Raw genomic sequence first — 114,551 nt, 5'->3', positions numbered from 1 at the left:
CGGAGGACGCATCCCTGATTGGTGGTGTCGTTATCCGCGCCGGCGACCTGGTTATCGATGGCTCGATTCGCGGCAAAATCGCGAAACTTGCCGAAGCATTGAAATCTTGAGTTTGAAGGGGCAGCAGAGCAATGCAGCAACTCAATCCTTCCGAAATAAGTGAAATTATCAAGGGCCGCATCGACAAGCTCGATGTGACCTCCCAAGCCCGTAACGAAGGCACTGTCGTCAGCGTATCTGACGGCATCGTGCGGATTCACGGTCTGGCCGACGTAATGTACGGCGAGATGATCGAGTTTCCGGGCGGCGTCTACGGTATGGCCCTCAACCTGGAGCAAGACTCCGTAGGTGCCGTTGTATTGGGCGCGTACACCAGTCTGGCTGAAGGCATGAGCGCCAAGTGCACCGGCCGCATCCTGGAGGTTCCGGTTGGTAAGGAACTGCTGGGTCGCGTAGTCGACGCACTGGGTAACCCTGTTGACGGTAAAGGTCCACTGGGCAACACCGAGACCGATGCGGTCGAGAAAGTTGCTCCAGGCGTGATCTGGCGTAAGTCGGTAGACCAGCCTGTACAGACTGGCTACAAGGCTGTCGATGCCATGATCCCAGTCGGCCGTGGCCAGCGTGAGCTGATCATCGGTGACCGTCAGATCGGTAAAACCGCTCTGGCGATCGACGCGATCATCAACCAGAAGAACAGCGGCATTTTCTGCGTCTACGTAGCTATTGGTCAGAAGCAATCGACCATCGCCAACGTGGTTCGCAAGCTGGAAGAAAACGGCGCCCTGGCCAACACGATCATCGTGGCTGCCAGTGCTTCGGAATCTCCTGCGCTGCAATTCCTGGCACCGTACTCCGGTTGCACCATGGGTGAATTCTTCCGCGACCGCGGTGAAGACGCGCTGATCGTTTATGACGATCTGTCCAAGCAAGCAGTGGCTTACCGCCAGATTTCCCTGCTGCTGCGCCGTCCACCAGGCCGTGAAGCTTACCCAGGCGACGTGTTCTATCTCCACTCCCGTCTGCTGGAGCGTGCATCCCGCGTTTCGGAAGAATACGTAGAGAAGTTCACCAACGGCGCAGTGACCGGCAAAACCGGTTCCCTGACCGCACTGCCGATCATCGAAACCCAGGCTGGCGACGTTTCCGCGTTCGTTCCGACCAACGTGATTTCCATCACCGACGGTCAGATCTTCCTGGAATCGGCCATGTTCAACTCCGGGATCCGTCCTGCTGTGAACGCCGGTGTTTCGGTATCCCGTGTGGGTGGTGCCGCTCAGACCAAGATCATCAAGAAGCTCTCCGGTGGTATCCGTACCGCTCTGGCTCAGTACCGTGAACTGGCGGCATTCGCCCAGTTCGCTTCTGACCTGGACGAAGCGACCCGTAAGCAACTTGAGCATGGTCAGCGCGTTACCGAGCTGATGAAGCAGAAGCAATACGCCCCAATGTCGATCGCTGACATGGCGTTGTCGCTGTATGCCGCTGAGCGTGGGTTCCTGACCGACGTTGAAATCACCAAGATCGGCAGCTTCGAACAAGCGCTGATTGCTTACTTCAACCGCGATCACGCCGAATTGATGGCGAAGATCAACGTGAAGGGTGACTTCAATGACGATATCGACGCTGGCATGAAAGCCGGTATCGAGAAGTTCAAGGCCACCCAAACCTGGTAAGCCGCAGCGGGAGCCGCAAGGCTCCCGCTTGCTAACCTGATAGGTGTTACATGGCAGGCGCAAAAGAGATTCGCAGTAAGATTGCGAGCATCAAAAGCACGCAAAAAATTACCAGCGCCATGGAAAAAGTGGCGGTCAGCAAAATGCGCAAGGCACAAATGCGCATGGCTGCTAGCCGTCCTTATGCGGAGCGTATCCGCCAGGTAATTGGGCATCTGGCCAACGCCAACCCGGAATACCGCCACCCGTTCATGATCGACCGCGAAGTTAAGCGTGTGGGTTATGTGGTAGTGAGCAGTGACCGTGGTTTGTGCGGTGGTTTGAATACCAACCTGTTCAAGGCCCTGGTCAAGGACATGGCGGTAAACCGCGAAAAGGGCGTCGAGATCGATCTGTGTGTTGTTGGTAGCAAGGGTGCGGCCTTTTTCCGCAACTTCGGCGGTAACGTCGTTGCAGCTATCAGCCACCTGGGTGAAGAGCCGTCGATCAATGATTTGATCGGCAGTGTGAAGGTGATGCTGGATGCGTACCTGGAAGGCCGGATTGACCGCCTGTCCGTGGTATCCAACAAGTTCATCAACACCATGACCCAGCAGCCAACCGTGGAGCAATTGATTCCACTGGTGGCGACTCCGGATCAGGAACTCAAGCACCACTGGGACTACCTCTACGAACCAGACGCCAAAGAGCTGCTTGACGGCTTGATGGTGCGCTACGTGGAGTCGCAGGTGTACCAGGCGGTGGTCGAGAACAACGCAGCTGAACAAGCGGCGCGGATGATCGCGATGAAAAACGCTACCGATAACGCCGGTGATCTGATCAGCGATTTGCAGCTGATCTACAACAAGGCGCGTCAGGCTGCGATCACCCAAGAGATCTCGGAAATCGTCGGCGGCGCTGCCGCGGTTTAACGGTTCAAATATTCAGAGGATCCAGCTATGAGTAGCGGACGTATCGTTCAAATCATCGGCGCCGTTATCGACGTGGAATTTCCACGCGACAGCGTACCGAGCATCTACAACGCTTTGAAAGTACAAAGCGATGCAGGCACCACTCTGGAAGTTCAGCAGCAGCTGGGCGACGGCGTGGTTCGTACCATTGCAATGGGTTCCACCGAAGGCTTGAAGCGCGGTCTGGATGTTCTGGACACTGGCGCTGCCATCTCCGTACCGGTCGGTAAAGCGACCCTGGGCCGGATCATGGACGTACTGGGCAACCCGATTGACGAAGCTGGCCCGATCGACACCGAAGAGCGCTGGGGCATTCACCGTCCGGCACCTTCGTTCGCCGAGCAAGCGGGCGGCAACGATCTGCTGGAAACCGGCATCAAGGTTATCGACCTGGTTTGCCCGTTCGCCAAAGGCGGTAAAGTCGGTCTGTTCGGTGGTGCCGGTGTAGGCAAGACCGTAAACATGATGGAACTGATCCGTAACATCGCCATCGAGCACAGCGGTTATTCCGTGTTCGCCGGTGTGGGTGAGCGTACTCGTGAGGGTAACGACTTCTACCACGAGATGAAGGACTCCAACGTTCTGGACAAAGTGGCACTGGTTTACGGTCAGATGAACGAGCCGCCGGGTAACCGTCTGCGCGTAGCACTGACTGGCCTGACCATGGCCGAGAAGTTCCGTGACGAAGGTAACGACGTTCTGCTGTTCGTCGACAACATCTACCGTTACACCCTGGCCGGTACTGAAGTATCCGCACTGCTGGGCCGTATGCCTTCGGCAGTAGGTTACCAGCCGACCCTGGCTGAAGAGATGGGCGTTCTGCAAGAACGTATCACTTCGACCAAAGAAGGTTCGATCACCTCGATCCAAGCGGTATACGTACCTGCGGATGACTTGACCGACCCGTCGCCAGCGACCACCTTCGCCCACTTGGACGCCACCGTCGTTCTGTCCCGTGACATCGCTTCCCTGGGTATCTACCCAGCGGTCGATCCACTTGACTCGACTTCGCGCCAGCTGGATCCGAACGTGATCGGCCAGGAGCACTACGACACCGCTCGCGGCGTTCAGTACGTGCTGCAGCGTTACAAAGAACTGAAGGACATCATCGCGATCCTGGGTATGGACGAGCTGTCGGAAGCCGACAAGCAGTTGGTAAACCGTGCTCGTAAGATCCAGCGTTTCTTGTCGCAGCCGTTCTTCGTGGCTGAAGTCTTCACCGGTGCATCGGGTAAATACGTTTCCCTGAAAGACACCATTGCTGGCTTCAAAGGCATCCTCAACGGTGACTACGACCACCTGCCAGAACAAGCGTTCTACATGGTCGGCGGCATCGAAGAAGCGATCGAGAAAGCCAAGAAACTGTAATCCCGGCGCCCGGAAACGGGCGCTCATCAGGTTGAGGCAATCAGATGGCTATGACAGTCCATTGCGATATCGTCAGCGCGGAAGGGGAAATCTTCTCCGGTCTGGTAGAAATGGTGATTGCACACGGCGAACTCGGTGACCTGGGTATTGCCATGGGCCACGCGCCATTGATCACCAGCTTGAAGCCAGGTCCGATCACTCTGACCAAGCAAGGCGGGGAAAAGGAGGTGTTTTACATCTCCGGTGGTTTCCTCGAGGTTCAGCCGAACATGGTCAAGGTACTTGCCGACACCGTGCAACGTGCTGGCGACCTGGATGAAGCCTCCGCTCAGGAAGCCGTCAAGGCTGCCGAGAAGGCCCTGAACGAAAAGGGCGCGGACTTCGACTACAGCGCTGCTGCTGTACGTCTGGCCGAAGCTGCAGCTCAGCTGCGCACGCTCCAGCAGATCCGCAAGAAGTAAGCGGCCCAGCCGCCATGCTTCAAGCGCGATTGATTAAAAAGGGTAGCCTCGGCTACCCTTTTTCTTTTTTAGCAAAACACTTCTCTGGTCTGAAGCCGGACCGCCCAGGATTGGTAGCCATTCATGTCTCTTGAAATTGTCATCCTCGCCGCAGGCCAGGGCACCCGCATGCGTTCAGCCCTGCCCAAGGTGCTGCACCCCGTAGCGGGCAACTCCATGCTTGGCCATGTTATCCACAGCGCCCGGCAACTGGACCCGCAGCGGATTCACGTGGTGATTGGCCACGGTGCCGATGTGGTGCGTGAACGCCTGGCTGCGGATGACCTGAATTTCGTATTGCAGGACAAACAACTCGGTACCGGCCACGCCACCGCGCAAGCCGTGCCGTTCATCAGTGCCGATACTGTGCTGATTCTTTATGGCGACGTGCCGCTGATCGAAGTGGAAACCCTGCAACGCCTGCTCAAGCACGTAGTCCCTGGCCAGATGGGCCTGCTCACCGTCGAGCTGGAGGACCCTACCGGCTATGGCCGCATCGTGCGCGATGCCGACGGCAAGGTTGCGGCCATCGTTGAACACAAAGATGCCACTGAAGCCCAGCGTGCTATTACCGAAGGCAATACCGGCATTCTCGCCGTCCCTGCCAACAAGCTTGCTGACTGGATGAGCCGTCTGTCCAACAACAACGTCCAGGGCGAGTATTACCTCACCGACGTCATCGAAATGGCCGTGAGCGATGGCCTGCTGGTTGCCACCGAGCAGCCCCACGACCCTATGGAAGTGCAGGGCGCCAACGACCGCAAGCAGCTTGCAGAACTGGAGCGCCACTACCAATTGCGCGAAGGCCGCCGCTTGATGGCGCAAGGTGTGACCTTGCGCGACCCGGCGCGTTTTGATGTTCGCGGTGAGGTTACTGTCGGCCGCGACGTGCTGATTGATATCAACGTGATCCTCGAAGGCCGCGTGATCATTGAAGACGACGTGGTGATTGGCCCGAACTGCGTGATCAAGGACAGCACCTTGCGCAAGGGCGTGGTGGTCAAAGCCAACAGCCATATTGAAGGTGCTGTGATGGGCGAGGGCAGCGATGCCGGTCCATTTGCGCGGTTGCGTCCGGGCAGCGTGCTCGGCGCCAGGGCACATGTAGGTAATTTCGTCGAACTGAAAAATGCGCGTATGGGCGACGATGCCAAGGCCGGCCACCTGGCCTATCTGGGTGATGCGGTCATCGGTGCTCGCAGCAACATCGGCGCAGGTGCAATCACCTGCAACTACGATGGCGCCAACAAGTATCAGACGACGATTGGTGAGGATGTATTCATTGGCTCGAATAACTCGCTGATTGCACCCGTCACCATCGGCGATGGATCCAACACTGCTGCGGGCTCCACCATCAATCAGGATGTGGATAAGTCTCAACTGGCAGTAGCCCGAGCCCGCCAGCGCAACATCGACGGTTGGAAACGCCCGGTCAAAATCAAAAAGACCTGAGTTATCCACAGAGTCGAAATCAGCACAGTTCAAATGTGGGAGCGGGCTTGCTCGCGAAAGCGTCGGGTCAGGCACTGAAAAGTTGACTGACACACCGCATTCGCGAGCAAGCCCGCTCCCACATTTTGCTCAGTGTTGTATCAAAAAGACTTTTCGATCTGCTTGACGATTTCCTGCCAATAGGTTTTGATTGCCTTCGTTATCTTTCGAAACGAAACTTAAGATCATCATGTCGAAACGAAATACACCCCAACGACGCCACAACATTCTGACGATGCTCAATGAACAGGGCGAAGTCAGCGTGGACGAATTGGCCAAACGTTTCGAAACCTCAGAAGTGACCATCCGCAAGGACCTGGCCGCTCTGGAGAGCAACGGCCTGTTGCTGCGCCGTTACGGTGGCGCGATCACCATGCCCCAGGAACTGGTGGGCGATGCCGCCCAGCCCATTTCGGCCTACAAGCGCGCCATCGCCCGTGCAGCCGTCATGCGTCTACGTGAACACGCGCGCATCATCATCGACAGCGGCAGCACCACCGCCGCCATGATCCCTGAGCTGGGCCACCAGCCGGGTCTGGTCGTAATGACCAACTCCCTGCACGTGGCCAGCGCCTTGAGCGAACTGGAACACGAGCCGGTGCTGTTGATGACGGGCGGCACCTGGGACCCGCATTCGGATTCGTTCCAGGGCCAGGTCGCCGAGCAAGTGCTGCGTTCCTACGACTTTGATCAATTATTCATCGGCGCTGACGGCATCGATTTGGAGCGCGGTACTACCACCTTCAACGAATTGTTGGGCCTGAGCCGTGTGATGGCCGAGGTCGCGCGTGAAGTGGTGGTGATGGTCGAATCCGACAAGATTGGCCGCAAGATTCCCAACCTGGAACTGCCCTGGAGCAGCGTCCATACCCTTATCACCGATGATCGCCTGCCGCTTGAGGCCCGCGACCAGATTCAAGCCCGCGGCATTACGCTGATATGCGCGGCAATCATCTAGGAGACATACCATGTGTGGAATTGTAGGCGCAGTCGCTGAACGCAACGTCACCGCCATCTTGCTCGAAGGCCTCAAGCGCCTGGAATACCGCGGCTACGACAGCGCCGGTGTGGCCGTTTTCACCAACGCCGGCAAGCTTGAGCGCATGCGTCGCCCGGGCAAGGTCGCTGAGCTGGAGCAAGCGCTGCTCGGCGAGCCGCTGGTCGGCCGTCTGGGCATTGCTCACACCCGCTGGGCCACCCACGGGGCGCCGTGCGAGCGTAATGCCCACCCGCACTTTTCCGGCGACCTGGCGGTGGTGCACAACGGCATCATCGAAAACCACGAAGTGCTGCGCGAACAGCTCAAGGGCCTGGGCTACGTGTTCACCTCGGACACCGACACCGAAGTCATCGCTCACCTGCTGAACCACAAGCTCAAGGACCTCGGCGACCTGACCGTTGCCCTCAAGGCCACCGTCAAGGAACTGCACGGCGCCTACGGCCTGGCCGTGGTCAGCGCCAGCCAACCCGACCGCGTGGTTGCCGCCCGCAGTGGCAGCCCGTTGGTGATCGGCCTGGGCCTGGGGGAAAACTTCCTCGCCTCCGACCAACTGGCCCTGCGCCAGGTCACCGACCGCTTCGTGTACCTGGAAGAAGGCGATATCGCCGACATCCGCCGTGAAAGCGTGGCGATCTGGGACGTCAACGGCAATTCCGTCGAACGCGAAGCCGTGCAATACCGCGACGGCGCCGAAGCCGCCGACAAAGGCGCGTTCCGCCACTTCATGCTCAAGGAAATCCACGAGCAACCTTCCGTGGTGCAACGCACGCTGGAAGGTCGCTTGAGCCAGAACCAAGTGCTGGTCAATGCATTCGGCCCGCAAGCGGCCGAGCTGTTCGCCAAAGTGCGCAACGTGCAGATCGTCGCCTGCGGCACCAGCTACCACGCGGGTATGGTTGCGCGTTACTGGCTGGAAGAACTGGCCGGCATCCCTTGCCAGGTCGAAGTCGCCAGCGAATTCCGCTACCGCAAGGTCGTGGTGCAGCCAGACACCCTGTTTGTGACCATCTCCCAGTCCGGCGAAACCGCCGACACCCTGGCCGCACTGCGCAACGCCAAAGAGCTGGGCTTCCTCGCCAGCCTGGCGATCTGCAACGTCAGCATCAGCTCCCTGGTGCGCGAGTCCGACCTGACCCTGTTGACCCAGGCCGGTCGCGAAATCGGCGTGGCGTCCACCAAAGCCTTCACCACCCAACTGGTAGGCCTGTTGCTGCTGACCCTGTCCCTGGGCCAGGTTCGCGGCACCCTCGCCGAAGGCGTCGAAGCCACCCTGGTGGAAGAACTGCGCCGCCTGCCGACCCGCCTGGGTGAAGCCCTGGCCATGGACAGCACCGTGGAAAAAGTCGCCGAACTGTTCGCCGACAAAAACCACACCCTGTTCCTCGGCCGTGGCGCGCAGTACCCGGTGGCCATGGAAGGCTCGCTGAAACTCAAGGAAATCTCCTACATCCACGCCGAAGCCTACCCGGCCGGTGAGCTGAAACATGGCCCGCTGGCCCTGGTGGATGACGACATGCCGGTGGTCACCGTCGCGCCGAACAACGAACTGCTGGAAAAGCTCAAATCCAACCTGCAGGAAGTGCGTGCCCGTGGCGGCCAACTGATCGTGTTCGCCGACGAGAAAGCCGGTATGACCAATGGTGAAGGCACCCACGTCATCAACATGCCGCACATCCACGACACCCTGTCGCCGATCCTCTACACCATCCCGCTGCAGTTGCTGTCGTACTACGTAGCGGTGCTCAAGGGCACCGACGTGGACCAGCCGCGTAACCTGGCGAAGTCGGTGACGGTGGAGTAACACGCCACGCGCCTGGAGGCCCGCAAGGGCTTCAGGCTCCAACGATAGGATGCGATTTCATGCAAACCTCCTCCCGCGTCCACGAGCGCTTGAACAATCGCCGATTTACGGTCGCGAACAACACTCAAGGGCTTTCCGGCTCAGGGACGGCATTTCATTACCAGGTGGAAGGAGATGCCATTTCGGGCACTTACCAAGGCGGCCGGATACGCATGGGTCAGCAGGTCGGGCGCGTAACAGGACCCAACACCCTCGAACTTCTTTACCAATGCTTGACCACCGAAGGTGAACTCCTCGCCGGTTGGTCTCGCGGCACGGTAAGCGTTGATCATGCCGGGCGCACCACGCTGACGTTTGTATGGGGATGGTTGTCGGGTGCGACAGGCGGTGGGGAGTCCAGCTACATCGAGTTTACTGAGTAACGGCGAGCGTCTCGTTGAATCAACGACCTCTTGTCGAATCTGTGGGCTACTACCGGGCGCGCAGTCAGGCTAACCCCTAGAATGCTTCCCTGTGGATAACTCAGCCAGGGACGCCGTCACCATGAACATAGAACTGCTAATCGCCGGCATCGTCGTGCTGATCATTGTCGTGGGCCTGGTCGGCTGGATGGTCGGGGTCTATAACGGCCTGGTGATGCGGCGTAACGATGTGGATAAGGCGTTCGCCAACATCGACGTACTGCTCAAGCAACGGGCCGACCAGATTCCCGACTTGATGCGCGTGGTGCAGACCGCCATGAACCATGAGAACGCGCTGTTCACCCGCCTCAGCGACGCGCGGACTCAATACCTCAACGCCAGCAGCCTTAACGACAAGGTCGACGCGTCCAACCAGCTCAATGCGGCCCTCAAGTCGGTGATTGCGGTGGCGGAGAGTTACCCCGCGCTGATCTCAGGACCGAACATGGTTGAGTTGCAGCAGGCCATCTCGGCCGTGGAGGAGCGAATTGCCGACCGACGTGAGTTCTTCAACGAGTCGGTCAACCTCTACAACATCGCCATCGCGGTGTTCCCCGACCTGTTCTTTGCGCGAATGCTCAGCTATCAGCGCATTCCCTTGTTGGCCATCAGTGCTGAAGAAACCCGCTACGAGGGTGTGAAGCTTGAGGTGCCCGGGGCATGAAAACCACTCAGGTCGGTGAGGTTGTGAAAAAACCGCTGTGGAAAACCCTGCTGGCACTGGCGTTGGTCGCGGGTTTTATCAGTTTGATTGTGTATGCCCCGAACCTCTTCATCGCGCTGTTTTTTCCAGTCGGCATTCTGGTCGGCTTGCTGGCGAGCTTTGGTCCCAACTTTTACAAAACCGAACAGCGGCTGGCCACCAGCCAGATTCGGTCGCTGGCGATGGGTCTGGTGGAGGTACGCGGCACAGTGATTGCTGACAAGACCCTGCTGTCGCCGGTCAATGGCACGCCATGCGTGGGGTATGTCTGGATTGTCGAAGACGGCAAGAAAGACGACGACGGCCTCTGGAGTTGGAGCCGGGTGTCCGGAGAGGCGCGCTGCAATGACTTTCGGCTACAGGACGCCACAGGTGAGATCCGCGTGATGGCCGAGGGTATTGACCTGTTCGGCAACAAATCGCCTGACGACTATGAACTCGTCGGCAGCTCACGACGCCAAGGTGAAATCCTGCTGGTCCTGGACCTGGATGTGATGCTGATCGGCGACGCCTGCGAGCACGAGGGCAAGCCGGTGATCGCCCAGGGCAAACAGCGCAACGCGGTGTTCGGCCTTTCGCAAACCCAGGATGTGGAAAATACCCGGGTGCTGGCGCCATTGTGGCGCGCCGGCGGTTTCTATGCCGCAATCATAGGGATGATCGGGGTTGGCATCATGGCCATGACGCCTGCGCATTTTGCCCAATTGCATTTGCCGGGCCCCGATACCTATCAACAGATGGAGCCATTGGGCCCGGTGTATCGACTGCTGGCCTGGTTGTACCGCGAGGGCGGTTTCCCGATTCCCTTCATGGCCGCGTTTGGCTTCTTCCTGACGCTCATCGTGGTGATGATGGCAACCCGCCTTGTCCTGCCCCAAGGCATGCGCCTGGCCGTCGGCCGTGTCCTGGGGGCGTGGATGGGGCTGGGCATGATCATCGGCGGCGTAGTGACCTTACTGCTGTTCGTTGCTCAGGTGGATACCTTGAAGCTGTTTCTGGTGTGGATGCTGATCCTGCTGGGTACCTTGGTGTTTTCAATCTTCGAGCAACGGAAGCTGGGTGCGGCGTACAACCATTTTGCAAAGCGCGTCGGTAAAGCCGGTTTCGGCGACGAAGACGCCTGATCACGGCACAAATTCCACCTTTAAGCCCCGGCTCGCACTGCGCCCCTGATCATCACTGACCCGCAACCGGTATTCCCCCGACTTGCCCGGCCGCCAGTTCAGTGTGGTTTGTGGCGGGCCCTGGCCGATCAGGGTCTGGTTGGCAAACCAATACAGCGTCGCCGCATCGCTGGCCGCGTTGGCAGTGAGCGGGATACTTTCCTGGGGCTGGGACAGGCGCAACTGATAACTCACTTGCGTCAGCGGCGAGCGTATCTGCGGCGCTTCGCTTTGATCGCTGATGCGGTTGGGTTGGCAGTTCTTCATTACGTTGGGCGGCGTACGTCGAGGCAGGCCAGCCGCACGGTACAGGCGCTGCACGTCACTGGGCCAGAACTCGAAGACTTCTTCGCGGGTGTATTGCGCATCGAACGGTGGGCACGCGGCCTTGCCCGTACGCGTGTCGATCAGTACCGGGCGGTGCAGGTTAGACACGCGAATCGGTGACACGCCGGGAATGTACCAAGTCTTGCGAGTTTGCGGGCACCAGTGGTTGGGTAACTCGCCGGAGGCGGCGCACACATCGATGCGCACCAGCCCGGCGGGCGGTTTTTCGGCTTTAATCACGACATTGGGCAGCGCCAGAGGCAAGGCGTCGGCGATCCGAAAGAACAACGGCGCAGCGGTCTTGGCACCGATAAACGCCGGGTTCGGTCGGCCATCAAAGTTACCCACCCACACCACCAGCACGTACGGGCCGACCAAGCCTGCGCTCCAGGCATCGTGAAAGCCCCAGGACGTGCCGGTTTTCCAGGCGGTGCGCCAGTGGCGGCCGGGCAAACCGTCCGGGCGTGGGTTGCGCCGAAGCATGTCGCGCACCATAAACGCGGCTTGGGGCGTGAGCAGCTGCGCGCCCGTGGATTGCGGTTGCTCCTGCAAATACCGCAACGGCCGCAAATGCCCGTCACCGGCCAGCATCACATACAGGCGCGCCAGCTCTTCCGGCGTCATCTCGCCGCCGCCCAAGGCCAGCGCCAGGCCGTAATGGCTTTCGTTGCGCAACCCTTTGATGCCGGCACGTTGCAGCAACCCATACAGCGAAGGCGACTGCACTTGGCTGGCGAGCCATACCGCCGGGATGTTGCGACTACGGATCAAAGCATCCCGCGCTGTCAGCGGCCCGACAAAGCTACCGTCGAAATTTTCCGGCTGGAAGTAGCCGAAGTTACTCGGCAAGTCCTTGAGGATACTCATGGGGTGGATCACCCCCTGATCCAGCGCCAGCCCATACAGAAATGGCTTGAGCGTCGACCCAGGTGAGCGGCGGGACAACACTCCGTTGACCTGGCCGTGGATGCTTGTGGATAAGTAATCCGCCGAACCCACCAAGGCCTTGACGCTCTGGTCGCGACTGTCGATCAGAATTGCTGTGGCGTTTTCCACACCTGTGCTGCGCCGTTCGGCAATAAAGCCTGTGATCAGGCGTTCGAGCAATTGCTGTAAGGGCAGGTTAAGGGTGGTGTTGAGTTCGTTGCCGGCCTGGGACGCCAACAGTTGTTCACTCACATGTGGCGCCAGAAAAGGAATCTGCTGGCGGTTGCGCGCCTCCAGGGGCAAGTCGAGCAAACTGTCGTTGCGCGGGTCCTGTGGATAAGTTCCGCGCCATTCGGTCATCAACCGCAGCCGTGCGTTTTGCAGCGATGGCCCGAAGCGCGCGCGCCGACCCGGCTGTTGCGGAATCACCGCCAGCGCCAAGGCTTCGGACAACGACAACTGCGCCGCCGACTTGCCGAAATAAATGCGACTGGCCGCTTCGGCACCGTCGATATTGCCGCCCATGGGCGCCAGGTTCAGGTACGCCTCAAGGATGTCGTGCTTGCTGTAGCGCGCTTCCAGCCACAGCGCCAACGCCATCTGCTGCAACTTGCCCGGTACTTGGCGAGTGTTGAGGTCCCACAGGCGCCGCGCCAGTTGCATGGTCAGTGTCGAGCCGCCCTGGCGCTGGCCGCCGCTGTAGGTGGTCGCGGCCGCGCGCAGCAACGCGGGGGGATTAATACCCGGGTGCCAGTAGAAATTGCGGTCTTCCTTGAGCAGCAACGCCTCGACCAGTGACGGCGACATACGCTCGAGGGGCAGCCACAGGCGGTACTGTCCGTCGTCCGCCAACGTCATGCGCAGCAGCGAGCCGTCGTCGGCCAGCACTACCCGTGACGAGGTCACGGCGTGTTCCAGCGGGGCATGGGGCCACAGCCGCAGCCCCGCCAGTACCACCGCCGCTGCCAGCAGCGGCGTCAGGCGCTTAAGGCTTGGTAATTTCAAGCTGGCCTACTTTGCCGCGCCCTTGCAGGGTGGTTTCGTACATACCTTCGGCATAGGCCGGTGGCGTATTGAACGTACCTGCGTTGGTGGCGCGTACGCGGTAGACGAACGTGCCTACATCGCGCAGCGCGGTGCCGTACAACACTACGCGATCGTCACGCACATCCACATAGTCCGGCTGCCAATTGCTCAACTCGGTCTCGCCGATGGGCGCCTGCCAGGCGTCCGCTTCTTCGCCGTCTGCGGTTTCGGCGTATTCGGAGTCTTCACCCTCGCTTTCATCGGTACTGGCGGCTTCCGGCTCCGGCGGCAAGTTATACACAGGCTCGACGCCACCCGGCAGCAGGTCGACCACGGCCACTTGCTGCACTTGATCACGGTCGGTGGCGCGCAGACGCAGACGCACCAGGAACTCATCGCCTACTGCGACTTTGCTCACCGGCTCGCCTTTAAGGTCGAGGTACTCGTGGATGATTTCCAGGCCGTTGTTGATTGGCTTGAGCTGGGTACCTTTGTCGAAGCCGGCTTCGCTGAGCATGTAGAACGCGGCCGGGCCGTCGGTTTTTTCCATCACCAGTTTCTGCGTGCTGCCCGGCACGGCGGCGCGCGGTGGCTGGCCGGCCATTTCCAGCAGTTGCTGTTGCTTGTCACCCAACCAGGCGGTGGCCTTGAGGGTCATGTCGCTTTGCGCACGCTGGCCATAGTTATCCAGAGCGCGCAGCAACAGGGCGGCCGACAGCGAGTTGTAACGCTGTTCGTTGAGGCGCTTGCCGAGTTTGTCCAGCAACGCCGTCGGCACATCGCCCAGCAACTCGGGGAAATGACGCGCCAGCAGGTGCAAGTGTTCAGCATCATGCACCAGCGGGTCGTAATACAGGCCATCGCTGTCCCACTTATCCACAAGGGAACGCCACGGGATTTTGCGGAACAATGCATCCGCCTGGCGATCTTGCTTAAGCAGCTTGTAGCTGGCAGCCAGGTAGGCGGCGCCCAGGTCGTTCTGCCAAGTGTCCTTGAAGTAGTTCTCGTAGCGCTCGCGGATATCGCTCAGGGCGCCGCTCACCAGAATCCCCTGACGGCTCAGCAAGTAGCTGGCGTAGGCACGGTTGCGCAATTCCGACAGGCCTTCGCTCGGACCATTGGCCAGGTCTGTCAGATACGTGTTGGCGCGTACCAGCAGGTCTTCCGGCACCGGTAGCCCGCGCTCCCTGGCTTCGATCAGGAAGTCAGTGGCGTACAGACTGGCGTACGGCGCCACGTCCGGGTTGGCCGCCCACAAGCCAAAGCCGCCGGCCGAGTTCTGGCGTTGGCGCAGCATGCGTACCGCGCCGCTGAACGCTTGCTCGGCTTCTGGCGCAGTGCCACCCCAGATCAACGCCGGCATGGCCTTGGACACCAGTTGCTCGGTGCAGGCATACCCGTAGTCATCCAGGTAATGCTTGAGGCCGTTGGCCCACACCAGCGGCGAGGCCGCCACACCCAGTTGCACATCACGTAATTGGCTGAACAGTTCACGCGTTGGCTTGAGTTCTTTGCTGGCGCTGTCGAAGCGACCCAGGCTCAGGGCCACGCGATGCTCGCTCAGTGGGCGGATCGACGTGGTTTCCGCGACCTGAATGCGTTTGCCGTCCGGCAATACCGCGATAAAACGCAGGTCCGCCGAGCCGAGGGTTTCGCCGACCTTGATCTTGAACTCTGCCGTGCCTTCCTTGCGCGGTTGCAGGGACAAGGTGCTGCCCTTGTCGCCCTGCACGTTGAGGCCGTCGCTAGTCTGCACTTCAAACTTCACATCCGCCGCAGCATCCAGGTTGCTGAACACCCCGGCGCTTACATTGAACACATCTCCCGGCGCCACAAAAGCCGGTACGTTCGGCGTAATCACAATCGGCCCGCGCACCTCGGTATTGGCCTCGCTGACACCGACGCTGTCGGCATCCACCGCCACCGCAAACAGGTGCAGCTTGCCGTTGAAGCTGTCCGGCACCTGGTAATGCAGCACGGTTTCACCGGCGGGCAAGTCCACCAGCCCAGACCACCATGCCACCGGCGGCTGATGTTTACGCTTGAACGGGTTCAGATGATTGGCCAGGCCGCCTTCTGTATCGCCGCCGGGCGCCGCCCCACTGAGCAGGCGGCTGAATTCCGGCAAGATCAGGTCAAGAATCTGACTGGTGCCGACTTCAAGCGCACGCTTCTGGAAGAAGAAGCCCAATGGGTCTGGCGTCTGATAGCGCGCCACTTGCAGGATACCTTCGTCCACCGCGTAGACCACCGCGCGGCCTGGGCGGTCGGCAGTGACCTTGATATCCAGGGTCTGCCCCGGCTCAATCTTCGCCGGGCCTTCGACTTTCAGCGCCATGCGCCGTGCATCCAGGTTGATGCTGAACGGCACCACGCCATAGGACAACGGGCTCATGTAGACCTCGGACGAGCCGATGTCCCGCACGAACTGCACGTTGACGTAGGCATTGCCCTCGAGCCCTGCAGGCACGCGGATATGTTGCACGCTGTTGGTGCTGTCGGCCTTGAACCACTGCTGTGTGTAAACCTTGTCACGCTCGATGGTGATCAAGCCGGCGCCGGTGTATGGCGCGCGAATGCTGATTGCGATCTCGTCACCCGTGGCGTAGCTGCGTTTATCCAGGCGCAATTGCAACTCGGCGTTACGCTCCAGGGAGCGCGAGGTGTTGCCGCGCCCGGCCACGCTGTAGTCGATCTGGTTGAGCAGGTTGCCGTTGGCGTCCTTGAGTTGCAGGGTGAAATCGCCCGGCGTGCCGGTGTTCAAGGTCTGCTTGGCGCCTTCCTTGGTCATCACCAGCGGCGAGGCCGGTTGGCTGATGTTCTTGATGCGCGACTCGTACTTGTAGGTGCCGTTGGACTGTTTTACCAGCACCGACACATAGCGGTGCTCGATGACTTCGCTGGTCAGGCCGTCCACCGCCACGGGTGTAAGGTCCGGCGCCACGGCCAGCCATTGCACTTGGCGTGGGGCGTCTTTGGCGACGTACGACAGCGAATCCTGACTTTTCACACCGACCAGATAAGGTGCGGATGACACCAGCAGCGCATTTTGCGCTGCAACGTTACGGCCACCTTCAGCTTCGAACACTTGGGTCATCACTTGCAGGCGATAGGTGCTGTTGGCGAAGCGTTGCAAGTTGAGGTCGAGCACCGCCTGGCCGTTGTCGTCGACAGTGGTTTCCGCCAGGTCTTCGGTGCTGGCTTCTTCCAGCGAATCGTTGAGGCGGAAGCGGTAATCGGGGTAACGGTCGAAGGCCGCCAGCGTGGGGCTCAGGGACATTTTGGCGGTGACGCGACGGCCGGACGCCGGGGCGCCGAACAGGTGCATCGCGGTGACTTTGGCCACCACCTGGTCCGGTGGAATCCAGCCCAACACCGGAGTGTCGTGCAGGCTCAGGCTGACCTTCATGCGGTCTGGCTCGAAATCGCGGACCTTGAAGCTGACACTGCCCAGGTCGGTGCGCGTGTTTTTCTGGCCAATCAACTGCAAGGTCGCGGTGTAATCCCCGGCGGGGGCGACTTCGCTGCTGGGGAAATCAAAGGTTTCAAAACCGCTGGTGGACAGTTTCAGCGGCTGGCGAATGACTTCCAGGCCACGTGGGTCGGTGATTTGCAGCTCCACCGGCAGGCCTTGTAATGCGCCTTTCCAATTGCCGCTGCGCACGATCATGCCCAGGTGCGCCGTTTCGCCGGGCCGATACAGGCCGCGGTCGGTGAACAGGTAGGCGCTGAGGCGATCAATCGCGCCGTCTTCTTCCAAACCGCCTACATCAAAGCGCGACAAATCCAGCTGTTGCGACTGACGGGCAATCGGCAGGAACGACTGGTCATTGCCGCGAGTGACGACATACATCAGCGGCGTTTTCTCACGGCGCAGTTCATCCAGCTTGGCGAAATGCGCATGGCCTTCGGCATCGGTGCGGCCGCTGCTGACCGGCAAACCGTTACGACCAATGATGTCGACTTGTGCGTCGGCCACCGGCGAGCCGTTGCCAATGGACTGCACGTAGACATCATGGCTGCCGTCGCTGGAGCGTTTGGCGATGATGCCAAGGTCGGTGACCACGATGAAGCGCAAGTCGCTGGTGCTGCTGCGTGAGTAATCGAACGTGCGCTCGGCGGGGTCATCCTGAGGGCTGAGCTTGAGCACAAAGATGCCGCGACGACCGCCGTTGGCGGTGAGGTAGTGGCTCAGGTCGACGTTGTCGTAGACGGTTTTCGCCGGGTCATTGGACGACAGCGGAATATCCAGCGACTGACGCTCCACCATACGGTCGAAGTAATCATTGCCAAAATTCGGACGGGCGAAGCTGCCGCTGCTCTGGTCCACCAGGTGCTGCAACTGATTGGGCAGCAGCCGGGCGATTTCCACATGGGCGCCGGGCACGCCGCGGGCCATGAAGCCCAGGCGTTTTTCGCCGTTGAGGCTGAGCAAGGCGCCGTCAGACAGGAACTGCAAAGTGCGTGGGTACGCCGGCATGCTGATCAGCGACGCCGTAGGGTCTTTCGCCAGGTAGCCGCCGATGGCTTCCAGGTTCGCGGGAACGCGCACATACAGCGCGCGGCCTGCGGGAGCCTTGAACTTGAAGGCGTGAAGCGTATTCAGTGGTTCGACGCTGGGCACGTGGGTCAGGGTGACCTTTGAACTACGGGCCAGCAGAGCATCGTCGATCTCGTTGCTGTAATAGGGGCGGGTATCGTCCTGGGCTTTTTCCGGCAGCAGCCAGGCCTGGACCTTACCTGCGATGGTGTCATCGGCCACGGCGCTGGAACTGCTGAACATCAGCACGGGTTCCGGTTCAGCGCGCGCGTTGTCGACAAAGCTCACTTCGGCGCCGGTAAAGGTCAGGCGATAGCGACCGGGCACGGTGACCTCAGAGACCAGCGGAGCGGTGCTGGCGTTGCCGCCGTCGCGGGCCTTGATCCCTTCTTCGAGTTTGGCGCTGACGGGCGTGCTTTCCAGTGGCGTGGCCAGGGCGGCGGAGCGTACGTAGGCGTTGAGCCTGGTGTCGTCGAAGGTGATTTCCGGGCGGTTGGGTAACTGGGCATCGCGGTAGGCCAGGCCTTTGCCGAGGGTTATCGATACACGCTTGCGCAGGCTGTCTTCATCGACCGGGTGGGAAAAATGAAAAGTCGCCACCAGCTGTTTCAACGTCGGGTTGGACGGGTCTTGATACAGCTCGTTTTGCGCCAGGGTGGCGCGGAAGGGTTGAGTGGAAAACTGACTGCTGTACTGGTTGAGCAGTACACCGTCGGCCAGCAGCTTTTTCTTGGCCAGGTCGAGGGTGTAATGGGCGTCGACGGGCCAGTCTTTTTCCGGCACGAACAACAAGGTGTGGTCGTCGGACCAACGCCAGGCGCCGGCCACTTCAGGTTTTAGGGTGATGCCTTCGGTGACTGGCTTGCCAATGGCTGCCAGTGGAGCCACGGACTCGGCGAAACGCACCTGCAAGTTATCCACAACCGGTGGTTGCTGGGTGTAATCAGTCAGGTTCGGTTTGTGCAGCGAATAGCCAACGGTGTGCGGTTGCGGCAGGTGCGAGTACCACTGCCAGCCATAGAAGCCGGCGGCGGCCAGTAACACCAGACCCAACACCCCGGCACCGGCCTGACGCGGGTAGGCGCGTGCTTTATGGCCCACATTTGCCAGGCCATGCCCGAGGGTGCGCAGCCAGGGCGGCGGTTGCCATTGGCCGAAGAGAGCACTCACCACAGTCAGTAAAGCGCCGAGAATCCGGCGGCTGGTCGCTTTCAACGAATCGAGCATGGTGAGCATCCCTGGCTAAGTGCGGCCTATATTACACGCGTCTTTGATACAAAAGATGACGTGAAATTGCCGACGTGCTCAGGCCTGCTGCACAAACGTAAGACGCACCGCAAAACCAATCAAAAGACTGCCAAATAACCACTGCTGAACACGCTGCGCCGAGCGATTGCGCGCCAGCCAGTGGCCGATGCGCGCGCCGGCCAGGGCATAGCAGCAGTCGAATGCGAAACCGACGCTCACCAGGATTACACCGAGCAACGCAAACTGCGCCGCCACCGGGCCTGCTTGTGGGTTGATGAATTGCGGCAGCAACACGGAGCAGAACAGCAGGGCCTTGGGGTTGAGCAGATTGGTGAGCAGGCCGCGCTGAAAGGCCGTGCGCCAGGCGTGGACCGACGGTGCGCCCTGGCTCTCGTTGAACGATGTCAGCCCATTGGCACGCAGGCATTGCACGCCCAGCCATAACAGGTAGGCGGCGCCACCGAGGCGCACCACGTCAAACGTCCACGGCGCCACTTTGAACAACGTCGCCAAACCCATACCGGCCAACGCCACATGGCATGCCCGGGCCAGCCCCAAGCCGATTGTCGTAGTCAGCGCCAAGGCTTTGCCCTGGCGCGCGCCGGTTTGCAGCAGCAGGATCATGTCCGGCCCCGGCAACAGGAAAGCCACCGATAGGGCCAACAGAAATAACCAGAGCTGCGCCATGTTTCATCTCCCACCATTTGTCGGCCAATTCTAGGGTTGAAAGGCGGGGCAGGTGCTTGCGAAGTCAGCCGGATAAGCGTCTAGTCTTGGCACTATCTGCCACCAATACAGCCAACGGCCATCCACTTATGCCAAATATCAAGCTTGACGCTTTTGACCGCAAGATTCTCGAAGCGCTGCAACGGGACGGCCGCCTGAGCAATGTGCAACTGGCTGATGCGATCGGTCTGTCCGCCTCCCCCTGTTTGCGCCGCGTGCGTCTGTTGGAAGAAGCCGGGGTGATTCGCGGTTATCAGGCCACGCTGGACCGCGACGAAGTGGGGCTGGGCATGATGGTGTTTGTCGGCGTGAAGGTGGAGCGGCACAACGACACCGAAGCGAATGCCTTTCGCGAGGCGGTGACGGCATTGCCCGAAGTGATCTCGGCGTTTCTGGTGTCGGGGGAGTCGGACTTTTTGTTGCAGGTGGTGGTGCCGGACTTACGTGGGTATGAGCGGTTCGTCACGGGCAGCCTGTTGAAGCTGCCGGGGGTGAGGGATATTCGCAGTAACTTCGCGATCCAGACCGTGAAAACCCCAGGCGCCTTGCCCCTGGGACATTTGCCGGGCTGAGGACTGGAAAACACTGCAAAACCAGTGTGGGAGCAGGCAAGCCAGCTCCCACATTTGATCCGCATTGGGCTTGAGCCTGTATGGCTCAGGTCCACCAGTAGCGAACGAGGTGAAAGAAAATCGGCGCGGCAAAACACACCGAATCCAGCCGATCCAGCATCCCGCCATGTCCTTCGATCATATGCCCCCAATCCTTAACGCCCCGGTCGCGCTTGATCGCCGACATCACAATGCCGCCGGCAAAACCCAACAGGTTGATCAACAAGGCGATCAAAAACGACTGCCACGGATTAAACGGCGTAGTCCACCACAGCGCCGCTCCGATCAGGGACGACAGCAGAATCCCGCCAATAAAGCCTTCGACGGTTTTGGAGGGCGACAGGTTGGGCGCGATCTTGTGCTTGCCGAACAGCTTGCCGCACACGTACTGCAGAACGTCCGACAGTTGCACCACAATCACCAGGTAGGCGATCAGCAAGAGGTTACGGCCTTCATAACCGGGGATGTCGAGGGTCAACAAGGCCGGCACGAATGACACGCAGAAGACCGCGATCATCAGGCCCCATTGCACTTTCGAGGCCCGCTCCAGGAAGTGCGTGCTGTCGCCACCGAGGGACGCGAGGATCGGCAGCAGCAGGAACACATACACCGGGATAAAGATCGAGAACAGCCCGTACCAGTCCGAGTAGATCAGCACGTATTGCAAGGGCAGGGCCACGTAAAACGCGGCCACCAGCGCCGGGTAGTCGCTGCGGCGCGTGGGGGTGAGGGTGAGGAATTCGCGCAGGGCATAGAACGACACCGCGTAGAACAGCAGGATCACCGCGCCGGTACCGAGCCAGAAAGCAATGCCGATCACCACCACCATCACCCACCAGGCGTTGATGCGGGCGTTGAGGTTGTCGATCACCGCATTCGGTGTACCACGGGTGCGCAGTTTGAGGATCAGTCCGATCAGTGAGGCGAGCACCAGGATCGCGCCGATCCCGCCGAACAACATCAAGGTTTGGCTATCCATGTCAGACATGCTCCGGGGCGAGGGCAAGCAGGGCGTCGCGGGTACGGGCAAGGAATGCGGCTTTGTCTTCACCTTCTTCCAATTGCAACGGCGCGCCGAAGCTGGTGGTACACAACAACGGCAGCGGCAGTACGCGGCCCTTGGGCATGACCCGGTTGAGGTTGGCTATCCACACGGGGACCAATTCAGCCTGTGGGTAACTTTTTGCCAGGTGATACAGGCCGCTTTTGAACGGCAGCAGGCCGTCTTCCAGGTTGCGCGTGCCTTCGGGGAAGATGATCAGCGAGTCGCCGCCTTCAAGCGCGGCCAGCATGGGCTGCAAGGGGTTATCCACAGGGTCTTTACGCTCGCGGTCGATCAGCACGCCATTGAATACGCGGTTGATGATGTAGCGGCGCAAGGCACTTTTGTTCCAATAATCGCTACCGGCCACCGGGCGCGTGAATTTGCGCAGGTTCTGCGGCAGTGATGCCCACAGCAGCACAAAGTCGCCGTGGCTGCTGTGGTTGGCGAAGTAAATGCGTTGCACCGGAACCGGCGCGCAACCCAGCCACAGGCTACGGGCGCCGGTGACGGTGCGGGCCATCGAGGTAATCAGTGTGGCGACCACAGGTTCGAACATGGGAATTCCTTATCCGGCAAAAGGTAGCCAAGGGCTGGCGAGTATCACCAGCAAGGTCAGCAGCACTTGCGCGCCCAGCAGCCAAGCCTGCTTGCGCAACAATTTAAGGGCGCCGCGACGGCGTTCGGTCCAGGGCCGGCCAGCGCGTTTGGGCGATTGCAGGCCGAGGGTTTGCAAGGCCTGGTCGAGATCGGGTGTGCGCTGGGTGTCGCGGGCCAGCAGAGCGAACAGGTCGGCATCGAAAGCCACGCGTAGCGCCCAGTACTTTTGCAGCAGGCCGAGAATAATCATCCACAGGCTGAGCAGCAGGCAGATTGTCGAAATACTCGCCATCAGCAATTGAGCCAGGCCGAACAGCACACCGACCACGGTCAGGCCTGTGGATAACTGATCGAGCGATCGGCCCCGGCGCAGAAGGCTGGCGACCACTTGGAGTTCCATATCAGCAGGCATGGGGCAAACCCTCCAGTGCTTCACGGTGAGCGGGATGCAGGACCACGCGGGGCCTGGCTGTACGAATAATAGCCAGCGCCTCCTCGACACTGGCCGCGCGGCCACTGTGCAGCAACCATGCGGCGACCGCCGTGGCGCTGCGCGAATAACCCAGGGCGCAGCACACCAACACGGGCCCGCCCAGGCGCAGGCGTTCGATGGCTTGCGCGGCTTGCAGGCATTCGGCGGGGGTCGGGGCGATCAAGTCGAGCACAGGAATGCATTGATAAGCGCAGCTCTGTGGATTAATCGGCAATTCGGCGCAGAGATCGACGATGGCCTTGAATGACCCCTGTTCGCTAGCGGTAGGAATTCGACCAAGCCAGACGTTATCCACAACCTGGTCGGGTTGTGGATGTTTACGCGTCCACAACCGCGAGTTAATCCAGGCCGCCGCCAGGTAGGGCGCATACAACCAGCGTGCGGCGGGCGTCAGACGGCCATCGGTGCGTTTCTGAAAGCCCGCAGCGCCCAGTGCCAGGTAGTTTGCCTTTATCAGGCCAAGGGAAACCGCCGGCCAGATCAGCCAGAGCCACCCGCCCCCCAAGCTCAGCGCCACAATCAATAGCACCACCGACCCCGCGCCGTAACGCAAGCCGAGCCGCCACTGCTGCGAATCCCGCGTAAGCCGTGCATTCAACAGCGGGCTCGGGTGCTCCACTGGCCACAACCACACGCATAACCAGCCGGCGAGGGCGCCTGTGGGTAAGTCAATAAAGTGATGTTGATAAGTGGACAGCACCGAAATACCGATTAACGCGAACCAGCCATGCACCACCCAACGCCAGAACCCTTGCGTGTGGCGCTGGTACATGACCCACAGGATCACCAGCAGCGCGATGTGCAGTGAGGGCGCCTGGTTGAACGGTTTGTCGAAGCCGGCCAGTACCGCAAACAGCCAGCCAAACACACCGTCCAGTTCCGGCCGTTCAAAGGTGAAACGCAGTGGCCAGATGAGGAAGCAGCTCACGGCAATGACTTGCGCACTGAGCAGGCGCAATGCGTGTTGTTTCAACTCATGGCGAGTGTTGGGCAGCAGCAACGAGAACCCGTAGAGCAGGTCAATGGACCAATAGGGCACGATGGTCCAGGCCCAGAACGGCATATGGGTTTCCCAGCCGAACACCAGTGTGCCGACGTCGCTGCGCTGGCTGGTGACCCAGGTGGCAAAGCCGTAGGTACTGAAAAACAACGGCGCCAGCAACAGCAGCCACAGGACTGCCGGTTTCAATAAGCCGGGTTCGCGCATGCTCAGATCTTCTGTGCCAGGGACACGGTGAAAATGCCCCATTCGTCGACACGCTGGGTGATCTTGCGAAAGCCTGCGGCCTCGACCAACTGATCCATCTCTGCCTGGCTGCGCCGGCGCATCACCCAGGCCTGGCCCTGGCGATGGCTGGTGAGCGCGCGGGCGATCAGTTCCAGCTGCGGATGCCACGGTTGACCGGTGTAAACCAGATAACCGCCAGGCTCCACCGCTTCGGTCAGCCCTGCCAACGAACCGCCTACCATGCGGTTATCGGCAAACAATTCATACAGCCCGGACACCACCGCCAAAGTCGGCTTGGGGTCCAGTGCCGCCAGATCAGCCCGGTCAAACGCATCACCTTTGACGAACTGGGCGATATCCCCAAGGCCTTTTTCGCGGATCAGCGCGCCACCGTCGCGCACGTTGATGTCACTGTAGTCGCGCAGCAGGATTGATTCCGGCAGCGGCGAAACGCCCTGCAAGGCTTCGAGAATATAGCGGCCGTGGCCGGCGGCGATATCGACAATTCGTACCTCACGATCATCTGCACGCAACTTGGCCATGGCCAGGCGCAGCAGTTCTTCGACATTCAGCTTGCGCTGGCGAATGCCGCGCCAGCCGATGGAGTTGAGGTAGTTGGTGTCGATCATCCGCCCCAGCCCGCCCTGACCGGTGGGCGTGTTGCGGTACACGTAGTCCAGCGTGCTACCGGAGTCGAAGCCGGTGTCGAAGCCCAATTTCACGCCGGCCGACAAGTTCTTGCCCAAGCCCATGCTGGCGCGGGTCATGCGCCAGTACAGGTCGCGCAATGAATGACGTGGCAGCGGCGCGGCGAGGGATTCTGACTCGGCGCAGGTGGCGCCCAATTTGTCGGCGTCGAGCAAAGAGGCGCGGTCCAGCGGGTGGTTGAAGTTCTGCAGGATAAAGCGCTTGGCGCTGCTCACGGCTATCGCTCGGTCGCGTTCGCCGAGGGTGTCGTGGAAAAAACCGGGAAGAATATGCAGCTCTTTTTTCAGGCTGCCGAGGCGGTCGAAAAATTGCTGCTGGGGTTTACGGTGCACCACAAAGTCGGAGCCGGAGATCAGCAGTTGTGTGGGCACTTGAATCGCCTGGGCATCGGCTACAACGCGATCGGCAGCTTCGTACAGCCCGAGCAGCACATTCACTGAAATGGCTTTGGTGATCAATGGGTCGCTGTCGTAGGACGCGACCCGCTCCGGGTCGTGGCTGAGGAACTTGGCCTTGACGTAACTGTTGACGAAAAAGTTGCCGCGCAACGTGCGCATCAGCGCCAGGCCCGGTCGCGCAAAAGGTACGTAGAGCTTGACCTTGAACGCCGGGGAGGCCAGCACCAGGGCGCGGATTTTGGGTGCGTAATCGTGCACCCAGGTGGCGGCGATCACGGCGCCCACGCTTTGGGCGATGACGGCGAAGTTCTCTTCTTCGATGCCGTAAGTGGCGCCGATATGGTCGCAGAAGGTCTGCACGTCGCGGGCGCTGGTGGCGAAGCTGGGGCTGTCACCGCGGGCGCCGGGGGATTGGCCGTGGCCGCGTGCGTCCCAGGCGAAGAAATCGAATTGCGGCAGGTCGAGTTCGTCGACCAGGTGAGCAATGCGCCCCGAATGCTCGTGGCCGCGATGAAACAGCAGGATCGCCTTGCGCGGCTCATCGCCCGCAGGCGCCGTGGCCGGCCAGTGCCGATAGAAAAGCTCGACGCCATCATGGGTACTGAAGGTGTGCTCTTGCTGTTCGCGCATCGCAAATTCCTTATGCAGAAGGGGAAATCGTTTCTTTGAGGCCTTGGCGCACGCGATTGACCAAGGTATAGGCGAGCAGGGCGGCGACCAGCCACATCACCGTATCGACCCAGCCTGCGTTGAGCCAACCCAGTGCCACGCCGGTGGCGAGCACCCCGAGTACAAACGCGCGATCACTCTTGCCCATTGGGCCGTCGTAGCGGCGCGAAGCGCCCACCATCGGCCCGAGCACACCGGCGTATTCGCTGAACACGGCGAGCAGCGCCACCAGCAGCACCGGCACCAGGCTGGCATCGGGGATCAGGGCAAAGGGCAGGATCAGCGCGCTGTCGGCGATGACGTCGCACAGTTCATTGAGGTAGGCACCGAGGCGCGATTGCTGGCCAAAGTCCCGGGCGAGCATGCCGTCGATGGCATTGAGTGCCATGCGCAGGATCATCCACAGCGGGATCAGCGCAAACAGCCAGAGGTGTTGGGCGAAGCTGGCGATCAACAGGCCGACCAGCAGGGAAACCACGCCAGCCAACACGGTGATCTGGTTGGCGGTGGTGCCGTTGTCATAGAGACGCTGCACGAGGGGGCGCAGCACGTTTTGAAAACGCGGCTTGAGCTGATAGATCGAAATCATGGGGAGTGGCGCTTCCTTGTCCGTGAACCCGCGAAAACTGTTTTGGAGTGTGCCGATTAATCCGTGCCTGCACCAGTGATGGCGCGTGTTTATGGGGGTTTAGTCACGGTCTCGCAGGTGCCGGAGGGTATTTGTGGCAGGGGGCTTGCGCCTGATAGCTATGGGCCAGCCAGTACAGGCATTCACTGACCCATCGCCATCGCGAGTAAGCCCCGTCCACAGGGGCGCAGCGCAGGGCTCAAAAACGGTGTTTAGCGAACAAAAATTTCACGCCGCGTGTTATATCGTAACGAACTGTGTGTAAGCGGGCGTTGAGTGGATGCAAGTGGATTTAGAAGCTGACGGCGCTTCGGTTGAAGGCCTCGCGCGTTTTCAACAAGGGTTGTTCCATGCCCGTCGATTGAGGCAGGCCGGCATCAGCCTGACCGCCCTGGCTGTCGCCGGTTGGGTGCTGGCGTTGTTCGTCGCCTTGTTTGCGCCGCTGTCGATCTGGCCGGTGGTGCTGATCAATTGCGCGAGCGCTCTGCTGGTGCTGGTGGCCGGGTTGCAATCGGCGTGGTGGGTCGCCGATTGGCGCGCCCAGGCGCTGGAAGAGCCCGCGGCTGAACTGACCGAACGGCCCCTCGAAGAGCGCGGTGGGTACGCGCGTCTGCTGGAGCGTTTCGGCAGCGGCTTGCTGGCCCAGATCGGCGCGCCCGTGTTGTGGCTCTGTGGTTGGTCGTTGTTGGCGTTGGTCAGTATCATCGAATTCTGGAACCTGGCCCTGCCCGCATCGCCCGTGGGGCAATCCGCGAGCATCGGCGCTGCGTTGGCGCTGGCGCTGGCCTTTGGCTTGTTGGTGTTCGAGCGCCGTCTGGCTCAGGAAACCGCTGCGCAATGGCCTGAAGCTTCGCAGCTGGCGCAATTGATCCGGGTGGCGATTCTTGTCCTGGTGGTCAGTGCGATCTGTTTGTTGTTTGCCGGCGCGCAATCCGTCTGGCCGCTGCGCTTGGCGACGATTGTTGGCCTGTTGCCAGCGCTGGTGGCGCTGGAGTTCCTGTTAAGGGGCACGCTGTCGCTGTTCAGCCCGCGCCAGCCACGGCTCGAACCACGCTTGATGGCGCAAAGCTTTATCGCCGGTCTGCTGCGCTGGCCGCCACAACCCTTGCTCGCTTTGCAGCACGAACTGCACAACCGCTTCGGCATCGACCTGCGCCAGATCTGGGCGTTTACCTACATGCGCCGGGCGTTCTTGCCGGTGCTGCTGGTGGTGCTGGCGGTAGGCTGGTCACTGACCGGCGTGCACGAAGTGCCCCTGCAAGGCCGTGGGATTTATGAGCGGTTCGGCAAACCGGTGGAAGTCTTCGGCCCGGGCCTGCATGCCGGGTTGCCGTGGCCACTGGGTCGCGTCCTGAGTGTGGAAAACGGCGTTGTGCATGAGCTGGCCACCAGCGCCAGCGACGCCGCAGCACCGCCGTTGGCCCCTGCCGAAGGCCCGGCGCCGCTGATCGCCAACCGGTTGTGGGATGCCAGCCATGTGAATGACAAGTCCCAGGTGATCGCCAGCAGCAGCGGCGACAAGCAGAGCTTCCAGATCGTCAATATGGACGTACGTTTCGTCTACCGCATCGGCCTCACCGATCAGGCCGCACTGGCCGCCACCTATAACAGCGCCGATGTGCCGACGCTGATTCGCAGTACCGCCAGCCGCATCCTCGTGCATGACTTTGCCTCGCGCACCCTCGACGAACTTCTTGGCGAACAGCGCACCAGCCTCGCCGACGAGGTCGGGCGCGCGGTACAGGCGGACCTGCAAAAACTCGACAGCGGCGTGGAAATTCTGGCCACGGTGGTGGAAGCCATTCACCCACCGGCCGGCGCCGCCAACGCCTACCACGGCGTGCAGGCGGCACAAATCGGTGCCCAGGCACTGATTTCCCGTGAGCGCGGCGCCGCCAGCGAACAAACTAACCAGGCTTTGCTGCAGGCCAGCACCGCGCGCGACCAGGCGATGGCCACCGCCCGTGAAGTGAACGCGGGCGCCCAAGCGGCAGACCTGCGCTTTAGCGCCGAACAAAAGGCTTACGCCACCGCAGGCCGTGCCTTCGTGCTGGAGCAGTATCTCGCTCAACTGAGCCAAGGGCTGGCGCACGCCAAGCTGCTTATTCTGGATCACCGCCTGGGCGCCGATGGTGCGCCAACGATCGATCTGCGTTCTTTTACTTTGCCGGCCGATCCTTCGGTGCCGCGTAAAGCCGTTCAATAAGGAGTCTGTCTGTTGAGCGCTCATTCTCACGATCACGGTCATCACCACCACGGCCATCATCACCACCATCACGGCGATGAGCAGGCGGCCGGGCCATTCCCGTGGCGGCGCATGGCCTGGGCGGTGTTGCTGGTGCTGTTTGCGGTGGCGGCTGCCAGCCTGGTGCAAGTGCGTTCCGGCGAGGCCACGGTGATTACGCGGTTCGGCAACCCGTCGCGGGTGCTGCTGGAGCCGGGCCTGGGCTGGCGCTGGCCGGCACCGTTCGAAGCCGCGATCCCGGTGGACCTGCGCCTGCGCACTACCTCCAGCGGTTTGCAGGATGTGGGTACCCGCGACGGTCTGCGGATCATCGTGCAGGCCTATGTGGCGTGGCAGGTGCAGGGCGATGCCGACAATGTGCAGCGCTTTATGCGCGCGGTGCAGAACCAGCCGGACGAAGCAGCGCGGCAGATTCGCACGTTCGTCGGCTCGGCGCTGGAAACCACGGCGGCCAGCTTCGACCTGTCCAGCTTGATTAACACCGACGCCAGCCAGGTGCGCATTGCCGATTTCGAGGCGCAATTGCGCCAGCAGATTGATCAACAATTGCTCACCACCTATGGCGTGCGCGTGGCACAAGTCGGTATCGAGCGCCTGACTCTGCCGTCGGTCACCCTCACGGCCACCGTCGACCGCATGCGTGCCGAGCGTGAAACCATTGCCACTGAACGCACCGCTGTCGGTAAGCGTGAAGCGGCGCAGATCCGCTCTGCCGCCGAGCGTGATGCGCGAATTGTGCAGGCCGATGCCACGGTGAAAGCCGCCGATATCGAAGCCCAGTCGCGGGTTGAAGCCGCGCAGATTTATGGTCGGGCCTACGCGGGCAATCCGCAGCTGTACAACCTGCTGCGTTCGCTCGACACCTTGGGCACGGTGGTCACGCCGAGCACCCGGATCATCTTGCGCACCGACGCCGCGCCGTTCCGTGCACTGGTGGACGGGCCGAAGGACGTTCAACCATGACTGAGCGTGACGGCCCGGACAGCCCGTGGATCCAGGCCGGGCGCCTGACGTTCCTGGCGTTGTACGCGGTGACGGTGCTGGCGGCGTTGGCTTGGGCGTTTTCCAATGTGCGGCAGATCGACCCGCAAAACCGCGCCGTGGTGTTGCACTTCGGCGCACTGGACCGGATTCAAAACGCCGGGCTCCTGCTGGCGTGGCCACAGCCGTTCGAGCAAGTCGTGCTGTTACCCGCAGCGGACCGCGTGATCGAACGTCGGGTGGAGAACCTGCTGCGCTCCGATGCGGCAACCCAGGCCGACCGCGTCGCCAGTTTCGCCACGCCATTGAGTGATGCGCTGGCGGGTTCCGGTTACCTGCTGACCGGCGATGCCGGTGTGGTGCAGCTGGATGTGCGGGTGTTTTACAAGGTCACCGAACCCTACGCGTTTGTGCTGCAGGGCGAGCATGTGCTGCCGGCGTTGGATCGACTGGTGACGCGCAGCGCCGTGGCGCTGACGGCTGCGCGCGATCTGGACACGATTCTGGTGGCGCGCCCGGAACTGATCGGCACTGACAACGGCGCGGCCGAGCGCCGTGAGCGGCTGCGCGCAGATCTGGTGCAAGCTATTAATAAGCGCCTGGCGGAGCTGGCCGCGACGGGTTTGGGGCTGGGCATTGAAGTCACCCGTGTCGACGTGCAATCGAGCCTGCCGGGCCCGGCGGTGAATGCCTTCAACGCGGTGCTGACGGCCAGCCAGCAAGCCGATAAAGCCGTGGCCAACGCGCGCACCGAAGCGGAAAAACTCACCCAGAGCGCGAACCAGGAGGCTGACCGCCTGGTGCAAGTTGCCCACGCCCAGGCCAGTGAGCGCCTGGCCAATGCCCAGGCGCAAACCGCCACTGTTGCCAGCCTGGCGCAGGTCAAAGACCCAGGCTTGCTGCTGCGCCTTTACCGCGAGCGCGTGCCGAAAATTCTTGGCCAGGCCGGTTCAGTGACGACGGTCGATCCTAAAGACGACTCCCGTTTGATCATCCAGGGAGCCGAGCAATGAGCGCGCCCATGTTGACGTCCGCCGAGCAGCGCAGTGCTGCCCGGCAATTGACCCTGGCCATGCTGGCCTTGGGGTTGTTGGTATTGGGCCTGGTGTGGCGCTGGCTGGCGCCGGATCAGAACGGTGTCAGCCAATTACTGCTCGGTGTTGCTTCGTTGCTGGTGGCCGTGCCGGTGATGCGTTCGGCCTGGTACAGCCTGCGCTACCCGAGCCTGCATGGCATCACCGACCAATTGATCGCGCTGGCGATGATGGGGGCGTGGGCCACGGGCGACCTGCTGACCGCCGCCTTGCTGCCGATCATCATGATCTTCGGCCATGTGCTGGAAGAGCGCAGCGTGATCGGCTCCCAGGAAGCGATTCACGCACTGGGCAAACTCACCCGCAGCCACGCGCGGTTGGTGCAGGCAGACGGCAGCATTGTTGAAGTGGATAACGGCACGCTGAACACCGGGGATATCGTCGAAGTGCGCGCCGGCGACCGGGTACCCGCCGATGGCGTGGTGCTGTCCGGCCAGGCCAGCCTGGACACGGCGCCTATCACCGGGGAGTCGGTGCCGTTGGAAGCCGGCGTCGGCGTGCAGGTGTTTGGTGGGGCGATCAACCTTGATGGCGTGTTGCGCCTGCAAGTGACGCGCACCGGTGATGAGTCGACCTTGGGCAAAGTCATTGCGCTGATGCAGAACGCCGAGCGCTCCAAACCGCCGATCACGCGGCTGCTGGAGCGCTATGCCGGCAGCTATATGGTGCTGGTGTTGCTGCTGGCGGCGGTGACCTGGTTTGTTACCAATGACGCCCAGGCGATGCTCGCCGTGCTGGTGGCGGCGTGCCCGTGTGCCTTGGTGCTGTCGGCACCGGCCACGGCGATTGCCGGGATTGCGGTGGCGGCGCGCCAAGGGATTTTGATTCGCAGCTCCGCGTTTCTGGAGGAACTGGCGGACCTGACCTCGTTGGTGGTCGACAAGACCGGCACGCTGACCTTTGGCACCTTGCGCTTGCAGTCCATCGAAACCACGGCGCCGGATCGGCAGGTGGTGTTGAACCTGGCGGCCAGCCTCGGTTCGGCCAGCAGCCACCCGGTCAGCCGTGCATTGGCAGGTTTGGCGACTCAGGAACAAATGCTGGCGCTTACGGACATTCGCGAACGCCAGGGCCTTGGCGTAGTGGCGCAGACCGAGCAGGGCGAGGCGGCCCTTGGGCGACCGGAGTTGTTTGAGCAATTGGGCATCGTCAGCACCCCTGTCCCCAATCACGATGGCCCGATTGCTGGGTTGGCGCTGAACGGGCAGTTCCTCGCGTGGCTGCTGTTGGCGGACAGCGTCAAGCCGGAGGCACGTCAGGCACTGCAAGAGCTGCGGGATTTAGGCCTTGGCCGCCAATTGCTGCTGACCGGCGACCGTCAAAGCGTGGCCGACAGCCTCGCGCTGGACGTAGGCATCAGCGACGTCGAAGCGCAGGCCTTGCCGGAAGACAAGCTCAACCGCGTGTTGGGAGAAATCAGCAGTGGTTTCCGGCCGATGGTGGTGGGCGACGGCATCAACGACTCTTTGGCGCTGAAGGCGGGTGTGGTTGGCGTGGCGATGGGTGCGGGTGGGGCGGACATCGCCCTCGCGTCGGCGGACGTGGTGTTGATCGGCAGCGACCTACGCCGCCTGGGCACCTGTGTGCGCTTGAGCCGTCAGTGCCGACATACGTTGCAGGTCAATGTGGTTATCGGCCTGGGCTGGACCTTGGCCATCGTGGTGTTCGCGGCGTTTGGCTGGCTGGGCGCAGCAGGCGCAATGATTGCGGCAGTGTTGCATAACCTCAGCACCTTGCTGGTACTGGGCAACGCCGGGCGTTTGCTGCGCTTTCAGGAGCCGCTTTTGAAGCTCGACGAATAATTTTCAGAAATATTTGCACACGGCTGTAACGCCAATGCGGGACCTCACTCTAGTGGTATGTCGAGACTGAACAATCCGTTCAGACCGACTCCACTACTGCTCATGAGGAATACGAGAATGAACATTAAATCCGCTGCTGCCGGTGCCGCCCTCGCAATGGCCGCCGCTACTATGTTTGCTGGTGTAGTCACTCAGGCTCAAGCCGCTGATACCGCTGTGCATTGCTATGGCGTCAACGCCTGCAAAGGCCAGAACGACTGCAAAACCAAAGACCACGCCTGCAAAGGTCAAGGTTCCTGCAAAGGCCAGGGCTTCCTCTCTATGAGCAAGGCAATGTGCGACGAAAAAGGCGGCAAAGTCGGCGAATAACCGGCAAACCAGTGCAACCGCAGCGGACGCCCCCCGCCGCTGCGGACACTTTGCCCAGGAGTGTCTGATGTCCACTTCCCTTAACAGTCTGGGTTACGGCCTGGGTTTACGCAGTGAGTATTACCAGCAGATCCTTGAACAATCGCCAGCCGTGGATTGGTTCGAAGTGATCTCCGAGAATTATCTGGTCCAGGGCGGTAAAGCCTTGTACTACCTGGACGCGATAGCCGAGCGCTATCCCCTGGTGATGCACGGTGTGTCCCTGTCCATCGGTGGGCCTCATGCCCTCGATAACGATTACCTTAAACAAATCAAACAGCTCGCCGAGCGTATTCAACCTGCGTGGGTTTCCGATCACCTGTGCTGGAGCCGCGGCAGCGCGCATCAGTTGCACGATTTGCTGCCATTGCCGTACACCGAAGAAAGCCTCTACCACGTGGCCGGCCGTGTGCGCCAAGTGCAGGACGTGTTGCAGCGTCCGTTGGTGCTGGAAAATGTCTCCAGCTACGTACGCTCCAGGGCGGACGAATTCACTGAGTGGGAATTCCTCAATGCCTTGGCTCACCTCACGGGGTGCCAGTTGCTGCTGGACGTCAACAATGTGTATGTCAGCTCGCGCAATCACGGGTTTGATGCGTGGACGTTTATCCGCAGCCTGCCGCCCGAGAGTATCCGCCAACTGCATTTGGCCGGGCATATGGACTACGGTGATTATGTCGTCGATACCCATGACCATCCGGTATGCGACCCGGTGTGGGCGCTCTATCAACAGACACTTGAGCATTTGGGGCCGGTGTCGACGCTGTTGGAGCGCGATGACCATTTCCCGCCGTTCGAAGAGCTGCTGACCGAGTTGAGCAAGGCCCGTGAACTGGGAGCTACCGCGTTGGCCCGGAGGTCGTTATGCGCCTGACCGATTGGCAGTTGGCCTTTGAACAGCATCTATTATCCGAAACGGCGGTGGCCAACAGTGGTTTCGCCGCCACCTTGCTCGGCGGTCCGACCCTGGACGTAGACACGGGCTTGGCGATTTATCACAACGCCTACGTGTCGCGGTTGCAGGAAGTGTTGCGCCATGATTTCGGCGCCATCTGGTATTGGCTGGGGGATGATGAGTTCGCGTTATTGACGCAGGCCTATGTGCGGCGTTATCCGTCTGCCCATTACAGCCTGCGTTGGCTGGGTGAGCGGTTCCCGGCATTTATCGTTGAGCACCTGGTGGCTGAGCAGAGCGCGCCGCTGGCCGAACTGGCACGGTTGGAGTGGGCCTTTACCCTGGCATTTGATGCGCCGCAGGGTGAGCCGCTGACCCTGAATGATATGGCGCAACTGCCACCCGAAGCCTGGCCGGGTTTGCAGGTAGCCCTGGCGCCTTCTGTGCAGCAGATGCTCTGCCATTTCAATACCGTGGCGATTTGGCGGGCCAGCAAGGATGAGTCTGACTTCCCCGACAGCCACTCGCTGGAATTAGCGCAGGTTTGCCTGGTGTGGCGCCACCAGAACGTGTGCCACTACCGCAGCCTGGAACCCTCTGAAGCCTGTGCACTGGCAGGAATGGTCGCCACCGGCTGGAGCTTTTCAGAACTGTGCGCAGAGTTAGCAGTCACTTATAAGGAGGGGGCACCGCTGCAAGCGGTGACGTGGCTGAAACAGTGGATCCAAGACGGTTTGCTCGAGTTTCGGGCCTCGTAGAAAAGCGCTATCAATTCGATAGCCACCTACTTTGTCTTCGGATGGTCTACCCTCATTCCAGACGTCTGAAACAAGGGGGGACTACTCATGCTCGCGCCACTTCCACCGGCCTTACAGAATCTCAAGCTACCGCTTCGTCTTCGACTCTGGGACGGCCATGAATTCAACTTGGGCCCTGAGCCCAGTGTGACCATCGTGGTGAAGGACCCCACGGCGGTCTCCATGCTGACCCATCCAACGCTCGACTCATTGGGCGAAGCGTTCGTCGAGGGCAAATTGGAGCTGGAAGGTTCCATCGCCGAGGTCATTCGGGTATGTGACGAGTTGAGTCACGCCCTGATCGAAGATGACGAGGAAAGTCATCCGGTGCGCTCGATCCACGACAAGGCCACTGATGCCGCCGCCATTTCTTATCATTACGATCTGTCCAACGAGTTCTACCAGCTTTGGCTGGACCAGGACATGGCGTACTCCTGCGGCTACTTTGAAACCGGTAGCGAATCCATCGACCAGGCTCAACAAGACAAATTTCGCCACCTGTGCCGCAAACTGCGTTTGCAACCGGGTGAATATTTGCTTGATGTGGGCTGTGGCTGGGGCGGATTGGCGCGTTTTGCGGCGCGGGAATTCGGGGTCAAAGTGTTTGGTATCACCCTGAGCAAGGAGCAGTTGGCACTGGCCCGGGAGCGCGTAAAAGCGGATGGCCTGGAAGACCAAGTGGACCTGCAACTGCTCGACTATCGCGACCTGCCCCAAGACGGTCGCTTCGACAAAGTGGTCAGCGTGGGCATGTTCGAACACGTTGGCCATGCCAACCTGGCGCAATACTGCAAAACCCTGTTTGGCGCGGTGCGTGAAGGCGGCCTGGTGATGAACCACGGCATTACCGCCAAGCACACGGATGGTCGTCCTGTCGGCCGTGGCGCCGGGGATTTTATCGAGCGTTACGTGTTCCCCAATGGTGAGTTGCCCCATCTGGCGATGATGACTGCCGAGATCAGTGAAGTCGGGCTGGAAGTGGTCGACGTCGAAAGCCTGCGCCTGCATTACGCGCGCACGCTGGACCATTGGAGCGAGCGGCTTGAGGACAACCTTGAAGCGGCGGCGAAGATGGTGCCGGAGCAAGCGTTGCGTATTTGGCGGCTGTACCTGGCCGGTTGTGCCTATGCGTTCGCACGGGGCTGGATCAACCTGCATCAGATCCTGGCCGTGAAACCTCATGCCGATGGCAGCCATGAACTGCCGTGGACGCGGGAAGATATCTACCGCTGAAGCAGTGTTACGAAGACGCTGAAGATGTAAATGTGGGAGCGGGCTTGCTCGCGAAAGCGGTAGATCAGCCAGCTTATTTGGCATTGGCATACCGCCTTCGCGAGCAAGCCCGCTCCCACATTCATTCTGTGTTGGCTGTTAAAGAATCGGTGATATCAAACGCGCGACCCGCATGCCCAGTTGTTGCAGGCGGCGGGTTTCGCGGCTTTCTTCCTGGCTGACTTCATGGGCGAGGGCGAAGTCGTCCAGCAGCATCTGTTCCACTTCGCTGGCAAACGCCTCGTCCACGGTCAGCAGCATCACTTCGAAATTAAGCCGGAACGAACGGTTGTCCATGTTTGCACTGCCGATGGCGCTGATTTCGCTGTCCACCAACACCACTTTTTGATGCAGGAAGCCTGGCTTATAGCGGAACACCCGCACGCCGGCGCGCACCGCTTCGATGGCGTAGAGGCTGGAGGCGGCATACACAATGCGGTGGTCGGGCCGCGACGGCAGCAGCAGGCGCACATCCACCCCGCGTAAAACTGCCAGGCGCAGGGCGGCGAACACGGCTTCGTCGGGCACGAAATAGGGGCTGGTGATCCACACTCGCTCAGTCGCGGCATGGATCGCTTCGACGAAAAACAGCGAGCAGGTTTCATACGGGTCAGCCGGGCCGCTGGCGAGCAGTTGGCAGAGCACGCCGTCTTCGGGGTAAGTGTCCGGCAGGATCAGCGGCGGCAGCTCGCGTGCGGCCCAGAACCAGTCTTCGGCAAACGACTCCTGCAGGCATGCCACGACCGGGCCAGTGACCTGCACATGGGTATCGCGCCATGGCGCCAATGGCGGCTTTTTGCCCAGGTACTCATCGCCGACGTTATGCCCGCCGACAAACCCGGTGATGCCGTCCACTACGACGATCTTGCGATGGTTGCGGAAGTTGACCTGGAAGCGGTTGAGCCAGCCGCTGCGGGTGGCAAATGCTTTGACCTTTACTCCGGCGTCGCGCAGGGATTGCACGTAACGATAGGGCAGGGCGTGGCTGCCGATGCGGTCATAGAGCACGTGGATGTCTACGCCTTCGGCGGCCTTTTCCTTGAGCAAGGTGTGCAGTTGGCGGCCGAGTTCGTCGTCATGAATGATAAAAAACTGGAACAGCACCGCCGTTTTGGCCGTGCGGATAGCGTCGAAGATTGCGCTGAAAGTAGCGTCGCCATTGATCAGCAAGCGTACTTCGTTGTTGGCCAGGCACGGCATGCGGCCCAATTTGGGCATGGCGCGCAGGGATGCGTAGGCATTGGAGTTGCGTGCGGCCAGCGCCTCATCGACCCATGGGCGCCAGTTCAGCGCGGTGATGGCGGTGTGCATTTCCTGGTTGGCCTGGCGACGCGCCTGGATATAGGCGTCGAAAGTGCTGCGACCAAAGATCAGGTACGGAATCAGCGTCAGGTAAGGCATGAACATCAGCGACAAGGCCCAGGCGATTGAGCCTTGGGCGGTCCTGACGGTCAGCACCGCGTGAATCGCGGCCAGAGTCCCGAGAAAGTGCAGCGTGGCAATGAAGTAGGCGAGCAGGTGCGGGCCAAAAAAATCCATGAACGACGTAACTCCAGGCAACCAAGTGCCTAACAGACCATGTTCGACGGTGAATGTCGCTATTTTATTTGCCGTGCAACACTGGCAGCTTTGCGGCGTCTAACGCCCACAATTATCCAGGAGTTACCCGATGAATGCTCGTCTGCTTGGTTTGGCCATGGTTGTTGGATTGTCGCTGCCCGTGGCGGCTCAGGCGCAGATGCTGGCGCCGGGCTTGTGGGAATTGACCACCAGTAATATGAAAGTTGATAACCAGGACTTGCCGGACCTGTCGCTGATCCTCGGTCAGCTCAAACAACAGATGACCCCTGAACAGCGCGCGATGCTCGAAAAGCAGGGCATCACCATGGCCGGCAAAGGCGTGCAGGTGTGCCTCACCCCGGCCCAGGTCGCCTCTGATTCAATCCCGCTGACTGACCCGCAATCGGGCTGTAAACAGCAAGTGACCGACAAGACCGGCAACCAGTGGAAGTTTCGTTTCAGCTGCCCGAAAGCCCAGGGCACCGGTGTAGCGACATTCCAGAGCCAGCAGGAATTCACCACGACGGTTAATGGCACTTTCAATGCGACCGGCGTTCAGCAGAAGGGCAGCCTGGACACCCACGCACAGTGGCTGGGCAACGATTGCGGTACGGTCAAACCCCGCGCTTAACGCAGAAAGTGCAGGGGCAAGCCCTGGCAACTGTCGACCACCTGGCTGTTGTGCCACGCCAGGTGGCCTGACACCAGCGTGGTGCTGACGCTGTGGCGAAAGCTGCGCTCGGCGAAGGGCGTCCAGCCGCAGCGAGCGAGAATCGGCTGGCTGCTGACGGGTTTGCCTTCGGGCTCGGGTTTGATCAGCACCAGGTCGGCCCAATAGCCTTCGCGCAAGTAGCCACGATCGGGAATGGCGAACAGGTCGGCCACCCGGTGACTGGTTTTGGCCACCAGGGTCGGCAGGGGCAAGAGCCCGTCCGCGACCAACTCCAACAACGCCGGCAACGCGTGCTGCACCAACGGCAGCCCGGACGGCGCTTCGCGATAGCTCAATTGTTTTTGCGCCCAGGTATGCGGCGCATGGTCACTGCCAATCACATCCAGTCGGTCAGTCAGCAAGGCCTGGCGCAGGGCGTCGCGGTCGGCGCGCGTCTTGATCGCCGGGTTGCATTTGATCTGGTGGCCGAGGCGGTGATAGTCGTGGTCATCGAACAGCAGATGGTGCAGGCAGACTTCGGCGGTGATGCGCTTTTCGGCCAGGGGTTTATCTTCGAACAGCGCCAACTCGATGGCGCTGGTCAGGTGCAGCACATGCAGGCGCGTGCCATGACGCTTGGCCAGTTCCACTGCAAACGATGATGAGCGATAGCAGGCTTCGGCATCCCGAATCAGCGGGTGGGCGACGGCGGGAATATGCTCGCCGAAGCGCTCGCGCAGGCGTTGCTCGTTGGCCAGGATGCTCGGCGTGTGTTCGCAGTGAGCGAGCAGGATGGTGGGTACTTCGGCAAACAGTCGCTCCAGAATCCGTGGGTCGTCCACCAGCATGTTGCCGGTGGAGGCGCCCATGAACACTTTCACCCCGGCCACTTCGCGCGGGTCCAGGGCGGCAACCGTGTCGAGGTTGTCGTTGCTGACTCCAAAGTGAAAGCCGTAGTTGGCCACCGAGTGCAACGCGGCCCGGCGCTTCTTATCGGCCAGGGCCTCCAGGTTAAGCGTGGCGGGGTGGGTGTTGGGCATGTCCATGAAGCTGGTGATGCCACCCGCCACTGCAGCGCGGGATTCACTGTAGAAGCTGCCTTTTTCGGGCGCGCCGGGTTCGCGAAAGTGCACCTGGTCGTCGATCATTCCCGGCAGCAGCCATTGGCCTTGGGCGTCGATTTCTACGGGTTCGTTATAGCCTTCAATGCTGGTGGCGATCTTCTCGATACGGCCATTGGTGACCAGTACATCAGCGTCGAATAACTGGCCTTCATTCACCAGGCGGGCATTGCGAATCAGCAGGCGGCTCATGGTTCAGAACTCGTTTTGCAGGGCTTTGTAACCGCGCACCAGGTCGACGTTGGTGCGCGCCACGTCTTCGGAAAACTCCGAGGCGCTGACACTCACCGGCGGGAATTGCGACAGGTCGGTGTTCGGGCCGATGCGGGTGGTGGAGGGCACGTAGAAGGCGGCGGGCAAGTCACGGCCGTCGACCACCGAGTTATGACGCACCACGCAGCCATCACCGACGGCACAGTTGAACAGCACGCTGTTGAATCCAATGAAGACGCGGTCGCCGACGGAACAGGGGCCATGGACAATGGAGCGGTGGGCGATGGAGGTGAACTCGCCGATGGTCACCGCCGCCCCGGATTTGGAGTGGATGACCACGCCATCCTGAATATTGGAGTTCGCACCGATGGTGATGGGGTCCATGGCACCGCTGGCGTCGACTTCGTCGGCGCGGATGACGGCGTAGGGACCGACGAACACGTTCTCGCCGATGATGACCTTGCCGCAAATGATGGCGGTTTTGTCGACGTAGGCTGATTCGGCAATCACCGGCAGATCGCCGGAGGGGTTCTTGCGGATCATGCAGCGGGCTCCGTAATGATGTGAACGTAGGCGCCGTCGATGGCGTTGTAGAAGCAGGTGGGTCGGCCGGTGTGGCAGGCCGGGCCGTGCTGGTCGACAATCATGAGCACTGCGTCGCCGTCGCAATCCAGACGCGCTTCGACCAACTGCTGCCAGTGGCCGGAGCTTTCGCCTTTGCGCCATAGTTGCTGGCGCGAGCGCGACCAGTAGCAGGCCCGCCTTGTGGCCAGGGTTTCATCGAGGGCCTTGCGGTTCATCCAGGCCAGCATCAACACCTGGCCGCTGCCGTGTTGCTGGACGATGGCGGCAATCAAGCCATCGCTGTTCCACGGCAGGGCGTTCAGTACCTGTTCGAGTGGAAAGCGGCTGCCAATGGCAGCCCCTTCCAGGTCGAGCATGCTCAAGGTCATGGCTTGCTCAGGGCGGCGCACAGGGTGTTGAGGTTGTACTCGAACAGACCGGTAAAGGTGCTGGCCGGGCCTTCAGCGGCGAGGGCGTCGGAGTACAGCGTGCCGCCGATCTGCGCGCCGCTTTCATCCGCGATTTGCTTGAGCAGGCGCGAGTCCTTGATGTTTTCCATGAACACGGCTTTGACCTTGTCCTTGCGGATCTGGGTGATCAGCGCAGCGACTTCGGCGGCCGATGGTTCACGCTCAGTCGACAACCCTTGAGGAGCCAGGAACTGAATGCCGTAGGCCTGGCCCAGGTAACCGAACGCGTCATGGGAGGTGACGATGCGGCGGTTGCCAGGTGGCAATGCACCGAACTTGGTTTTGGCTTCGGCCAGCAGGCGGTAGATCTCTTTCAGGTACGCCTGGCTGTTGCGCAGGTAGTCGGCCTTGTTCGCCGGGTCAGCGGCCACCAGTGCCTTGGTGATGTTGTTCACATAGATTTCGGCGTTGGCCAGGTTATGCCAGGCGTGCGGATCGGGAATGGTTTCGCCGTCTTCTTCCATGGTGTGGGAGATCACGCCTTTGCTGGCGGTGACCACGGTGGCTTTGGTTTCGGTGCTGGTGACCAGGCGGTCCAGCCAGGGCTCGAAGCCGAGGCCGTTCTTGATGATGACCTTGGCCTTGAGCAGCGCCTTGGCGTCATCCGGTGTCGGTTCGTAGGTGTGGGCGTCGGCGTCCGGGCCCACCATGTTGCTGATCTGGATGTGATCGCCACCGATCTGGTGGGTGATGTCATCGAGAATACTGAAGCTGGTAACCACTTGAAGTTTGTCGGCGGCCTGAGCCATCGACAATGGCAGCAGAATGCTGAACAGCACGAGTAGAGCGCGCATCGGGAAACACCTCATTGGGATGTAAGCAAGGGCGGGCGGCGCAGCAAGCCGTGCACCGGACCGAAGACCACGGACAGCAGATACCCACCGCCAGCCACCAGCACGATGGCCGGGCCGCTGGGCAGCGAGTAGTAGAACGACAGCAACAAACCCAACCACACCGACAGGCATCCCAGCACCGCCGATACCGCGATCAACACCGGCAGGCGCCGGCTCCAGAAGCGTGAAGCAATGGCTGGCAACATCATCAAACCCACTACCATTAACGCGCCGATGGCCTGGAAACCAATCACCAGGTTCAGCACCACCAGGGTCAGGAATAACCCGTGGGCGAGTGGGCCGAGGCGGCTGACGGTTTGCAGGAACAGTGGGTCAAGGGTGTCCAGCAGCAGCGGTTTGTAGATCAGCGCCATGGCGATCAGGCTGAAGCCGGACACCCAGAGCATGCCGGTCAGGGTGGTTTCATCGACAGCCAGTGCTGAGCCGAACAGCAGGTGCAAAAGGTCCAGGCGTTTGCCGGCAATGCCGAGAATCAATACACCTGCGGCGAGAGAGATGGGGTAGATGGCGGCGAGGCTGGCGTCTTCGCGCAGGCCGGTGCGGCGGGTTATCCAGGCTGACACGCCGGCCATGCTCAGGCCTGCGCCGAGGCCACCAATGGTCAGGGCGGGCAGGCTGAGGCCGGCAAACCAGAAGCCCAGCGCGGCGCCGGGCAGGATGCCATGGGCAACGGCGTCACCGATGAGGCTCATGCGGCGCAGGATCAGAAACACGCCCAGCGGCGCGGTGCTGCAAGCGAGGACCAGCCCGCCGATGAGCGCGCGGCGCATAAAGACAAAGTCGAGGAATGGCATCCACAGATGGGCGGCGAAGTGCATCAGGCCACCTGCATGTGCGGTTGCGGGCGGATCAGCTCTTTACTGGGGCCGAATAGGCAGCCGGTGCTTTTGATCTGCACCACTTGCTGGGTGTGGTGACGCACCGACGCCAAGTCATGACAGACGACGATCAGTGTGCGGCCTTCATCGTGCCAGGCGTGAATGTGTTTCCAGCAGAGCGCCTGGCCTTCTTCGTCGAGGGCGGCGTGAGGTTCGTCGAGAAGCAGGACTGGCGCTTCGGCCAGGCTCATGCGAGCGAGCAGGGCGCGTTGCAGTTCGCCGCCGGACAGCGCCATCAACGGACGGTGTTCCAGACCACTGAGGCACCAGTCTTCCAGCACCGCTTGCAGCCGTTGGCTACGGTGTTGCGGAGTGAGCTGGGTGCCCCAGAAACCGGCGGCGACCAACTCTTGCAGGCTGATCGGGAACTGGCGATCCAAATGTTGTTGCTGGGGCAGGAATGACAGGCCGCCGCGGCGTGGAACCTCCACGCTGACGTTGCCCGTCAGCGGCTTTTGCAGGCCGGCAATGACCTTGAGCAGGCTGCTTTTGCCTGTGCCATTCGCGCCGATGATGCCGGTGAGGCTGCCTTTTTCCAGCTTCAAATCCAGCGCCGGTGTGAGCGGTTGCCCGGGGGCGCCCCAGCGCAAAGCGTTACAGGTGATCATGCAGAGTCTCTCGTCCAGCGGCTTTCAGCCACGGCATCGTGCGCGTGCAGGCTTTCGGCGTGGATCACTTTCAAGTGGAAGGCTTTGACGGCATCCGAGCGTTTCAAGGCGAGGTTCAGGCGGCGGGCGGCGTCTTCGCAGAACATCAGGTTCTGCCCGTTGGCCAGGGCGAAGGCTTGTTCGTCCGCACGTTTCACAGCGGTTTGCACGGCAGTGCCGAGGGCGGTTTCAACGTCGTTGATCAGGTCGGTTAGGGGCAAGGTGGACTGGTTGGCTTCCAGCTGGATGGACAGTTCTGCGCTGCTTCGTTGGCTGTGGGGCGTGGCGACGATGCCGTTGGCGCTGCCAAGCCACGTCAGAACATCCTCGTGCTGCAGTGGTGTGTTGGCGAAATCTTCGAGAAATTGCTGCTGAATCAACTGCCTGGCGAGCGCGGCCGAGCAAGGGCAGGTGGAAGAGTAAGTAACGTCAATTTTTAGTTCCACGTGGAACATCTGGTTTTCCAGGCGCGCTTCGATGCTCACCGGGTAGCCTTTCCAGCCGGTTAAAGGGCTGACCAGCGCAGGCCGTTTGAGTAGCAAATCCGCGTGGATACGCAGGTAGGCGTTCTTAGATAAACCTTCATGACTCTCAAGAAAGCGCTCAAGTAGAGTACGCAGAAGCGCAGGCGTAAGAGGCTGTTGGTCGAGCATTTCCAGGGCCAGGTACAGGCGTGACATATGAATGCCACGGGCCTCGCCATCGTCCAGGCTGACGCCCGCATCGGCAGTGGCGGTCAAGCGTTGGCCGTCGATGAGGATCGGCAGGGCAATGCCGCACATGCCTACCCAGTCGAGCGGCACAGCTTGGCGTGAAGCCTGCGCGGCAATATCCGGCAGAGTCAGCGCATTCATGGGCAGGTCCATCGTTGGAAATAAAAAGACATGTTATATTATAACTATTGAATCGACGATGATTTTTCTGCTCCAGCCTTTCTTCAGTCATGTCGAGCAGGGACGCTCCTCTATTTGCGGTATATGTCATGCACAGACGTCAGCTCCTCAACCTGCTGCTGGTCAGTCCCCTGTTCACCTTGCCTTTGGGGGCCTACGCCACGCAGATCCGCAATGCGCGCCTGTGGCGCTCGGACGATAAACTGCGGCTGGTGTTCGACCTTAGCGGCCCGGTGCAATACAAGACCTTTTCCCTGACCTCACCGGAACGTTTGATCATCGACCTGAGCGGCGCCGGGCTGTCGGGGGATTTTTCTCAGCTGGCATTGAAGAACAGCGGGATTACTTCGATCCGCTCCGGGCATTTCGGCAAAGGCGACACACGCATCGTGCTGGACCTGGCCGCGCCGATGCAGCTCAACAGCTTTTTATTGCCGCCCCAGGATGGCCAAGGTCATCGCCTGGTGCTCGACCTGACCAACGCCACTCATGCCCCGCGCCAAATAGCCGCTGAACCGCCTCCTCTGGTCGCGCCGGTAGACAAAGCGCATCCCAAGCGCGACATCATCGTGGTGGTTGACCCCGGCCACGGCGGTAAAGACCCTGGCGCCATCGGCTCCAGGGGCCAGCGCGAAAAAGACGTGGTGCTATCGATCGCCCAATTGCTGGCCAAACGCTTGAAGCGTGAGAAGGGCTTTGACGTGAAACTGGTGCGCAACGATGACTTCTTCGTGCCGCTGCGCAAGCGTGTGGACATTGCGCGCCAGCACAAGGCCGATATGTTTATCTCGGTGCATGCCGACGCCGCGCCACGTCTCACGGCATCCGGTGCCTCGGTGTATGCGTTGTCTGAAGGGGGCGCAACTTCCGCTACGGCGCGCTTTATGGCGCAGCGCGAAAACGGCGCGGACCTGTTGGGCGCCACGACCTTGCTCAATCTCAAGGACAAGGACCCGATGTTGGCCGGGGTGATTCTCGATATGTCGATGAACGCCACCATCGCCTCCAGCCTGCAACTGGGCAGCTCGGTGTTGGGCAGCCTGCAGAGCATCACCACGCTGCACCAGAAGCGCGTGGAGCAGGCTGGTTTTGCGGTACTTAAATCACCGGACGTCCCCTCTATTCTGGTCGAGACCGGGTTTATCTCTAATACCCAGGACGCCCAGCGGTTGGTGACTGCGCGTCATCAACAGGCGGTGGCGGATGGCCTGTTTGAGGGATTGAAAAAATACTTCGAGAAGAACCCACCGATGAACAGCTACATGGCCTGGGTTCAAGAGCAGAAGAACGGCCAGGTCTAACAGCCGGTCATACGGCTGCACGTGAACTTGGCACTGGCGCCACCTGAGCTGGAAAACCGGTTGAGGGTGGTCCAGCCCACGCGTCGCGTGTAGCCGACCCACGCCTCTCCGTCGGACGCTAACCCAGTAAAGAACGTCAGCTGCCCATAGCGGCTGTTGGTTTGTGCCCAGTAGCGTTTGCCGATCACCTCGAAACCGCGCAAGTACGTGGTGCTGCCGACAGTCGCCACGCTGTAGGCATTCCCCAACGGATCCACGCAGGCCAGCAGGTTGGCGCTGCGCGTGCAGTTCGCCAACAGGCTTGGCATTTGGGCGCAGGCAGGTCCTGCCGCTGCCAATAACAGGGCGTACAACAGGCGTTTCATAGCGTTTCTCGGGGCAAGGGAAGTGCTCAAGCATTGCGCCCTTCGTCGTGGTGAGCAAGTCGGGATTAGCTTATTTGTGTTGTTATACTATAACATAAAACCACAGCCTGACCCGTGACCCGCTTCCTATGACTGAACAAGACCTGCTGGCCCAACCGCCCGCCAACTACATGAATGAAGCCCAGCAAAGGTTCTTCCGTGAATTGCTGCTTGCCCAGCGTACTGAGCTGCAAGCGCGCATTGAGGGCCAGTTCCTGGTGCTGCGTGAGCAGGAAACCAATAGCGACCCCGCCGATATGGGCAGCGCCGAAGAACAGCGCCAATGGCAACTACGCCTGCTTGAGCGGGAAAAGAAGCTGTTGGACAAGATCGACGACGCCCTCGAACTGCTGGCCCGCGGCGAATACGGCTGGTGCCGTGACACTGGCGAATCCATTGGCCTGCAACGCTTGCTACTGCGCCCCACCGCCACCTTGAGTATCGAAGCCAAAGAACGTGAAGAGCTGCGCGAACGCCATAAACGGGCGATTTGACCGGCCAACCCTGATGAGGAATACCTGATGCCAGATCGTCTCCCCGTTACCGTGTTGTCCGGTTTTCTAGGCGCCGGTAAAAGCACGCTGCTCAACTACGTCCTGCGCAACCGCGAAAACCTGCGGGTGGCGGTGATCGTCAACGACATGAGCGAAATCAACATTGACGGCAGCGAGGTTCAGCGTGATGTCACCCTGAACCGCTCCGAAGAAAAACTGGTAGAAATGAGCAACGGCTGCATCTGCTGCACTTTGCGTGAAGACTTGCTGGAAGAAGTCGGAAAACTCGCCAAGGAAGGTCGGTTCGATTACCTGTTGATCGAATCCACTGGTATTTCCGAGCCGTTGCCCGTGGCAGAAACGTTCACCTTTCGTGATGAAAACGAGCAGAGCCTGGCCGATATTGCGCGCCTGGACACCATGGTCACCGTGGTGGATGGCATGAACTTCCTGCTCGACTACCAGGCCGCTGAAAGCCTGGCCTCACGCGGCGAAACCCTCGGCGAAGAAGATGAACGCTCGATCACCGACCTGCTGATCGAGCAAATCGAGTTCGCCGACGTGATCTTGATCAGCAAGATCGACCTGATCAGCAGCCGCGAACGCGAAGAACTGATGGCCATCCTCGAGCGCCTCAACGCCCAAGCAGAAATCATTCCGATGGTCATGGGTGAGGTGCCGCTTAACAAGATCCTGAACACCGGCCGCTTTGACTTCGAACGCGCTGCCCAGGCCCCTGGCTGGTTGCAGGAATTGCGCGGTGAACATGTGCCGGAAACGCAAGAATACGGCATCGCTTCCACGGCTTATCGTGCGCGCCGCCCATTTCATCCGCAGCGCTTTTTCAACTTCATCGACCGTCCGTGGGTAAACGGCAAACTGCTGCGCTCCAAAGGCTTTTTCTGGCTGGCCAGCAAGCATCAGGATGCGGGCAGTTGGTCTCAGGCCGGAGGATTGATGCGCCATGGCTTTGCTGGGCGCTGGTGGCGTTTTGTGCCGAAAAGCCAATGGCCTCAGGACGAAGAAAGCGTGGCGGCGATCATGGGCAACTGGCAGCTGAGCACCGGCGATTGCCGCCAGGAGCTGGTGTTTATCGGGCAAAACATCGACTTCAGCCAGATGCGCGCCGAGCTGGACGCCTGTTTGCTCACGGATGACGAAATGGCTCTGGGTGTCGAAAGTTGGCGCTTGCTGGCCGACCCCTTTGGCCCTTGGTATGAAGAGGTCGCGTGATGTTGGCACCGGTTATCCCCCTGCGTCCCGTGATACGTCAGACCCGCGGGGAAACCCCGCTGGCACTGTCCGATATTCTGGAAGAAGGCGTAAACCTGGCGACATGGCGGCGCCAATTGCCCCATCATATTGCCGAATTCGGCGCCTTGCTGGTGGCGCTGAATGAGCCTTTGGCCGAATCCCTGGTGATCGAACTCAACAACGAAGACGCCGAGCCGAATTTGCAGGGTTTGGCGTCAAGTTGCCGTGATCTTGAAGGCTACGAAGGGTTTATCGCCGATGTGTCGTGGCTGGTCAGCGCGTTCGCCTGCCTGCTCGGTGCCAAGCGTATTGGCGTGCGTTTGCGCCTGTTGGACAAGGCCATGTGCCCACGTTTTCACGTTGACCATGTACCCGTTCGGTTGATTACCACCTACGCCGGAATCGGTAGCCAGTGGTTGCGCGAAGGGGTGATGGACCGCCGAAAACTGAGCCAACCGGATGCCGAACCCACCGAGCGCATTGAGCAAATCGACTGTGGCGAGGTGGCCTTGCTCAAGGGCACCAAGTGGCACGGCAACGAAGCCCATGGCCTGATTCACCGCTCGCCGGCGCTCAAGGCCGATGAGCGACGGTTGATCCTGACGCTGGATTGGCTGGCATAACCGGGTAGGATCAAGCTCTCTACACGGTCTGAATGATGCCTATCATGCTGCAGAACATTCCTACTCACGTGATTGCCGGGCCTTTGGGCGCCGGCAAGACCAGCCTGATCAAGCACCTGCTGGCCCAACGCCCGGCCAACGAGCGCTGGGCGGTACTGATCAATGAGTTCGGGCAGATTGGCCTGGATGCGGCGTTACTCACCCAGGACGACGATGGCATTGCCCTGGGCGAAGTCGCCGGTGGCTGTTTGTGCTGTGTGAATGGTGCACCGTTCCAGGTAGGCCTGGGCCGCTTATTGCGCAAGGCTAAACCGGATCGGTTGTTTATCGAGCCCTCGGGTTTGGGTCATCCCGCACAATTGCTCAAGCAATTGCGCGAAGCACCCTGGCAAAACGTGCTGGCGGTCCAGCCTTGTGTACTGGTGCTGGATGCCCAGGCATTGGCGGCGGGCAAACCCTTGCCACAAGCGCAGCGCGAGACCTTGGCCAGCGCCGGGCTGCTGGTATTGAACAAGGACGAAACACTGGATACCGCGCAGCGCCAAGCCGTCGAAAGACAATTACCCGACTGCCCGCTTTACTGGACCCGCCAGGCGCACTTGCCGCTCGCGCAGTTGCCGGGCCTCCAGACCAAAGCTGGCGCCCCTGTGGATAACTTCGATGTGCCCAAAGGCTTGGCGCAGATGCCAGCCATCTGGAGCGATCCCACACTGCCCATCTGCCTGAGCCAGGCTCAAGAGGGTGGCTGGAGCATCGGTTGGCGTTGGCACCCGAGCCAGCAATTCGAAACCGGGCGCCTGTCCCATTGGCTGACAAGTCTTGCATGGCGCCGCGCCAAACTGGTTATCCACAGCCGCCATGGGTGGGTCAGCGCCAACGCTGTGGATAAAAGCCCACTCGTCTGGCAACCCAGCGAGTGGCGCCGCGATTCGCGCATTGAATTGATTTTCAGCGAGCCACAGGACGTAGTCGCATTGCAGAGCGCGCTGGCCGCCTGTCGTCAGTGACGCGTCTTGGTGGCGTGGTCCTGGCGCCACTGGCTTAGCTCGATCACTTCCGCGCTGGGCAGCGGCGTCTTGATCTCGAACGGGTAGGGCGCCAGTTCAATCTGCGCGCTGTGGGCGCCGAACTGGGTGATAGTCCCGGGATGGCGGGTTTCGCCGGTCACGGTGAATTCAAAGTTATAGATACGTGCCAAGCGCCGCCGACCCTTGGCATCCTTCACAAAACCGATGCGTTTCAACGCCACCGCGCCGTCGAGCAGTTCGATATCGAGCTTGGCGCAATGTTGCTTGACCCGCTCCAGCGCCCGCTCGCGCAGGCCGTGGTTGTGCCACACCCAAGCGGCGCCAGTCGCCAGCAGCATCAACACAAAGATGTTTCCCAGGGTCAGCATGCGATGAACTCCAACAAAGTGAGAGCAGCTTAACTGTGTCTCTGGTCTGTCGTATAGGCTGTGTTTAGTCGCATACTGCGCGGCTAGAATTTCAACGGCTTTACGGAAATCCCCCGCATGAAACGCACACCTCATCTGCTTGCGATCCAGTCTCATGTGGTCTTTGGCCACGCCGGAAACAGCGCCGCCGTGTTCCCCATGCAGCGGGTCGGGGTGAACGTCTGGCCGCTCAACACCGTGCAATTCTCCAATCACACTCAGTATGGCCAGTGGGCGGGCGAAGTGTTGGCGCCGCAGCAAATTCCGGCACTGGTGGAAGGCATTGCCGCGATTGGCGAGCTCGGCAACTGCGATGCGGTGCTGTCCGGCTACCTCGGCAGTGCGGACCAGGGCCGTGCGATTCTGACGGGTGTGGCGCGGATCAAAGCCATCAACCCCAAGGCCCTGTACCTGTGCGACCCGGTGATGGGTCACCCGGAAAAGGGTTGTATCGTGCCCCAGGAAGTCAGCGATTTCCTGCTGGACGAGGCGGCCGCCCTGGCGGATTTCCTGTGCCCCAACCAGCTGGAGCTCGACAGCTTTGCCGGGCGCAAGCCGCAATCGCTGTTCGACTGCCTGGGCATGGCCAAGGCATTGCTGGCACGCGGGCCGAAGGCGGTCCTGGTCAAGCACCTGGATTACCCGGGCAAATTGCCGGAGGGTTTCGAGATGCTGCTGGTGACTGCCGACGGCAGCTGGCACTTGCGTCGGCCGTTGCTGGCGTTCCCGCGCCAGCCGGTGGGCGTGGGCGACCTGACGTCAGGGCTGTTCCTGGCGCGGGTGCTGTTGGGTGACAGCTTGCTGGCGGCCTTCGAGTTTACGGCGGCTGCGGTGCATGAAGTGCTGCTGGAAACCCAGGCCTGCGCCAGTTACGAGTTGGAACTGGTACGCGCCCAGGACCGTATCGCCCACCCCCGGGTACGCTTCGAGGCCACGCCGATCAGTCTGTAAGTACCCGGAACCCAATGTGGGAGCGGGCTTGCTCGCGAAAGCGGAGTGTCAGTCGACTTACCAATGACTGACCCACCGTATTCGCGAGCAAGCCCGCTCCCACATTTTGATTGGATTTACAGCCTGAGGCTTACGGCGCGTCGGCTTTGATTTCCTGATAGCGCTTTTCCAGCTCCTGGCGAATCTGCCGACGCTGCTGGGCCTGCACAAACCGGCGCTTGTCTTCGCTGTTCTGCGGCTGCAGCGGCGGTACGGCGGCGGGTTTGCGCTGGTCGTCCACGGCCACCATGGTGAAAAAGCAGCTGTTGGTATGGCGCACCGAGCGCTCACGGATGTTCTCGGTCACCACCTTAATGCCCACTTCCATTGAGGTGTTGCCGGTGTAGTTGACCGAGGCAAGGAAGGTCACCAACTCGCCGACATGGATCGGCTCGCGAAAGATCACCTGGTCGACCGACAACGTGACGACATAGCGGCCCGCGTAACGGCTCGCGCAGGCGTAGGCCACTTCGTCGAGGTACTTGAGCAGGGTGCCGCCGTGGACATTGCCTGAGAAGTTGGCCATGTCAGGGGTCATCAATACCGTCATCGACAGCTGGGCGTTTCCGGGTTCCATAGCACACTCACGGGTTGTAGGCATTGGTTGGGGGGCGGCACCTCTACGGGTGCTGAACTCTTTGCAGCGCTCTCCCTAACGGGACGCCGGTGGGCGGCTTGCCGTCACGCGTGCACCGATCTGTTTCCATATATTGCACCGGCTTTCTGCCGGAAGTCGCGGTGTTAACCTTCAAACGCCCATCTCAGGGAATTTCTTACGATCAAGGCAGACTTTTCCTTCCGCTCTTTGCGACTTTTCAAAGGCGTGAGTGGAAGTGGGAAAAGCGCCAGTACCCTCAAGGAGCCCCTCGCCATGCACGCCATCAGCTTTATCCAGGACTTGGCCGTGATCATGCTGGTGGCAGGGGTTGTCACTGTCCTGTTTCATCGCCTCAAGCAGCCGGTGGTGCTGGGGTATATCGTCGCCGGGTTCATCATCGGCCCTCACACCCCGCCATTCGGCCTGATCCATGACGAAGACACCATCAAGACCCTCGCCGAGCTGGGGGTGATCTTCCTGATGTTCTGTCTGGGCCTTGAGTTCAGCCTGCGCAAGTTGTTCAAGGTCGGCGCCACCGCGTTTATAGCGGCGTTCCTCGAAATCATCCTGATGATCTGGATCGGCTACGAGATCGGCCGATGGTTCGCCTGGAACACCATGGACTCGCTGTTCCTCGGCGCGATCCTGGCGATCTCCTCGACCACCATCATCGTCAAGGCACTGAATGACCTGAAGATGAAAAACCAGCGTTTCGCCCAGCTGATTTTTGGCGTGTTGATCGTTGAGGACATCCTCGGCATCGGCATTATCGCCTTGCTGTCGAGTATCGCCGTCAGTGGTACGGTCAGCTCCGGCGAGGTGTTCTCCACGGTCGGCAAGCTCTCGCTGTTCATGATCGTCGCGCTGGTCATCGGCATTTTGCTGGTGCCACGCCTGCTGGCCTACGTGGCCAAGTTCGAAAGCAACGAGATGCTGCTGATCACCGTATTGGGTCTGTGTTTCGGCTTCTGCCTGCTGGTGGTCAAGCTGGAATACAGCATGGTGCTGGGCGCGTTCCTGATCGGCGCGATCATGGCCGAGTCCCGCCAGTTGATTAAGATCGAGCGCTTGATCGAGCCAGTGCGAGACATGTTCAGCGCGATCTTCTTTGTCGCCATCGGTTTGATGATCGACCCGCAAATCCTGCTGCAGTACGCGTGGCCGATCGCGGTGATTACCGTTGCGGTGGTGCTGGGCAAGATGTTGTCCTGCGGCCTGGGGGCTTTTATTGCCGGCAACGACGGCCGCACCTCACTGCGGGTTGGCATGGGGCTGTCACAGATTGGCGAGTTTTCATTCATCATCGCCGCGCTGGGCATGACCTTGCAGGTTACCAGTGACTTCCTCTATCCGGTGGCGGTGGCGGTTTCGGCAATTACCACCTTGCTGACGCCTTACCTGATCCGCGGTGCCGACCCGTTGTCGTTAAAGATTGCCTCGGTGATACCTAAGCGCATGAGCCGGGTATTTGGGATGTATGGCGAATGGCTACGCAGCATCCAGCCTCAGGGTGAAGGGGCAATGCTGGCGTCGATGATCCGCAAAATCATCCTGCAAGTGGGGGTCAACCTGGCGCTGGTGGTGGCGATATTCTTCACCGGCAGCTTTTTCGCGGCGCGCATCGGTGGGTATCTGGAAGGCTGGATCAGTGATCCGAGTTGGCAGAAGGCATTGATCTGGGGCGCGGCGTTGCTGTTGTCGCTGCCGTTCCTGATTGCGGCGTATCGCAAACTCAAGGCTCTGTCGATGTTGCTGGCGGAGATGAGCGTGAAGCCGGAAATGGCCGGGCGGCATACCCAGCGTGTGCGGCGGGTGATCGCCGAACTGATCCCCATCCTCTCGCTGCTGGTGATCTTCCTGCTACTGGCAGCCTTGTCGGCCAGTATTCTGCCGACCAACAAGTTGCTGGTGCTGATTGCCATAGTCACGGCAGCAGTCGCGGCTGTGCTCTGGCGGTGGTTCATCCGCGTACATACGCGGATGCAGGTCGCCTTGCTGGAGACGCTGGATAACCACAAGGATACGCCGGAGCACTAGAGCCCCGGTGGTGCGACTCAGCTTTCCAGCCAGACGTCCCGCGCCCAGTGCCATACCGATTCCCAGGTTTCTTCGGTGACGAGTTCTTCTTCGCCGGACCACAGCACCACGGTGCCGTCTTCTTCGACGCAGTAGTAGTCGTCGCCGTCCTGGCAGATCGGGATCATGCTGCGGTCAACACCGGCATCCCAGGCGTTGGCGGCAACGTCCGGCAGGTAGGTGTGGGATTGCGGGTCGGTGACGGTCACCGGCTCCAGGCTGCCATACACCACGTCGCTGACGGTCAGCAGGAATTCGCGGAAGACAAAGGGGATGTCGATGAACAGTTGTTCTTCGATTTCCACCAGTTGGTCTTCGTCAGGCAGCTCCAGAGGAACCGGGACCGGTTCGTTGGCTTCACGCAATTGTTCGATGATTTCTTCCACGGCCGGGATCCTCTTGCTAGATGGCGCGGTTTATAGGGGCGTTTTATACAGTAGCTCGCTATAAGTGCAACCGTGAAATAGAAAACCCCGGAACATGTCCGGGGTTTTTATGACCAAGTGCTCAAACGCGCAGCTATCAGCCGTTCTGACGGATACCGGCGACCAGCCAAGGCTGGTTGTCGCCTTGGGCGCGTTCCATGTTCCAGCTTTCGCTGAACACTTCGCCCTGGTCGAAACGCGAGGTCTTCGACACGCCGCTGAAGGTCAGGGTGGCGATGGTCTTGTCGGCGCGATCATCCACACCTTCCAACTGGACGCGCAGGTCGTCGATGTAGGTAGACTGGAAGCCGTCGCCCAGGTCGGCGCGTTCGCGCTTGAGGAACTCCAGCAGTTGCGGGGTCACGAACTCGGAGATCTTGTCCATCTCGTTGGCGTCCCAGTGCTGCTGCAGGGACTGGAAGTGGCTGCGGGCCGCTTCGACGAAACGCTCTTCGTTGAACCAGGCCGGTGCATTGATTACCGGACGGGCGGCAGCAGGAGCAGCCGAACCACCGAAGATCGAGCCCACGGCTGGTTTTTGTTCGAACACTTCACGCTGCATCGGCGCGCCGGCTGGAGCCATGTGCTCCTGCTGCTTGCGGCGACGGGCGGCGATAAAGCGGAAGATCAGGAAGGCGATGACGGCCATGATCAGGATGTCGAAGATCTGCATGCCCTGGAAGCCGCCGCCCATGAACATGGACGCGAGCAGGCCACCGGCTGCGATACCGGCCAGAGGGCCCAACCAGCGCGAAGCACCGCCGGCCTTGGCAGCCGCGCCAGCCGCACCGGCTGCGCCAGCGGTAGCCGCTGCACCGCCGGCACCGGCGGATGGAGCCATTTGGCTGGTCTGGTGAGTCGGCGCCGAGCCCATGCTTTTGCCGCCACCGAAGCGCTTGGCGTTGGCGTCGAGGCTCATCGTCAAGCCGATGCACAACGCCATGGCGATGCTAAGAAAACGTTTCATAAAGGGAATTCCCATTTGTGGATTGCACGCGCGCCATGTTGCACAGGTGTTGTGGCAGTGGCTAGCGACATAATGTTTCGGGCTTTTGCGTAGGCCCGAATCAGAATGGCCTGTAGGACTTATTACTGATATTGGCCCGCGCTTGTTAAAAACAAGGGCGGGCCAACAACCTTCATGTAGAGAAGATGTATCAGATTGCTTCGAGCTTCGCGTAGCCCATCATCAGCCACTTGCTGCCTTCGGCGAAATTCACCTGCACCCGTGCCTGGGCGCCAGCGCCTTCGAAGTTGAGAATCACGCCTTCGCCAAAGATCGCATGCTTGACCTGCTGGCCAAGGCTGAACGGTGTTTCCGGAATCTCGGAACCAGCAAACAGGTTGCTGGAGTTCTGCTGCTGGCCGCCGCCGAACGGGCGGCTGACGCTGTTGGACAGGCGCACTTCCTGAATCAGCCCCTTCGGCACTTCACGTACGAAGCGCGACACCTTGTTGTAGGTTTCGCTGCCGTACAGGCGTCGGGTCTCGGCATAGGTCATCACCAGGTTCTGCATGGCACGCGTGATGCCCACGTAGGCCAGGCGGCGTTCTTCCTCAAGGCGGCCGGGCTCTTCCAGGCTCATCTTGTGCGGGAACAGGCCTTCTTCCATGCCCACCAGGAACACATACGGAAATTCCAGGCCCTTGGCGCTGTGCAAGGTCATCAGCTGGATGCTGTCTTCATGCTCATCGGCCTGGGTATCGCCGGCTTCCAGCGAGGCATGACCCAGAAACGCGGCGAGCGGGGTCAGCTCTTCATCTTCTTCAGTGTTTTCGAACGCGCGGGCGGCGCTGACCAGTTCCTCAAGGTTTTCTACCCGGGCCTGGCCTTTCTCGCCTTTTTCCGCTTCGTGATAGGCGATCAGCCCGGACTGCTCGATCACGGTCTGGGTCATCAAGTGCAGCGGCATTTCTGCGCACTTGGCCGCCAGGTTCTCGATCAGTTCGACAAACACACCCAAAGCACCGGCGGCGCGGCCGGTCAGGCCTTTATTGGCGATTAGCAAGCGCATGGCTTCCCACATCGACACATCGGCGTGGCGCGCGTGGTCGCGAATAGCTTCGACGGTTTTTTCGCCGATGCCACGCGCCGGGATATTGATCACCCGCTCCAGCGCCGCATCGTTGCCACGACCTTCCAGCAAACGCAGGTAGGCCATGGCGTTCTTGATTTCCGCCCGCTCGAAGAAGCGCTGGCCGCCATAGATGCGGTACGGGATGCGTTCGCGCAGCAAGGCTTCCTCCAACACCCGCGATTGGGCGTTGGAGCGATACAGGATGGCGATATCGCTGCGCGCCAAACCGGTTTTCAGCGCGCTTTCGATGGTTTCCACCACATAGCGCGCTTCATCGTGTTCGTTGAACGCGGCGTACAGGTTGATCGCTTCGCCTTCGCCGCCGTCGGTCCACAGCTCTTTGCCCATGCGCCCGGTGTTATTGGCGATCAGCGCGTTGGCAGCCTTGAGGATGCCGGCGGTGGAGCGGTAGTTCTGCTCCAGGCGGATGGTGATTGCGTCCGGGAAGTCGTCGGAATACTGGTAGATGTTCTCGATTTTCGCGCCGCGCCAGCCGTAGATCGACTGGTCGTCGTCGCCCACCACCATCAGGCTGTCACCGCCCTTGGCCAGCAAGCGCAACCAGGCGTACTGCACGGCGTTGGTGTCCTGGAACTCGTCCACCAGAATGTGCCGGAAGCGCTTCTGGTAATGCGCCAGCAAGCCGGGGTTGTCGCGCCACAGGTCGAGGGCGCGCAGCAGCAGCTCGGAGAAGTCGATCACGCCGGCGCGTACGCAGGCCGCCTCGTACGCTTCATAGATGCTGCGCATGGTGGCGAGGAACAAATCGCCGCTGGCCTGGATATGTTGCGGGCGCAAGCCTTCGTCTTTCTGGCCGTTGATAAACCACTGCGCCTGACGCGCAGGCCAGCGTTGTTCGTCGAGGCCCAGTTCGCGGATCACGCGCTTGACCAAGCGTTGCTGGTCGTCGCTGTCGAGGATCTGGAACGTCTGGCTCAAGCCCGCTTCCTGCCAGTGCGCTCGCAACAGGCGGTGTGCCAGGCCGTGGAACGTGCCCACCCACATGCCAGCGGGGCTGATGCCCATCAACTGCTCGATGCGGTGACGCATTTCGGCAGCGGCCTTGTTGGTGAAGGTTACCGACAGGATCGAATGCGGGGACGCGTTTTCGACCTGGATCAACCAGGCGATACGGTGCACCAGCACTCGGGTTTTACCGGAGCCAGCACCGGCCAGGACCAACTGACGGCCAACGGGGGCTGCTACGGCCTGGCGTTGGGCATCGTTGAGGGAGTTCAGCAAAAGAGAGAGATCATCGCGCATCGGCGCATTCTATGGGCCTAACGGGAGTGGGGCAAATCCCAATGCCGGGTGGTCGATGGAAAACATCCAGCGTGACAGTGGCCGGGCAAACATTCTGCCGGGGGTGATGACTGGTTGGTCATGGGCCACAGCCCGCACGGGCTCTCGCTCAAGCAGTCTGGCTCGAAGGTTTGCGGCCGATTCCAGTGCGGTTTTTATGACGTGGAGCAGTTTGGCCCAAGCGCTTGCTTGTGTATGCTCCGTCGACGTTTCGGGCTCACCATTATAAGAATACTGCCTATGACCCTCAGTCCCGATCTGTTCGGCCCCTCGGCGGCGCCCGCGCAGGTCATCCGTAAACATTACGCAACCGAGATGGCGGTCGAACGCACGCGCCTCTTGTATCAGGGGTCTTTGCTGCCGACGTTATTGATGTTGGTCAACGGCCTGGTGTGTGCCTGGTTGCTGTGGAACCCCAAGCAATATGTGTTGGACAGCATCTGGCTGGTCTGGCTGCTCGCTCTGGTGGCCCTGCGTGTGATCCAGGTGGCGGCTTTTGATTCGGCGATGCCCAGTCGCCAGGCCCGGCCGATCTGGCGGGGCATGTTCATGCTGGGCTCGGCGGTCAGCGGCCTGACACTGGCGACTGCCGCCATCGCCCTGGTGCCTGTCGACAGTTTTATGCAGCAAGCCTGGGTGTTCGGCCTGATCGGCGCAGCGACGCTGTCGGCCAGCGTGGCCTATGCCGTGAGCCTGCCCGCCTTCCTGTCATTTGCCGTGCCGTGCCTGGTGCCTGCCATTGTCTATCTGTTCTGGAATGGTGCCCCGCAGCAGCAAGGTTGGGGAGTACTCGGCCTGATTCTGCTGGCCTCTTTGAGCCTGGTGGCGTGGCAGGTCAACCGCCTGATTCAGCGCGGGTTGTTGCGGCGCTTCCAGAACCAGGCGTTGATCGAGCATCTCCAGCAGGCGCAGCAGCGCAGCGAGCAATTGAATCAGGAACTGGTGCGTGAAGTTGGCCAGCGTCGGCAGGTCGAACAGGAATTGCGCGAGGCGCAAACCGGTCTGCAAGACCGTGTGGCGCAACGCAGCCAGGAACTGGACGCCGCCAGCCTCGCCCTGAATAAAAGCGAAGCGCGCCTGGCCATGGCCCTGCAAGCCAGCGAACTGGGCTTGTGGGACTGGAACCTGCAAACCGATGAAGTGCACCATACCCAACTCAAGGAACTGTTCGGCCTGGAGCCTGAGTACGTTACTGCAATGCTCAGCCATCTCAAGCCACGCCTGCACCCCGACGACCTGCCGCTGCTCAAGCGCGCCCTGGTGGAGCACCTCAAGGGCCGCAGCGAGGATTATCAGGTCGAATACCGTGTGCGCCATGGCGCTGGCCATTGGGTATGGATCGAAGACCGTGGTCGCGCCGTGGAGCGCACGCCCAGCGGACGCGTCACGCGCATGCTCGGCACCCGCCGCGACATCAGCGCCGGCAAGGTCCTGGAAGAGCAGCAGCGCCTCGCGTCGACCGTCTTCGAAGCCGCCAGCGAAGGCATTGTGATCCTCAACCCGGAGTACGTGCTGATTGCGGTCAACCAGGCCTTCAGCCGTGTCACCGGTTTTGAAATGGACGACATGATTGGCCGCAATGTCGTGGAACTGCCCAGCAGTCGTGACGCCCGCCGGCATTTTCCGGTGATCCGCCAGGCACTGCTCAGCCATGGCACCTGGCAGGGCGAGCTGGTGGAAACGCGCAAAAACGGCGAGCTGTACCCGCAATGGCTGCAACTGAATGTAGTGCGCGATGCTCGCGGAAAAGTCAGTCATATTGTCGGCTTCTTCGCCGATCTTTCCGCGCGGCGTGAATCCGAAGAGCGCATGCGCTACCTCACTCACTATGACGAGTTGACGGGCCTGGCCAACCGCTCGCTGTTTCGCGAACGGCTGCGCGAAGCTCACCAACGCGTGCGTCAGGGCGGGCGCAGCCTGGCACTGCTGCATATCAACCTGGACCGCTTCAAGCTGCTTAATGACAGCCTCGGCCATGAAGTCGCGGATCAGCTGTTGCAGAAAATGGCGCGGCGATTGATCAATGCCTTGCCCGAAGCCGACACCATTGCGCGGCTGTCCGGTGATGAATTCGCCGTACTGTTCGACGGCTACGGCAACTTGTCGAGCCTGGCGCGTGTGGCCACGCGGCTCCTGGCCAAACTGCGCGTGCCGGTGACGGTAGAAGGGCATGAGCTGGTGGTCAGCGCCTCAATGGGCGTAAGCCTGCTGCCGGATAATGCGCGGGAGATTTCCGCGCTGGTCAGCCAATCGAACATGGCCATGCAGCACGCCAAGCACTTGGGCGGCAATAATTTCCAGTTCTACACCGATAGCCTGCAAGCCAGCACCCTGGAGCGTTTGCAGCTGGAGAACCACTTGCGCAAGGCCATCGACGAGCGCCAGCTCACGGTGTTCTACCAGCCGAAACTGTGCCTGGCCACGGGCAAATTGAACGCTGCCGAAGCACTGGTTCGCTGGGAGCATCCGCAATGGGGCATGGTGCCGCCGGGGGACTTTATCGGCCTGGCCGAAGAGACCGGCTTGATCGTACCGCTGGGCGAGTTCGTGCTGCGCCAGGCGTGTTGGCAGGCGTGCGAATGGCAGCGCCAGGGGCTTGCACCGATCCGGGTGTCGGTGAACCTGTCAGTGCATCAGTTGCGCCAGGGCAAGTTGGTCAGCCTGGTGCGCCAGGTACTTGAAGAAACCGGCCTGGCCCCGCACTACCTGGAGCTGGAGCTGACCGAAAGCCAGCTGCTCGACAATGTTGAACACATTATCGCCACCTTCCAGCAACTGCGCGATTTGGGCGTGAAGCTGGCCATTGATGACTTCGGCACGGGCTATTCGTCCCTCAGTTACCTCAAGCGTATCCCCGTGGACTACGTGAAGATCGACCAGACGTTTATTCGCGGGCTTGGCCAAGGCCGTGAAGACGCGGCCATCACCCGGGCGATCATCGCGATGGCCCATGGCCTGGCACTCAAGGTGGTGGCCGAAGGAGTGGAAGATCAGCAGCAGCTGGATTTCCTGCGAGGGGAGCGATGCGATGAGGTGCAGGGCTACCTGATCAGCCGGCCGATGCAGGCCGAGGGGTTGGCAGATTTGTTACGGAAAAATGCAGATTTTTCTTAATGACGCCAAGGCCGCCCGTGTGGCTACAAAGCCTCTGCCCTTTGAATCAGAGGGCAGCAGGGCGATTTAGTGATGCATCGGACGGGCAAAACGGCAATTCTTGTAGTATAACTACAAGCTTGCTACATCCCTGGCACCCGCCAATAACAAGAGTCCTGTCCTTTGAACCTGTTGCAACATATCGCCCAGTCGCGCCACCTGTTACGCAAATCGGAACTCAAGGTTGCCGATCACGTGCTGCTTGATCCTGCGGCTGTGATGCACAGTTCCATGGCCGACCTGGCCCACAGCGTGGGCATCAGTGAGCCGACCATCGTGCGCTTCTGCCGCGCCATCGGTTGCTCCGGGTTCCAGGACTTGAAACTCAAACTGGCCCAGAGCCTGGCGGCCGGTGCGAGCTTCGGGCAGTTTGCGATTCACGAAGACGATTCCGTCGCCGACTACAGCCTGAAAATCTTCGACACCACCTTGCACACCCTCATGGAAGTGCGCGAGAAGCTCGACCCTGTGGAGCTGCAGAAGGCCGTGACGGCGATGTCCCAGGCGCAGCGCGTGGAGTTTTATGGCTTCGGTGCGTCGGGTGCCGTTGCTGCGGATGCCCAGCACAAATTCTTCCGCCTGCTGCTCACCGCAGCGGCCTATAGCGACCCGCACATGCAGGCGATGTCGGCGGTCACGCTGAAACCGACTGACGTGGCCATCTGCATTTCCCAGTCCGGTCGCTCCAAAGACTTGCTGATTACCGCCAACCTGGTGCGTGAAAGCGGCGCGACGCTGATCACCCTGTGCCCAAGCCAGACGCCGTTGGCGGAGCTGTCCACGGTCAACCTGGCGATCGATGTGCACGAAGACACCGAAATCTACACGCCGTTGACCTCGCGCATCGCCCACTTGGTGGTGATCGACGTGCTGGCGATGGGCGTGGCCATGGCGCGCGGGCCGAGCCTGGTCAACCACCTCAAGAGCGTGAAGCGCAGCTTGCGCAGCCTTCGTCTCTCGCCTAAATCCGTCAAAGCCCTCGACGACTGATCAGCGGCTGAACGCGGTCAAACATGTGGGAGCTGGCTTGCCTGCGATTACGGTCTGCCAGTTGCCATAGTGGGTGGCTGATGCACTGCTATCGCAAGCCAGCCCACATTGGCTTTGCGCCAGTTTCCGAAGATTCATCGTCCTGTAACCCCCGCGCCGCCAAACCGTCATCCCGCGCGCCCATCCTGACCTCCCCGTACTCGCATTGGGAGACTCAAAATGGCCCGGCAATACGAAGACAGCAGCACCGTCAAAACCCGTCGTCAGCAGGAAGACCAGCGCCGCATGGCGTTCCGTCGCGCAATCGAAGACCGTTGCGAGGAGCGTCAATTGCTCCAGAGCATCAGTGACTACCCGGAACTCCACTGGCAGGCACCCGCGGCTGCCCAGCGAAGCGTTCAGCCAACGCGCTGATCTGCACCCGTTCGCTGCGGATAAAGCCCAGGAACGCATGGGCCACCGGTGACAGGCGCTTGGCTTTGGCTTGCACCAGGCACCAACTGCGGTACAGCGGCAGTTCCTCCACCGGCAGCTCCTTGAGCCCGCCGGTGGCCAGTTCCAGGTTGACCGCGTGGCGCGTCAGCAGCGCCACGCCCAACCCTGCGCTCACACACTCACGCTGCGCCTCGGCCGAAGCCACCTCCACCGTTTGGGTGAAGTGCACGCGTTTTTCCTTGAAGTACTCCTCGCAGGCCAGTCGCGTGCCGGAACCCGGTTCACGTATCAGCAGCGTGTAAGGCTCCAGGTCCTGCAGGCGCAGCGGTCCTTGCAGGCTCAACGGATGATCGGGCGGCGCCACGGCAACGATCGGATTGTTGAGAAACGGCAGGAATTCCAGGCCCATGTCCTGGGGCACCATGGACATGATCACCAGGTCATCCCGGTTATCTGAAAGCCGGCGAATCACTTGGGCCCGGTTGACCACCGTCAGGTGCAGCTGCACCTCCGGATGCTGGCGCTTGAAGGCGGCAAACAGGTGCGGCACGAAGTACTTGGCGCTGGATTCCACGGCCAGTTTCAACTGCCCCTGCAGCGAGCCCTGCATGTCCGACAGCTGCATATCGAGGTTTTCCAGGCGCCCGAAAATATCGCGGCTGGCCCGTTGCAAGGCTTCGGCAGCCTCGGTCATGTAGAGCTTTTTGCCGACATAATCGAACAGCGGCTGGCCGATCAGTTCTTCCAGCTGGCGAATTTGTAGGCTAACGGCCGGTTGTGTGAGGGACATTTCTTCGGCTGCGCGGCTGTAGGAACGCAAATCACAGACTTCATTAAAAATCTGCAATTGGCGTAATGTCATACGCATCAATGACTTACGCATTATCTAAGTGCTCTCGCCTGGGGCCGTTCGGCCAACTATAAGTCTTTACTTATGCACGACCCAATAATTATTGATTTTTGTTAATCCTCCGGTGCGCATAGTGTGTGTCTCGCGACTGTCATGAAACATTTGGTCACGCGCCGACCCGGATCCAAAGGGTTGAAGAACGCAGCAATCGGCTCAAGGGAATTTCCAAGTGATAAAAAAGATCCTGATCGCCAACCGTGGTGAAATTGCCGTACGAATCGTGCGTGCTTGCGCCGAGATGGGCATTCGCTCGGTCGCGGTCTATTCCGACGCCGACCGCCATGCGTTGCACGTCAAACGTGCCGACGAAGCCCACAGCATTGGTGCCGAGCCCCTGGCCGGTTACCTCAACCCGCGCAAGCTGGTGAACCTGGCGGTGGAAACCGGTTGTGATGCGTTGCACCCCGGCTATGGTTTCCTGTCGGAAAACGCCGAGCTGGCGGACATCTGCGCCGAACGCGGCATCAAATTCATTGGCCCGTCGGCAGAAGTCATTCGCCGCATGGGCGACAAGACCGAAGCGCGCCGCAGCATGATCAAGGCCGGTGTGCCGGTCACGCCGGGCACCGAAGGCAACGTTGCGGACATCGCCGAAGCCCTGACCGAAGGCGACCGCATTGGTTACCCGGTAATGCTCAAGGCCACCTCCGGTGGTGGCGGTCGCGGTATCCGTCGTTGCAACAGCCGCGAAGAACTTGAACAAGCGTTCCCCCGCGTTATATCCGAAGCCACCAAGGCGTTCGGCTCGGCGGAAGTGTTCCTGGAAAAATGCATCGTCAATCCCAAGCATATTGAGGCGCAGATCCTCGGTGACAGCTTTGGCAACGTGGTGCACCTGTTCGAGCGTGATTGCTCGATCCAGCGCCGTAACCAGAAGCTCATCGAAATCGCGCCCAGCCCGCAGCTGACCCCTGAACAGCGCGCCTACATCGGCGACCTGTCGGTGCGCGCCGCGAAGGCCGTGGGCTACGAGAACGCCGGCACCGTGGAGTTCCTGCTCGCCGAGGGCGAGGTGTACTTCATGGAGATGAACACCCGGGTGCAGGTGGAACACACCATCACCGAAGAAATCACCGGCATCGACATCGTGCGTGAGCAGATCCGCATCGCGTCGGGCCTGCCGTTGTCGGTGAAGCAGGAAGACATTCAGCACCGTGGCTTCGCGTTGCAGTTCCGCATCAACGCCGAAGACCCGAAGAACAACTTCCTCCCAAGCTTCGGCAAGATCACCCGTTACTACGCGCCCGGCGGCCCCGGCGTGCGCACCGACACGGCGATTTATACCGGCTACACCATCCCGCCGTTCTACGACTCCATGTGCCTGAAACTGGTGGTATGGGCGTTGACCTGGGAAGAAGCCATGGACCGCGGCCTGCGTGCCCTGGACGACATGCGCCTGCAAGGCGTGAAGACCACGGCCGCCTACTACCAGGAAATCCTGCGCAATCCGGAATTCCGCAGCGGCCAGTTCAACACCAGCTTTGTGGAAAGCCATCCTGAGCTGACCAACTACTCGATCAAGCGCAAACCCGAAGAGCTGGCCCTGGCCATCGCCGCCGCCATCGCCGCCCACGCAGGCCTATGAATGAAACAGCTGCGAGCCTTTAGCTACAAGCGGCAAGTAAAAGCAGATTGGCTTTTTCTTGCAGCTTGTAGCTTGAGACTTGCCGCTATGAGGAGATACCAATGACTAAAAAGATCTTCGTAACCGACACCATCCTGCGCGACGCCCACCAATCGTTGCTGGCCACCCGCATGCGCACCGACGACATGCTGCCGATCTGCGACAAGCTCGACAAAGTCGGCTACTGGTCGCTGGAAGTCTGGGGCGGCGCGACCTTCGACGCCTGCGTACGCTTTTTGAAAGAAGACCCGTGGGAGCGCCTGCGCAAACTGCGCGCCGCATTGCCTAACACGCGTCTGCAAATGCTGCTGCGCGGCCAGAACCTGCTGGGCTACCGCCACTACAGCGACGACGTGGTCAGAGCCTTCGTCGCCAAGGCCGCCGTGAATGGCATCGACGTGTTCCGCATCTTCGACGCGATGAACGACGTGCGTAACCTGCGCGTAGCCATCGAAGCGGTCAAAGCCGCCGGCAAACATGCACAGGGCACCATCGCCTACACCACCAGCCCGGTGCACACCATCGGCGCGTTTGTGGCCCAGGCCAAGCAAATGGAAGCCATGGGTTGCGACTCGGTGGCGATCAAGGACATGGCCGGGCTGTTGACCCCGTACGCCACTGGCGAACTGGTCAAAGCGTTGAAGGCCGAGCAAAGCCTGCCGATCTTTATTCACTCGCATGACACGGCGGGTCTGGCTGCGATGTGCCAACTCAAGGCCATCGAAAACGGCGCCGACCACATCGACACCGCCATTTCCAGCTTCGCCTGGGGCACCAGCCACCCTGGCACCGAGTCGATGGTCGCCGCCCTCAAAGGCAGCGAGTTCGACACCGGTCTCGACCTGGAACTGCTGCAGGAAATCGGCCTGTACTTCTACGCGGTGCGTAAGAAGTACCACCAGTTTGAAAGCGAGTTCACCGCTGTCGACACCCGTGTGCAAGTCAACCAGGTGCCGGGCGGGATGATTTCCAACCTGGCCAACCAGTTGAAAGAGCAGGGCGCACTCAACCGCATGAGCGAAGTGCTGGCCGAAATCCCACGGGTGCGTGAAGACCTCGGCTTCCCGCCATTGGTGACGCCGACTTCGCAGATCGTCGGTACCCAGGCGTTCTTCAACGTACTGGCCGGCGAGCGCTACAAGACCATCACCAACGAAGTGAAGCTCTACCTGCAAGGCGGCTACGGCAAAGCGCCGGGCACCGTGAACGAAAAACTGCGTCGCCAGGCCATCGGCAGCGAAGAAGTGATCGACCATCGCCCGGCTGATTTGCTCAAGCCGGAAATGACCAAGCTGCGTGGCGAAATCGGTGCGTTGGCCAAGTCCGAAGAAGACGTGCTGACCTACGCCATGTTCCCCGACATCGGTCGCAAGTTCCTCGAAGAACGCGACGCCGGCACCCTGGCGCCGGAAGTGCTGTTGCCGATCCCTGAGGCCGGCGGTGTGGCCCGTGCCGGTGGCGAAGGCGTACCGACCGAATTCGTTATCGACGTGCACGGCGAAAGCTACCGTGTCGACATTACGGGTGTTGGCGTGAAGGCCGAAGGCAAGCGTCACTTCTACCTGTCCATCGACGGCATGCCGGAAGAAGTGGTGTTCGAACCGCTCAACGAGTTTGTCAGCAGCGGCGGTAGCAAGCGCAAGCACGCCACTGAGCCGGGCCATGTCAGCACCGCGATGCCGGGCAATATCGTCGACGTGCTGGTCAAGGAAGGCGACGTGGTCAAGGCCGGCCAGGCCGTGCTGATTACCGAAGCCATGAAGATGGAAACCGAAGTGCAGGCCGCGATCGCCGGCAAGGTGACCGCCGTTCATGTGGCCAAGGGCGACCGGGTCAATCCTGGCGAAATCCTGATTGAAATCGAAGGCTGATTCAGCCTTCGACACTATCGCTTAATCCTCGGGGGGGCAGGTGCTCCCCTTTTTTTTGCCTCGAATTTATCGCTGGGCGCCGTTAAAAATTCATCTTCCATTGCCCCATCAGGCCCTGGCTTTGGCTTTGGCTGCCGGTTTGTGCGTTATAGGTCAGGCCGACGGTGTGTTGGCTGGATAAGGCGAGGTCCAGGCCCGCCTGCATATCCAGGCTATTACGGTCCAGCGAGGTGCCGTTGAGGGTGAAACCATCAATGAGTCCGGGCGTGTAGCGATACGATTGGCGCACCTGGCTATCGACTTCGCCGTAGAGGTGTTTCCAGCTCGTACTCACGTGGGGTGTGAGGCTCATCCGGTTGTCGAACCGATACACCGTTGCCAGACGAAGGCCAAAGTTACTGCTCAGGTTCTGCTGGGTTTGTGAGCCTGTGTTCAGCGCGGTCAGGCCACCGCTTTCTTTGAAACTGCCGCGGTGATAGCGCTGATAGCCGAGGCCTGCGAAGGGCTCCACGCGTAAGTCTGCACTGCCCAGTTGATAGCCCAGTTCGGAAAATACGCTTTGGCTTTGGGCGTTGTAACGGCCTTTGAGCTGCTCTTTGTAATCAAGCAGGTTGACGCTGCGTTTGTTCTCCCCGGTATGGGCACTGTAGATCGCCCCCAGGCGCAGGGCCAAAGGGCCGTCCTGGCGCACGGCGTAACCGCCCAGGTGCAAGCTGTCGAGTTCGGCCCGAAAGCGTTGAGCTTGAAGCTCACTGGAGGATTTTGCGCCCATCACACCGACTCGCCAGGCGTCAGCCACCGCCCAATCGGCGCCCAGCATCAGGCCTTTGGTGTCATGTTTGAGCCCGTCGCTGCCGTTCTGTTTGTCGAGCTTGCCGTCGTCGCCCAGGCCTTGCACCCAAAAGTGGCCATCGTCATTGGTGGGCAGCGTGCGCAGGGTTGAGAGCAATTGGTTGCTGATTTTTCCGGTGATGGCCTGGGTTGCGCCAGCCAGATTGGCATTTTGGCTGCCCGCCAATTGTTCGAGAACTGCACCGACTCCTCCGGGTTGGGCAGCAAGATCGTCACCGAACCGTTCCAGTGCGTTGATCTGTCTTCTGGTCAACTCACCGGATTCCAGTAGGCGACTCAGCGCGGGCTCCAGGACCTTGGCGACCTGCAGGCCGTTATGCGTGGTGGCCTGGCGAGTGAGGTAACCGTCGATGGAGGGCGCTTGCACTGGCGGGGCGTAAAACCACGCATTGTTAAATGCCGGGAGGGGATCAAATACGTAGGGTGTGAAGGCGATATCACCTTGCGCCTGTGCGGATTGAAGGCTGGCGGCACTGATCGCGAGGGCCATGAGAAGGGCAAGTCTGTGATGTGTAAAGGGCATGTAATCCCGACCTCTGATGAATGAGGCCGGGAATTTAGCGAGATAGCGGGGTGATAACTGTCAGGTAATCGACCCTTGGTTTGCGGGAGCTTTCTCTAGTCCGGCGCGATTAAAAACTCATCTGCCATTGCCCCGTCAGCGCATCTGTTGTTGCGGATGGGTGTGATGCCTTGAAGGCGTTGGACTGCAAGGTGGGCAAAGGCGGCTGAACCCATCGTTTGAAATCGCTGACGATCTAAAGTGTGGTTCTGTGTTGTCAGTGAGCGTCAGGCTCGGCACTCGGCCAGTGTTTTCAGTTGGCCGTCCCCACTCTGATTCGCCTCGGACAACCACGCTTCAAAGCCAGCCGCGACCTTTGGCCATTCCGAATCCAGGATCGAATACCACGCCGTATCGCGGTTCTGCCCCTTCACGACCATGTGCTGGCGGAATACGCCTTCAAAACTGAACCCCAAGCGCTCGGCCGCGTATTTGGAGCGAGCATTGCCGTTGTTGCACTTCCATTCCAGGCGACGGTAGCCCTGTTCGAAAGCGTACTTGGCCAGCAAGTACACGGCCTCGGTGCTTTTCGGTGAGCGCTGCATCGGCGCGCCGAAGGTGACGTGACCGATTTCGATACGGCCCTGGGCCGGGACGATGGACATCAGGCTGAGGATGCCTTGGACGTCGCCGCTGGCGCGGTCGATTACGCTGAAGAAATACGGTTCGTTGTGCTGGGCATGGTTGTTGAGCCAGGTATCAAACGCGGCGCGTTCGGCAAACGGGCCGTAGGGCAAATAGTCCCACAGCTTGGGGTCGGCGCCGGGGCCATGAAGGGCTTGAAACAGTTCGTCGCCATGGCGGGCCGGGTCGAGTTTTTCCAGGCGGATGTAGCGCCCTTCCAGCAATTGAACCGTGGGCGCGGGGACGCCTTTCCAGTCGGCGGGTGAGATAGGCATGCTGCGCTCCTTAAAGACCTTTGCGAAATTGAATGAAACCGGGGCGTTCGGCAATGCGTTCATACAGTTGAATCGCCGTGGCATTGGTCTCGTGAGTCAGCCAATGCACCTTGCAGCAGCCATCGTCCTTGGCGGTGGCGTAGACGAATTCGATGAGCTTACGCCCCACGCCGGTGCCGCGTTGCGCCGGGTCCACCAGCAAGTCCTGCAAGTAGCAGGCGTTTTCGATGCTCCAGTTTGAGCGGTGGTAGATGAAGTTGACCATGCCCACTGCCTTGCCGTCCTGCCAGGCGAGGGCCGAGTGAGTCGGCTCGTTGGCGTCGATCAGGCGTTGCCAGGTGCTTTGGCTGACAGCGTCCGGCAGTTCGGTGTTGTAAAACGTCAAATACGCTTGCCACAGCGGTAACCAGGCGCCGTGGTCGGCGGCAGTCACCTGGCGGATGTCGATCTGGCTCATTCTGAAACTCCTTGGGGAATAAAGCGGGCGAGGGTCTGGTCGCGCATATCCACGCTGGCGGCCAGGCCCTCGCGCACACCGGCGATGTCGGCCGGGCTGCGGTTCTGGCTGAGTTTGCGCTTGCCGAGCAGGCGCTCGATCGGCAGGGCGAAGCCGACGATGGCCTTGAGCATGCCGTCGATGTAGTCGGCCGGCGCGTCGCTGACTTTCCAGGGTTGGGCGCGGCGGCCTTCGTGACGGTCAGTGAGGGCGCTGACCACGGTCAGCAGGCGCTCGGCGTCGGTAAACACCTCGGCTTTGCCATAGGCATGTACAGCGAGGTAATTCCAGGTAGGCACCACTTTGCCGTGCTCGGCCTTGGACGGGTAAAACGCCGGGCTGACATAGCCTTCGGCACCGGCAAAGATCACCAGGGCTTCGTTGCCATTTTGCAGCTCGCGCCACTGCGGATTAGCCTTGGCGAGGTGCCCATAGAGCGTGCCATACGGGCCTTCGTCGGGGTTGAGCAGCAGCGGCAAGTGGCTGGCTTGCAAGCCTTGTTCACCAAAGGTCACCAACTGCGCCAGGCGGGTGTGCTGGATCAGTTGCTGCAGTTCAGGCAAATCTTCGAGGGCAAAGGCGCGTGGTGTGTACATGAAATTTTCCTTGGCGAATGCCTGCATCGTAGGCAGGCTAATGGTTCGTTGTAAGAGCCATCTAGCGCCAATTTCATGGGTCCAATATGCCGCCTATTTCGCCGCCGCTGTTATTCAACCCCGCAGGCATTGAGCTGGATCGCCGTCAGGGCCTGACTCGCCAACTCTACGGCGCGTTGCGCCAGCGGGTGCTGGACGGGCGGCTGGTCAGTGGCACGCGGTTGCCCGCCACCCGCGACTTGGCGGCAGCACTGTCGATCTCCCGCAACAGTGTGGTGCGCGCCTACGATCAGTTGTATGCGGAGGGGTTTATTGAGAGCCGGGTGGGTGATGGCACGTATGTCGCCCAATTGCCCACGCCAAAAAAACTATCCACAAAAGTATCCACAGGGTTTTACACAGGCTTACCCACAGCCTTATCCACAAAATGGGCGGATTTGCCGGAAGATCTCGACAATGAAGTTATCCACAGTGCGGGCGTGGCGCGGGTCAAAAATAACCATCTTTCCCTGCCTCCCTCGGGGCCGCCTCGGGCATTTCGCGTGGGTGTGCCGGCCTTTGATCTGTTTCCGTTTGAGGTCTGGGCCAAGCTGAATGGGGCGTTCTGGCGCAAGCCTGACCTGGAACAGCTTTGCTATGGCGACCCGGCAGGTGACGGCCGTCTGCGCGGTTTGATCGCCGCTTACCTGCGCAGCTCGCGGGGCATGCAGTGTTCGGCTGAGCAAATTGTAATCACCTGTGGTGCGCAACAGGCAATCAGCCTTTGTGCACAGTTGCTGGTGGAGCCGGGAGACCGGGTGGCGGTGGAAAACCCGGGCTATCGCGCGGCTGGGCATGCATTTGCCCTGGCGGGTGGGCGACTGCAAGGCGTACCGGTGGACGGCGAGGGGATTGATTGCCAAGTGCTCAACACACTGGATGACTGTCGTGTGGCGTATGTCACGCCTTCTCATCAGTACCCGCTGGGTGTGGTGATGAGCCTGGCGCGGCGCCTGGAGCTGCTGGCCTGGGCTGAACGTACGAGCGGCTGGGTCATCGAGGACGACTATGACGGTGAGTACCGCTACAGCGGCGCGCCCCTCTCGCCGTTGGCGGCGCTGGATCGTAGTGGGCGAGTGTTGTATGTCGGCACCTTCGGCAAGGTGGCGTTCCCGGCGCTGCGCCTCGGTTATCTGGTATTGCCACCCGGCCTGGTGGACGCTTTTACCCGGCGCCGCGCCGTGGACATGCGCCATTCCGAAGTGAGTACCCAGGCGGTGATGGCGGAGTTTATGGCCGCCGGGCATTTCCAGCGGCATATCCGCCGCATGCGGCGTGCGGCGTTGAGTCGGCGAAACGCCTTGCTCGCCGGTTGGCCCAATGGGTTGCCAGGTGTCAGCGAACTGCTCGGCGTTGCGGCGGGGTTGCACCTGACGGTGCGCGTGGACAGCCTGGCGCGCGAGCAGCAATTGCTGGCCCAGGCCCACGCGGCAGGCGTCGAGGTCAACGGCTTGAGCAGCTATTGGCTGCCCCAGTCCACCACGCCGGTCGATCAGCGTGCCGGGCTGGTGCTGGGCTTCGCCGCCGTGCCCGAAGCGGATATCGCCGTGGCGCTGTCGCGCTTAAGGCAGGCATGGGGCGCCCGCCCTGGCTGAGTTTGCCTGTCGGTTCAGGTCCCCGACTTGATCTTGGTCCAGGCCCGCGTTCTGGCCCGTTCCGCATCACGCCCCAATGGCTTCAAGGTATACAGCGTGGCCATGGCCGCCTCGGTTGGGTACAGGTTGGGATTATTGCGAATTGCCGGGTCGACTAACTCGGTGGCGTCCTTGTTCGGGTTGGGGTAGCCGACAAAATCACTGATCGGCGCGATCACCTGGGGTTGCAGCAGGTAGTTGATAAAGGTGTAGGCGTCCTGCGGGTTTTGCGCGCCCTTGGGAATGGCGAGCATGTCGAACCAGATCGGCGCGCCTTCTTTGGGCAGGCGCATGTCCACGGTTACGCCATTTTTGGCCTCTTTGGCGCGGTTGGCGGCCTGGGAAAAGCTACCGGAATAACCCACGGCCACACAGATGTCGCCGTTGGCGATATCAGCCATGTATTTGGACGAGTGAAAGTAGGTGATGTAGGGGCGGATTTTCATCAACAGCGCCTCAGCCTTGACGTAATCCTTGGGGTTGCTGCTGTTGGGGTCCAGGCCCAGGTGTTGCAAGGCCAGGGGCAGGATTTCCGAGGGCGAATCCAGCAGGGCGACCCCGCATTGTTTGAGTTTGCTGATGTTCTCTTCCTTGAAGATCAGGTCCCAACTGTCCACCGGCGCGTTATCGCCCAACACCGCTTTGACCTTGGCCGGGTTGAAGCCGATCAGGATGGTGCCGTACATATAGGGCACGGCGAATTTATTGCCGGGGTCGTTGGCTTCGATCAGCTTCATCAGCTTGGGGTCGAGGTGGTTCCAGTTGGGCAACTGGCTCCGGTCCAGCGGCTGGAACACGCCGGCTTCGATCTGCTTGGCCAGGAACACGTTGGACGGCACCACCACGTCATAGCCCGAGTTGCCGGTGAGCAACTTGGCCTCAAGGGCTTCGTTGGTGTCGAAGATGTCGTACACCAGCTTGACCTGCGGGTGCTGTGCCTTGAAGTCTTCAAGCGCCTTGGGGGTGATGTAGTCGAACCAGTTGTAGACCTTGAGGGTTTTCTCTTCGGCGTGGGCCGCGCCGCCGAGAACGGCTGCACAGAGGACGAGTGACTTGAGCATGTTCATTGGGCGGACTCCTCAAAACCTTCGAGCACGTTGACGGCGTTGATGCCGATTTCTTCCACGGCGTAGCCGCCTTCCATCACAAACAGCGTGGGTCTGCCCAAACGGGCGATGCGCGCACCCATCGCCAGGTAGTCCGGGCTGTCGAGTTTGAATTGCGAGATGGGGTCGTCTTTGAATGTATCCACACCCAGGGAAACGACGATGATGTCGGCGCCGTAGCGCTCAATCTCAGTGCAGGCTTCTTCAAGTGCCGCGCTCCAGCGATCCCAGCCGGAACCTGCCGGCAACGGGTAGTTGAAGTTGAAGCCTTCGCCGGCGTCTTCTCCCAGTTCGTCGGCATACCCCAGGAAAAACGGAAACTCCGCTTCTGGGTGCCCATGGATCGAGGTGAAGAGCACGTCGCTGCGGGCATAAAAAATCGACTGCGTGCCATTACCGTGATGGTAATCCACGTCGAGAATCGCGACCTTTTTATGGCCTTGGTCGAGAAATGCCTGAGCGGCAATGGCCGCGTTGTTGAGGTAGCAATAACCGCCCATCAAGTCGCTGGCGGCGTGGTGCCCCGGCGGGCGACACAGGGCAAAGGCGGCGTTTGCACCTTGTGCGATTGCCTGTTGCGCCGTCAGGGCGACTTGCGCGGCGCTGTAGGCCGCTTGCCAAGTGCCGGCAGTAATCGGTGCGCCGCCGTCAAAACTGTAATAACCCAGTTGGCCGTGCAGGCTGGCAGGCAGTACCCGGCGCAGGGTGCGGGCAGGCCAGGTGTAGGGCAGCAAGTCGCCGTCCTGGCCGAACTCGGTCCAGCGCGCCCAGGCACCTTTGAAGAAGTCGAGGTAGTCGCGGCTGTGAATGCGTTGCAGCGGTGCCAGGCCAAAGTCCTGCGGTGCCTGAACCGGGCCCAGCTCGCGGTCCTTGACCCGTTGCAACACATGATCGGCGCGTGATGGCATTTCGAAGCAGGGCATCAGTTGCCCGTCCATCAATTCGCAACGGCCGTGATGCAGGTGGTGATCGTCCGAGTAGATCGTCAGCATTTATTGTTCTCCGCAGGCTGTATCGGTGGATGCAGTCTTGCGGCGGGCGGGTTTTATGAGAATGGCAGGAGCGGCCAAAAGGGGATAAATCTGGCCAAATTATCTGTCCTCAATTCGCCCCGAAATGGCGCGGCCATGCTCTCTCAACAGGCATCAGGGCCGGAACTGGCTGGGCGCCACGCCGCTCCAGCGCACGAAGGCGTGCCGAAAACTGGCGGTTTCACTGAAGCCGAGTTGCTCGGCGATCCGGTAGATGGGCAGTTCATCTTCGGCCAGCCATTGCTTGGCTCGCTCGAAGCGCAGCTCGTCGAGCAGTTCCTGGTAGCTGCAGCCCAGGTCATGCAGGTGTCGACGCAAGGTACGGGCCGAGCAGTTCATCTGTTCGGCCAGGCCTTCAATCCCCGGCGCCGCGCCGAGTTGGCTGGCGAGCAGTTGGCGGATTCTGCCGAGCCAGGCCTGGCGACCGGTGAATTCCAGGTTCTGCTTGCGGCAACGCTCGGCCATGGCCTGGTGAGTGACCGCGTCGGCCAGAGGCAGGGGGTGGTCCAACCAGCGTTTGTCGAAGGCGAACGCGTTGGTGGTGGTTTCAAAATGCAGCGAGCATGCAAAGCACTCGCTGTAGCGTGCGTGATAATCCGGTGCGCTGTGTTCAAAGCGCGCGGCGAGCAGCGGCAGCGGTTGGCCGAGCAAGTCGTCGCAGATGACCTTCAGCGACGCCAGGCACAGTTCGACGTTGAACATCGCAAGGCTCGGGTTTTCCCGGTAGTCGCTGGCGGTGAACCAGATGCGCTCAGCGTCTTCTTCAAGGCTGAGCTCGAAAAGTGTTCCCAGCAGCGCCGGATAACGCAACGCCAGGCGCAAAGCGTCACCGAAGGTGGCACTGGTGAGCAGGGCGTAACCGAGCATGCCGTAGGCCGAGACATGCATCTGCCGGCCCAACTCCAGGCCCACATCCCGACGCAGGGCCACGGCGTTGGCGCATACGCGCATTTCCTGATTGGTGGTGATGCGCGTGTCCGCGCGGCTCAAGTCCGCCGCACAGATGCCACTGCCGGCCAGCAGCGCTTCAAAAGGCAAGCCTTCGGCCTTGAACGTGCTGAGGACCAGGGAAACGGCATTGAGGGTGGTGAGGTGGGAGTGCAGCATGGGAACTTCCAGCCAGGGGATGGCTGGAAGTGGAGCAAGTTACATGCCGGTCAGCTCAGTTCGCCGCACAGGTCCAGTTCTACCAGGCGGCGTACCTCGCTGGTCGCCAGCCCGGCACCCAGCAGCACCTGCAGCTTGCCGAACACCGCTTCGCGCGTCATGCCGCCACCGGACAGCACGCCCACGCCGCGCAGACGGCTGCCGGCTTCGTAGACGTCGAGTTCCACGCCGCCTTCATGGCATTGGGTGATCGCCACCACGACCACGCCCAGGTCCTGCGCGCGTTTGAGGCTGGCGAGGAACGCCGGGTTATCGCTCGGCCCAGTGCCGCTGCCGAAGCATTCCAGCACCAACGCCTGAATGCCGCTGTCGATCAGTGCGTCCAGTTGCGCGGCGGCGATACCCGGCACCAGCGGCAGCACGCCGACGTTGGCCAGCGCTTTGGGTTGGCGATAATCCAGGGCTGGCGGCAGTGAATCGGCCTTGGCTACGCCGCCATTACGCTGCAAGGCAGCAAATGGATGGCGACCAAAGCTGCGAATCTTCGCGCATCGGGTCGGTGCCATCAGCGCGCCGTGGAAGTACAGCTGCACGCCCGGTGCCAGGCCTTCGCCCAATGCCAGCAGGGCGCCGCTGACGTTTTCCCAGGCATCGCTGTCAGGCACGCCAGCGGGGAGCATCGAGCCGGTGAAAACCACCGGTGCGGGCAGGCCCAGCAGTTGGAAACTCATCGCCGCCGCGCTGTAGGCCAGCGTATCGGTGCCGTGCAGGATCAGCACGGCGTCGCAGCCGTCATCCACGGCTTCAATCACAGCGGTGCGCAGGCGCTGCCAGTAGGCGGGGGTCATGTTGGCGCTGTCGATCAGCGGCGCCATTTCCCGGAAGCGCCAGGCAGGCACTGGCCGGTCGGCAAGCTGTTCGCGCATGCGCGCCTCGAAGCCGGAAGCCGGGGCCAGGCCGTTGGCGCTGGCTTGCATGCCGATGGTGCCGCCGGTGTAGAGCACCATGATGTTGTTAGCTTTGGACATCGAGAATTCTCCTGAACGAAAAACGCCGCCGGGCCCAGAGCATGCCCAAGGCCGGGCGGCGTGTCATCTATCTAGGCTTCTACGCTCAGCGTTGCGCTTGAGCGTTCAGTTCAGCCGATGCTTGAGCGCCAGGCTCAGGCTTCGCTGGATTTGCCGGCCAGGCCTTGCGGTCCAGGTCCAGGTCAGGGAATTTGCTGGAATCGAACACTGGCGTCTTGATGCCCGCAGCCCGCTGGCCGTCGTAGTCATTCAGGATGCGCATGGCGATCTTGAACAGGAACGCCAGGGCGAACAGGTTGACGAACGCCAGCATGGTCATGGTGATGTCGGCGAAGGCGAACACGGTACCCAGGTTCTCGATGGAACCCCAGAAAATCAGCACCAGCACCAACGCGCGGTAGCCCATCAGCACCTTGCGGTTGTTGCCCACCAGGAAGCGCAGGTTGCTCTCACCGAGGTAGTAGTTGTACATGATCGAGGTGAACACGAACAACGCCAGGGCCACCGAAATGAACATGCGGCCCCAGTCGCCGACCACGGCTGCCAGGGAGTTCTGGGTCAGGGCAATGCCGTCGCCTTCAAAACCTGGGGTGTAGAAACCGGAGAGCAGGATCAGCAACGCGGTGCAGGTGCAGATCACGAAGGTGTCGAGGAACACGCTGAATGCCTGGACCACGCCTTGGGCGATCGGGTGTTCTACCGAGGCCACGGCTGCCACGTTAGGCGCACTGCCCAAACCGGCTTCGTTGGCGAACACGCCGCGCTTCACACCCATGATGATTGCGCTGCCCACCAGGCCACCAAAGGCTTGGTCGAGGCCGAAAGCGCTCTTGACGATGGTCGCGAGCATGGCCGGCACGTGGTCGAATTGCAGCACGATCACGTAGAGGGTCACGGCGATGTAGACCAGGGTCTTGACCGGTACCAGCAGGTCGGCGATCGAGGCGATACGCTTGATCCCGCCGATGAACACCAGGCCCAGCAATACGGCCAGCGCGAGGCCGGTGTAGGTGGTGTCGAGGCCAAAAGCATTGTTCAGCGAGTGGGTCACGGCGTGGGCTTGCAGGCCGTTGAAGGCGAAACCGAAGGTCACCAGCAACAGGAACGCCATGACCATACCCAGCCAGCGCTTATGCAGGCCGTGCTGGATGTAGTAGGCCGGGCCACCGCGGTAGGTGCCTTCAGCGTCGGTGCGCTTATACAGCTGGCCGAGCGAGCATTCGATAAAGCTCGAGGACATGCCCACCAACGCGGTGACCCACATCCAGAACACGGCACCCGGGCCACCCAGGGTGACGGCAATGCCGACACCGGCGATGTTACCGGCACCGACGCGGCCGGCCAGGCTGAGCATCAGCGCCTGGAACGAGCTGAGTTGGCCGGCGCTGCTCTTCAGGCTGTCTTTAAACACCGAGAACATGTGGAAAAAGTGACGCAATTGAACGAAACGCGAGCGGATCGTGAAATAACCGCCGAGCCCGACAATGAGCACGATCAGTACTTTCCCTGAGAGGAAGTCGTTGATGACTTCGAGCATGGAGTGTTCCTCGCTGATTTTTCTAATGGCAAACGCAGGACGGTCCGACGCGTCGCTCGGCACCAGGCAGTGCACGACGCTTCGCCCCAATCCTTTTGCGGGTGTTGTTATTCATGCGCTTTCGCGTTGTATCCGGGCCTCGTTACCGACGGCCGCAGACGCGAAGAGGGGCCGCACTATACCTAGCCGAACGGCATACGTCTGCATGAGGCGATTAAAGGAAGATGCAGCGGTCAGTGACCACCGGCTTATGGACCGATGAACGCTCACGCCTGGGGTGGTTCCCCAGGCGGGGTTTAACGAGGTTTCAGCGCTGGTAGATATCGGAGCGGAAGACTTGCCAGATGTAGTTCGGTTGGTTAACCGGCACAAAGCCCATCTTTTCATACAGCCACGGCGCTGTCGTAGTGGCCAGTATGATGCGGCGCAGCTGCTCGGCCTCGGGGCCCGCCAGTATGCCTTCGGACACCCAGCGGCCGAGGCCTTTACCTTGATATTGTTCGTCGACAAACACATCGCACAAATAGCCGAACGTCGCAAAATCCGTCACCAGCCGGGCAAAACCGACTTGCCGCTCATGGTGATAGACGCCCATGCATAAACTGTTATCAATGCTTAATTGCACACGGTCACGGGTAATGCCTTTGGCCCACGTCGACTGGACGAGAAACCCATGGATAAAGTCCAGGTCCAGCAGGCGCTTGTCTGCGTTCAAGCGGTAGCCCTCAGCAGTAAAAAAATCATCATTCTTTTTCATTATAAAGTTCCATTTTACTAAAGAATTTGACCCTGGCCGTGAGTGCGACAAGCCCTGCGCCCACCATAGCTAACAGCACATTCAAAAACCATAGATTGCGCTGGAAGGCTCCATCCTCCGTACTGAGTGCTCCTGCTATCAGGTTTCCAGCCCTGGCAAGGAGAAAGCATCTGTGTCTGCAACGTCCGCGCAGGACTTCACACACGAAAAAGAGGGCGCTTGCTTTTGTATCTGTCGAGGCTTTACGACAGGCAAAAAAAAGGGCCTGGAGAATGGTTCTCCAAGCCCTCAAAAGGTGAGAGGTGTCTAGTCCCTCAACCTGGTGAGCGGTGCAACAAACGCTTAGGCCTTCAGCGGGACCAAACGTGGGGCAATCATGTTTTCGGGGCGCAGGATGTCGTCGAGCATGGCGTCGTCGAGCAAGCCTTCTTCGCGCACCAACTCCAGCACACCACGACCGCTTTCAAGGGCGATGCGCGCAATGCGGGTGGCGTTTTCATAACCGATGTACGGGTTCAGCGCGGTCACCAGGCCGATGGAGTGCTCCACCAGTTCGCGGCAGCGTGCTTCGTTGGCGGTGATACCGACGATGCAGTGCTCGCGCAGCATGTCCATGGCGCGTTGCAGCAGGCGGATCGAGTCGAAAATCTTGAACGCGATCAACGGCTCCATCACGTTCAGCTGCAGTTGGCCGCCTTCGGCTGCCATGGTCAGGGCCAAGTCGTTACCGATGACTTGGAACGCCACCTGGTTAACAGCTTCCGGGATCACCGGGTTGACCTTGCCGGGCATGATCGAGCTGCCTGGCTGGCGTGCCGGCAGGTTGATCTCGTTGATGCCGGTGCGTGGGCCGCTGGACAGCAGGCGCAGGTCGTTGCAGATCTTCGACAGTTTCACCGCGGTACGCTTGAGCATGCCGGAGAACAGCACGAAGGCGCCCATGTCGGAGGTGGCTTCGATCAAGTCGGCAGCCGGTACCAGCGGCTGGCCGCTGATCAGTGCCAAGCGCTGTACGGCCAGGGCCTGGTAGCGCGGATCGGCGTTGATGCCGGTGCCGATGGCGGTGCCGCCCAGGTTCACTTCGGTCAACAGCTCAGGCGCCAGGGTTTTCAGGCGGGCCAGGTCTTCACCGAGGGTGGTGGCGAAGGCGCGGAATTCCTGGCCGAGGGTCATCGGCACGGCGTCTTGCAATTGGGTGCGGCCCATTTTCAGCACGTGGCTGAACTCGACGCCCTTGGCGGCGAACGCCTGGATAAGGCTGTCGAGGCTGGCCAGCAGCGCGTCATGGCCCAGCAGCAGACCCAAGCGGATCGCGGTCGGGTAGGCGTCGTTGGTCGACTGCGCCATGTTCACGTCGTTGTTGGGGTGCAGGTACTGATATTCGCCCTTGTTGTGGCCCATGGCCTCCAACGCGATGTTGGCGATGACTTCGTTGGCATTCATGTTGGTTGAAGTGCCAGCGCCGCCTTGAATCATGTCCACCACGAATTCTTCGTGGAAATCGCCACGGATCAGGCGGGCACAGGCTTCGCTGATGGCAGCGTGCTTGGCTTCGCTGAGCTGGCCCAACTCGCGGTTGGCGTCAGCGGCTGCTTGCTTGACCATTGCCAGGCCGACCACCAATTTCGGGTAATGCGAAATCGGAACGCCCGAGAGGCGGAAGTTATTCACCGCTCGCAGGGTCTGGATGCCGTAATACGCTTGAGCAGGTACTTCGAGTACGCCAAGCAGGTCTTTTTCTGTGCGGAATGATGCAGCGGAGGACATGACGGAAATCATCTCGATATGGACCCGGAACTGGCCGGAACGCTGCGAATGCTAGGCTTGTGGGAGTTTTTGAGCCAATGCTGTTAAACACTGGCCTATGCACAAACGGCATAATGCAGGTGTGACCCAGCTATCATGGCGGGCGTGTGTGCCAAAATGGTGCGTACCCGTGGGAGGAAGTGATGAACCTTGAGAGCAAATGGCTGGAAGACTTCAGCGCCTTGGCGGCGACTCGCAGCTTTTCCCAAGCGGCGGAGCGGCGCTTTGTTACCCAGCCAGCGTTCAGCCGTCGTATTCGCAGCCTGGAAGCTGCGCTCGGCTTGACCCTGGTCAACCGCTCGCGCACGCCAGTCGAATTGACGGCGGCGGGGCAGTTGTTCCTGGTGACTGCGCGCACGGTGGTCGAGCAACTCGGTGAAGTGCTGCGCCATTTGCATCACTTGGAAGGCGGGCAGGGCGAAGTCATGCAAGTGGCGGCCGCTCACTCCCTGGCTTTAGGCTTCTTCCCGCGCTGGATCGCGCAACTGCGTAACGAAGGGCTGAATATTGCTACACGGCTGGTCGCCACCAACGTCGGTGACGCGGTGCACGCCCTGCGTGAAGGCGGCTGCGATTTGATGCTGGCGTTCTACGACCCGGATGCGGCGATGCAGATGGATCCGGAGATCTTCCCGTCGCTGCACCTGGGCAATACCGAAATGCTCCCGGTGTGCGCTGCCGATGCCGACGGCAAGCCGTTGTTCGACCTGGAAGGCGAGGGCAGTGTGCCGCTGCTGGCCTACAGCGCCGGGGCATTTCTCGGTCGCTCGGTGAACCTGTTGCTGCGCCAACGCGCACTGCGTTTTACCACGGTGTACGAAACCGCTATGGCCGACAGCCTCAAGAGCATGGCGCTGGAAGGCCTCGGCATTGCCTGGGTGCCCCAACTGAGCGTGCGGGCCGAACTGGCGCGCGGCGAACTGGTGGTCTGCGGCGGGCCGCAATGGCATGTACCGCTGGAAATTCGCCTGTATCGCTGCGCGTTGGTGCGCAAGGCGAACGTGCGGTTGTTGTGGCGTAAGTTAGAAGGTGGTGCTGCACAAGGCACCTGAAAGGGATGAAGATCAAATGTGGGAGCTGGCTTGCCTGCGATGCGGGCACCTCGATACATCAGGCATATTGAGGTGATGCTATCGCAGGCAAGCCAGCTCCCACATTGTTCCAAGTCCCATGGTTGATCGGCGGTGTTTTCGCTGACCTGAAAGTCAATAAAACCGCCGGTTTGCGCCGCTGGACAGATGGTCATTCCAGGGGCTGTTTATCTGGATTATTACGGTATACTGCGCGGCCTTCGGCCGGTCCAACCGGCCAAATTTCGTACAACAAGCCACGCCGGATTTCCCGCGTGGCTTGTTGTTTTTTGACGCGCCTGCGGGCGCCCAGAGAGAAGAGGCACGACGATGAGTGCATTGGTTGGCGTGATCATGGGCTCCAAGTCCGATTGGTCCACCCTTAGCCACACCGCCGATATGCTGGAAAAACTCGGCATTCCGTATGAAGTGAAAGTGGTCTCTGCCCACCGCACCCCGGATTTGCTGTTCCAGTATGCCGATGAAGCAGAATCCCGTGGCATCGAGGTGATCATCGCCGGTGCCGGCGGTGCGGCGCACCTGCCAGGCATGTGTGCGGCCAAGACCCACCTGCCGGTGCTCGGCGTGCCGGTGCAGTCGTCGATGCTCTCGGGTGTGGATTCGCTGTTGTCCATCGTGCAGATGCCGGCCGGTATCCCGGTGGCGACCCTGGCGATCGGCAAGGCCGGCGCGATCAACGCCGCGTTGTTGTCCGCCAGCATCCTGGGCGCCAAGCACCCGCAGTTCCATGCGGTGCTGAAAAAATTCCGTGCTGAGCAGACAGACAGCGTGCTGGACAATCCAGACCCACGCATCGCCTGAGGTTGTTGACGATGAAGATCGGTGTAATCGGTGGCGGCCAGTTGGGCCGCATGCTGGCCTTGGCGGGAACCCCGCTGGGGATGAACTTTGCTTTCCTGGACCCGGCGCCCGACGCTTGCGCGGCGGCACTCGGCGAGCACCTGCGGGCTGACTACAGCGACCCGGATCACCTGCGCCAACTGGCCGACGAAGTCGACCTGGTGACCTTCGAGTTCGAAAGCGTCCCGGCCGAAACCGTGGCCTTCCTCTCGCAGTTCGTACCGGTGTACCCGAGCGCCGAAGCCTTGCGCATCGCGCGTGACCGCTGGTTCGAGAAGAGCATGTTCAAGGATTTGGGCATCCCGACGCCGGCGTTCGCCGACATCCAGTCCCAAGCCGACCTGGACGCCGCCGTTGCCTCCATCGGCCTGCCGGCCGTGCTGAAAACCCGCACCCTGGGTTACGACGGCAAGGGCCAGAAAGTCCTGCGCACGGCTGCCGATGTGGTCGGCACCTTCGCCGAGCTGGGCAGCGTTGCCTGCCTGCTGGAAGGCTTCGTGCCGTTCACCGGTGAAGTCTCCCTGATCGCCGTGCGTGCCCGTGATGGCGAAACCCGCTTCTACCCGTTGGTGCACAACACCCACGACAGCGGCATCCTCAAGCTGTCCGTGGCCAGCACTGACCATCCGTTGCAGGCCCTGGCTGAAGACTATTCCAGCCGTGTGCTCAAGCAGCTGGATTACGTCGGCGTGATGGCGTTCGAGTTCTTTGAAGTCGACGGTGGCCTCAAGGCCAACGAAATCGCCCCGCGCGTGCACAACTCCGGGCACTGGACCACCGAAGGCGCCGAGTGCAGCCAGTTCGAAAACCACCTGCGGGCGGTGGCGGGCTTGCCGTTGGGCTCCACGGCCAAGGTCGGTGAGAGCGCCATGCTCAACTTCATTGGTGTTGTACCGCCAGTGGAAAAAGTTATCGCCATCGACGACTGCCACCTGCATCACTACGGCAAGGCCTTCAAGGCCGGGCGTAAGGTCGGCCACGCCAACCTGCGCTGCAAGGACCGCGCGACCCTGCAAGGGCAGATCCTCAAGGTCGAAGCGCTGATCGCCGAGCAATAACCCGGGGGGCGGCGGGAACCATTGGTTGCCGCCGTCTCTCTGATTGCAGGATGGCAAAGCCTGACTAGGCTTTGGCATGACTCACATTCAATTCAGAGGGAAATGCCATGGGTATCATCGGAACCATTTTTATCGGCCTGATCGTCGGTCTGCTCGCGCGTTTCCTCAAGCCTGGCGACGACAGCATGGGTTGGATCATGACTATCCTGTTGGGTATCGCAGGTTCCCTGGTCGCCACTTATGGCGGTCAGGCCCTGGGCATCTACCAGGCGGGTCAAGGCGCAGGCTTTATCGGTGCGCTGATCGGCGCCATCGTGTTGCTGGTGATTTACGGTCTGCTGCGTAAAAAATAATTAAGCGACAAAGCCCTCTGCGCTGCGCAGGCGCAGAGGGCTAGAATGCTCGTCACTTGTAATTGCCGAGCCTCTCCATGCGCCGCCTTCTTTTGACTCTCCTTTTGTTGGGCTCCGGCCTGGCCCACGCTGGCGAACTGCCAGAAACCGATTGGCTCGACCTGATGCCGCTGTCGGATCAGAAAGCCCTCGAAGCCATGCCCGAGATCGACCACAACTCCCCCGAAGCCCAAGGCACGTTCACCGACAAAGGTGGCTTGAAGCAAAGCAAAGGCTTGCCGGCGGTGATGTATTCGACCAAGACCGTGGCCGCCATGAACGGCAAGAACATCCGTATCGGCGGTTACCCGGTGCCGTTGGAAACCGATGCCAAAGGCCGCAGCACGCTGTTCTTCCTGGTGCCTTACCCGGGCGCCTGCATCCATGTGCCGCCACCGCCGCCTAACCAGTTGGTGCTGGTGCGTTATCCCAAGGGGTTGAAGCTGGATGATATCTACACACCGCTGTGGGTCACGGGCGCGTTGAAGGTGGAGAAGGTGAATAACGATTTGGCGGATGCGGCGTATGCGCTGGATGCGGGGAAAGTGCGGGTGGTGAAGGAATCGGATCTGTAATCCACAACACCCATCAATGTGGGAGCTGGCTTGCCTGCGATACAGGCACCTCGGTTTCACTGGTTCACTGCGGCGATGCTATCGCAGGCAAGCCAGCTCCCACATTTTGATCGGCGTTTACAGGGCGATACCGGTGATGCTTACGCCAAGCGTATGGCTTTCACCCGGCGCCAAGCTCACCACATCATCCAGCACATTCGCCGTCTCGATGCACAGCATGCCCTGCCAGCCATCATCGGCCATGTCGTCGAACGCCTTGGCGCGTTCGGTCCAGGGGTTCCAGATCACCGTCGAGTTCGAGCCCTGGCTGGTGAGCTGGATGCGGCGCTGCCAGTCTTTATCGACAATGTTCAACTGCGCCGGGGTATTGAGGTAGATACGGTCGGTCTCGGCCGTGAAGTGCAGCAACCCGGATTGCTGTTTGTTGCTCCAGCCGTCGGCGGTGTCGATATACGCCAGCCCGTCCAGGCCTTCGACCTGTACGTTGCGCACGTCGCTCACGGCGAAATAGGTGTGCAGCGCCTGGCTGAGGGTTACCGTATCGGTGCCACGGTTGTGGCTGGTCAGCTGGATATGCAGTTGATCGTCCAGCAACAGGCTCAGCTTCAGGTCGACCTGATGGGGCCAGCCGGGGAAACCGCCTGCAGGCACTGGCAATACCAGGTCGACGCGCACTGCATCGCCTTCAATCGTGGTCCCGGCCAATTCCCAGCGTGCAGTCCGTACAAAACCGTGGGCGCCGGCAGGTTGATCGCTCTGGCGCATCGTTTGTACGCTTTGCGGGTTGCGGTCGAACACGCCGAACCACGGCCAGCACACCGGCACGCCGGTACGAATGCCTTTGCCCTGCTTGAACACCGCCTCGGGGTTCGGCCAGATCAACGGCTGCTCGCCCTGACGCTGGTAACTGAAGATATGTGCGCCCTGTTGGGCCACCAGCAGTTCGGCGCCGTTGTGACGGATGCGCCAGCAGTCCAGCTCGTCGATTTTCACGGTTTCAACGTGGGGCGTAGGCATACAGAGCACTCTTTATGGCAGGCAATGGGGCAATTGACCGTCAAAACCCGGCGAGGTTTAACGTGCGCGTGACGGCACTGAACGCGTGCGGCCGCTGCCATCAATCGCGACGAACACAAACACCGCCTCGGTGACTTTGCGCCATTCGCTGGACAGCGGGTCGTCGCTCCAGACTTCGACCATCATCTGGATCGAACTGCGGCCGATTTCCAGAGCCTGGGTATAGAAGGACAATTGCGCGCCCACCGCCACCGGTACCAGGAACGCCATGCGATCGATGGCCACGGTGGCCACACGTCCGCCCGCTACCTTGCTGGCCATGGCCGTACCGGCCAGGTCCATCTGCGCGACCAGCCAGCCGCCGAAAATATCGCCAAAACCGTTGGTTTCACGCGGGAGGGCGGTGATTTGCAGGGCGAGGTCGCCTTGCGGGATAGGATCTTCTTGTTCGAGTTCGATCATGCCGAGGGTGCCTCTGACCCGTGACGCTTCATGGGTATTTCAAGTGGATAGCCGTCTTCCGGAAAAACGTTTCAGCACCAACATACACCGCTCGATACGTTTCTCATAAGGCGTACTAAAGGGAAACTCTGCCAAATCGGCTGGATGGCACCCAACGACGTTTTGGCACAGCAGCCCGTCAAGACAGCGGGTTTGGCGCTTGCACGGGCCGAGTATATCGAGACCCTGGCGCCGCGACGACCTCCCGGCACTCATTTGGTCGGCAAATCGCGGCTGTAATGCGGCTTTTTCCCGCAACTGTGCTTCTGATGGCTAATAAAGCGCAGGAACGGGGAATAACGCGCGCCTTTAAACTGTTATTCGGAGGGCGCTGTGCTTTTTCAAGCGATTTGCTATCTTGCCAGACCCGCCGCAAGTCCCGGGCTTGCCGTCACTACTATAAGAGAAGCCTTGCCATGTCCTCCGTGCCCGCAAGCAGTGCGCAACCGTCGCGCCCGCTCACCCGCAACGACTACAAAACCCTGTCACTGTCTGCCTTGGGCGGGGCGCTGGAATTTTACGACTTCATCATCTTTGTGTTTTTCGCCACCGTGGTCGGAAAACTGTTTTTCCCCGTCGACATGCCGGAATGGCTGCGCATGATGCAGACCTTCGGCATCTTCGCCGCCGGCTACCTGGCGCGGCCGTTGGGCGGCATCATCATGGCGCACTTCGGCGACTTGCTGGGTCGCAAGAAAATGTTCACCTTGAGCATCTTCATGATGGCCGTGCCGACCCTGATCATGGGCCTGCTGCCGACCTATGCGCAGATCGGCCTGTGGGCGCCGCTCCTGCTTCTGTTGATGCGCGTTATCCAGGGCGCGGCGATTGGCGGCGAAGTACCGGGCGCCTGGGTGTTCGTCTCCGAACACGTACCGCCGCGCCATATCGGCTACGCCTGCGGCACCCTGACCAGCGGCCTCACTGCCGGCATCCTGCTCGGCTCGCTGGTGGCCACCGCCATCAACACCCTTTATAGCCCGGAGCAAGTGTCGGATTACGCCTGGCGAATCCCGTTCCTGCTGGGTGGCGTGTTCGGCCTGCTTTCGGTTTACCTGCGCCGCTGGCTGCATGAAACGCCGATCTTTGCCGAAATGCAGCAACGCAAAACCCTGGCTGCCGAACTGCCCTTGCGCGCCGTGTTGCGCGACCACCGTGGCGCCATCGTGCTGTCGATGTTGCTGACTTGGTTGCTGTCGGCCGGTGTTGTCGTGGTCATCCTGATGACCCCGACCGTGCTGCAAACCGTCTATCACTTCAGCCCGACCATCGCGCTGCAAGCCAATAGCCTGGCCATCGTCACCCTCAGCCTCGGCTGCGTCGCCTCCGGCGCCCTGGCCGACCGCTTTGGCGCCGGCCGCGTACTGGTCATCGGTTGCCTGTTGCTGTTGGCGACGTCGTGGACGCTTTACCACAGCCTGATCGATCACCCGAACTGGCTCTTCCCGCTGTACACCCTGACGGGTCTGTTTGTCGGTGTGATCGGCGTGGTGCCTTACGTGATGGTGAAAGCCTTCCCACCGGTAGTGCGTTTCAGCGGGTTGTCGTTTTCCTACAACGTCGCCTACGCCGTGTTTGGGGGGTTGACGCCGCTGGCGGTGTCGCTGCTGATGAAGGAAAGCCCCATGGGCCCTGCTTACTATGTCGCCGTGTTGTGCGTGATGGGGACGTTGGTCGGTGGGTACCTGTGGAAGCGCGGGCGGTAAGCCGATATTTGAAGATCGTTCCTACGCAGCTGTGTAGGAACGGTCATAGATTACAGAGTATTTCTGAAACACCGCTTCAAGCGCGTCAACCTCCTCGCAAGCCCCGTATTTATTGATCTTTCCCCTTCCTGTCAGGTTTTTCATAAATGCTGGCCTTTCATCTAATTGTCACATTGCGGACATAGAGTGTTCACACGGCCTACCGATACTTGGCCCCGATCCAACTATCCCTATCTGCTAGGAGCAAGGCATGAAACTGAAGCGTTTGATGGCGGCAATGACTTTTGTCGCTGCTGGCGTTGCGACCGCCCACGCGGTGGCCGCTGGTGTTGACCCGGCAATTCCGGCTTACGCCAAGACCACCGGCGTCTCGGGCAACTTGTCCAGCGTTGGTTCCGACACTCTGGCTAACCTGATGACCCTGTGGGCTGAGTCCTACAAAAAGGAATACCCGAACGTCAACATCCAGATTCAGGCTGCCGGCTCCGCGACTGCACCTCCTGCGCTGACTGAAGGCACCTCCAACCTGGGCCCGATGAGCCGCAAAATGAAGGACACCGAACTGGCGGCCTTCGAGCAGAAGTACGGCTACAAGCCAACCGCTATTCCGGTGGCTGTGGATGCCCTGGCTGTATTCGTGCACAAGGACAACCCGATCCAGCACCTGACCATGGAACAAGTTGACGCGATCTTCTCGTCTACTCGTCTGTGCGGCGCTAAAGCCGACGTGAAAACCTGGGGCGACCTGGGTGTGACCGGCGACCTGGCCAACAAGCCGGTGCAATTGTTCGGTCGTAACTCGGTATCCGGCACCTACGGCTACTTCAAAGAAGAAGCCCTGTGCAAAGGCGACTACAAGCCTAACGTGAACGAACAGCCAGGCTCGGCGTCGGTCGTGCAGTCGATCAGTTCCTCGCTGAACGGCATCGGTTACTCGGGCATCGGCTACAAGACTGCAAGCGTGAAGACCGTGGCCCTGGCCAAGAAAGGCAGCACTGACTTCATCGAAGACAGCGAAGAAAACGCCCTGAACGGCAAATACCCGCTGTCGCGTTTCCTCTACGTGTACGTCAACAAAGCCCCGAACAAGCCTCTGGCCCCGCTGGAAGCTGAGTTCGTGAAACTGGTTCTGTCCAAACAGGGCCAGGAAGTGGTCGTCAAAGACGGCTACATCCCACTGCCAGCCAAAGTTGCCGCCAAGGCCCTGGCTGACCTGGGTTTGAAAGAAGGCAACTAAGCCTGCAAGACCTGGTGTAGACGCATGTTTTTCTGTGGGAGCGGGCTTGCCCGCGATGCTGGCGACGCGGTTTAGAGTTGAAACCGTATGACGCCATCGCGGGCAAAACCGCTCCCCCACTCACCGTCTACACCCCTAATTTTTTAGTCCGCTGCCAGCTCTGCTCCGCGGCGGATTTCTTGCGTCACTGCATTGTCATCTTTCTGTCATACAGGATCGCTAGGGTGTGCGCATGAATGATCTGGCCAATTCCACCATGACGACGACTTCTCCCCCCAAGCGCATTGATTTCAATACGCCTGAGCTGCAACGCAAGCGCCGTATTCGCGCGCTGAAAGATCGCCTGACCCGTTGGTACGTGTTAATCGGCGGCCTCGCCGTCCTCGGCGCCATTACCCTGATTTTCTTCTTCCTCGCTTATGTCGTTGCGCCGTTGTTCCAAGGTGCCTCGCTGACCAAGGAAGACGCGCTGACGCCAGCCTGGATCCAGGACGCCGGCAAGCCGTTGATGATCTCTCTCGAAGAACAGAACCAGGTCGCCATGCGGGTTTCCGACAAGGGCCAGGCGCTGTTCTTTAATGTGGACACGGGTGCCGAGCTCAAGCGTGTCGACTTGCCGCTTCCGGCAGGCACCCGTGTTGCCTCCATTGGTGAAGACCAGCCGGGCAGCCCGCTGGTGATCCTCGGTTTGTCGAATGGCCAGTCCCTGGTGTTCCGCCACACCTATAAGGTGTCCTACCCGGACGGCAAGAAAACCATTACGCCTGCGGTTGAATACCCTTACGGCGAAACGCCGATCGTGCTGGATGAAGCCGGTCGTCCGTTGGAACACGTCGCCCTCAATGCCACCGACTCGTCGCTGGTGGTCGCCGGTTCGGCCGGTTCGCACTTGAACGTGTTGGCCCTGAGCCGCGAAGAAAACATGATGACGGGTGAAGTCACCAGCGAGCAGAAGCGCATCGAGCTGCCGCAAATGACCGAGCCGGTGAAGGCGATCTTCATCGACCCACGCCAGCAGTGGCTGTATGTGATCAACGGTCGCGCCCTGGCCGATGTGTTCAGCCTGCGCGACAAGAGCCTCAACGGTCGCTACAAACTGCTCGAGGACGGCAACGCCGAAATCACCGCCAGCACCCAGCTGGTGGGCGGTATCTCGCTGATCGTCGGCAACTCAAAGGGTGGCCTGGCCCAGTGGTTCATGGCGCGCGACCCGGATGGCGAACAGCGCCTGAAGCAGATCCGTACCTTCCAGATGGGCACCGCGCCGATTGTGGAAATCACCGCTGAAGAACGTCGCAAAGGCTTCACGGCGCTCGATGCGTCCGGCAAGTTCGGCGTGTTCCACAGCACGGCGCATCGCACCTTGCTGGTGGACCCGGTGGTCGATGGCCAGGGTGTGTTCGGCATGTCGCCACGCGCCAACCGTGTGATCGTCGAAGCCGGTGGCAAGCTGCAACCGCTGCTACTGGACAACCCACACCCGGAAGTGTCCTGGAGCGCGTTGTGGAGCAAGGTCTGGTACGAGAACTACGACGAGCCTAAATACGTCTGGCAATCGACCGCCGCCAACACCGACTTCGAACCCAAGATGAGCCTGGCGCCGCTGACCTTCGGTACGCTGAAAGCCGCGTTCTACGCCATGCTGCTGGCCGCGCCACTGGCCGTCGCCGCTGCGATCTACACCGCTTACTTCATGGCCCCGAGCCTGCGCCGCAAGGTCAAGCCGGTGATCGAATTGATGGAAGCGATGCCGACGGTGATCCTCGGCTTCTTCGCCGGCCTGTTCCTTGCGCCATATGTGGAAGGGCATTTGCCGGGGATTTTCAGCCTGCTGATGCTGCTGCCGATTGGCATCCTGGTCGCTGGGTTTGTGTTCAGCCGCCTGCCTGAATCGATCCGCCTGCGCGTTCCCGATGGCTGGGAAAGCGCCATCCTGATTCCGGTGATCCTGTTTGTGGGCTGGCTCTCGCTGTACATGAGCCCGTACCTGGAAACCTGGTTCTTCGGCGGCGACATGCGCATGTGGATTTCCCATGACCTGGGTATCACCTACGACCAGCGCAACGCCCTGGTAGTCGGTTTGGCCATGGGCTTTGCGGTGATCCCGAACATCTACTCCATCGCCGAAGACGCCGTGTTCAGCGTGCCGCGCGGCCTGACCCTGGGTTCCCTGGCCCTGGGCGCCACGCCATGGCAGACCATGACGCGCGTCGTCATCCTGACCGCCAGCCCGGGGATTTTCTCGGCGCTGATGATCGGCATGGGCCGCGCCGTCGGCGAGACCATGATCGTGCTGATGGCCACCGGTAACACTCCGGTGATGGAGATGAACCTGTTCGAAGGCCTGCGCACCCTGGCGGCCAACGTCGCGGTGGAAATGCCTGAGTCGGAAGTCGGTGGTAGTCACTACCGCGTGCTGTTCCTCTCGGCGCTGGTGCTGCTGCTGTTCACTTTCATCATGAACACCCTCGCCGAGCTGATTCGTCAGCGTCTGCGCAAGAAATACTCGTCGCTTTAAGAAAGGTAGAAGTCTGTGAAACAGAACTCCCTGAATGGATGGTTCAAGAGCGGCGCCCCCGGCGTCTGGATCAGCGGTGGCGCGGTGTCCATCGCGGTCATCATGACCATTGGTTTGCTGGCTGTGATTGCGGTGCGCGGTTTGGGCCACTTCTGGCCGGCTGACCTGATCCAGGCCAACTACAACGTGCCGGGCCAGGAAAACCATATCGTCATCGGCGAAGTGGTACAGAAGGAAGAAGTACCGCGCGAGCGCCTGAAAAGCGCTGGCTTGCCGGTACCGGACCAAGGCCCGGAATTCATGACCCGCGAGCTGATCAAGGTCGGCAACCGTGACTTGAACGGCAACGATTTCACCTGGATCGTCGGCGAGTGGCTCAAGGACCAGACCAAGCCTGCCAACCTGATGACCATCGAGCGGCGTGAGTGGGGCAACTTCTACGGCACGCTGGTCAACGTCAAGCAGGATGGCAAGGTCATCGCCGAAGGCGAAGCCGCTTGGCCGGAGCTCCAAGCCCGCGTCGACCGCGTGAACAAGTTGGCTGCGCAGCTCAAGAGCCTGGAAAAAACCGATATCGGCGCGATCAACGCCGGGTTGGAGCGCATCCGCCTGCACGGTCGCAAGCTTGAGCTGGAAGGTAAGCTCGATGCTACCGCCCAAGCGGACATGGATTCAGGCCGTGCCGAACTGAACAACCGCTACAAGGACGTCGAAGCGCGCCTGGCCGACTTGCACGCCCAGTTCAACCGCGACAGCCTGACCGCTCGCGACGCCAACGGCAAAGAAGTGGAAATCGGCATCGGCAAAGTGGTGCATGCCTACCAGCCGAACGCCATGGGCACGCTGACCAAGGTCGGCTTCTACTTCAGCAAGGTCTGGGAATTCCTCAGCGATGACCCACGGGAAGCCAACACCGAAGGCGGGATCTTCCCGGCGATTTTCGGCACCGTGATGATGACCCTGATCATGGCGATGATCGTGACCCCGTTCGGCGTGCTGGCAGCGGTGTACCTGCGTGAATACGCCAAGCAGAACACCCTGACCCGGATTATCCGTATCGCCGTGAACAACTTGGCCGGCGTACCGGCCATCGTCTACGGCGTGTTCGGCCTGGGCTTCTTCGTGTATGTGCTCGGCGGCTCGGTCGACCGTTTGTTCTTCGCCGAAGCCCTGCCGGCACCGACCTTCGGCACGCCTGGCCTGTTGTGGGCCTCGCTGACCCTGGCGTTGCTCGCGGTGCCAGTGGTGATCGTCGCGACCGAAGAAGGCCTGGCGCGGATTCCTCGCACGGTGCGTGAAGGTTCGTTGGCGCTTGGCGCGACCAAGGCGGAAACGCTGTGGAAGATCGTGCTGCCAATGGCCAGCCCGGCGATGATGACCGGCATGATCCTCGCCGTGGCCCGTGCCGCCGGTGAAGTGGCACCGCTGATGCTGGTAGGTGTGGTGAAACTGGCGCCATCGCTGCCGCTGGATGGCAACTACCCGTACCTGCACCTGGACCAGAAAATCATGCACCTGGGCTTCCATATTTATGACGTCGGCTTCCAGAGCCCCAACGTCGAAGCCGCACGACCGCTGGTATACGCCACCGCCTTGCTGCTGGTGCTGGTGATCGCCACGCTCAACCTGTCGGCGGTGTGGATTCGTAACCACCTGCGCGAAAAATACAAAGCGCTGGACAGCTAAAGCTATTAGCCACAAGCGGCAAGCTACAAGCCGCTTTTGCTCAAATCTTGCAGCTTGCAGCTAGAAGCTGGCAGCTACGAACGGAGTGAGACCATGCAACATGAAACCCACACCCACGGCATCAACATGTCGGCCCTGGGTCGCGACAAGCAGAGCCTGAGCCTGGCCCAGGAAACCGTGGCCATCGAAGTGCCAGGCCTGAGCCTGTACTACGGTGAAAAGCAGGCGCTGTTCGACGTCAGCATGAACATCCCGAAACAGCGCGTGACCGCCTTCATTGGTCCGTCCGGCTGCGGTAAGTCGACGCTGCTGCGTACCTTCAACCGCATGAACGACCTGGTCGACGGTTGCCGCGTAGAAGGCGCGATCAACCTCTACGGCACCAACATCTATCGTAAAGGCGAAGACGTGGCCGAGCTGCGTCGTCGCGTGGGCATGGTGTTCCAGAAGCCCAACCCGTTCCCCAAGACCATCTACGAAAACGTGGTCTACGGCCTGCGCATCCAGGGCATCAACAAAAAACGCATCCTCGACGAAGCGGTGGAGTGGGCCCTGAAAGGCGCGGCACTGTGGGAAGAGGTCAAAGACCGCCTGCACGATTCGGCACTCGGCCTGTCCGGCGGCCAGCAGCAGCGTCTGGTGATCGCCCGTACCATCGCCGTGGAACCGGAAGTCTTGCTGCTCGACGAACCGTGCTCGGCACTTGACCCGATCTCGACGCTGAAAGTCGAAGAACTGATCTACGAGCTCAAGTCCAAGTTCACCATCGTCATCGTGACCCACAACATGCAACAGGCGGCGCGGGTTTCCGACTACACCGCGTTCATGTACATGGGCAAGCTGGTGGAATTCGGCGACACCGATACCCTGTTCACCAATCCGGCGAAGAAGCAGACCGAAGACTACATCACCGGTCGTTATGGCTAGTTGGAGCAGCTGCGAGCCGCAAGCTTCAAGCGGCAAGTAAAAGCAGTTCAATGCAACGACACATATCAACTTGCAGCTTGTAGCTTGCGGCATACAGCTTTTGTGGAGCAAAACCATGATTTCGAAGGAAGGCTTAACCCATCACATCTCCGCGCAGTTCAACGCCGAACTTGAGGAAGTGCGCAGCCACCTCCTGGCGATGGGCGGGCTGGTGGAGAAGCAAGTCAACGATGCCGTCACTGCGCTGATCGAGGCCGACTCTGGTCTGGCCCAGCAAGTGCGCGAGATCGATGACCAGATCAATCAGATGGAACGCAATATCGACGAAGAATGCCTGCGCATTCTGGCGCGTCGCCAACCGGCGGCGTCTGACCTGCGTTTGATCATCAGCATCTCCAAGTCGGTAATCGACCTGGAGCGCATTGGCGACGAAGCGACCAAAATCGCCCGCCGTGCCATTCAGCTGTGCGAAGAAGGCGAAGCACCGCGCGGTTATGTGGAAGTGCGCCATATCGGTGACCAGGTACGCAACATGGTGCGCGACGCCCTCGACGCGTTTGCCCGTTTCGACGCCGAGTTGGCGTTGTCGGTGGCGCAGTACGACAAGACCATCGACCGCGAATACAAGACCGCACTGCGTGAGCTGGCCACCTACATGATGGAAGACCCGCGCTCTATCTCGCGGGTCTTGAACATTATTTGGGTGCTGCGCTCCCTGGAGCGTATCGGCGACCACGCGCGCAATATCTCGGAACTGGTGATTTACCTGGTGCGCGGTACCGACGTACGGCACATGGGGCTCAAGCGTATGAAGGCCGAAGTTGAAGGCACCGCTGATCAAATCCCTAATGTTCCGGGCGAATCTGACGATAAGTAAGGTTGCCCGAGAAATTAACGCCCGGCCTTTGGTCGGGCGTTTTCGTTTGAGGTATCTGAATATTTTGCGCAGCAGGAGCAATATAGTCCTTCTGCGACCAGCGAGTTTTGGCAAAATGCCATCAGTCAGGCGTTTTGCGTGCCGAAGTTTTTATAGGATGAAGGGTCGATGAGTAAAGTCAGTGTGTTGGTGGTGGATGACGCCTCGTTTATCCGCGACCTGGTGAAGAAGTGCCTGCGCAACTACTTCCCTGGGATCAAGATTGAAGACGCGGTGAACGGCAAAAAGGCGCAAACCATCCTGATGCGCGAGACCTTCGACCTGGTGCTGTGCGACTGGGAAATGCCCGAGATGTCCGGTCTTGAATTGCTGACCTGGTGCCGTGAGCAAGCCCATCTGAAGGCCATGCCCTTCGTGATGGTGACCAGCCGTGGCGACAAGGAAAACGTAGTCCAGGCGATCCAGGCCGGGGTTTCCGGCTATGTCAGCAAGCCGTTCACCAACGAACAGTTGCTGAGCAAGGTCAAACAGGCCCTGCACAAAGTCGGCCGCCTTGACGCGCTGGTCGCCAGCGCGCCGACCAAGATGAACTCGGCCTTCGGCAACGATTCCCTGAGCGCCTTGACTGGCGGCAGGCCTGAAGCCGTCAAAGCTGCCCCTGTGGCAGCGCCGAGCAACGGCCTGCTTAACAGCCAGCCTGTGCAGGCGGCTCCGGCTGGTGGGCGCGGTCAGGGCCAACTGCGCCTGTCCAGCGGCACCCAGCAATGCGTGATCAAGGCGCTGAGCATTAAGGAAGCACTGCTGGTGGTGCGTCGTGGCGAAGTCCTGCCTCAGGTGCTGGAAAGCGCGGTACTGGACCTTGAGCAAGGCGACAACGCCGAAGTCGCACGCCTCAACGGCTACCTGCACGCGATCGTCGCCTATGAGCCGAGGCCCGACAGCGACTGGCTGCAACTGACCTTCCGGTTTATCGACCAGGATGCGCAGAAGCTCGACTACATCTCCCGCCTGATCGCGCGCGGCACGGCGCAGAAGCACTTTGTGCCGGGTGCGTGATCGCCTGAATAACGGGAATCGACCGACTGTCTGATTCCCGTCAGGTGACTTGATTTATATCTGTTTCGATATAGTCTTTCGATAGCGCATCAGTGCGATCGCGCTTTTGCTATGCCTTGAAACAAAGCTGCACCGCCTTCGCCTGAGTCGTCTATTACGCTTTTTCTTTCCAGGAAAGGAGAAGCCAATGCCAAGGCACAAGGACGTGGTGTTTCTAGGTAGCTCGCTCAAGGACCTCAAGGAGTTTCCTCTCGACGCCCGAAGGGCAGCCGGTTTTCAGTTGGATCTTTTGCAACAGGGTGAACAGCCTTTTGATTGCAAGCCGATGAAAACTATCGGGAGGGGCGTCAGCGAGATTCGGATCACGGAGGAATCGGGAGCGTTTCGAGTCTTCTATGTGGTCAATCGGCCGGAAGCTGTCTATGTGCTGCACGCGCTGCGCAAGACCACACAGAAAACCGAAGGGCGGGATATCGAACTGGCTCGTGCCAGATTGCAGGAGTTAGGTTAAGCCTATGACAGACTCAAAAATTCAAACCGAACGTTTCAGTAGTGTCTGGGATGCTTTGGAGGATACTCCGCAGCAAGCCGCCAACATGCGGCTGCGCTCAAAGTTGCTGCTGGAACTGTGCAACACCATTCGCAGTTGGGAGTTGTCGCAGAAAGCGGCCGCCGAGCGGCTCAATATCAGTCAGCCTCGGCTCAATAACATCCTGAATGGCAAGATCGATAAGTTCTCACTGGACGCGCTGGTCAATTTGTCTGCCGCAGCGCATTTGGAGGTCGACATCTGCTTCTCCCCGCTGCCGGCATAATCAACGGCGCAGGAGCGAGTTGCTCGCTCCTGCGTTGATCTGATCAATCGAGCAACAGCACCTTGGCCAACACGATCTTCGGCCCTTTCATCTTCTTGATGATGATGCGCAAGCCTTCAACCTCCAGCACTTCTTCCTCTTCCGGCACCCGCTTGAGGGTGTCGTAGATCAAACCGGCCAGGGTTTCGGCTTCGATGTGGTCCAGGTCGACGCCCAGCAGGCGCTCCACCTTGAACAGCGGCGTGTCGCCACGCACCAGCAGTTTGCCCGGCTGGTAGGCGAGGATGCCGCGCTCGGCCTTGCGGTGTTCGTCCTGGATATCGCCGACCAGCACTTCCAGCACATCTTCCATGGTCAGGTAGCCGATGATCTTGCCGTCGGCTTCTTCCACCAGGGCGAAGTGCGCGCCGCCTTTGCGGAACTGCTCCAGCAGCTGCGACAACGGCATGTGCCGCGACACGCGCTCCAGCGGGCGGGTCAGCTCGGCCAGGTTGAACGATTCGGGGATGTGGTCCAGGGCCGCCAGTTCCAGCAGCAGGTCCTTGATGTGCAGCAGGCCGACGAACTCATTGCGCACCGCGTCGTACACCGGGTAGCGGCTGAATTTGTGGCGGCGGAACAGCGCCAGGATTTCCTTGAGCGGGGCGTTGAAGTCCAGGGTCACCAGGTCTTCCCGGGAGTTGGCCCAGTCCACCACTTCCAGCTCGCCCATTTCCACCGCAGAGGCCAGCACGCGCATGCCTTGGTCGCTCGGGTCCTGGCCACGGCTGGAGTGCAGGATCAGCTTGAGTTCTTCGCGGCTGTAATGGTGCTCATGGTGTGGGCCGGGCTCGCCTTGGCCGGCGATACGCAAGATGGCGTTGGCGCTGGCGTTGAGCAGGTAGATCGCCGGGTACATCGCCCAGTAGAACAGGTACAACGGCACTGCCGTCCACAGCGACAGCAGCTCGGGTTTGCGAATCGCCCAGGATTTGGGTGCCAATTCACCGACCACGATGTGCAGATAGGAAATCACGAAGAAGGCGGCAAAGAACGACACGCCCTTGATCACCTCGGGCGATTGCACGCCCACGGCGCCCAGCAACGGCTCGAGGATGTGCGCAAAGGCCGGCTCACCGACCCAGCCCAGGCCCAGGGAGGCGAGGGTGATACCCAGCTGGCAGGCCGACAGGTAGGCGTCGAGCTGGCTGTGCACGGTGCGCAGGATCTGTCCGCGCCAGCCGTTTTTATGGGCGATGGCCTCGACCCGGGTGGCGCGCAATTTGACCATGGCAAACTCCGCCGCAACGAAAAAACCGTTGAGCAGTACCAGGATCAGTGCAAAAAGAATCATGCCAAAGTCGGCGAAGAGTGTGGCGAGGGTGATACCAGGGGAAGGGTCCATGATGGGGTTTTGCAGGTTCCGTGTGTTCAATAAGGGGTGACAGGAGGGCCTGAAAAGCAGGCGCAAGTCGGCCAATGTAGCGGCTGAAAGGGCGCTTGCCTAGTGCCCGCTGCCGGGCGGGGCCTGGAATACATTCGTCCACACGCTGCATGTCCAATTTGGGAGCGGGCTTGCTCGCGAATGCGGTGGGTCAGCCAACACATTCATAGCTGACCCACCGCCTTCGCGAGCAAGCCCGCTCCCACCTTAGTCCAGCGTCGTTTTCGGGTTATTCATCTGTGCCGATCACCCGCGAGCGGGTCACCTGCACGGGTGGGAAATGACAGGTAAAAGTGCTGCCATGGCCCAGCACGCTGCTGATTTCCAGCCGTGCACGGTGGCGCAGCAGCACGTGTTTGACGATCGCCAGGCCAAGCCCCGTGCCGCCGGTGTTGGAGTTGCGGCTGGAGTCGACGCGGTAGAAACGCTCGGTCAGGCGGGGCAGATGCTTGGCGTCGATGCCGATGCCGGAATCCTGCACGCTCAGGTGCGCACCGTGCTCGTCGGCCCACCAGCGGATGCGGATATTGCCCTTGTCCTGGGTGTACTTCACGGCGTTGAACACGAGGTTGGAAAATGCGCTGCGCAACTCACCCTCGCTGCCTTTGAGCAGCACCAACGGGTCGGCTTCCAGGGTGATTTGTTGCTCGCGCTGGCCGGAAAGTGCCTGGGCATCGTTCTTGATAGTCTGCAACAGGCTTTGTACCGCCACGGGGTGGTTGTCCGACGGGTAATCCGTGGCTTCCAGTTTGGCCAGTAACAACAGGTCGTTGAGCAGTGTTTGCATGCGTGAACCTTGCTGTTGCATCTGCTGCAGGGCACGGCTCCAGCGCGGGTTGATCTCGTCGACATTGTCCAGCAACGTCTCCAGGTAGCCGCAGATCACCGTCAACGGTGTGCGCAGCTCGTGGGACACATTGGCGACGAAGTCTTTGCGCATCTGTTCCAACTGGTGGATGCGGGTGACATCGCGCACCAGCATCAGGTGTTCGTTGTTGCCGTAGCGTGTCAGGTACAGCTGGATGCGCACGCGGTCGTTGGTGGGCGAAGGGATTTCCAGGGCTTCTTCGTAGTTTTCCTGCTCGAAATACTCTTTGAAGCGCGGGTGGCGCACCAGGTTGGTCACCGGCTGGCCGCTGTCCTGAGGCGTCTTGAGGCCCAGCAGGGTCTCGGCGGCGCGGTTCCACCATTCCAGGTTGCCGTCGCTGTCGAGCATGATCACCGCATCTTTGAGCGCGGCGGTGGACTCCTGCACACGGTCGATCACCGCTTGCAGGCGCCCGCGTACCCGTTGGTCGCGGCGTTGCAGGTGGTAGATGCTGTCGAACACCTCGCCCCACAGGCCGTAGCCATCGGGTGGTGCTTCATCGGGTTTGTGTTGGCGCAGCCATTCATGCAGGCGCAGCAGCTGTTTGAGCGTCCAGCCCAGATACAGGCCGATACCGACGGCCAGGCTCCAGCCGTAATAGCCGCTGACCAGGCCTACCACCAGGCAGCCGGTGATCAACAGCAGCATGTGGCGGATCAGGGTGCCATGCCAGTTTTGGTTCACAATCGGTCCTTCGGACAGTGAAAAGTTTCAAGCTGCAAGCTTCAAGTCAAAGCGGATGGGCTTCAACTTGCCGCTTGTAGCTAACTGCTTTAGCTGCTTTCAACCTTTAGTGGAAAAGCGGTAGCCGGTGCCGCGCACGGTTTGCACCAGATTCTCGTAGGCATCGCCCAAGGCTTTGCGCAGGCGGCGGATATGCACGTCCACGGTGCGCTCTTCCACGTACACATTGCCGCCCCACACTTGGTCGAGCAATTGGCCACGGGTGTAGGCGCGCTCCTGGTGAGTCATGAAAAATTGCAGCAGGCGATATTCGGTCGGGCCCATCTCGGCCGGCTTGCCGTCGATGGTCACGCGGTGGCTGATCGGGTCCAGAATCAGGCCGTCGACTTCGATCGGCGCTTCGCCATCGGTAGGGCCGGCGCGGCGCAATACAGCTTTCAGACGGGCGACCAGTTCACGTGGGGAAAATGGCTTGGTGATGTAGTCATCAGCGCCGACTTCCAGGCCCTGGATCTTGTTGTCCTCTTCACCCTTGGCGGTGAGCATGATGATCGGGATATCCCCGGTCAGCTCGTCACGCTTGAGACGGCGGGCCAACTCGATACCGGAAGTGCCGGGCAGCATCCAGTCGAGCAGGATCAAGTCCGGCTTGCGGTCGACGATAATGGCATGGGCCTGCTGGGAGTTCTCCGCCTCCAGGCAGTCATAGCCGGCCATTTCCAACGCAACGGCGATCATCTCGCGAATGGGCGCTTCGTCGTCAACGATCAGAATGCTCCTGCCAACCATGCCTAAATCCTCTTGTCATTTAACTGTCTTGCGCCGCATTAGATAACGGAATTATTGCAGTCGTGTGACAGTAATTTAGTCGCTTGGGCAATTCTTGGCACTCTGGACTACCCTTTGGGTCCGAATCCTGACAACCACAAAAGGAAGGTTCCGATGACTCACAGTACTTTTTCCTGGAAAGCCCTGCTGGTAACGGCCGCGTTGACGCTGCCGACACTGGCGTTTGCGGCCGACCCGGCTACGGTCAAAGACGGCATGTTGGTGGACCACGAGGGTATGACGCTCTACACCTTTGCCAAGGACTCTGCTGACAAGTCCATGTGCAACGACAAGTGCGCCACCAACTGGCCGCCGTTGATGGCCGAATCCACCGACAAGCCGATGGGCAAATGGACCGTCATCACCCGTGACGATCAAAAGAGCCAGTGGGCCTACAGCGGCAAACCGCTCTACACCTTCGTCATGGACAAGAAGGCCGGTGACATGACCGGTGAAGGCAAAATGGAAGGCGCCTGGAAGGTCGCCAAGCCTTAGTTAAACCCGCTGGCGATGAGGGGCCTGGCCCCTCATCGAAACCCGTAATCCGCCACAATCCCGACAAAAATCGCCAACCCGGCCCAGTGGTTGTGCAAAAACGCCTTGAAGCATTTCATGCGGTCTTTGTCGCGGGTGTACCAGAACTCCCAGGCAAAACAGCCCGCCGCCGCCAGCAACCCCAGGTGGAACCAGCCTCCCAGCTCGAACCGCGCGCCCGCCAGCAACAGGCAGGCCAGCGACAGGCCTTGCAGAGTGAGGATGATCACGCGGTCGGCATCGCCAAACAGAATGGCCGTGGATTTCACCCCGATCTTCAAGTCATCGTCCCGATCGGTCATCGCGTAATACGTGTCGTAACCCACCGTCCACAGCAAATTGGCGATGTACAGCAGCCACGCAGTGGCCGGCAGATGGCCAGTCTCGGCGGTGAACGCCATCGGCATGCCCCACGAAAACGCCGCGCCCAACACCACTTGCGGGTAATAGGTGTAGCGCTTCATGAACGGGTAGCTCGCCGCCAGCGCCAAACCGCCGAGGGACAGCAGGATGGTGGTGGCGTTGGTCAGCAGCACCAGCAGGAAACTGATGCCCATCAGCACCGCAAAAAACACCAGCGCCTCTTTGGCGCTGATCTTGCCGCTCACCAGCGGGCGTTGCTCGGTGCGTTTCACATGGCCATCGACCTTGCGGTCCGCCCAATCATTGATCACGCAGCCACCGGCACGGGTCAGCACCACGCCCAGTACGAAAATCACGATATTGATCAAGGACGGCGAGCCCTTGCCGGCGATCCACAGCGCCCACAGCGTTGGCCATAACAGCAGGTAGATGCCGATGGGCTTGTCCATGCGGGTCAACTGAATGAAATCCCAGGCCCTGGGGTTCAGGCGGTTCAAGGATTTGAGCAGGCGTTGATACATCAGCAGTTCTCCGGATGGTCATGCAACGCGTGCCAGAAGCTCGGTAGGAAAATTTCCGCCACCAGCACACTCAGCGGCCCGCGATCAAAGCGCGAGCGGCGCCCCCACAAGCCGTCGGCCTGGTTCACGGTCGGCAGCCATTGCCGTGGGTAATGGCACACCTCGATGGCCTGGCGGGTGAAGGCGTGATCGCAAAACAGCAACTCGCCCAGCGAACGGCTGCCCAGTTCGTCCATGTGCAACCCGTCGCCCTGCAAGGCACTGCGCGCCGCCACGCTGCGGGCGAACACCCATGGCTGGCCATGCCCGCGCAGATACACCTCGCGCACCCAGCCGACAGTGGCCGAGGCCAGGCCGAGCGCCGTACATTCATCCTCGCGCAACGGCTGCCAGCCTTCGAACAACGGCGTCACGCTGAACCCATCGTTGGACAGCCACGTGAGCCGGCGCGTCAGCGAGCCTTCGTCGAACAGCCAATCAAGGGTCAAGGGCGCGGGCAATGGGCTCAGGAGGCTCTGGGTCAGCCATTGGCAAGCATCGGGAAGGGCGATTGAGTGCGGCACGGTGAGTGAGTATTGGCAGCAAAAGAGGCGGCGAGCTTACCATGGCGTCCTGGGCTTTTGCCGTGCTGAACCGGCCCCATGCGTCGATCGCGCTTGCATCTGCCGGCCCCGATCAGTACAAAACGCCCTGAGCCGCACGGCAACGTAGGTCTATCGACCGTCGGCCAAGATGCCTGGACCCTGAGGAAGCAAGTAATGAAGAAGTGGCAATGTGTAGTCTGCGGCCTGATCTATGACGAAAAAGACGGCTGGCCGGATGACGGTATCGCACCGGGTACCCTGTGGCAGGACGTCCCTGAAGATTGGCTGTGCCCGGACTGTGGCGTGGGCAAAATGGATTTCGAAATGATCGAAATCGGTTAATCATCGATTTAAGAAACGTACTACAAGGAGAAAGGAATGAACGCACCTGTCGTGATCATCGGCACAGGATTGGCCGGTTACAACGTGGCCCGGGAGTTTCGCAAGCTCGACAGCGAGACCCCATTGCTGCTGATCACTGCGGATGATGGGCGCTCCTACTCCAAGCCCATGCTCTCCACCGGTTTTGGCAAGAACAAGGAAGCCGATGGCCTGAGCATGGCTGAACCGGGTGCCATGGCCGAGCAACTCAAGGCCGAAGTGCGCACCCACACCCGCATCAGCGGCATCGACCCTGGCCACAAGCGCCTGTGGATCGGCGAGGAAGCAGTGGCCTACCGTGACCTGATCCTGGCCTGGGGCGCAGAAACTGTGCGCGTTCCGGTTGAGGGTGATGCGGCTGAGCTGATTTTCCCGATCAACGACCTCGAGGACTACGCACGCTTTCGCGCCGCTGCCGCCGGCAAACGCCGCGTGCTGGTGCTGGGCGCGGGCCTGATCGGCTGCGAGTTCGCCAACGACCTGATCCTCGGTGGTTACGAAATCAACCTGGTAGCGCCGTGCGAGCAGGTCATGCCGACCCTGCTGCACCCAGCCGCTGCTGCAGCGGTACAAGCCGGGCTGGAAGGCCTTGGCGCGCGTTTCCACCTGGGTCCGGTGCTCAACCGCCTGCAGCGCACCGCTGACGGCCTGGAAGCGCACCTGTCGGACGGTCAAGTCATCCACTGCGACCTGGTGGTCTCGGCCATCGGCCTGCGCCCGCGCGTCGACCTCGCGGCTGCCGCCGGCCTGCAAATCAACCGTGGGATCATGGTGGACCGCCACCTCAAGACCTCCCACGCCAACATCTACGCCCTGGGCGACTGCGCCGAGGTTGATGGCCTGAACCTGCTCTACGTCATGCCACTGATGAGTTGCGCCCGCGCCCTGGCCCAGACCCTGGCCGGCAACGCTACGGCCGTCAGCTATGGGCCGATGCCGATCACCGTGAAAACCCCGATCTGCCCGCTGGTGGTCTCGCCCCCGCCACGCGGCACCGAAGGCGTGTGGAGTGTCGAAGGGCAGGGCGCCAACATCAAGGCCTTGTGCCGCGACGCCAGCGGCCGCCTGCTGGGTTACGCGCTGACCGGCAGTGCGGTGATGGAAAAACTGGCCCTGAACAAAGAACTTCCGCCGTTGCTGGCGTAAATACCGGTCGTTCTGTCGGAATAACCCTGTTTTTCGCTCTAGAAAGGTCGCAGCGAGACTGGCGGAGCGTGCGAGGGCATGCCATCCTCACTCCCGTCTGCCGCAGAGTAGAGCCTGCGGCGCCTTGGGCGTTGCTCCATAAGAGAGCAGCACGGACATAACAACAAAAAACCGTCAAAGAGGCTTCACTTATGCGTAAACCAGAACTCGCAGCCGCCATCGCTGAAAAAGCGGATCTCACCAAAGAACAGGCCAACCGCGTCCTCAACGCCGTTCTCGAAGAAATCACCGGCGCCCTGCACCGCAAGGACAGCGTCACACTGGTTGGCTTCGGTACCTTCCTGCAACGCCACCGCGGCGCCCGCACCGGCAAAAACCCGCAAACCGGTGAGCCTGTGAAGATCAAGGCGAGCAACACCGTTGCGTTCAAGCCGGGCAAGTCGCTCAAAGACAGCGTCAACCCGTAAGAGCGGTACCGTCTGAAGGGAGGCGGGTTGGAAAAAAATGGGCACGCCGACTGGGTCGGGTGCCCATTTTTTGTGGGGACGAGCAATCAATGCTTCTTTTTCTTTTCATCCAGATAGAAATTCAAATATTTCTTTGGTCTTTCTTGAAAGGCGCGTGCCTTACCGAATTTATAAGCTTCATCAAAGTATTTATACGCCTCGGCACTTCTTCCCAGTTCGAGAGATACCATCCCCACATTAATTAATGGACCAGTATCTATATCCGACTCTCGGCCCTCAAGAGTCTTTTGAGCCCATGGCTCGGCTGCGTTGAACTCGCCATTTTCGAAGTGAAGGTTGAAGAGGGAGCCAGTGACCCAAGACGATAAGGGGGTCCACTCAAGCTTTGGTTCCGGCAGTAAACTCCATGCCTTTTGGTATAGGGCGTGCGCTTCAGTTTTACGGTTTTGTTCATCGAGATCGTTGCCTGCCGCCATAGTGGCCATGATCTCATCTGCCAGTGTTGGATTCTCGTCCGCCAAATCTTTCATACAATAATCCTTAATAATATTTAGGCTTTTCTGCGGGGCCGATAAAGTCACCGGGGTCTTTGTACCTGTCAGTCAGCAGCGCGCCTTTGGATCGGTTGTGGGAATAATATTCCAGCTCGTAGTTATCAGGGTCACGCATCCAACCCCGTACTTCTTTTGTTTTAGCTCCGTGATAACCGCCTTTGCTGTTCCAATACTTAACGGCGTCGGTTTTATGAGCCATATCCGCGTCTTTGATCGAATACCATTTTTTATCAGTACTCTGGAACCGCATGTTTTTTCCGGAGCCAATTATTTTGCCTTCAGCTCTCATCCTAGCAATTACGGCTTTTCCTGTGCGGCTGCCTTTACCTGGTGTTCTACCCACTGAGTTCAGGCGGCAGGACAACCCTAGTGGGTCGTTCCAACCGAACGGGTTGAGCGCGTATGCGTAGAAATTCAATCCTCCGTTTAACCCAATCGGATCCGGCGTCGTAAACCGCCCCACATCCGGATCATAAAACCTGAACGTATTGAAATGCAGCCCCGTCTCCCGGTCCAGATACTGCCCCTGAAACCGTAGATTTTGTTCCTCGATGTAATAAGGCTCGCGCGCCTCTTCCAGCGTGCTGCCCCACACCCGATAAGTCGCCTGCCAGACGCTGTGTCCGTCAGCTTCGGTCAGTTGCTCCGGCAACCCGTTCAGGTCGTTGTGGTAATAACGAATCTTCTGCAACGGCCCGGCACCGTCGACGCGAGCCAAAGGTTGGTAGCCTTCGTCTTCATAGACGTAAAGGCTCGTCTGACTGTGCTTGTGCTCCTGCAACAACCGCAGCCCATCCCACGTGAACCGGGTTTCCCCCAACGGATACCCATCGCTGCCATGCTCGGTTTTTTCAACCCGTCGCCCCAGCGGGTCGTAGACCATTCTGACCACGCTGCCGCTTTCATTACGCACCTCAACCAACCGGCTTTCTGCGTCATACGCAAACCGCTGCACACCGCGCTTGGCGCTGCGTTTTTCGATCATCCGTCCAAACGCATCGTAGCGATAACGCTTGTCCTGATAGGTCAGCAGCTTGTTATGCACCACTAACCCGGCGCCCGTCTGCGGGCCGTCGAGCAGGTTGGCGGCGGCGTCGTAGGCGAAGGTTTCGCGCTGGCCGTGCAGGTTGTCCTGGCTGGCGATGATGCGGCCGGTGGCGTCGTAGTGCAGCAGTTGGCGGTGTTGTGCCGCGGGTTGCTGGTCGAGTTTGCCGATCAGGTTGTCGGCGGGGTCGTATTCGAACTGCTTTTGCGTCGCCGCAGGCATCAGCGATGGCTGGCTGTTAAGGCGGCGTTGGCGTGAGCGCAGGCGGCCGCTGCGGTCGTATTCGCTGCGGGTGCTGAGCTGGCCTTGGGTGCGCAGCACTTCGCGGTGCAGGCGGTCGCGCTCGAAGTCGCTGATGACCTGGCCGTCGAGGTTGATCTGGTGCAGGTGGCCGCTGCCGTAGTACAGGCGATTGAGCCAGCGCCCGTCCGGCAGTTGGGTCTGGATCAGGTTGCCGAGTTCGTCGTAGTGATGTTGCAGCTTGCCGCCGGCACTTTGTTCGGCAAGCAACTGGCCGACAGCGTCGTAGGCGAAACCCAGCGCCTGGGCATTGCCTTGCAGATCAGTGAAAGTGACCGCCGTGAGCTGATCCACCGCATCGTAGCTGTACTCAGTGCGGCCATCGTCGGTGGTCTTGGCGACCAGTCGGCCGACCGCATCACGCTCCAGCCGATGAACGATGGGCGCTGGCGGCGTTTCGGGGACCACCGCCAAGCCATTGCCATAAGGCGCCGGAACGGCAGTCACCGCTGTGATGTTGTCCAGCCGGTCGTAGTCGTAGCGCTTGGCGCTGCCGTCGAGGTCTTGCTGTTCAGCCAGCCGATCGCCGGCATCCCACGCAAACCGATAGCTTTCACCGTTTTCATTGACCAACGCTTGCAGACGCCCGTAGCTGTCGTAGCCGAACTGCACCTGGCGACCATGGGCGTCGGTGCGCTGGCGCACCTGGCCACGCCGGTTATGTTGATAGAGCGTGGTGTGCCCGGCGGGATCGGTATAGCCCACCAACTGCCCGCTGGCATCGCGCTGGAAATGTTCGGTGCGGCCGTCCGGCAGTTGGCTGCTGAGCAATCGGCCCTGGGCGTCGTAGCTGAATTGGGTACGTTCACCGAGGGCATCGGTGATGAGCTGCAAATAACCGCGCTCGTCGTAGCTGAAGCGCGTTGGGTAGCCCGAGCAATCAATATGCTCGACCAGTTGCCCGAACGGGTTCCAGCGCAGTTGTTTGCTTTTGCCGGTGGCGTCGATGATTTCCACGACCTGGCCGTGGGCGTCATAACGATAGCGGGTGATGTAACCCAGCGGATCGGTCTCGGCGATGCAGTTGCCGCGCGGGTCATAGCGATACTGCCAACTGTTGTCGGCAGCGTCGGTCTCCACCAGCGGTAACGCCCAGTGCTCCAGCCATAAGGTGGAGTCGCTGCGCCCGAGCGGGTCGGTTTCGCCGATCAGGTTGCCGCTCTCATCGTAGCTGTACTCATAGCGGCCGCCTTGCGGGTCGGTGGCGCTGAGTAACTGGCGTTCGTCGTTCCATTCGAACAGCCAGGTCTGGCCGAGATTGTCGCTGTATTGAATGATCTGGTACTGAGTGTTCCAGTGTCGAGTGCTGACGCGTTGCAAACCGTCGGTGATGCGGGTCAGGCCCGCCTGCAAGTCGTAGTCGAACTGGTAGGCGTCACCCTCATCGGTCCAGTGCCGGACCACACGCCATTCCAGGCCTTCAATCAACGCCCACTCATAGAAGCAGCGCAACCCGGTGGGCAATTGATGCTCAACCATGCGCCGCCCGGCATCGTAGGCGAAGCGCCGCTGCACCTGGCCGGTTGCGTCGCGCACCTGTGCCAGATTGCCCTCGGCGTCATAGCCATAACTGACCAGCAATTCACGATGTTGATCCGGATAGAGGCGTTCGATGTGGGTCACATGGCCCTGATCACGAATCAGCTCAACCTGCACCAGATCGAATGTATCGCGCAGACGCACCAGGCGCCCGGCGTCGTCATAGTCGAGATAAATGCGGTTGTCGTTACGGTCACCCAACTGGCTCAGGCGCAGTCGCGACGGGTTTGCCGGTGTCGGCTCGAACAAGCGGTACACGCCGTCGTCACTTTCGATCAGCAACTGCCCATTCAGGTGTCGCCGCACCGCGAGCCCTTCACCGGCACTGAATACTGCGCCGCCCAACGGAATCGAACCCATGTCGATGGGCCGGCCCTGTTCATCGGTGTAGACCAGCGTTTCGCCGCCCTCGGGATGCGGCTGAATGTCGACGCACACCTCGTAGGCCACGCTCCAACCGGCACCGAACAGGCTGCCTTGGCGTTCGTCGCGGCTGTTGTAAAAGCGCTGCCAGCCGATCGGCAAAATGCCCGGCAGCACGAAATCCAGTTCCTCGACATCGCCGAGTATCTTCGCGCCCGTCGCAGCATGCACCGGGTTCGACGAGCCCATCGCGGCGTTGGCCGCAGCCCCCATCGCGCTGCTGATGGCCATCGAGGTCGCGCCGCTGACCAACATGCACGGCAACTTGCTGAAGAACTTGCCCTTGCTGCCCTTGAGCATCAACAACGCCGTGACCGCCAGGCCGACACCCGGGGTCTTGCCGCTGCGAATTTCACGCACCACCACCGAGCCGCCGCCGATGGCCACGTTGGATGAGATCAAGCCGGACGACACCACCGTCGCATCGCAGGTACTGCGATCACCGCTGCGCACGGCAGGTTGACCATTGACCGTAACCTTTTCCGAACCTTCGGCAAGAAACTGCGGCGGCATTGGCGGGTGCTTCATGCACACGACCAGGTCCAGCGGCTTCGGCACGGCGCCCGGCGCGGGCGTCGCGACGGTGGGGCGCCACATCTGCGAGAAGAAACCTTCGGCCATGTCCAGGTAGCTGGGTTCTGGTTCAGGCTTGGACGCTTCCAGCTCGGTGCCGGCCGGTGTGACATGGGAGCTGATCGCCCCGGCCGCGCGGGCGGCAGGCAGGTTATTGGTGAGGGTATCGGTGGAACCGGTGAGAATGTTCGCCTGCACCGAGGGCGGAAACAGGGCGTTGCTAAAGGCATCGCATATCTTGGTCAGGCCTTTGTCCGCGCCACTCTTGCTCATGGCGAGGCCGACAATCGTGCCCACTACCGCGCCCAGCAGGAAGCAGCCGAGGCCGCCGGTGGCCACAGTAATGCCGGTGGCTGCCACCACGGCAGCGGTCGCCACCGCAGTGATCGCGATATTGGCCGCCACTTCCAGCACACCGCCGAGGATGTCCGCCATCATCGAGGTGTGGGACAGCGCATCGCCCATTCGGGCCGCCCATAACGCGTCAGACATGCAGGCTGCTCATCAAGAAATAGCGTCGAACGACAGCGAATTTTTAATCGTCGCCCAATGCGCCGCTTCCGCATCACCAAGCGTGTCAGCCTTCACATAACTCAAGGCGAGCATCTTGCGCGTGCCCGGCAGCACCAGCGCCAGCTGGTACTGGAACACTTTGTCATTGCCCTTGTTGAACTGGCTGCGCAGCTCAATGCCTTCCACCTCTTGGGCGGCGCCCAAACGCACGGTCACGCTCGGTTGGCAGCGCAAGTCCTGCACCTGTTTTTCCAGGCGCTTGAGCTGGTCGTCGAAGTTGCTGTGCAGGGTTTCGCCGTCGGTGAGGAAGCTGCGGCTGATGATCAAGGAGGTGCCCAGCTCAGGGAACTTGAGGATATTGATCGACGCGTCTTGCAGCTCGCCCGCAGGCAGTTGGAACTGGAATTCGTTGATTCGGTACGTCATGGCAAACGGTCTCGTCAGGAGCTTTTAGGCGCGGGGAAGACGGCTTTAATATTGGCGTCGATGCTTTTTTTGATGCCCTGGCCATCGGGCGTGGCGCCGGGGCCGTGGTCGTTGTTCAGATGCAGTACGCCGCCGGTGTTGAACTCGGCATCGCCGCTGGCATAGAAGCTGATATTCACGCCGGTGAGGTTGATCTGCCCACTGGCGTTCAGCTCCAGGATGCTTTTGCCGCAGACCAGGCGTAGGTTTTCACCCACTTCGATGATGTAGCTCTGGCTGATGCTGTCGGTCTTCCTCTGGCCGACCAAGAGAACGTCCTGCTGCTTGACGATGCGCGTACGGTTATTCCCGATGGTCACCGTCTCGTTATGCCCGATGCTCTTGTTGCGGTCATGCCCGACGGAGTGGCTTTCATCCACTTCCACCACGATGTCCTGATTGCGCTCGGCATGGATATACAACTGCTCCAGACCCTTCTTGTCCTCCATGCGGATTTCATTGAAGTTGGCTGGGGTGCCGCCCTTGCTGGAGCGACTTTTCATGCCGCTCTGGGTGGCATTCTCCGGCAGGTCGTAAGGCACCGTCTGCTCGGCGTTGTATACCCGGCCGGTAATGATCGGCCGGTCCGGGTCTCCTTCCAGAAAGCTCACGATCACTTCCTGGCCGATCCGCGGGATCTGCATCGAGCCCCAGTTCTTACCGGCCCAGGATTGCGATACACGAATCCAGCACGAGCTGTTTTCGTTGGATTGGTCATGGCGGTCCCAGTAGAAGTGCACCTTTACGCGGCCATACTGGTCGGTCCAGATTTCTTCACCTTTGGGGCCGACCACGAGTGCAGTCTGCGGGCCTTTGACAATGGGCCGGTGCGTGCTGGCTAAAGGTCGAAAGCTTTGTTGGGCATCGATACAGGTAAGGCTACTTTCGAATTGCGCCGAGCCCGAGCCGCCGCCGCTTTCCAGGCTTTCCTGGACGATGTAGTAACGGCAACCGACGATCAGGTATTCGCGGTTCTGGTCCTGGCGGCTGAAGCCGGTGAGGCTGAACAAGTGGCCCGCACCGAGGCCTCGCGCGTTGCCGCTGAACTCGATCTGCTCATGCAGGGTTTGCAGGGCTTCGATGCGGGTGCGCGCGTAGTGTTCGCCGTCTTCACTTTGCACATAAGTGCCGGGGTAGTCGTACAGCGGGTAGTCGCCGGCAGTGTGCGGGCGCGGCATCGCCGAGCGCACGTCGATGCTGGCGCTGGGGCGCTGGAAGTCGTAGTCGTTCAGCTCCAGCGACCCCGGCTGCACTTCGTGCGCCAGGTGCCAGTTGTGCATATGGTCGCGTTCGCGCTGCTGCTCGTCCTTGGGGTAGTACGGAATCGACGCGTAGCCCGGCACCGTGGTATGGGCGCCGTAGGCGTCAGCCAGCACCAGCACATGGCGGTCCTGTTCATGGCGGAAGAAGTAGTAAATGCCTTCCTGTTCCATCAAGCGGCTGACGAAATCAAAGCTGGTTTCGCGGTACTGCACGCAGTATTCCCACTCGCGGTACGGGCGGCTCAGGGCGTCTTCGAAGTCGGAAAAACCCAGGTCGCGAAACACCTGCTTGATGATCTGCGGGATGCTCAGGTTCTGGAAAATCCGGCAGTCCGAGGTGCGGCTCAGCAGCCAGAACCATGGGCGCAGCGTCACCTGGTAACTGGCGAACTGGCCCTGGTCGATGTTCTGGCTGCACCGCGCGACGATGCCGTGGAAATGCCGCTCGCCACCGTCCGCCAGTTGCACCCCCACGCTCATCGGCTTGCCCAGCAGCTGGTTGAGGTCGATGTTGGCGTCGAGCGACGTCAGTTGCAGCTCATAGTTGAACAACCTGCCCAGCTCTTCGCCGCCCCCCATTTCATTGAGCAACAGCACATCCGGCCCGAGGGGGCTGGTGATCTTGGCCAGGCGTGAGGCTTGGTTGAATAGCATCGGTTAACCCGTAAATGACTTAATACCTGAAGAAACCGAATCCACTGTGGGCGCTGCCTTGTGTGGGAGCTGGCTTGCCTGCGATAGCATCACCGAGGTGTGCCAGACACACCTCGGTGATGCTATCGCGGGCAAGCCCGGCTCCCACACAGCCCCCTCCCACAGTTGTGATCGCATTTCGTCAGGTCAATCGGCGTCGTTGAAGTCGTAGTGCAATTCATTGTCCCGGCTGCTGATGCGCACACCCGCCAGTGCCTTGCCTTCGAGCATGCGCGTGAGGAATTCACGGCTCATGTCCGGCAACAGGCTGTTGGTGAGGATGGTGTCGATCATGCGCCCGCCGCTTTCGGTTTCGGTGCAGCGCGAGACGATCAAGTCGACCACCGCGTCGTCGTAGTCGAAGGCAACTTTGTGCGTATTCTCCACGCGCTTTTTGATGCGGTTGAGTTGCAGGCGGGTGATTGCCTTGAGCATCTCGTCGCTCAGCGGGTAGTAAGGGATCGTCACCAAACGGCCCAGCAGTGCCGGCGGGAAAATCTCCAGCAACGGCTGGCGCAACGCCTTGGCGATCTCTTCCGGCTCGGGCATGTTCGCCGGGTCTTTGCAGACGCGGGAGATCAGTTCAGTGCCGGCATTGGTGGTCAGCAGGATCAGCGTGTTCTTGAAGTCGATCACGCGGCCTTCACCGTCTTCCATCACGCCCTTGTCGAACACCTGGAAGAAGATTTCATGCACGTCCGGGTGGGCTTTTTCCACCTCGTCCAGCAGCACCACACTGTAGGGTTTGCGCCGTACCGCTTCGGTCAGCACGCCGCCTTCGCCGTAGCCGATATAGCCCGGTGGCGCGCCCTTGAGGGTCGACACGGTGTGGGCTTCCTGGAACTCGCTCATGTTGATGGTGATCACGTTCTGCTCACCGCCGTACATGGCTTCGGCCAGGGCCAGGGCGGTTTCGGTCTTGCCCACGCCGGACGTGCCGGCGAGCATGAACACGCCAATCGGCTTGCTCGGGTTGTCGAGACCGGCGCGAGAGGTCTGGATGCGCTTGGCGATCATCTGCAGGGCGTGGTCCTGGCCGATGATGCGTTTTTTCAGGTGCTGGTCGAGGTTAAGCACCGTCTCCAGTTCGTTGCGCGCCATGCGGCCCACTGGAATGCCGGTCCAGTCGGCGACCACCGAGGCCACAGCCTGGTAATCCACGGTCGGCAGGATCAGCGGGGTTTCGCCTTGCAGGGCGGTGAGGCGTTGTTGCAGGTCCACCAGCTGTGCGCGCAATGCATCGTTGCCGCTGTCGACTTCACCGACTTTCTCACGCAGCGTCGCGCGAGTGGCGAGTAGCTCATCCACCAGCGCTTTCTCTTCGGCCCAGCGGCTTTCCAACGTCGCGAGGCGTTCACGTTCAGCGCTCAGCAAGGCTTCGCTGTTGCTTTGGCGCGCGCCAATCACGATGCCGATGGCATGCTCGCGGGCGATGATTTGCAGCTCGGTTTCCAGCGCTTCGATACGGCGGCGGCTGTCGTCCACTTCGGCGGGCACCGCGTGCAGGCTGATGGCAACACGGGCGCAGGCGGTGTCCAGCAGGCTCACGGATTTATCCGGTAACTGGCGGGCGGGAATGTAGCGGTGCGACAGCTTCACCGAGGCTTCCAGGGCCTCATCGAGGATCTGCACCTGATGGTGTTTTTCCATGGTCGAGGCCACGCCGCGCATCATCAGCAGCGCCTTGTCTTCCGACGGCTCGGCGACTTGCACCACTTGGAAGCGGCGGGTCAGCGCCGGGTCTTTTTCGATGTGTTTTTTGTACTCGGCCCAGGTCGTGGCGGCTACGGTGCGCAAGGTGCCACGGGCGAGGGCGGGCTTGAGCAGGTTGACCGCGTCACCGGTCCCGGCAGCGCCACCGGCACCCACCAGGGTGTGGGCTTCGTCGATAAACAGGATGATCGGTTTGGGCGAGGCCTGCACGTCTTCGATGACTTGGCGCAAGCGCTGTTCGAACTCGCCTTTCATGCTGGCGCCGGCTTGCAACAGGCCCACGTCGAGGCTGCGCAGCTCCACGTCTTTGAGTGCGGGCGGCACGTCACCGGCGACGATGCGCAGGGCGAAACCTTCGACCACGGCAGTTTTGCCCACACCGGCTTCACCGGTGAGGATCGGGTTGTTCTGGCGCCGACGCATCAGGATGTCCACCAGTTGGCGGATCTCTTCATCACGCCCAACGATCGGGTCGAGCTTGCCGCTGCGGGCCTGTTCGGTCAGGTCGACGGTAAAGCGCTTGAGCGCTTCCTGCTTGCCCATCGCGCTCGGCGCCATGGCCCCACTGGCCTCGCCCGGGACTGCACCGGCGTTAAAACCGTCGCTGGCACTGAGGGCGTTTTCCGGCGAGTCGCCGACGTATTCGTCAAAGCGTTCGCTCAGGGTGTCGGCCTTGATCTTGTTGAACTCGGAAGACAAGCCCAGCAGCGCATTGCGCAGGCTCGGCGTCTTGAGAATACCGAGCACCAGGTAACCGGTGCGCACCTGGCTCTCGCCGAACAACAGGCTGCCGTAAACCCAGCCGCGTTCCACGGCTTCTTCCACGTGGGACGACAGGTCAGTGATTGACGTCGAGCCGCGCGGCAGGCGGTCCAGGGCTTCGGTCAGGTCGCGGGCCAGGCGCGCCGGCTCCACGTTGAACTGGCGAACAATGCGGTGCAGATCCGAGTCCTGCAACTGCAGCAGTTGGTGAAACCAGTGAGCCAGTTCCACGTACGGGTTGCCCCGCAGTTTGCAGAACACGGTGGCGGCTTCGATGGCCTTGTAGGCCACGCTGTTGAGTTTGCCGAACAGTGCGGCGCGACTGATTTCACCCATGCTCTGGATTCCTTGAGGTGGTGGCGTGATCGGCGTAATGCCGGGCCAGGATTAGGTCGTTGGCGTCGTGCGCGGGGCAGCCGAGCCATGTGTTGAAGCCCAGGCGGAACTGGCCGTTAAGCTGCAGCTTCGGGACTTCAGGTTGTTGCAAAACCAGGTTCAAGTCCCAGTCCAATTCATGGCCCAGGTACTCGGCCACCCACGCCACCAGCTCGTTGAATGGCTGGCTGCCAGGCAGCATGCCCATGTAGTCATCCAGCTTGAGCGGGCCCAGGCGGATGCGGAACTTATGCTGGCGGTCCCACACGTGGCTGCCCAGGCAAAAGTCCACGCCCAGTTGGTTGGCGCTGACACTGACGCGGCTGCGCTCGGGCAGTTCCAGCCACTGGCCGACGTATTCTTCAATCTCAACCGGCAAGCCGAAGTATTCGCTGAGGATCGCCTTCAAACCGTCCGGGTAGCGGGTCTGTGCCGACAAGTGGCCGCTGTAATGCAGCTTCGCCGTATCGGGAATCAGCCCCTGATTCAGCAGGCTCGGCATTCCTCGGCCGCTCAGTGCTGCCAGGCGTGCCGACCAGTAATCATCGTCCGGTCGGTCGTGGCTGACCGTCGGCCGCGCTTCGGCCCAGGCCCGGTAAAACAGGCTGAGCAGGCGATGGTGGAACACATCCAAAAACTGTTTGCTGGTGCTGTCGGCGTTGTTGCGCTGACGCTCGCGCACGTACTCGGTGATGTGCAGCGGCAACGGGCCGTTGGGGCCGCCGAGGCCGAAGAAGAACTGTTCCAGTCGCGCAGGCTTACCGTCGCCGCCGGGATCGACCGAGGCCAAGGTGGCCGGGGCGAAGGTGCAATCGGCTTGCTGCCCCAGACGCAATGGGTCATCCGCCAGGCGCAGGGAATGGCCCAGGCGCGGCAGCTCTGGCGACTCGCACTCGATACGCCGCAGCGCCTGGAAGAAATCGTATTCCCAGGGCTCATGATGCATCGCATCCAGTGTGTTCACAGGGTCGGACGACGCCCGGGCTTGGCTTTCCATCGCATGATCTCGCCGCGTTCGGTGGTACGGATCACCGTCTCGGTAAAACTGTTGATCGACACGTAACGTGCCAGAAAGCGTTCCAGCACCGCACCGAGCAGGAACACGCCGGTGCCGCGAAACGCGTTTTCATCAAATTCCAGGGTGATTTCCAAGCCGCGGCCAAACACGATCGGGCCAGGCATCGGCAAGCGCCGGG

101 protein-coding genes (2 of these 101 running past the window's edge) are annotated in these 114,551 nt (G+C 60.6%); 52 read left to right on the top strand and 49 right to left on the bottom strand.

The window, feature by feature from the left end:
- The 11 genes from A7J50_RS29290 to A7J50_RS29240 form a co-directional block, all read left to right on the top strand.
- Positions 1–110: the 3' end of a F0F1 ATP synthase subunit delta gene (locus A7J50_RS29290; protein WP_064454824.1), read on the top strand. Its footprint begins 427 nt before the window's first position; only the last 110 of its 537 coding nucleotides appear in the window; its start codon lies off the left edge, out of view; its stop codon occupies positions 108–110.
- A 21-nt stretch (positions 111–131) separates the two neighbouring features.
- On the top strand, positions 132–1,676 hold the full coding sequence (gene atpA / locus A7J50_RS29285; RefSeq protein ID WP_053258793.1) for a F0F1 ATP synthase subunit alpha: 1,545 nt from the start codon (positions 132–134) through the stop codon (positions 1,674–1,676).
- Between the two features lie 50 nt (positions 1,677–1,726).
- The gene (gene atpG, locus A7J50_RS29280) at positions 1,727–2,587 is read left to right on the top strand and encodes a F0F1 ATP synthase subunit gamma (RefSeq protein WP_010207685.1); all 861 of its coding nucleotides are present in this window, start codon (positions 1,727–1,729) and stop codon (positions 2,585–2,587) included.
- A 27-nt stretch (positions 2,588–2,614) separates the two neighbouring features.
- Positions 2,615–3,994, top strand: a complete 1,380-nt coding sequence (atpD, locus tag A7J50_RS29275; RefSeq protein WP_064454823.1) for a F0F1 ATP synthase subunit beta — start codon at positions 2,615–2,617, stop codon at positions 3,992–3,994.
- Positions 3,995–4,038: 44 nt separating this feature from the next.
- Positions 4,039–4,455, top strand: coding sequence for a F0F1 ATP synthase subunit epsilon (locus A7J50_RS29270; RefSeq protein WP_003177061.1), 417 nt, complete (start codon positions 4,039–4,041; stop codon positions 4,453–4,455).
- Between the two features lie 123 nt (positions 4,456–4,578).
- Entirely contained in the window at positions 4,579–5,946 is a 1,368-nt protein-coding gene (glmU, locus tag A7J50_RS29265; protein WP_064454822.1) for a bifunctional UDP-N-acetylglucosamine diphosphorylase/glucosamine-1-phosphate N-acetyltransferase GlmU, read from the top strand.
- 226 nt (positions 5,947–6,172) lie between these two features.
- Positions 6,173–6,943 carry a DeoR/GlpR family DNA-binding transcription regulator gene (locus A7J50_RS29260; RefSeq protein WP_208604482.1) on the top strand — a complete coding sequence of 257 codons (771 nt, stop codon included), beginning with the start codon at positions 6,173–6,175 and terminating at the stop codon, positions 6,941–6,943.
- Between the two features lie 10 nt (positions 6,944–6,953).
- On the top strand, positions 6,954–8,786 hold the full coding sequence (gene glmS / locus A7J50_RS29255) for a glutamine--fructose-6-phosphate transaminase (isomerizing) (protein WP_064454820.1): 1,833 nt from the start codon (positions 6,954–6,956) through the stop codon (positions 8,784–8,786).
- 59 nt (positions 8,787–8,845) lie between these two features.
- Complete coding sequence (locus A7J50_RS29250; RefSeq protein WP_064454819.1) at positions 8,846–9,208, top strand: hypothetical protein; 363 nt, start codon at positions 8,846–8,848, stop codon at positions 9,206–9,208.
- A gap of 121 nt (positions 9,209–9,329) precedes the next feature.
- Entirely contained in the window at positions 9,330–9,911 is a 582-nt protein-coding gene (locus A7J50_RS29245) for a LemA family protein (protein WP_064454818.1), read from the top strand.
- On the top strand, positions 9,908–11,074 hold the full coding sequence (locus A7J50_RS29240; protein ID WP_064454817.1) for a hypothetical protein: 1,167 nt from the start codon (positions 9,908–9,910) through the stop codon (positions 11,072–11,074). Before A7J50_RS29245 ends, A7J50_RS29240 begins: the two co-directional genes overlap by 4 nt.
- Here the strand turns inward: A7J50_RS29240 and pbpC are convergent, their stop codons facing one another.
- From pbpC to A7J50_RS29225, 3 genes are all read right to left on the bottom strand, one after another.
- Positions 11,075–13,372, bottom strand: a complete 2,298-nt coding sequence (pbpC, locus tag A7J50_RS29235; protein ID WP_064454816.1) for a penicillin-binding protein 1C — start codon at positions 13,370–13,372, stop codon at positions 11,075–11,077.
- A complete protein-coding gene (locus tag A7J50_RS29230) occupies positions 13,353–19,160 on the bottom strand; it encodes an alpha-2-macroglobulin (protein WP_064455032.1) in 5,808 nt (1,935 codons plus the stop codon). Before A7J50_RS29230 ends, pbpC begins: the two co-directional genes overlap by 20 nt.
- Before the next feature lie 78 nt (positions 19,161–19,238).
- The gene (locus A7J50_RS29225) at positions 19,239–19,868 is read right to left on the bottom strand and encodes a LysE family translocator (RefSeq protein ID WP_064454815.1); all 630 of its coding nucleotides are present in this window, start codon (positions 19,866–19,868) and stop codon (positions 19,239–19,241) included.
- 137 nt (positions 19,869–20,005) lie between these two features.
- On the opposite strand from A7J50_RS29225, the gene A7J50_RS29220 reads away from it, so the two are divergent.
- Positions 20,006–20,479, top strand: a complete 474-nt coding sequence (locus A7J50_RS29220) for an Lrp/AsnC family transcriptional regulator (RefSeq protein WP_064455031.1) — start codon at positions 20,006–20,008, stop codon at positions 20,477–20,479.
- Positions 20,480–20,564: 85 nt separating this feature from the next.
- On the opposite strand, the gene A7J50_RS29215 is transcribed toward A7J50_RS29220, so the two are convergent.
- From A7J50_RS29215 to A7J50_RS29190, 6 genes are read right to left on the bottom strand one after another with little or no spacing between them, the layout of a single operon-like run.
- A complete protein-coding gene (locus A7J50_RS29215; RefSeq protein ID WP_064454814.1) occupies positions 20,565–21,497 on the bottom strand; it encodes a phosphatidate cytidylyltransferase in 933 nt (310 codons plus the stop codon).
- Between the two features lies 1 nt (position 21,498).
- Positions 21,499–22,119 (bottom strand): lysophospholipid acyltransferase family protein, encoded by a 621-nt coding sequence (locus A7J50_RS29210; protein WP_064454813.1) that lies wholly within the window; start codon positions 22,117–22,119, stop codon positions 21,499–21,501.
- A gap of 9 nt (positions 22,120–22,128) precedes the next feature.
- Positions 22,129–22,572, bottom strand: coding sequence for a hypothetical protein (locus A7J50_RS29205; RefSeq protein WP_064454812.1), 444 nt, complete (start codon positions 22,570–22,572; stop codon positions 22,129–22,131).
- Positions 22,562–23,860 carry a phosphatase PAP2/dual specificity phosphatase family protein gene (locus tag A7J50_RS29200; protein ID WP_064454811.1) on the bottom strand — a complete coding sequence of 433 codons (1,299 nt, stop codon included), beginning with the start codon at positions 23,858–23,860 and terminating at the stop codon, positions 22,562–22,564. Before A7J50_RS29200 ends, A7J50_RS29205 begins: the two co-directional genes overlap by 11 nt.
- A 2-nt stretch (positions 23,861–23,862) precedes the next feature.
- Positions 23,863–25,617 (bottom strand): bifunctional alpha/beta hydrolase/class I SAM-dependent methyltransferase, encoded by a 1,755-nt coding sequence (locus A7J50_RS29195; protein ID WP_064454810.1) that lies wholly within the window; start codon positions 25,615–25,617, stop codon positions 23,863–23,865.
- 10 nt (positions 25,618–25,627) lie between these two features.
- Complete coding sequence (locus A7J50_RS29190) at positions 25,628–26,245, bottom strand: CDP-alcohol phosphatidyltransferase family protein (protein WP_064454809.1); 618 nt, start codon at positions 26,243–26,245, stop codon at positions 25,628–25,630.
- A 319-nt stretch (positions 26,246–26,564) separates the two neighbouring features.
- Between A7J50_RS29190 and hflK (A7J50_RS29185) the strand changes: the two genes are divergently transcribed.
- From hflK (A7J50_RS29185) to cfaB, 8 genes are all read left to right on the top strand, one after another.
- Positions 26,565–28,490 carry a protease modulator HflK gene (hflK, locus tag A7J50_RS29185; RefSeq protein WP_064454808.1) on the top strand — a complete coding sequence of 642 codons (1,926 nt, stop codon included), beginning with the start codon at positions 26,565–26,567 and terminating at the stop codon, positions 28,488–28,490.
- 12 nt (positions 28,491–28,502) lie between these two features.
- Entirely contained in the window at positions 28,503–29,492 is a 990-nt protein-coding gene (gene hflC / locus A7J50_RS29180) for a protease modulator HflC (RefSeq protein ID WP_064454807.1), read from the top strand.
- Positions 29,489–30,523 (top strand): protease modulator HflK, encoded by a 1,035-nt coding sequence (hflK, locus tag A7J50_RS29175; protein WP_064454806.1) that lies wholly within the window; start codon positions 29,489–29,491, stop codon positions 30,521–30,523. The genes hflC and hflK (A7J50_RS29175) overlap by 4 nt, the downstream gene beginning before the upstream one ends.
- Entirely contained in the window at positions 30,520–32,406 is a 1,887-nt protein-coding gene (locus A7J50_RS29170; protein ID WP_064454805.1) for a cation-translocating P-type ATPase, read from the top strand. Before hflK (A7J50_RS29175) ends, A7J50_RS29170 begins: the two co-directional genes overlap by 4 nt.
- A 117-nt stretch (positions 32,407–32,523) precedes the next feature.
- Positions 32,524–32,775: a hypothetical protein gene (locus tag A7J50_RS29165; protein ID WP_064454804.1), complete on the top strand. Its 252-nt coding sequence runs from the start codon at positions 32,524–32,526 to the stop codon at positions 32,773–32,775.
- 67 nt (positions 32,776–32,842) lie between these two features.
- Entirely contained in the window at positions 32,843–33,688 is an 846-nt protein-coding gene (locus A7J50_RS29160; protein ID WP_064454803.1) for a DUF692 domain-containing protein, read from the top strand.
- Positions 33,679–34,467: a DNA-binding domain-containing protein gene (locus tag A7J50_RS29155; protein ID WP_064454802.1), complete on the top strand. Its 789-nt coding sequence runs from the start codon at positions 33,679–33,681 to the stop codon at positions 34,465–34,467. The genes A7J50_RS29160 and A7J50_RS29155 overlap by 10 nt, the downstream gene beginning before the upstream one ends.
- Positions 34,468–34,554: 87 nt before the next feature.
- Positions 34,555–35,739 (top strand): C17 cyclopropane fatty acid synthase CfaB, encoded by a 1,185-nt coding sequence (cfaB, locus tag A7J50_RS29150; protein WP_064454801.1) that lies wholly within the window; start codon positions 34,555–34,557, stop codon positions 35,737–35,739.
- A gap of 138 nt (positions 35,740–35,877) precedes the next feature.
- On the opposite strand, the gene cls is transcribed toward cfaB, so the two are convergent.
- Complete coding sequence (gene cls, locus A7J50_RS29145; RefSeq protein ID WP_064454800.1) at positions 35,878–37,317, bottom strand: cardiolipin synthase; 1,440 nt, start codon at positions 37,315–37,317, stop codon at positions 35,878–35,880.
- Between the two features lie 130 nt (positions 37,318–37,447).
- Here cls and A7J50_RS29140 point away from each other — a divergent pair, with 130 nt between their 5' ends.
- The gene (locus A7J50_RS29140; protein ID WP_053258748.1) at positions 37,448–37,969 is read left to right on the top strand and encodes a DUF3617 domain-containing protein; all 522 of its coding nucleotides are present in this window, start codon (positions 37,448–37,450) and stop codon (positions 37,967–37,969) included.
- Here A7J50_RS29140 and A7J50_RS29135 read toward each other — a convergent pair.
- The 7 genes from A7J50_RS29135 to folE2 are packed head-to-tail and all read right to left on the bottom strand — an operon-like array spanning position 37,966 to position 43,591.
- Positions 37,966–39,303: a dihydroorotase gene (locus A7J50_RS29135; protein WP_064454799.1), complete on the bottom strand. Its 1,338-nt coding sequence runs from the start codon at positions 39,301–39,303 to the stop codon at positions 37,966–37,968. The genes A7J50_RS29140 and A7J50_RS29135 overlap by 4 nt on opposite strands.
- Positions 39,304–39,306: 3 nt before the next feature.
- A complete protein-coding gene (locus A7J50_RS29130) occupies positions 39,307–39,867 on the bottom strand; it encodes a DapH/DapD/GlmU-related protein (protein ID WP_048721911.1) in 561 nt (186 codons plus the stop codon).
- Positions 39,864–40,277: a phosphoribosyl-AMP cyclohydrolase gene (hisI, locus tag A7J50_RS29125; RefSeq protein ID WP_064454798.1), complete on the bottom strand. Its 414-nt coding sequence runs from the start codon at positions 40,275–40,277 to the stop codon at positions 39,864–39,866. The genes A7J50_RS29130 and hisI overlap by 4 nt, the downstream gene beginning before the upstream one ends.
- A complete protein-coding gene (locus A7J50_RS29120) occupies positions 40,274–41,152 on the bottom strand; it encodes a metal ABC transporter substrate-binding protein (RefSeq protein WP_064454797.1) in 879 nt (292 codons plus the stop codon). The genes hisI and A7J50_RS29120 overlap by 4 nt, the downstream gene beginning before the upstream one ends.
- Before the next feature lie 11 nt (positions 41,153–41,163).
- On the bottom strand, positions 41,164–42,030 hold the full coding sequence (locus tag A7J50_RS29115; RefSeq protein ID WP_053258743.1) for a metal ABC transporter permease: 867 nt from the start codon (positions 42,028–42,030) through the stop codon (positions 41,164–41,166).
- Positions 42,030–42,698, bottom strand: coding sequence for a metal ABC transporter ATP-binding protein (locus A7J50_RS29110; RefSeq protein ID WP_064454796.1), 669 nt, complete (start codon positions 42,696–42,698; stop codon positions 42,030–42,032). Before A7J50_RS29110 ends, A7J50_RS29115 begins: the two co-directional genes overlap by 1 nt.
- Positions 42,695–43,591, bottom strand: coding sequence for a GTP cyclohydrolase FolE2 (gene folE2 / locus A7J50_RS29105; RefSeq protein WP_064454795.1), 897 nt, complete (start codon positions 43,589–43,591; stop codon positions 42,695–42,697). The genes A7J50_RS29110 and folE2 overlap by 4 nt, the downstream gene beginning before the upstream one ends.
- A 128-nt stretch (positions 43,592–43,719) precedes the next feature.
- Between folE2 and A7J50_RS29100 the strand changes: the two genes are divergently transcribed.
- On the top strand, positions 43,720–44,931 hold the full coding sequence (locus A7J50_RS29100; RefSeq protein ID WP_064454794.1) for an N-acetylmuramoyl-L-alanine amidase: 1,212 nt from the start codon (positions 43,720–43,722) through the stop codon (positions 44,929–44,931).
- Here A7J50_RS29100 and A7J50_RS29095 read toward each other — a convergent pair.
- Positions 44,928–45,296, bottom strand: coding sequence for a hypothetical protein (locus A7J50_RS29095; RefSeq protein ID WP_064454793.1), 369 nt, complete (start codon positions 45,294–45,296; stop codon positions 44,928–44,930). The genes A7J50_RS29100 and A7J50_RS29095 overlap by 4 nt on opposite strands.
- Positions 45,297–45,424: 128 nt before the next feature.
- Here A7J50_RS29095 and dksA point away from each other — a divergent pair, with 128 nt between their 5' ends.
- Genes dksA through A7J50_RS29075 form a run of 4 tightly spaced genes read left to right on the top strand, consistent with a single transcriptional unit; the run spans position 45,425 to position 48,713 of the window.
- A complete protein-coding gene (gene dksA / locus A7J50_RS29090; protein ID WP_064454792.1) occupies positions 45,425–45,829 on the top strand; it encodes an RNA polymerase-binding protein DksA in 405 nt (134 codons plus the stop codon).
- Positions 45,830–45,856: 27 nt separating this feature from the next.
- Positions 45,857–47,062: a zinc metallochaperone GTPase ZigA gene (gene zigA, locus A7J50_RS29085; protein WP_064454791.1), complete on the top strand. Its 1,206-nt coding sequence runs from the start codon at positions 45,857–45,859 to the stop codon at positions 47,060–47,062.
- Complete coding sequence (locus A7J50_RS29080) at positions 47,062–47,706, top strand: DUF1826 domain-containing protein (protein WP_064454790.1); 645 nt, start codon at positions 47,062–47,064, stop codon at positions 47,704–47,706. Before zigA ends, A7J50_RS29080 begins: the two co-directional genes overlap by 1 nt.
- A gap of 44 nt (positions 47,707–47,750) precedes the next feature.
- On the top strand, positions 47,751–48,713 hold the full coding sequence (locus tag A7J50_RS29075) for a CobW family GTP-binding protein (RefSeq protein WP_064454789.1): 963 nt from the start codon (positions 47,751–47,753) through the stop codon (positions 48,711–48,713).
- Here A7J50_RS29075 and A7J50_RS29070 read toward each other — a convergent pair.
- Entirely contained in the window at positions 48,707–49,102 is a 396-nt protein-coding gene (locus A7J50_RS29070) for a DUF3301 domain-containing protein (protein ID WP_064454788.1), read from the bottom strand. The two genes, A7J50_RS29075 and A7J50_RS29070, sit on opposite strands and share 7 nt — an antisense overlap.
- Before the next feature lie 117 nt (positions 49,103–49,219).
- On the opposite strand from A7J50_RS29070, the gene pdxY reads away from it, so the two are divergent.
- Entirely contained in the window at positions 49,220–50,092 is an 873-nt protein-coding gene (gene pdxY / locus A7J50_RS29065; protein WP_064454787.1) for a pyridoxal kinase PdxY, read from the top strand.
- A 130-nt stretch (positions 50,093–50,222) separates the two neighbouring features.
- On the opposite strand, the gene A7J50_RS29060 is transcribed toward pdxY, so the two are convergent.
- Positions 50,223–50,708 carry an acyl-CoA thioesterase gene (locus A7J50_RS29060; RefSeq protein ID WP_053258732.1) on the bottom strand — a complete coding sequence of 162 codons (486 nt, stop codon included), beginning with the start codon at positions 50,706–50,708 and terminating at the stop codon, positions 50,223–50,225.
- A 294-nt stretch (positions 50,709–51,002) separates the two neighbouring features.
- On the opposite strand from A7J50_RS29060, the gene A7J50_RS29055 reads away from it, so the two are divergent.
- Entirely contained in the window at positions 51,003–52,766 is a 1,764-nt protein-coding gene (locus tag A7J50_RS29055; protein ID WP_064454786.1) for a cation:proton antiporter, read from the top strand.
- Positions 52,767–52,783: 17 nt separating this feature from the next.
- Here the strand turns inward: A7J50_RS29055 and A7J50_RS29050 are convergent, their stop codons facing one another.
- From A7J50_RS29050 to uvrD, 3 genes are all read right to left on the bottom strand, one after another.
- A complete protein-coding gene (locus A7J50_RS29050; protein WP_017739032.1) occupies positions 52,784–53,191 on the bottom strand; it encodes an SMI1/KNR4 family protein in 408 nt (135 codons plus the stop codon).
- Between the two features lie 136 nt (positions 53,192–53,327).
- A complete protein-coding gene (locus A7J50_RS29045; RefSeq protein WP_064454785.1) occupies positions 53,328–54,197 on the bottom strand; it encodes a Tim44 domain-containing protein in 870 nt (289 codons plus the stop codon).
- Between the two features lie 190 nt (positions 54,198–54,387).
- Positions 54,388–56,571, bottom strand: coding sequence for a DNA helicase II (uvrD, locus tag A7J50_RS29040; RefSeq protein ID WP_064454784.1), 2,184 nt, complete (start codon positions 56,569–56,571; stop codon positions 54,388–54,390).
- A 279-nt stretch (positions 56,572–56,850) separates the two neighbouring features.
- Here uvrD and A7J50_RS29035 point away from each other — a divergent pair, with 279 nt between their 5' ends.
- The 3 genes from A7J50_RS29035 to A7J50_RS32030 all read left to right on the top strand — a co-directional run bounded on the left by A7J50_RS29035 (position 56,851) and on the right by A7J50_RS32030 (position 61,167).
- On the top strand, positions 56,851–59,724 hold the full coding sequence (locus tag A7J50_RS29035; protein WP_064454783.1) for an EAL domain-containing protein: 2,874 nt from the start codon (positions 56,851–56,853) through the stop codon (positions 59,722–59,724).
- Between the two features lie 162 nt (positions 59,725–59,886).
- The gene (gene hexR, locus A7J50_RS29030; RefSeq protein WP_010168370.1) at positions 59,887–60,753 is read left to right on the top strand and encodes a transcriptional regulator HexR; all 867 of its coding nucleotides are present in this window, start codon (positions 59,887–59,889) and stop codon (positions 60,751–60,753) included.
- A gap of 219 nt (positions 60,754–60,972) precedes the next feature.
- Complete coding sequence (locus A7J50_RS32030) at positions 60,973–61,167, top strand: PA3496 family putative envelope integrity protein (RefSeq protein ID WP_082895969.1); 195 nt, start codon at positions 60,973–60,975, stop codon at positions 61,165–61,167.
- Here A7J50_RS32030 and A7J50_RS29025 read toward each other — a convergent pair.
- Positions 61,097–62,071: a LysR family transcriptional regulator gene (locus A7J50_RS29025; protein ID WP_064454782.1), complete on the bottom strand. Its 975-nt coding sequence runs from the start codon at positions 62,069–62,071 to the stop codon at positions 61,097–61,099. The genes A7J50_RS32030 and A7J50_RS29025 overlap by 71 nt on opposite strands.
- A 196-nt stretch (positions 62,072–62,267) precedes the next feature.
- On the opposite strand from A7J50_RS29025, the gene A7J50_RS29020 reads away from it, so the two are divergent.
- Positions 62,268–63,683, top strand: coding sequence for an acetyl-CoA carboxylase biotin carboxylase subunit (locus A7J50_RS29020; RefSeq protein ID WP_003213442.1), 1,416 nt, complete (start codon positions 62,268–62,270; stop codon positions 63,681–63,683).
- A gap of 101 nt (positions 63,684–63,784) precedes the next feature.
- Complete coding sequence (gene oadA / locus A7J50_RS29015) at positions 63,785–65,593, top strand: sodium-extruding oxaloacetate decarboxylase subunit alpha (protein ID WP_064454781.1); 1,809 nt, start codon at positions 63,785–63,787, stop codon at positions 65,591–65,593.
- A gap of 82 nt (positions 65,594–65,675) precedes the next feature.
- Here oadA and A7J50_RS29010 read toward each other — a convergent pair whose 3' ends face one another.
- The 4 genes from A7J50_RS29010 to A7J50_RS28995 all read right to left on the bottom strand — a co-directional run bounded on the left by A7J50_RS29010 (position 65,676) and on the right by A7J50_RS28995 (position 68,998).
- Positions 65,676–66,968: an autotransporter outer membrane beta-barrel domain-containing protein gene (locus tag A7J50_RS29010; RefSeq protein WP_064454780.1), complete on the bottom strand. Its 1,293-nt coding sequence runs from the start codon at positions 66,966–66,968 to the stop codon at positions 65,676–65,678.
- Positions 66,969–67,234: 266 nt separating this feature from the next.
- Positions 67,235–67,906 (bottom strand): GNAT family N-acetyltransferase, encoded by a 672-nt coding sequence (locus tag A7J50_RS29005; protein ID WP_064454779.1) that lies wholly within the window; start codon positions 67,904–67,906, stop codon positions 67,235–67,237.
- Between the two features lie 10 nt (positions 67,907–67,916).
- Positions 67,917–68,363: a GNAT family N-acetyltransferase gene (locus A7J50_RS29000; RefSeq protein WP_064454778.1), complete on the bottom strand. Its 447-nt coding sequence runs from the start codon at positions 68,361–68,363 to the stop codon at positions 67,917–67,919.
- Positions 68,360–68,998: an FMN-binding negative transcriptional regulator gene (locus A7J50_RS28995; RefSeq protein ID WP_064454777.1), complete on the bottom strand. Its 639-nt coding sequence runs from the start codon at positions 68,996–68,998 to the stop codon at positions 68,360–68,362. Before A7J50_RS28995 ends, A7J50_RS29000 begins: the two co-directional genes overlap by 4 nt.
- Before the next feature lie 86 nt (positions 68,999–69,084).
- Between A7J50_RS28995 and A7J50_RS28990 the strand changes: the two genes are divergently transcribed.
- On the top strand, positions 69,085–70,632 hold the full coding sequence (locus A7J50_RS28990; protein WP_064454776.1) for a PLP-dependent aminotransferase family protein: 1,548 nt from the start codon (positions 69,085–69,087) through the stop codon (positions 70,630–70,632).
- A gap of 14 nt (positions 70,633–70,646) precedes the next feature.
- Here A7J50_RS28990 and A7J50_RS28985 read toward each other — a convergent pair whose 3' ends face one another.
- The 7 genes from A7J50_RS28985 to aspA form a co-directional block, all read right to left on the bottom strand.
- Positions 70,647–71,738, bottom strand: a complete 1,092-nt coding sequence (locus A7J50_RS28985; RefSeq protein WP_064454775.1) for a polyamine ABC transporter substrate-binding protein — start codon at positions 71,736–71,738, stop codon at positions 70,647–70,649.
- Positions 71,735–72,769 (bottom strand): histone deacetylase family protein, encoded by a 1,035-nt coding sequence (locus A7J50_RS28980; protein ID WP_064454774.1) that lies wholly within the window; start codon positions 72,767–72,769, stop codon positions 71,735–71,737. Before A7J50_RS28980 ends, A7J50_RS28985 begins: the two co-directional genes overlap by 4 nt.
- A gap of 153 nt (positions 72,770–72,922) precedes the next feature.
- Positions 72,923–73,915 (bottom strand): AraC family transcriptional regulator, encoded by a 993-nt coding sequence (locus A7J50_RS28975; protein WP_064454773.1) that lies wholly within the window; start codon positions 73,913–73,915, stop codon positions 72,923–72,925.
- Positions 73,916–73,965: 50 nt separating this feature from the next.
- Positions 73,966–74,943, bottom strand: a complete 978-nt coding sequence (locus tag A7J50_RS28970) for an asparaginase (RefSeq protein ID WP_064454772.1) — start codon at positions 74,941–74,943, stop codon at positions 73,966–73,968.
- Positions 74,944–75,028: 85 nt separating this feature from the next.
- Positions 75,029–76,480, bottom strand: a complete 1,452-nt coding sequence (locus tag A7J50_RS28965; protein WP_064454771.1) for an alanine/glycine:cation symporter family protein — start codon at positions 76,478–76,480, stop codon at positions 75,029–75,031.
- 307 nt (positions 76,481–76,787) lie between these two features.
- Positions 76,788–77,237, bottom strand: a complete 450-nt coding sequence (locus A7J50_RS28960; RefSeq protein ID WP_064454770.1) for a GNAT family N-acetyltransferase — start codon at positions 77,235–77,237, stop codon at positions 76,788–76,790.
- Positions 77,238–77,579: 342 nt separating this feature from the next.
- Positions 77,580–79,004 (bottom strand): aspartate ammonia-lyase, encoded by a 1,425-nt coding sequence (aspA, locus tag A7J50_RS28955; protein WP_053258714.1) that lies wholly within the window; start codon positions 79,002–79,004, stop codon positions 77,580–77,582.
- 182 nt (positions 79,005–79,186) lie between these two features.
- Here aspA and A7J50_RS28950 point away from each other — a divergent pair, with 182 nt between their 5' ends.
- The 5 genes from A7J50_RS28950 to A7J50_RS28930 all read left to right on the top strand — a co-directional run bounded on the left by A7J50_RS28950 (position 79,187) and on the right by A7J50_RS28930 (position 82,999).
- On the top strand, positions 79,187–80,095 hold the full coding sequence (locus A7J50_RS28950) for a LysR substrate-binding domain-containing protein (RefSeq protein WP_064454769.1): 909 nt from the start codon (positions 79,187–79,189) through the stop codon (positions 80,093–80,095).
- A 348-nt stretch (positions 80,096–80,443) separates the two neighbouring features.
- Positions 80,444–80,935: a 5-(carboxyamino)imidazole ribonucleotide mutase gene (purE, locus tag A7J50_RS28945; protein ID WP_003195648.1), complete on the top strand. Its 492-nt coding sequence runs from the start codon at positions 80,444–80,446 to the stop codon at positions 80,933–80,935.
- Positions 80,936–80,946: 11 nt separating this feature from the next.
- Positions 80,947–82,032 (top strand): 5-(carboxyamino)imidazole ribonucleotide synthase, encoded by a 1,086-nt coding sequence (locus A7J50_RS28940; protein ID WP_053258711.1) that lies wholly within the window; start codon positions 80,947–80,949, stop codon positions 82,030–82,032.
- Between the two features lie 107 nt (positions 82,033–82,139).
- Positions 82,140–82,385 carry a GlsB/YeaQ/YmgE family stress response membrane protein gene (locus A7J50_RS28935; protein WP_010168336.1) on the top strand — a complete coding sequence of 82 codons (246 nt, stop codon included), beginning with the start codon at positions 82,140–82,142 and terminating at the stop codon, positions 82,383–82,385.
- Positions 82,386–82,462: 77 nt separating this feature from the next.
- A complete protein-coding gene (locus tag A7J50_RS28930; RefSeq protein WP_064454768.1) occupies positions 82,463–82,999 on the top strand; it encodes a DUF3299 domain-containing protein in 537 nt (178 codons plus the stop codon).
- Positions 83,000–83,116: 117 nt separating this feature from the next.
- On the opposite strand, the gene A7J50_RS28925 is transcribed toward A7J50_RS28930, so the two are convergent.
- Together A7J50_RS28925 and A7J50_RS28920 are read right to left on the bottom strand one after the other, a co-directional pair.
- Positions 83,117–84,016 carry a D-hexose-6-phosphate mutarotase gene (locus tag A7J50_RS28925; RefSeq protein WP_064454767.1) on the bottom strand — a complete coding sequence of 300 codons (900 nt, stop codon included), beginning with the start codon at positions 84,014–84,016 and terminating at the stop codon, positions 83,117–83,119.
- Positions 84,017–84,073: 57 nt separating this feature from the next.
- Positions 84,074–84,478 carry an acyl-CoA thioesterase gene (locus tag A7J50_RS28920; RefSeq protein ID WP_003176975.1) on the bottom strand — a complete coding sequence of 135 codons (405 nt, stop codon included), beginning with the start codon at positions 84,476–84,478 and terminating at the stop codon, positions 84,074–84,076.
- Between the two features lie 455 nt (positions 84,479–84,933).
- On the opposite strand from A7J50_RS28920, the gene A7J50_RS28915 reads away from it, so the two are divergent.
- The 9 genes from A7J50_RS28915 (at position 84,934) to A7J50_RS28875 (ending at position 95,339) form a co-directional block, all read left to right on the top strand.
- Positions 84,934–86,223 carry an MFS transporter gene (locus A7J50_RS28915; protein WP_064454766.1) on the top strand — a complete coding sequence of 430 codons (1,290 nt, stop codon included), beginning with the start codon at positions 84,934–84,936 and terminating at the stop codon, positions 86,221–86,223.
- 250 nt (positions 86,224–86,473) lie between these two features.
- A complete protein-coding gene (locus A7J50_RS28910; protein ID WP_053258707.1) occupies positions 86,474–87,460 on the top strand; it encodes a phosphate ABC transporter substrate-binding protein PstS in 987 nt (328 codons plus the stop codon).
- Between the two features lie 484 nt (positions 87,461–87,944).
- Positions 87,945–89,978 carry an ABC transporter permease subunit gene (locus A7J50_RS28905; protein ID WP_208604481.1) on the top strand — a complete coding sequence of 678 codons (2,034 nt, stop codon included), beginning with the start codon at positions 87,945–87,947 and terminating at the stop codon, positions 89,976–89,978.
- A gap of 15 nt (positions 89,979–89,993) precedes the next feature.
- Positions 89,994–91,664: a phosphate ABC transporter permease PstA gene (gene pstA, locus A7J50_RS28900; protein ID WP_064454764.1), complete on the top strand. Its 1,671-nt coding sequence runs from the start codon at positions 89,994–89,996 to the stop codon at positions 91,662–91,664.
- A gap of 93 nt (positions 91,665–91,757) precedes the next feature.
- Positions 91,758–92,591, top strand: coding sequence for a phosphate ABC transporter ATP-binding protein PstB (gene pstB, locus A7J50_RS28895; protein ID WP_064454763.1), 834 nt, complete (start codon positions 91,758–91,760; stop codon positions 92,589–92,591).
- Between the two features lie 115 nt (positions 92,592–92,706).
- The gene (phoU, locus tag A7J50_RS28890) at positions 92,707–93,468 is read left to right on the top strand and encodes a phosphate signaling complex protein PhoU (RefSeq protein WP_053258703.1); all 762 of its coding nucleotides are present in this window, start codon (positions 92,707–92,709) and stop codon (positions 93,466–93,468) included.
- Positions 93,469–93,636: 168 nt separating this feature from the next.
- Positions 93,637–94,524, top strand: a complete 888-nt coding sequence (locus A7J50_RS28885) for a response regulator (protein ID WP_064454762.1) — start codon at positions 93,637–93,639, stop codon at positions 94,522–94,524.
- 187 nt (positions 94,525–94,711) lie between these two features.
- Complete coding sequence (locus tag A7J50_RS28880) at positions 94,712–95,035, top strand: type II toxin-antitoxin system RelE/ParE family toxin (protein ID WP_064454761.1); 324 nt, start codon at positions 94,712–94,714, stop codon at positions 95,033–95,035.
- Between the two features lie 4 nt (positions 95,036–95,039).
- Positions 95,040–95,339 (top strand): helix-turn-helix domain-containing protein, encoded by a 300-nt coding sequence (locus A7J50_RS28875; RefSeq protein ID WP_064454760.1) that lies wholly within the window; start codon positions 95,040–95,042, stop codon positions 95,337–95,339.
- 43 nt (positions 95,340–95,382) lie between these two features.
- Here the strand turns inward: A7J50_RS28875 and A7J50_RS28870 are convergent, their stop codons facing one another.
- The 3 genes from A7J50_RS28870 to phoB all read right to left on the bottom strand — a co-directional run bounded on the left by A7J50_RS28870 (position 95,383) and on the right by phoB (position 99,103).
- A complete protein-coding gene (locus A7J50_RS28870; RefSeq protein WP_053258701.1) occupies positions 95,383–96,723 on the bottom strand; it encodes a hemolysin family protein in 1,341 nt (446 codons plus the stop codon).
- Between the two features lie 268 nt (positions 96,724–96,991).
- Entirely contained in the window at positions 96,992–98,278 is a 1,287-nt protein-coding gene (gene phoR / locus A7J50_RS28865) for a phosphate regulon sensor histidine kinase PhoR (RefSeq protein WP_237140928.1), read from the bottom strand.
- Between the two features lie 135 nt (positions 98,279–98,413).
- Positions 98,414–99,103, bottom strand: a complete 690-nt coding sequence (phoB, locus tag A7J50_RS28860) for a phosphate regulon transcriptional regulator PhoB (protein WP_003195617.1) — start codon at positions 99,101–99,103, stop codon at positions 98,414–98,416.
- Between the two features lie 153 nt (positions 99,104–99,256).
- Between phoB and A7J50_RS28855 the strand changes: the two genes are divergently transcribed.
- A complete protein-coding gene (locus A7J50_RS28855) occupies positions 99,257–99,637 on the top strand; it encodes a hypothetical protein (protein WP_064454758.1) in 381 nt (126 codons plus the stop codon).
- A 32-nt stretch (positions 99,638–99,669) separates the two neighbouring features.
- Here A7J50_RS28855 and ubiA read toward each other — a convergent pair whose 3' ends face one another.
- Complete coding sequence (ubiA, locus tag A7J50_RS28850) at positions 99,670–100,560, bottom strand: 4-hydroxybenzoate octaprenyltransferase (protein WP_064454757.1); 891 nt, start codon at positions 100,558–100,560, stop codon at positions 99,670–99,672.
- Positions 100,560–101,123 (bottom strand): chorismate--pyruvate lyase family protein, encoded by a 564-nt coding sequence (locus A7J50_RS28845; protein ID WP_064454756.1) that lies wholly within the window; start codon positions 101,121–101,123, stop codon positions 100,560–100,562. The genes ubiA and A7J50_RS28845 overlap by 1 nt, the downstream gene beginning before the upstream one ends.
- Before the next feature lie 195 nt (positions 101,124–101,318).
- Between A7J50_RS28845 and A7J50_RS28840 the strand changes: the two genes are divergently transcribed.
- From A7J50_RS28840 to A7J50_RS28830, 3 genes are all read left to right on the top strand, one after another.
- Positions 101,319–101,486: a rubredoxin gene (locus A7J50_RS28840; RefSeq protein WP_003213373.1), complete on the top strand. Its 168-nt coding sequence runs from the start codon at positions 101,319–101,321 to the stop codon at positions 101,484–101,486.
- A 36-nt stretch (positions 101,487–101,522) separates the two neighbouring features.
- Positions 101,523–102,671 (top strand): NAD(P)/FAD-dependent oxidoreductase, encoded by a 1,149-nt coding sequence (locus A7J50_RS28835; protein ID WP_064454755.1) that lies wholly within the window; start codon positions 101,523–101,525, stop codon positions 102,669–102,671.
- A 191-nt stretch (positions 102,672–102,862) separates the two neighbouring features.
- Positions 102,863–103,138, top strand: a complete 276-nt coding sequence (locus A7J50_RS28830; RefSeq protein WP_003213368.1) for an HU family DNA-binding protein — start codon at positions 102,863–102,865, stop codon at positions 103,136–103,138.
- Positions 103,139–103,224: 86 nt separating this feature from the next.
- Here A7J50_RS28830 and A7J50_RS28825 read toward each other — a convergent pair whose 3' ends face one another.
- From A7J50_RS28825 to tssF, 7 genes are all read right to left on the bottom strand, one after another.
- Complete coding sequence (locus A7J50_RS28825; protein WP_064454754.1) at positions 103,225–103,668, bottom strand: hypothetical protein; 444 nt, start codon at positions 103,666–103,668, stop codon at positions 103,225–103,227.
- 10 nt (positions 103,669–103,678) lie between these two features.
- Positions 103,679–108,064, bottom strand: a complete 4,386-nt coding sequence (locus tag A7J50_RS28820) for an RHS repeat-associated core domain-containing protein (RefSeq protein WP_156526312.1) — start codon at positions 108,062–108,064, stop codon at positions 103,679–103,681.
- A gap of 12 nt (positions 108,065–108,076) precedes the next feature.
- Entirely contained in the window at positions 108,077–108,511 is a 435-nt protein-coding gene (locus tag A7J50_RS28815; RefSeq protein WP_064454753.1) for a DcrB-related protein, read from the bottom strand.
- A gap of 14 nt (positions 108,512–108,525) precedes the next feature.
- Positions 108,526–110,466 carry a type VI secretion system Vgr family protein gene (locus tag A7J50_RS28810; protein ID WP_064454752.1) on the bottom strand — a complete coding sequence of 647 codons (1,941 nt, stop codon included), beginning with the start codon at positions 110,464–110,466 and terminating at the stop codon, positions 108,526–108,528.
- A 186-nt stretch (positions 110,467–110,652) separates the two neighbouring features.
- Positions 110,653–113,316: a type VI secretion system ATPase TssH gene (gene tssH, locus A7J50_RS28805; RefSeq protein ID WP_064454751.1), complete on the bottom strand. Its 2,664-nt coding sequence runs from the start codon at positions 113,314–113,316 to the stop codon at positions 110,653–110,655.
- Positions 113,309–114,352: a type VI secretion system baseplate subunit TssG gene (gene tssG, locus A7J50_RS28800; RefSeq protein WP_064454750.1), complete on the bottom strand. Its 1,044-nt coding sequence runs from the start codon at positions 114,350–114,352 to the stop codon at positions 113,309–113,311. The genes tssH and tssG overlap by 8 nt, the downstream gene beginning before the upstream one ends.
- A protein-coding gene (gene tssF, locus A7J50_RS28795) for a type VI secretion system baseplate subunit TssF (protein WP_064454749.1) crosses the window boundary here: on the bottom strand, positions 114,316–114,551 show its 3' end. It continues 1,624 nt past the right edge of the window; 236 of the gene's 1,860 nt are visible here — the last part of the coding sequence; its start codon lies off the right edge, out of view — the gene reads right to left on this strand; it ends in the stop codon at positions 114,316–114,318. The genes tssG and tssF overlap by 37 nt, the downstream gene beginning before the upstream one ends.

Source organism: Pseudomonas antarctica, from assembly GCF_001647715.1.
Classification (GTDB): Bacteria; Pseudomonadota; Gammaproteobacteria; order Pseudomonadales; family Pseudomonadaceae; genus Aquipseudomonas; species Aquipseudomonas antarctica_A.
Note: the sequence above shows the minus strand (reverse complement) of the source record. Positions and strands in the feature narration are given on the sequence as shown.

Excerpts from the sequence above, each read along its gene's own strand:
- A7J50_RS28960 (WP_064454770.1), bottom strand. The coding sequence starts at position 77,237 with ATGAAAAAGAATGATGATTTTTTTACTGCTGAGGGCTACCGCTTGAAC.
- glmS (WP_064454820.1), top strand. The coding sequence starts at position 6,954 with ATGTGTGGAATTGTAGGCGCAGTCGCTGAACGCAACGTCACCGCCATC.
- A7J50_RS29230 (WP_064455032.1), bottom strand. The coding sequence starts at position 19,160 with ATGCTCGATTCGTTGAAAGCGACCAGCCGCCGGATTCTCGGCGCTTTA.
- A7J50_RS28940 (WP_053258711.1), top strand. The coding sequence starts at position 80,947 with ATGAAGATCGGTGTAATCGGTGGCGGCCAGTTGGGCCGCATGCTGGCC.
- purE (WP_003195648.1), top strand. The coding sequence starts at position 80,444 with ATGAGTGCATTGGTTGGCGTGATCATGGGCTCCAAGTCCGATTGGTCC.
- A7J50_RS29110 (WP_064454796.1), bottom strand. The coding sequence starts at position 42,698 with ATGATCACCTGTAACGCTTTGCGCTGGGGCGCCCCCGGGCAACCGCTC.
- A7J50_RS32030 (WP_082895969.1), top strand. The coding sequence starts at position 60,973 with ATGGCCCGGCAATACGAAGACAGCAGCACCGTCAAAACCCGTCGTCAG.
- phoB (WP_003195617.1), bottom strand. The coding sequence starts at position 99,103 with ATGGTTGGCAGGAGCATTCTGATCGTTGACGACGAAGCGCCCATTCGC.
- A7J50_RS28950 (WP_064454769.1), top strand. The coding sequence starts at position 79,187 with ATGAACCTTGAGAGCAAATGGCTGGAAGACTTCAGCGCCTTGGCGGCG.
- A7J50_RS29140 (WP_053258748.1), top strand. The coding sequence starts at position 37,448 with ATGAATGCTCGTCTGCTTGGTTTGGCCATGGTTGTTGGATTGTCGCTG.
- zigA (WP_064454791.1), top strand. The coding sequence starts at position 45,857 with ATGCCAGATCGTCTCCCCGTTACCGTGTTGTCCGGTTTTCTAGGCGCC.
- A7J50_RS29130 (WP_048721911.1), bottom strand. The coding sequence starts at position 39,867 with ATGATCCGCAAGAACCCCTCCGGCGATCTGCCGGTGATTGCCGAATCA.
- A7J50_RS28965 (WP_064454771.1), bottom strand. The coding sequence starts at position 76,480 with ATGCTCGAAGTCATCAACGACTTCCTCTCAGGGAAAGTACTGATCGTG.
- A7J50_RS28935 (WP_010168336.1), top strand. The coding sequence starts at position 82,140 with ATGGGTATCATCGGAACCATTTTTATCGGCCTGATCGTCGGTCTGCTC.
- oadA (WP_064454781.1), top strand. The coding sequence starts at position 63,785 with ATGACTAAAAAGATCTTCGTAACCGACACCATCCTGCGCGACGCCCAC.
- atpD (WP_064454823.1), top strand. The coding sequence starts at position 2,615 with ATGAGTAGCGGACGTATCGTTCAAATCATCGGCGCCGTTATCGACGTG.
- uvrD (WP_064454784.1), bottom strand. The coding sequence starts at position 56,571 with ATGCGCGATGATCTCTCTCTTTTGCTGAACTCCCTCAACGATGCCCAA.
- A7J50_RS29005 (WP_064454779.1), bottom strand. The coding sequence starts at position 67,906 with ATGCCTATCTCACCCGCCGACTGGAAAGGCGTCCCCGCGCCCACGGTT.
- A7J50_RS28880 (WP_064454761.1), top strand. The coding sequence starts at position 94,712 with ATGCCAAGGCACAAGGACGTGGTGTTTCTAGGTAGCTCGCTCAAGGAC.
- A7J50_RS28830 (WP_003213368.1), top strand. The coding sequence starts at position 102,863 with ATGCGTAAACCAGAACTCGCAGCCGCCATCGCTGAAAAAGCGGATCTC.
- A7J50_RS28815 (WP_064454753.1), bottom strand. The coding sequence starts at position 108,511 with ATGACGTACCGAATCAACGAATTCCAGTTCCAACTGCCTGCGGGCGAG.
- A7J50_RS29120 (WP_064454797.1), bottom strand. The coding sequence starts at position 41,152 with ATGCGCGCTCTACTCGTGCTGTTCAGCATTCTGCTGCCATTGTCGATG.
- cls (WP_064454800.1), bottom strand. The coding sequence starts at position 37,317 with ATGGATTTTTTTGGCCCGCACCTGCTCGCCTACTTCATTGCCACGCTG.
- hflK (WP_064454806.1), top strand. The coding sequence starts at position 29,489 with ATGACTGAGCGTGACGGCCCGGACAGCCCGTGGATCCAGGCCGGGCGC.
- A7J50_RS29115 (WP_053258743.1), bottom strand. The coding sequence starts at position 42,030 with ATGCACTTCGCCGCCCATCTGTGGATGCCATTCCTCGACTTTGTCTTT.
- A7J50_RS28820 (WP_156526312.1), bottom strand. The coding sequence starts at position 108,064 with ATGTCTGACGCGTTATGGGCGGCCCGAATGGGCGATGCGCTGTCCCAC.
- A7J50_RS28875 (WP_064454760.1), top strand. The coding sequence starts at position 95,040 with ATGACAGACTCAAAAATTCAAACCGAACGTTTCAGTAGTGTCTGGGAT.
- tssH (WP_064454751.1), bottom strand. The coding sequence starts at position 113,316 with ATGGGTGAAATCAGTCGCGCCGCACTGTTCGGCAAACTCAACAGCGTG.
- A7J50_RS29095 (WP_064454793.1), bottom strand. The coding sequence starts at position 45,296 with ATGAAACGCCTGTTGTACGCCCTGTTATTGGCAGCGGCAGGACCTGCC.
- A7J50_RS28990 (WP_064454776.1), top strand. The coding sequence starts at position 69,085 with ATGCCGCCTATTTCGCCGCCGCTGTTATTCAACCCCGCAGGCATTGAG.
- A7J50_RS29170 (WP_064454805.1), top strand. The coding sequence starts at position 30,520 with ATGAGCGCGCCCATGTTGACGTCCGCCGAGCAGCGCAGTGCTGCCCGG.
- A7J50_RS29250 (WP_064454819.1), top strand. The coding sequence starts at position 8,846 with ATGCAAACCTCCTCCCGCGTCCACGAGCGCTTGAACAATCGCCGATTT.
- A7J50_RS29010 (WP_064454780.1), bottom strand. The coding sequence starts at position 66,968 with ATGCCCTTTACACATCACAGACTTGCCCTTCTCATGGCCCTCGCGATC.
- tssG (WP_064454750.1), bottom strand. The coding sequence starts at position 114,352 with ATGGAAAGCCAAGCCCGGGCGTCGTCCGACCCTGTGAACACACTGGAT.
- A7J50_RS28920 (WP_003176975.1), bottom strand. The coding sequence starts at position 84,478 with ATGATCGAACTCGAACAAGAAGATCCTATCCCGCAAGGCGACCTCGCC.
- cfaB (WP_064454801.1), top strand. The coding sequence starts at position 34,555 with ATGCTCGCGCCACTTCCACCGGCCTTACAGAATCTCAAGCTACCGCTT.
- A7J50_RS29155 (WP_064454802.1), top strand. The coding sequence starts at position 33,679 with ATGCGCCTGACCGATTGGCAGTTGGCCTTTGAACAGCATCTATTATCC.
- A7J50_RS28825 (WP_064454754.1), bottom strand. The coding sequence starts at position 103,668 with ATGAAAGATTTGGCGGACGAGAATCCAACACTGGCAGATGAGATCATG.
- A7J50_RS29025 (WP_064454782.1), bottom strand. The coding sequence starts at position 62,071 with ATGCGTAAGTCATTGATGCGTATGACATTACGCCAATTGCAGATTTTT.
- A7J50_RS28980 (WP_064454774.1), bottom strand. The coding sequence starts at position 72,769 with ATGCTGACGATCTACTCGGACGATCACCACCTGCATCACGGCCGTTGC.
- pdxY (WP_064454787.1), top strand. The coding sequence starts at position 49,220 with ATGAAACGCACACCTCATCTGCTTGCGATCCAGTCTCATGTGGTCTTT.
- atpG (WP_010207685.1), top strand. The coding sequence starts at position 1,727 with ATGGCAGGCGCAAAAGAGATTCGCAGTAAGATTGCGAGCATCAAAAGC.
- A7J50_RS29245 (WP_064454818.1), top strand. The coding sequence starts at position 9,330 with ATGAACATAGAACTGCTAATCGCCGGCATCGTCGTGCTGATCATTGTC.
- A7J50_RS28995 (WP_064454777.1), bottom strand. The coding sequence starts at position 68,998 with ATGTACACACCACGCGCCTTTGCCCTCGAAGATTTGCCTGAACTGCAG.
- A7J50_RS28915 (WP_064454766.1), top strand. The coding sequence starts at position 84,934 with ATGTCCTCCGTGCCCGCAAGCAGTGCGCAACCGTCGCGCCCGCTCACC.
- folE2 (WP_064454795.1), bottom strand. The coding sequence starts at position 43,591 with ATGAATGCGCTGACTCTGCCGGATATTGCCGCGCAGGCTTCACGCCAA.
- A7J50_RS28985 (WP_064454775.1), bottom strand. The coding sequence starts at position 71,738 with ATGAACATGCTCAAGTCACTCGTCCTCTGTGCAGCCGTTCTCGGCGGC.
- A7J50_RS28885 (WP_064454762.1), top strand. The coding sequence starts at position 93,637 with ATGAGTAAAGTCAGTGTGTTGGTGGTGGATGACGCCTCGTTTATCCGC.
- A7J50_RS29060 (WP_053258732.1), bottom strand. The coding sequence starts at position 50,708 with ATGGAACCCGGAAACGCCCAGCTGTCGATGACGGTATTGATGACCCCT.
- A7J50_RS28810 (WP_064454752.1), bottom strand. The coding sequence starts at position 110,466 with ATGCTATTCAACCAAGCCTCACGCCTGGCCAAGATCACCAGCCCCCTC.
- aspA (WP_053258714.1), bottom strand. The coding sequence starts at position 79,004 with ATGTCCTCCGCTGCATCATTCCGCACAGAAAAAGACCTGCTTGGCGTA.
- A7J50_RS29200 (WP_064454811.1), bottom strand. The coding sequence starts at position 23,860 with ATGCGCGAACCCGGCTTATTGAAACCGGCAGTCCTGTGGCTGCTGTTG.
- A7J50_RS28840 (WP_003213373.1), top strand. The coding sequence starts at position 101,319 with ATGAAGAAGTGGCAATGTGTAGTCTGCGGCCTGATCTATGACGAAAAA.
- A7J50_RS28975 (WP_064454773.1), bottom strand. The coding sequence starts at position 73,915 with ATGCTGCACTCCCACCTCACCACCCTCAATGCCGTTTCCCTGGTCCTC.
- A7J50_RS29210 (WP_064454813.1), bottom strand. The coding sequence starts at position 22,119 with ATGTTCGAACCTGTGGTCGCCACACTGATTACCTCGATGGCCCGCACC.
- A7J50_RS28870 (WP_053258701.1), bottom strand. The coding sequence starts at position 96,723 with ATGGACCCTTCCCCTGGTATCACCCTCGCCACACTCTTCGCCGACTTT.
- hflK (WP_064454808.1), top strand. The coding sequence starts at position 26,565 with ATGCAAGTGGATTTAGAAGCTGACGGCGCTTCGGTTGAAGGCCTCGCG.
- hisI (WP_064454798.1), bottom strand. The coding sequence starts at position 40,277 with ATGACCTTGAGCATGCTCGACCTGGAAGGGGCTGCCATTGGCAGCCGC.
- dksA (WP_064454792.1), top strand. The coding sequence starts at position 45,425 with ATGACTGAACAAGACCTGCTGGCCCAACCGCCCGCCAACTACATGAAT.
- A7J50_RS28835 (WP_064454755.1), top strand. The coding sequence starts at position 101,523 with ATGAACGCACCTGTCGTGATCATCGGCACAGGATTGGCCGGTTACAAC.
- A7J50_RS29195 (WP_064454810.1), bottom strand. The coding sequence starts at position 25,617 with ATGCGCGAACAGCAAGAGCACACCTTCAGTACCCATGATGGCGTCGAG.
- A7J50_RS29000 (WP_064454778.1), bottom strand. The coding sequence starts at position 68,363 with ATGAGCCAGATCGACATCCGCCAGGTGACTGCCGCCGACCACGGCGCC.
- A7J50_RS28925 (WP_064454767.1), bottom strand. The coding sequence starts at position 84,016 with ATGCCTACGCCCCACGTTGAAACCGTGAAAATCGACGAGCTGGACTGC.
- A7J50_RS29100 (WP_064454794.1), top strand. The coding sequence starts at position 43,720 with ATGCACAGACGTCAGCTCCTCAACCTGCTGCTGGTCAGTCCCCTGTTC.
- A7J50_RS29080 (WP_064454790.1), top strand. The coding sequence starts at position 47,062 with ATGTTGGCACCGGTTATCCCCCTGCGTCCCGTGATACGTCAGACCCGC.
- A7J50_RS29135 (WP_064454799.1), bottom strand. The coding sequence starts at position 39,303 with ATGAGCCGCCTGCTGATTCGCAATGCCCGCCTGGTGAATGAAGGCCAG.
- glmU (WP_064454822.1), top strand. The coding sequence starts at position 4,579 with ATGTCTCTTGAAATTGTCATCCTCGCCGCAGGCCAGGGCACCCGCATG.
- A7J50_RS29240 (WP_064454817.1), top strand. The coding sequence starts at position 9,908 with ATGAAAACCACTCAGGTCGGTGAGGTTGTGAAAAAACCGCTGTGGAAA.
- A7J50_RS29045 (WP_064454785.1), bottom strand. The coding sequence starts at position 54,197 with ATGAAACGTTTTCTTAGCATCGCCATGGCGTTGTGCATCGGCTTGACG.
- A7J50_RS29160 (WP_064454803.1), top strand. The coding sequence starts at position 32,843 with ATGTCCACTTCCCTTAACAGTCTGGGTTACGGCCTGGGTTTACGCAGT.
- A7J50_RS29270 (WP_003177061.1), top strand. The coding sequence starts at position 4,039 with ATGGCTATGACAGTCCATTGCGATATCGTCAGCGCGGAAGGGGAAATC.
- A7J50_RS28970 (WP_064454772.1), bottom strand. The coding sequence starts at position 74,943 with ATGTCCAAAGCTAACAACATCATGGTGCTCTACACCGGCGGCACCATC.
- ubiA (WP_064454757.1), bottom strand. The coding sequence starts at position 100,560 with ATGTATCAACGCCTGCTCAAATCCTTGAACCGCCTGAACCCCAGGGCC.
- atpA (WP_053258793.1), top strand. The coding sequence starts at position 132 with ATGCAGCAACTCAATCCTTCCGAAATAAGTGAAATTATCAAGGGCCGC.
- A7J50_RS29070 (WP_064454788.1), bottom strand. The coding sequence starts at position 49,102 with ATGCTGACCCTGGGAAACATCTTTGTGTTGATGCTGCTGGCGACTGGC.
- A7J50_RS29225 (WP_064454815.1), bottom strand. The coding sequence starts at position 19,868 with ATGGCGCAGCTCTGGTTATTTCTGTTGGCCCTATCGGTGGCTTTCCTG.
- pstB (WP_064454763.1), top strand. The coding sequence starts at position 91,758 with ATGCAACATGAAACCCACACCCACGGCATCAACATGTCGGCCCTGGGT.
- A7J50_RS28910 (WP_053258707.1), top strand. The coding sequence starts at position 86,474 with ATGAAACTGAAGCGTTTGATGGCGGCAATGACTTTTGTCGCTGCTGGC.
- phoR (WP_237140928.1), bottom strand. The coding sequence starts at position 98,278 with ATGCTGCTGTTGATCACCGGCTGCCTGGTGGTAGGCCTGGTCAGCGGC.
- A7J50_RS29165 (WP_064454804.1), top strand. The coding sequence starts at position 32,524 with ATGAACATTAAATCCGCTGCTGCCGGTGCCGCCCTCGCAATGGCCGCC.
- A7J50_RS28930 (WP_064454768.1), top strand. The coding sequence starts at position 82,463 with ATGCGCCGCCTTCTTTTGACTCTCCTTTTGTTGGGCTCCGGCCTGGCC.
- A7J50_RS29190 (WP_064454809.1), bottom strand. The coding sequence starts at position 26,245 with ATGATTTCGATCTATCAGCTCAAGCCGCGTTTTCAAAACGTGCTGCGC.
- A7J50_RS29215 (WP_064454814.1), bottom strand. The coding sequence starts at position 21,497 with ATGGATAGCCAAACCTTGATGTTGTTCGGCGGGATCGGCGCGATCCTG.
- A7J50_RS28855 (WP_064454758.1), top strand. The coding sequence starts at position 99,257 with ATGACTCACAGTACTTTTTCCTGGAAAGCCCTGCTGGTAACGGCCGCG.
- A7J50_RS29035 (WP_064454783.1), top strand. The coding sequence starts at position 56,851 with ATGACCCTCAGTCCCGATCTGTTCGGCCCCTCGGCGGCGCCCGCGCAG.
- A7J50_RS29075 (WP_064454789.1), top strand. The coding sequence starts at position 47,751 with ATGCTGCAGAACATTCCTACTCACGTGATTGCCGGGCCTTTGGGCGCC.
- phoU (WP_053258703.1), top strand. The coding sequence starts at position 92,707 with ATGATTTCGAAGGAAGGCTTAACCCATCACATCTCCGCGCAGTTCAAC.
- A7J50_RS29205 (WP_064454812.1), bottom strand. The coding sequence starts at position 22,572 with ATGCCTGCTGATATGGAACTCCAAGTGGTCGCCAGCCTTCTGCGCCGG.
- A7J50_RS29055 (WP_064454786.1), top strand. The coding sequence starts at position 51,003 with ATGCACGCCATCAGCTTTATCCAGGACTTGGCCGTGATCATGCTGGTG.